This is a genomic window from Denitromonas halophila, from assembly GCF_007625155.1.
GTDB lineage: Bacteria > Pseudomonadota > Gammaproteobacteria > Burkholderiales > Rhodocyclaceae > Nitrogeniibacter > Nitrogeniibacter halophilus.
In genome coordinates this window covers 388,053-499,011 of the sequence record NZ_VMNK01000003.1, presented here as the reverse complement: position 1 = coordinate 499,011, position 110,959 = coordinate 388,053, and the positions used below count along the sequence as shown (strand labels likewise).

Sequence of the window (110,959 nt, the reverse complement as noted above, 5' to 3'; positions counted from 1 at the left end):
GAGCGGCACGAAGCGTTCTTTGACTTCGAGTACGGGGTCGAGGTGCCCGGCATGGGCCAGCGCTGGCTGGTGGTGAGCGGCTACCCGGTGTTCGACGAATCGGGCGTGTTCGTGGGCTATCGCGGCTTGGCCCGCGACGACACTCAGCGGCATGTGGCCGAACGCGCACTGCGAGCCAGCGAGCAGCGCCTGGCGGCGATTCTGGCGGGCAGTCCGGTGCCGGTGTTTGCTCTGGATGAGCGCGGTGTGGTGGTGGCCTGGAACCGCGGCTGCGAGCTGGTGATGGGGGTCGGTGCCGAGGCCATGATCGGCAGCGCGTCGCCGGGGGTGCCGTTTTACGGGGAAGACCGCCCGGTGCTGGCGCATTTCGTGGCTGGCCTGAAAGACATGGCCGAGCTCACGACGTACTACGGCGACGCGGTGTTTGCCGTGGAGACCGTGCCCGGCGCGCTCGCGGCCGAAGGCTTCTTTCCCGGTCTGGGGGGGCAAGACCGCTGGTTGAGCTTTCTCGCCGCGCCGATGTGCGATGCGTCCGGCCGCGTGATCGGCGCCATCGAAACCTTGCAGGACGTGACCGAGCGCAAGCAGGCCGAGATGCTTCTGCATGAGCGCAACCAGGTCTTCCGGACGCTGATCGACAACATTCCGGCCGGCGTTGCGCTGGTCGATCAGGACTTGCAGCTGATCACCTGGAACGCCGAATGGTTGCGTCTGCTGAGGCTGCCGCCGGCGATGTTTGCCACCGACGGGCGATCGATCGAGGCGGTGTTTCGCTACCTTGCGACGCGGGGTGACTATGGCCCGGGCGAGGTCGAGGGCAAGGTGGCGCGGCGGATGGCCAGGGCAGGCCGCTTCGAGCGCCATTTCGAGGAGTGGGCGCGGCGCGATGGGACGATCCTGGAGTTGCGAAGCTCGCCGCTGGCGGCGGGCGGTTTTGTGGCCGTGTTTACCGATGTGACGGCGCGGCGGCGCGACCAGCACCTGCTCGAAGCCAAGCATCGGGAACTTGAAGAAGCGCAGCGCATAGCCCATATCGGCAGCTGGCGCTGGGAGCTTGGCGCCGCAGAAGTCGATGTGTCAGAAGAGATGGCCCGCTTCCTGGGGGCGCCGGATCGTGGCGAGCGCATCACCTTGCGGGGCTGTTTGCGGTGTTTGCGCGGCGACGACCGGGTGCGCTTGCATCGCCCCCTGATGGCCCTGGTTCGCAAGGGTGAGCCGCTCGATGTGATGTGCCAGGTGCAGGCGGCGGGGCGTGTTCGCGATGTGCATTTGCTTGGGCGTGCCGAGCGCGACGAAGGTGGCCGGATGGTTCGCGTGGTGGGCACTGCGCAGGACGTGACGGCCCGGCGGGAGGCCGAGCGGGCGCTGTCGGAGAGCGAGCAGAAGTTCCACGCGATCTTCAACCAGACCTTCCAGTTCATTGGCTTGCTGTCGCCCGACGGCATCTTGCTGGAGGCCAACCAGACCTCGCTTGATTTCGCCGGCGTGCCGGCCCGCGAGGTCATTGGCCGGCCCTTTGCCGACGGGCCGTGGTGGCAGGGGGCGCCCGAGAGTCGCCAGCGGCTGGTGTCGGCCATCAAACGCGCAGCCGCCGGGCAGTTCGAGCGCTTCGAGACCGAGCATCCGGCGGCCGACGGGAGCACGCATTTCGTCGATTTCTCGCTCAAACCGGTGTTCGACGCGATGGGTCGAGTCACACTGCTGATTCCAGAGGGGCGGGACATTACCAGCTTCAAACTGACCCAGGCCGAGCTCCATGCCGGCCGGCAGATGTTTGCGACCATCTTTGACAAGAGCCCGGTCGCGTTGGCGCTGGTGTCTCTGGCGCAGCAGAAGATTCTGCAGGTGAACGCGGCTTGGGAGCGCGTGCTGGCTATTCCAGCGATGCGGGCCGTTGACAATGACACGGTGTCGCTGGGTTTGTGGGAGGACGCCTCGGAACGGCTGCGGTTTCTCGATCTGGTTGCACGGACGCACCGGGTGGATGGTTTTGAAGCACGATTTCACCGCGGCGATGGCACGCGAGGCATGTTCGAGATATCCAGCCGGGTGGTGGTCCTTAACGAGCAACAAGTGCTGCTCAGTTCGCTTGTCGACGTCACCGAACAACACCGTGTGCAGGAGGAGGTTCGTGCGCTCAATGCCACGCTCGAGGCGCGCGTCAGGCAGCGCACCGAGGAGTTGCTGCAGGCCAAGGAGCGGCTGGAGCAGGCCATGGGCCAGCTGGTGCAGTCCGAGAAGCTGGCGTCCCTGGGGGCGGTGGTGGCCGGCGTGGCACATGAGCTGAACACACCGCTGGGCAATGCGCTGACCGTGGCCTCGGCGCTGCATGCCGAGGTACGCGAGTGCCAGCGCGACGCGGCCGAAGGCGGGCTGACCCGAACCCGCTTTGATGAGTTCATGCGCACCAGCCAGACCGCCGCCGAATTGCTCGAACGCAATATCGACCGCGCGGCGCGGCAGATCAACACCTTCAAGCAGGTGGCCGTGGATCAGACCAGCGAGCGGCGGCGTGAATTCGATTTGCGCGACATCGTCGATGAAGCCCTGCTGACCTTCGCGCCGCGCCTGGCCAGGTCGCCGCACCGCCTGACGGTGGATATTCCCGAGGGCATCCGGATGGACAGCTACCCCGGGCCGCTGGAGCAGGTGCTGGCCAATCTGGTGACCAATGCGCTGATCCACGCCTTCGACGACACCACCGGCGGCCAGATGCACTTGAGCGCCACGCGGGAGCGCGCCGACGAGATCGTGCTCAGCTTTGAGGACAACGGCCGCGGCATGAGCGCTGAGGTCGCCGCGCATGTTTTCGACCCCTTCTACACCACCCGGCTGGGCCAGGGCGGCAGTGGACTGGGGCTGTATATCGCCTACAACTTCATCACCGGCATGCTCGGCGGTCAGGTGAGTTTGCGCACCGCGCCTGGCGAGGGCGCCGGTTTTGTCGTGCGTCTGCCGCGTGTCGCCCCCGAGCGCGAAGTTGGGGCGGTGCTGCCCGCCAATTTGCTGGACGCGGGCGCCGATTGATCAGTCCGGCGCGTCGAGCGCTTCCAGCGCTTCGTGCACCTCCAGCCAGCGCAGCTCGGCGCCCTCGATCTCGTCGGTGAGCCGGGCTTGGCGCTTGAGCAAGTCCTGCAACAGCGCGGTGTCCTGCCCGGCATACAGGCCGGGGTCGGCGAGGCGGGTGTCGAGCAGGGTTTTTTCGTTCTGCCAGTTTGCCAACTTGCGTTCGAGCTGCTCGGCTTCCTTGACCAGCGGTCGCCGTGTGGCCAGCCGGGCCTTGCGCTCCTCGGCTGATTGCGTCCGCTCGGCCTTGCGCGCGGCCTTGTCGGCGGCCTGGTCCGGGCAGGCCAGCGCGGCCTGTTCGGCGGTGCGTTGGGCAGCCAGCCAGTCGCGGTAGTCGTCCAGATCGCCATCGAAGGGCTGCAGCCGGCTGTCGTGGACCAGCACGAAACGGTCGCAGGTGGCGGTGAGCAGGGCACGGTCGTGCGAGACCAGCACCATGCCGCCGTCGAAGTCCTGAAGCGCCATCGTGAGGGCGTGGCGCATTTCCAGGTCGAGGTGGTTGGTGGGCTCGTCGAGCAGCAGCAGATTGGGCTGGCGCCAGATCAGCAAGGCCAGGGCGAGGCGGGATTTTTCGCCGCCCGAGAATGGCCCGCAGGCGCTGGTGACACAGGCGCCGCTGCCGACGCCGTCCTTTTCGCCGCGAAAGTCGAAGCCGCCCAGGTAGTTGCGCAGGTCCTGCTCGCGCGCGGTGGGGTCGAGGCGGGTCATGTGCTGCAGGGGCGATTCGTCCAGGCGCAGGGTGTCGAGCTGGTGCTGGGCGAAGTAGCCGATGGCCAGGCCTTTGCCGTCGGTGCGCTGACCCGTGTGCAGCGCGAGCTGACCGGCCAGCAGTTTGATGAGCGTGGACTTGCCGGCGCCGTTGCGCCCGAGCAGGCCGATGCGCTCGCCGGGGCGCAGGGTCAGCGTGAGATCCGACAACACCGGTTTGCCGCCGTAGCCGACCGCGCCGTCCTCGACATCGAGCAGCGGATCGGGGGCTGGCGGTGCCGGGCGAAAGCCGAAGTGGAAGGGCGTGTCCACATGTGCGGCCGAGATCAGCTCCATGCGCTCCAGCGCCTTGATGCGGCTCTGCGCCTGGCGCGCCTTGGTGGCCTTGGCGCGGAAGCGGTCGACAAATTTGTGCAGGTGGGCGCGCTCGCGCTGCTGCTTGTCGAACAGCGCCTGCTGCTGGGCGAGGCGCTCGGCGCGCTGGCGCTCGAATTCGGAGTAGCCGCCGTTGTAGAGGGTGAGCCGCTGTTGCTCGATGTGGGCGATGTGGCCGACCACGGCGTCGAGGAAGACGCGGTCGTGGGAGATCAGCAGTAGCGTGCCGCGATAGTCGCGCAGCCATTGTTCGAGCCAGATGACCGCGTCGAGGTCGAGGTGGTTGGTCGGCTCGTCGAGCAGCAGCAGGTCGGAGCGGCACATCAGTGCCTGCGCCAGATTGAGCCGTACGCGCCAGCCGCCGGAAAAGTCGGAGACCGGCCGGGTGAGGTCGGTACGCGCGAAGCCCAGGCCGTCGAGCAAGGCCGCGGCGCGGGCGGCGGCGCTGTAGCCGTCAATCTCCTGCAGCCGGCCATGCAGCAGGCCGATGCGCTCGCCGTCGTGCTCGGCTTCGGCGGCGGCCAGTTCGGCTTCGACGCGGCGTCGTTCGACATCGCCATCGAGGGCGTAGTCGAGCGCGCTGCGCGCCAGCGCCGCGGTCTCCTGCGCCACATGCGCGACCACCCAGTGCGGCGGCAGCTCGCAGTCGCCCTGGTCGGGGTGGAGCTGGCCGCGCAGCAAGGCGAACAGGCTGGACTTGCCGCAGCCGTTGGCGCCGGTGAGGCCGACCTTCCAGCCCGGATGGAGCTGGACGGTGGCGTCGTCGATGAGGACTTTGGCGCCCCGGTTGAGGCGCAGCTTGCGGAACTGGATCACGTGGGCAATCGGGGCGAAAAAACGGTATTGTACGGGCTCGTTTGCTACCTGCTCATCCTCACGCCATGACCCGCCCGCTTCGTTTGTCCGCGCTGCTGTTTGCCTGTCTGCTCTCTGCCATTGGGGCCGGGGTGGCTCATGCGGCGGATGATACCGACAGCAGCCAGAATCTGCGCGCGCAGGCCAGGTCGATTCGCAAGGCGGCAGAGGCCGATTTTGCGCAGCGCGAATCGGGCTGTTACGACCGTTTTCGCGTTAATGCCTGTCTCGACGATGTTCGGGAAGATCGCACCGCGCAGATGCAGACCGCGCGCAAGCTGGAGGCCCGGGCCAACCGGATCGACCGCGGCGAGCGCATCAAGGCCATGGAGGCGCGCCTGCGTGAGGCCGAAGAACGTCGCGCCAGGCCGACGCCGGTGCCGCTGGTGCCTTTGCCCGGCAATCAGTGAGCAGTCATTGCGGCTGAGTCCGGCGCTGCGCCAATCTGGCCGGCCGGCCGGTTGAAGCTGACCGAGGGCGTCCACGGCGCGGCGCGCAGCACCGGCGTGCGGTCACGCAGCACCAGCGCCGGATTGCTGAAGGGCGCCAGGCGCTCGAGAAAATCAATCATTTCCATCAGCGGCGAATTGCGGAAGAAGCTCGCTTCGGGCGTCTCCAGCCAGATACGGTCGGCGAACACGTAGAGCTCGTGCGGCTGGTCGCCGATGCCGTCCTGATCCAGATCGAAGCCCTGGTAGGTGTCCCAGTAGTTGCCGGCCCAGTGCTCGGCCTCGACCTGCCCGGCATTGGTGGCGGTGACCTGCCACAGGTTGTGTTCGAAGCGGTTGTTGATGAGGATGCGTCCGCCGCGCTCGCCGTAGAAGTTGATGCCGGTGACGTTGTGGGCGAGGCGGTTGTTCACCAGCACCAGCCGGCTGAGCGGGTCGGACGAGGAGTCGGCCATCAGGCCGATGGCGCAATGGATCAGCTCATTGCCTTCGATCAGCACCGCGGTGCTTTCCTTGATCGCGATACCCGCGCCCGACACATGCATGGCGTGCATCACCCGGTTGTTGCGCAGGATGAATCCGTTGGAGTTGATCACCACGATGCCGGTGGCGTTGTCGGTGGCCAGGTTGGCTTCGACCAGCGTGCGCGTCGAGAACAGAAAGTTCATCGCTCGCCGACTGTCGCGGATGGTGTTGCCGATGATGCGGTTGCGCGGTGAGTTGGAGAAGGTCAGGTCGCGCATGTGTTCGAACACATTGTCTTCGATGCGGTTGTCCATCGCGTACCACAGGCGCAGGCCGTCGCCGCGGTCGGCGGTGTCCTCGCCGCGCGAGCGCACCCGGTTGCCGCGCACCAGGTTGCGGTTGGATTTTTGCAGCACGATGCCGAACAGCACGTCGTCGAGCACGTTGTTTTCGATGCGGTTGTCGTGGCCTTCGACATAGATGCCGGAGTGGATCTGGTCGTGCGAGTCGCCGCTGCCGCGCACGATCAGCCCGCGCAGCACCGAGCCGCTGGCCTTGAGCGTGATGACAGAGCCCGCGTGATTACCCTGAATCACGGCCTGGCCACCGCCATCGAGAATCAGCCGGCCGGTGATCTTGACTGGCCCCTCGTAGGTGCCCGGCGCCAGACGCAGGATGCCGGTGCCCGCCAGGGCGGCGTCGATCAGCGGTTGCAGCGGCGCGGCCGACGCGCTGGCGAGCGGCAGCAGGCCGGCGAGGACGATGAGAAGGGCGGGACGCAGAGTGGAGAGCATGAGCACGGCGCGATGATGAACCGGCGATGCTAAGGGCGCAATCACCGCGCGGCTGCGACAAAGATCAAGAAAATGCGTCACCGGGCGCGGATGTAACATCGGCTGGAGGTGCTGGATAGCCTGGTTCCCGGCCGTCGCGCACCGGGTTCATGTCATTGAATTTCTGATAGAATTCGCCGCGATTGTGCGTCGGCCTGCTGCCGGCGCTTTGCTTTTTACGGATTCAGGATTCGCGCTGTGCTCATCGCCAACAACATCACCATGCAGTTCGGGGCCAAGCCCCTGTTCGACAACGTCTCGGTCAAGTTCGGAGACGGCAACCGCTACGGCCTGATCGGTGCCAACGGCGCCGGCAAGTCCACCTTCATGAAAATCCTGTGTGGCGAGCTGGAGCAGTCGGCCGGCAACGTGACCAAGGAAGCCAACGAGCGCATGGCCTACCTGCGCCAGGACCAGTTCGGCTATGAAGACACGCGGGTGCTTGATGTGGTGATGATGGGCCACACCGAGATGTGGGCCTGCATGACCGAGAAGGACGCGATCTACGCCAACCCCGAGGCGACCGAAGACGACTACATGCGCGCTGCCGAGCTCGAAGGCGTGTTTGCCGAGTACGACGGCTATACCGCCGAGGCGCGTGCCGGTGAGCTGCTGCTCGGCGTGGGCATCCCGACCGACCAGCACAACGGCCCGATGAGCCAGGTGGCGCCGGGCTGGAAGCTGCGTGTGCTGCTGTGCCAGGCGCTGTTCGCCAATCCCGAGATCCTGCTGCTCGACGAGCCGACCAACAACCTCGACATCAACACCATCCGCTGGCTGGAAGACACGCTCAACGAGCGCAACTCCACCATGGTCATCATCTCGCACGACCGGCACTTCCTGAACCAGGTGTGCACCCACATGGCCGACCTGGACTACGGCACCATCAAGGTCTATCCGGGTACCTACGACGACTACATGGAAGCGTCCACCCTGGCCCGCCAGCGTCAGGCCAGCGCCAATGCCCGCGCCAAGGACAAGATCGCCGAGCTGCAGCAGTTCGTGCGCCGCTTCTCGGCCAACAAGTCCAAGGCCAAGCAGGCCACCAGCCGGATGAAGCTGATTGACAAGCTCAAGCCGGAGGACGTGAAGCCGTCGAGCCGTCAGTACCCGTGGATCCGTTTCGATGTGGACGCCAAGGACAAGCTGCACCGTCAGGCGGTTGAGCTCGACAGCGTGACATTCGCTTACGAGGGCATGGACAAGCCGCTGATCAAATCCCTGTCGCTGGCCATTGATGCCGGCGACAAGGTGGCCATCATCGGCGAGAACGGCGTCGGAAAAACCACGCTGATGCGCCTGCTGATGGGTGAGCTGACGCCGCAGAAAGGCCATATCAAGTGGGCCGAAAAGGCCAAGCTGGGCTATTACGCGCAGGACCACTCGGCCGAGTTCAAGTCCGATGTGTCGCTGACCGACTGGATTTCCGAGCATGTGCGTGACGGCGGCTTCGAGGGCGAGGACATGGAAACCCTGATCCGCGGCACGCTGGGCCGGCTGCTGTTCTCGGGCGACGAGGTGAAGAAGCCGGTGCGCGTGATCTCCGGTGGCGAGCAGGGTCGCATGTTGTTTGGCAAGTTGATGCTGCAGAGCAAGAACGTGCTGCTGATGGACGAGCCGACCAACCACCTCGACATGGAATCGATCGAGTCGCTCAACTCGGGGCTGGAGAAATACGCCGGCACCTTCCTGTTCATCTCGCATGACCGCGAGTTCGTGTCCTCGTTGGCCACGCGCGTGATCGACATGCGCCCGGACGGCGAAGTGATCGACTATCGCGGCACCTACGAAGAATATCTGGGCAGTCAGGGCATCGAATAAACCTGCCCGATTGTGGCTGTTGAGAATGCCGGCCCGGCGATCGCGGGGCCGGCATTGTGTTTTGGCAGACTCGCTATCCGTGAGACCCTGTCGATGACTTACACGAGATGTCATTCATGATCAGCACCATCCTTCCCGTGTCCAGCCTGTTGCTGGGTATGGCCATCCTGCTGGCGGGTTCCGGTTTGATCGGCACCCTGCTCGGCCTGCGCGCCAGCGTGGAAGGCTTCACCGGCCTGTCGCTGGGTCTGATCATGTCGGGTTTCTTTGCCGGCTACATTGTTGGCGCTTTTGCGTGTCCGCCCTTGATCCGGCGCATTGGTCACATCCGCGCCTTTACTGCCATGGCCGCGCTGGCGGCGGTGGTGTCGCTGCTCTACGGCTTGGTCGTCAACCCCTGGTTCTGGTGGGTGTTGCGGGTGATCCACGGGGTGACCATGGTCGCCATCTACATGATCATCGAGAGCTGGCTCAACGAGCAGATGCACGACAAGCGCGGCAAGATCTTCGCCGCCTACATGATGGTCAGCTTTGTGGCGCTCGGTCTGGGTCAGTTCCTGATCGCCATTTATGGCGCCGAGCACATGGGCTCGTTTGCGCTGGTGGCCATTTTCTATTGCCTCGGTCTGGTGCCGATTGCGCTGACGCCGGTCGATCAACCCACCCCGATTCAGACACCGAGCCTGCCGCTGGGCCGGCTGTACAAGGTGTCGCCGGTCGGCTTTGCCGGTGGCCTGGTGTCCGGCCTGGTGTCGGGCGCCTTCTGGGGTTTGTCGGCGGCCTTTGCTGCGGCGCAGGGTCTGGATGATTTCAATGTGGCGGTGTTCACGGCAGCGGCCATTTTCGGCGGCGCGTTCATGCAATGGCCGGTGGGTCACGCGGCGGAGCATCGCGACCGGCGGGTCGTGTTGGTCAGCGTGTGTGTGCTGGCGGCTGTTTGCGCCGTGGCGATGTTCGCGGTTGCCGAGCTGTCCGTCATGGCGCTGGTCATCGCCACCGCCCTCTACGGGGGCTTCGCCTTCACCATCTACAGCCTGGCCGTGGCGCAGACCCACGACCGTTTCCACTCGTCCGAGGCGCTCGAAGCCACCAAGGCCTTGCTGGTATTGCATGGCACGGGCGCGGTGATCGGACCGGTGCTGGCCGGCGGGATCATCACCGCGGCCGGTGCGCGCGCCTTTCCGCTGGTGCTGGCCGGCATGCTGGTCGGGCTGGCACTGTTCACCGCCTGGCGTATCCGCCGCGACGCGCCGGTGCCCGACGCCGAGCTGACCGAGTTCCTGGCGGTGCATCGCACCTCGGTGATGGCCATGGAGATGGACCCCCGCACGCCGGACACCAGCACGCACGCCGACGACGAGCCTGCTGCGGCCCCGCCCGAGGAAGCCCGCCAGGGGGCCTGACACGCGGTGTGCGCTTTCGCCGGCGCCAGAATGAACATGGCATGCTGTCGGCCGTTTAGCCATTTGACATTGCGCACTGCACGCTGAGTTTGGCGGGCTTTTCAGCCACAATGCGCGACCTCCATCGAATTGGGCGCGCCCGTGGCCGAACCTCTTCCCTTCCCTGTTGCGCCCAAAGCGTGGGCTGCGTTCTTGTTCAAGCGGTTGGGCTGGCGCGTGGATATGGGCACCCCGCCCGGGCCGAAGATGATTCTGCTGGCCTACCCGCACACCTCCAACTGGGACTTCCCCGCGGGTTTGATGGCCCGTTTTACCTGTGGCTGGCCAATACGCTGGGTGGGCAAGCACACCCTCTTCCGCGCACCCTTCGGCCGGCTGTTTCGCTGGCTGGGCGGGATTCCCATCAATCGCTCCCGACCCGGGGGCTTCATCGACGATGTGGTGGCGCAGATCCACGCCGACGCGCACGCCATTGTGTGCATCGCGCCGGAAGGCACGCGCGCCTATGTCGAGGGCTGGAAGAGCGGTTTCCACCGGATCGCGCGTCAGGCAAACGTGCCCATCGCGCTGGGCTACATCGACTGGGGTCGGCGCTGCGTGGGGATTGCGGCCTACGTGCAGCCGACCGACGACGTCGAGGCTGACCTTGAAGCCATTCGGGCGGGTTATGCCGGCATCAAGGCCCTCTACCCTGAGAAGGCCAGCCAGATTGCGATTCGCTAGGGTGGGCGCCCGGCCGAAAGGTTTTGCACAAAACTATCGTGTGTTAGACTTTACGGCTACTCATTACAATCAATGACTTCGCGTCGGGCGACATTGTCGCCATTCTGAGGACATCACGACTCCGTCATCGTCAGGCAGTTTCGCTTCTGTCGGCATCTTGGCCTTTTGGATGGACTCATTCCGACGCGAATGATTGTCACAAGGACGCATGTCGGAAAAACTCGTCGTCAAAAATCTCTACAAGGTCTTTGGAGACCGGCCCCGCGAGGCGATGAAACTCGTCGAGCAGGGGCAGGACAAGGCCACCATCTTCGCCCGCACCGGGCAGACCCTCGGTGTCATCGATGCCAGTTTCAGCGTCAATGAGGGCGAAATCTTTGTCATCATGGGCCTCTCCGGCTCCGGCAAGTCGACGCTGGTTCGCTTGCTCAATCGCCTGATCGAACCGACCTCGGGTCAGGTGCTGATCAACGGTCGTGACATCGCCAAGATGAACGACATCGAGCTGCGCGATCTGCGCCGCTCGGAGGTCAGCATGGTGTTCCAGTCCTTCGCATTGATGCCGCATCTGTCGGTCATCGACAACACTGCCTTCGGGCTGGAACTCGCCGGCATGCCCGAAGCCGAGCGCCATGCCCGTGCCATGGTCGCGCTGGAGCAGGTCGGTTTGGCCGAGCGGGCGCGCAGTTACCCCGATGAACTCTCCGGCGGCATGCAGCAGCGGGTGGGTCTGGCCCGCGCGCTGGCCAACGACCCGCAGGTGCTGCTCATGGACGAGGCCTTCTCGGCGCTCGACCCCTTGATCCGCACCGAAATGCAGGACGAGCTGGTCAAGCTGCAGGCGGTGGACAAGCGCACCATCATCTTCATTTCGCACGACCTGGACGAAGCCATCCGCATCGGTGATCGCATCGCCATCATGGAAGGCGGCGTGGTGGTGCAGGTGGGTACGGCCGAAGAGATTCTGCGCAACCCGGCCAACGACTATGTGAAGTCCTTCTTCAAGGGCGTGGACGCCACCAGCATCCTGTCGGCGGCCGATCTGGCACGCAAGACCCAGGTCAACATCATCGATCACCAGGGCATGGGCGTGCGCAGTGCCATCGAACGCCTGCGCTCGCATGACCGCGAGTATGGCTACGTGGTCAGCCCCGACCAGAAGCTGATGGGCGTGGTCTCGCTCGACAGCCTGAAGAGGGCGGCCAAGGCCAGTCCCGACGCCAAGCTGCGCGAGGCCTTCCTGCCTGAGCCGCACGTGCTCACCCCGGACACCCCGATCAGCGAGCTCTACGAGCCGCTCACCCAGCATCCCTACGGCTTGCCGGTGGTGGATGAGAAGGGGCGCTACCGTGGGGCGATCACCCGCAACACCATGCTCGAATTCCTGCACGCACAGAATACGGAGGACGCGGCATGAGTGATAAGACCGCCACTAACCCCTGGGCTGCCGCTGCGCCAGCCGAGGCGCCCGCGCCTGCATCCACAGCCGCCAACCCCTGGGCGACCCCGGCAGCCGGCACGCCCGAGCCGGCGGCGCCGGTTGAGGCCGCCGCGGCAGACGCGGCCGCCCCCGCCAATCCCTGGGGCGGCACCACGCCGACCCCCGCGCCGGCCGAAGCGCCGGCGGCCGCCAATGGCGACTGGCTGGGCGCGCCGCCCGAGGCCGCGCCCGAGCCGCCCTTTGACTGGGTGCACCCCTTTAACGATTCGGTGATCCCGCTCGACACCTGGGTTGATCAGGGCTTGAACTGGGTGGTGGATAACTTCCGCCCCTTCTTCCAGGCCGTGCGCCTGCCCATCGACGCCACGCTCACCGGCATCGAGCAGGCCCTGCTGGCCGTGCCGGCCTTCGCCATGATTTTGTTGTTCGGCCTCATCGCCTGGCAGGTCAGTGGCCGCCGGCTGGGCATTGCCTCGGTGTTATCGCTGATCGTGATCGGCCTGATCGGCGCCTGGGACGAAGCCATGGTGACCCTCTCGCTGGTGCTCACCTCGGTGTTTTTCTGCATGGTCATCGGCTTGCCAACCGGCATCATCATGGCGCGCAACGACAAGCTTGAAGGGCTCGCCCGACCGGTGCTCGACGCGATGCAGACCACGCCGGCCTTTGTGTATCTGGTGCCGGTGGTGATGCTCTTCGGCATCGGCAATGTGCCGGGCGTGGTGGTCACCATCGTCTTCGCCCTGCCGCCGCTGATCCGCCTCACCAACCTGGGCATCCGTCAGGTGCGGCCCGACCTGATCGAAGCCTCCCGCGCCTTCGGCGCTTCGCCCTGGCAACTGCTCACCCGCGTGCAACTGCCGCTGGCCATGCCGACCATCATGGCCGGCATCAACCAGACGCTGATGCTCGGTCTGTCGATGGTGGTCATCGCCTCGATGATCGCCGTCGGCGGCCTGGGTCAAATGGTACTTCGCGGTATCGGTCGGCTCGACATGGGGCTGGCCACGATTGGTGGTCTGGGCATCGTGATCCTCGCGATCATGCTCGACCGCATCACACAGGCCATGGCCGGCGGCAAGACAGCGCCGGGTCGCTGGTATGACACCGGACCGATCGGCGCAGTCCGCCGGCTGCTCGGCAAGTCCGCCGCCGCCTGAATTTTTCAAACCTTTTACAGGAGACGCACACCATGCGACTTTCCCGACTGACTCATCTTGCGCGCGGCACCGCCATTGCGCTTGCCGCCACCTTCTCGCTCGGCGCCTTTGCCGCCGACATGCCCGGCAAGGGCGTCAAGGTCCTGCCGATCAAGAGTTCGATTGCCGAAGAGACCTTTCAGACCGAGTTGGTCATGCAAGGCCTCAAGGACCTCGGTTACGAGGTCGGCGCCATCAAGGAAATCGAGTACGCCGCCGGCCACATCGCGCTCGGCAATGGCGACGCCACTTTCATGGCCGATCACTGGGACCCGCTGCACATCGATTTCTACGAACGGGCCGGCGGCGACAAGAAGCTGTTCCGCGAGGGCGTGTATTCGCCCGGCGCGCTGCAAGGCTACTTGATCGACAAGAAAACGGCCGACAAGTACGGCATCAAGTCGATTGATCAGCTCAAGGACCCGAAGATCGCCAAGCTCTTCGATACCGACGGCGACGGCAAGGCCGATCTGGCCGGGTGCAATCCGGGCTGGGGCTGCGAGAAGGTCATCGAGCATCACCTCGATGCCTATGGCCTGCGCGACAACGTGACCCACAAGCAGGGCGCCTACTCGGCAATCATCGCTGACACCATCGCGCGTCAGAAGCAGGGCCAGGCGGTGTTCTACTACACCTGGACGCCTTACTGGGTGAGCGGCGTGCTGGTGCCGGGCAAGGATGTGGTGTGGCTGCAAGTGCCGTTTTCGGCGCTGCCGGGCGAGCGCAAGGATGTGAACACCGCACTGCCCGATGGTTCGAACTACGGTTTCCAGGCCAACAACCAGCGCATCATCGCCAACCGCGCCTTTACCGACGCCAACCCGTCGGCGGCCAAGTTGTTTGAGGTGATGAAGCTGTCGGCCAACGACATCTCGGCGCAGAACCTGCGGATGCGCGATGGCGAGAACAAGCCGGCGGATATTGCCCGGCATGTGGCGGGCTGGATCAAGGCCAATCGCGCCACCTACGACGGCTGGCTCGATGCGGCCCGTGCCGCGGCCAAGTAAGCGCCGCTGACGCAACACAAAAACGGCCACCGTCACTGGTGGCCGTTTTTGCGTTCAGGCGGGGGGCGTCGCAGGCCGGCGCCCCGGGTCCAGCCAGCGACGCAGCACCGCGTAGAGATGCTCGGGTTCGAAGGGCTTGGACAGGTAATCGTTCATGCCCGCCTCGGTGCAGCGCTGGCGGTCTTCGGCAAAGGCGTTGGCTGTCATGGCCAGGATCGGTACCTCGCCACCGTTGGCGAGTGCGCGGATGGCACGGGTGGCCGCCAGTCCGTCCATCACCGGCATCTGCATGTCCATCAGGATCAGGTCGTAGGGCTGGCGGGCGAACAGCTCGACCGCTTGCTGGCCATCTTCAGCCACATCGGCTTTCAGGCCGGCATCGGCCAGCAACTCCATTGCCACGTATTGATTGACCTCGTTGTCTTCGACCAGCAATAAGCGGCGCTGGCCAAAGTCGCGCGCCAGCACGCTGGCGTCGGTGTGCGGGTCGGAGGCTTTCGGCAGGGGCGCGGGCTCGGTCTTGACGAGGCCGAAATGCGCGGTGAACCAGAAGGTGCTGCCTTGCCCGGGTGTGCTGCTCACGCCGACGCTGCCGCCCATCAGTTCCGCCAGGCGGCGGCTGATGGCCAGCCCCAGGCCGGTGCCGCCGTAGCGCCGGGTGGTGCTAGGGTCACCCTGCTCGAAGGCGTTGAACAGCCGCGGCTGGATGTCCGCATCGATACCGATGCCGGTGTCGATGACCTCGAAGCGAAGGGTCACGCCGTCGCCAGCCTTCTCCAGTGGGCGAATGCGCAGATGGATCCCGCCGCGCGGGGTGAACTTGACCGCGTTGCCCAAAAAATTGAACAGGATCTGACCGACGCGAGTGGCGTCACCGGTCACATGAGCGGGGACTCGCGGGTCAACAACAAGGCTGAGCGTCAGCCCCTTGGCCTCGGCGCCGTCTTGCACCAGCCCGATCGTGTCGTCAACCACCTGGGCGATCTCGAAGCCGGCGATGTCGAGTGGCATGCGGTCGGCTTCGATCTTCGAGATGTCGAGCAGGTCGTTGATGATGGCCAACAAGTGTTTGCCGGCACTGACCACGCTGTCCAGCCGTCGGGCGTCATCCGGCTGGGGCTGGTTGCGCAGCATCAGCTGGGTCAGCCCGATGATGGCGTTGAGCGGGGTGCGGATCTCATGGCTCATGTTGGCCAGGAAGGTGCTTTTGGCGCGGTTGGCCGCCTCCAGCTCGGCGGTGCGTTCCGCGACCAGCTCTTCCAGGTGGTGGCGGTGCATCTCCAGCTCGATGGCGGTCGTGCGCTTTTCAGTGATGTCGCGCGCGAAGCCGACTGTCCCAACCGTCTCGCCATTGACGATCATGGGCGACTTGCACGTCTCGACCCAGCGGGGTTCGCCATCGATTTCGACGGGTTCTTCAACGCTGATGCTTTGCGTGCCGCTCAGGATGACGAGGTCATCGTTCCGATAGCGCTCCGCCAGATCCTGGGGCCAGAGGTCGCGGTCCGTTTTGCCAACGAGAGCCTCCGGCGAGCTTGCGCCACAGGCTGCGGCGTAGGGCGCATTCGCGGCCAGGATTCGGCTGTCCTTGTCCTTCAGCCAGACCATGAAGGGGAAGTTGTCCAGCAGCGCCCGTTGATAGCGGTCGCGTTGTTCGAGCTGCTGAGCGGCGTGCTCCGCGTCGGATACATCCGTGACATAGGCGACGACATGCGCGCGCCCTTCGATTGGAATGACCCCCGCCGACAGACTGCAGCGCATGGCTTGGCCGTCGCGACGGAGCATGGTGGTGCGGTAATCCACGCAGCCACCGTCAGCGATGAGAACGTCGCGCCAGGCGATGCGGGTTTCGGGGTTTGGCCACAGATTGAGTTCCAGCGAGGTTTTGCCCCGTGCTTCGTCGGGGTCATAGCCGAAGACTTTGCCGAATTGCGCGTTCACTTCGCGGTGCCGTCCTGTTTCCAGGTCGGAAATGCAGATTGCCAGCGGGCTGGATTGAAAGGCGACCGAGAACATCTGCTGCGCTCTGTCGAGGCGCTGGCGTGCCTCATGCTCGGCCGTGATGTCGCGGGCCACACCGAGTACACCAATGAGTCGATCCCGCGCGAACATTGGTGTCTTAGTGGTTGTGAGCAGTGCGCGACGCTGATCGTCGGCGAAGGTGACCCATTCCTCGTTGGTGCATGGCTTGCCGGCATGCATCGCGGCAAGGTCTTTCGATCGGAAAAAATCGGCCAGCTCACGATCGACGAAGTCGTAATCGGTCTTGCCGATGATGTCGGCTTCGGGCGCACCAAAGAAATCCGAGAAGCGTTTGTTGCAGTTGAGGTATTTACCGTGTGGGTCCTTCAGCCAGATCAGGTCGGGGATGGTATTGACCAGTGCGCGCAGATGGGCGCGTTCCTCCTGGAGCGCCGCTTCGGTGTCTTGCCATTCGGTAATGTCCATCACGATGCCGCTCGCCTGCAGCGCCCAGCCGTCCTCGCGCCGCTTGACCACCCGGCCGCGATACCTCACCCAGCACCAGCTCGCATCACCACGTCGGACCCGGACCTTGAGCTCCATGGGACGACCCTGGCGCCAGGCGGCGATGGTGGTTTCCTGTGCGGGTGCGCGATCTTCCGGGTGGAGCGTGAGCAGCCAGCGTTCGGCGTCCGGTGGCAGGGACTCCGCCGGCACACCGAGCATGGTGGCGATAAAGGGACTCCAGGTGAAACGATCCGCAATGCAGTCGTAAGACCAGGTGCCGACGCCGGCTTCGTCGAGAATTTTTTGCTGGTCTTTCAGGGGCATGGGCGAAATCTCTCGGGCGCCAAAACCGCGCCTACTACGAAGGTCTAACGGGCTGGATCAGGTGATCTTTACAACAATATCGTGGAGGGTGTTGGCGCAGGCGGCCATGCGGTCGGCGGCGTTGGACAGGTGACGGTAGATTTCGCGGCGTTTGAACATGTTCAGATAATCGTCGCCAACGAACAGCTCGGCCAGCGCCTTGCGGTAGAGCTTTTCGACCCGGCGCTCGGCTTTGCGTCCGGCGGCGGCATCGGTTTCGGCGGCCAACGGGGTGGTGGCCAGCTTGGCATAGCCATTGATCAGTGCCTGGGCGCCGCCGTCGAGCTGGATGGCCATGTGGTGCATGACTTCGTCGGGGCCCACGCCCAGCACCGACATCTCGTTGACCGTGGTCTTGCAGTAATTGACCACATCATCGAGCGTCATGATGGCGCGGTAGATGTCCTCCCGGTCGCAGGGGGTCGAGAAGGCTTCGTTGAGTGTGTGCAGATTGCGGATCTTGATGGTGTCGGCGGTGTGCTCGTCGCGCTTGATCTCCTTGGCTAGCGCGGCGTCGCCACTCTTCATGAAGCGCACCAGCAGATGCGTGGTGTGCTGCACATGAATGGCCTGCTCATGCAGCAGACCGTAAAAGTCAGGCGCCTTGGGCACCATCCGGTCGATGATCCGATGGAACAGGGCAGACAGCGAGAAACGGCCAGGAGTGTCGGGGTTCATGCGGTGGGCCCGGAGAGAAAAGGAAGAAATGCCAGCAGTGCGAGCGCACCGGCGGCGGCCGAGGCGGGCAGGGTCAGCAGCCAGGTCTGGCCGATCTCGCGCGCTTTGCCCCAGCGCACTGCCTTGGGCCGCTCGGCAGCGCCGATGCCCATGATCGAGCTGGCCACCACGTGGCTGGTCGACACTGGCGCGCCGACCAGCGCGGCCGTGAAGATCACGCCGGCCGAGGTCAGCTGCGAATCGAGCGCATGCAGCGGGCGCACCTTGTAGACCGAAAAGCCGAGCGTACGTACGATGCGCCAGCCGCCGGTGAGAATACCCAGCGTGAGCGCCGAGGCACAGGCCAGCATGGCCCAGAGCGGCACCGAAAAACTGGGCAGATACCCGCCCAGCACCAGTAGCAGCGTGATGATGCCCATGCTCTTCTGGGCGTCGTTGGCGCCGTGCGAAAAGGCCAGCGCGGCGGTGGTGATGAACTGCATGCGCCGCAACCGGGTGTTGATACGTGGGTGGGCGGCGCGCAGCAACAGCATGGCCAGGCGGTGAATGGCAAAGCCCGCGAGCAGCCCGATCAGGGGCGAGAGAATGAGTGCCGCGAGCACCTTCAACACGCCGGTCAGGTGGCCGTCACTGCGCCAGGCATCCATGCCCCACACCACGTGTTCGGTTCCGGCGGCCAGCAGGGTCGCGCCGATCAGCCCACCGACCAGTGCGTGTGACGACGAGGACGGCAGACCGCGCCACCAAGTGAGCAGGTTCCAGGCAATCGCGCCGATCAGCCCGGCCAGCACCACCACGATGGCATGGCTGGCCGCCAGATTGCTGAGGTCAACAAATCCGCCAATGGTGTTGGCCACCGCCGTGCCACCAAGCAAGGGGCCGAGAAATTCGAAGACACCCACCACCACCACCGCCTGCCCCGGCGTCATGGCGCGCGAGGCGATGACGGTGGCGACCACGTTGGCTGCGTCGTGGAATCCGTTGGTGTAGTCGAACACCAGCACGATTGCCACGGCAATGAAGGTCAGTACAAAGATGCCGTCCACGCGGCAGATCCTTTTTTTCCGGTCTTTGCGTGAATGCTAACCTTCGCGGGATCTTTCGTGCAGCGCAATTGTGGATCTACTGCGAATACGCCCTAATGACTTGTGCGATGTGCGCGTGGCGAGTCATCCACGTACATGGCCCACACGCGGCGGAAGTCGCGCGCCGAGGCAAAACCGCATTGCTCGGCCACGCGCTCCATCGACAGGGCCGGGTCGGCCAGCAGTTGGCGGGCGCGGGCGATGCGCAGTTGCTGCTGGTAGGCCACCACGCCAATGCCTGCGTGGCGGGTGAATAGCCGGGTGAGGTGGCGTGGGCCGACATGCGCCAGCTCGGCCAGTTCTTCGAGCGTCCAGCGTCGCGCCGGGTCGCGGGTGATGGCGTCCTGCACTTTATGGACGACGGGGTGCAGATGGTTGCGATGCGCCAGCCAGGGTGACAGCTGCGGATCGTTCGGCCCGCGCCGGGCATACATCACCAGGCGCCGCGCCACGCGGGCAGCCAGTTCGGCACCGAAATGCTGTTCGATCACATACAGCGCCAGATCGATGCCGGTGGTGATGCCGGCGCTGGTGACCACCTGGCCGTCGTCGACGAAGACCCGGTCTTCCATCACCCGTGCGCTCGGGGCGCTCTGGCGCAGCATGTCGAGCAGGGCGTGGTGGGTGGTGCAGGGTCGGGCGTCCAGCCAGCCGGCGCGGGCCAGCAGCAATGCGCCCGAGCAGATGCTGGCCACGCGGATGTCGCGCCCGCGCTGGGCGGCCAGCCAGTCGATGACAGCAAGCGCCTCCGGGCGGGCATAGTCGAGTTCTTCGCTTGCGTTGCCGGCGACAATCACCAGCGCTCCGTCGGGGAGTTGCGCCGGTAGCGGCGACAGGCCCGACAGCGTGATGCCCATCGAGGTGTGCAGCTCGGGTACCGGTGCGCAGGTTGTTATCGTCAGGTCGGCGCCAATGTCGGCGGCCATGCGCAGGGTTTCGGCGGGCCCGGCATAGTCGAGCAGCAAGACATTGGGCGTGACGACGAAATAGACCGCCAGTGTCACGTCGCCCCCCGCAGGCGTGTCATCAGACGCGTGCCAAACAGATTCACGCCCAGGCCCAGCATCAGCAGCCCGCCGCCGATCCAGTGCACCGGTTGCAGCGCTTCGCCATACACCAGCCAGCCGGCGCTCAGGCCGACCAGTGGCACCAGCAGCGGGAAGGCGGCGACCTGGTTGGCCGGGTAGCGCGACATCAGCCGGGCCCACAGGCCATACCCGAGCAAAGTGGCGCCCCAGCCCAGATACATCACTGCGCCGGCCGATCGCAGGCTGAAATTCGACAGCGCGGCGACGATGGCGGCCGGCCCCTCGACAAACAGCGACATGACCAGAAAGGGTAGCGGCGGCACCAGACTGGCCCACACCACGAAGGCCAGCAGATTGACCGGGCCGTTGCGGTTGAGGGTGCGGCTGACCACGTTGCCCGCCGCCCAGCTGCAGGCGGCCGCCACGGTGAGCATGAAGCCGGCCAGCGGCATGCTCACCCCGTGCGCCGTGCCGATCAGACCGAGCCCGCCGGCGGCCAGCACCAGCCCGGCGAGCTGGCTGGGGCGCCAGCTCTCCTTCAGCCACACGGCGGCGAAGAGCATGGTGAAGAAGGCCTGCGACTGCAGCACCAACGAGGCCAGCCCCGAAGGCATGCCGACATGGATGGCGGTGAACAAAAACGCGAACTGGCCGAAGGCGATGGTCAGGCCATAGGCCAGATAGGTGCGTAGCGGCAACTTGGGCGCACGGAAAAAGAACACCGCCGGCAGCGCCGCGGCGAGAAAGCGCAGCGCGCCGAGCAGTAGCGGCGGCACCTCGGCCACACCGGCCTTGATGACCACGAAGTTCACCCCCCACACCAGCACCACCAATAGGGCGAGGGCGATGTCGACGGGCTTCATCGAGCCGTTCATGACTTGGCGGCCAGAAAGGCGCCAGCGCCGACCATGATTGACCCTGCGCCGCGATTGAGCCGGCGCATGGCGGTGGCCGAGCGGAAGTAACGCCGCGCCCGCGAGGCCATGGTGGCGATCAGCATCAGCCCGAGCATCAGGGCGGCGAGCGTGAGCACTGCGGCGAGCGCGATGTCTCGCACGGTGAGCACGGTCAGGTCCATGAAGGTGGGCAGGAAGGCGATGTAAAACAGGATCACCTTGGGGTTGGACGCCGAGATCAAAAAGCCCTGCACTAAGCTGCCCACCGCGCTGACCCGCTTGACCACCTGCGGCGCAAAGCCGTCATCGATCGGCGCGCGCCACATGCCGACACCCAGGTAGATGAGGTAGGCCGCGCCGGTAAAGCGGATGACGGTGAACAGCTCGCCCCAGTTCTTGGCGATGGCGGCCAGGCCAAGGCAGGCGAAAATCAGATACAGAATGTCGCTGATCGTCATGCCCAGCGCCAGGGCGACGCAGTCGCGCGCACCACTGACCAGCGCCCGCGCGAGCAAGGCGAATACGCCCGGCCCGGGCGTGATGGCGAAGATGAAAATGGCGACAAAGAAGGTCAGGGCGCTTTCGACGCTCATGATGGTGGCTCTCCGGGGCTGTCCTGCCAGTGATAGTCCATTTGCCGCGCGGTCGCCATGGCCAGTTTGTCGCCAGTCAACCGGGCCACCAGATGCAGGCTCATGTCGATGCCGGCCGAAATGCCCGCCGAAGTGAGAATGTCGCCGTCGTCGATCCAGCGGCCGGTGTCGACCACTGTCAGTGCGGGAAAGGCGGTGGCCAGCTCAGGCACGTCTTCCCAGTGGGTGGTCACGGTGCGCCCGTCGAGCAAGCCGGCGCCGGCCAGCAGGAAGGCGCCGGTGCACACCGAGGCCAGCAATTCGAGTTGCGTGGCCTGGGTTTGCAACCAATCGGTCAGATCGGCCTGCCCGCGTTCGGCGCGCTCGTCACCGCCGGGGATGATGAGGATATCGAGCGGTGGGTGATCGGCCAGCGTGTGCGTGGGCAGCACGCTTAGCCCGGCGCGGGCGGTGATCGGGCCGCTTTGACGGGCGATTGTGACCACGCGAAACGGCGGCGTGGCGTCGGCTTCTTGGCGCCGGGCAACACGGCTGGCCGTGGTGAACACCTCGAAGGGCCCGGCAAAATCGAGCACTTCAACCTTGTCGTACAGATAGATGCCGACGGTGCGCATGGCTCAGTCCAGCGCTGCCAGGGCGTCGGCTGCGGTGGCGATGCGCGCAAAGCGCCCGGCCAGTACCAGCTCGGTGTGCGCCTTGATCTCGTCGGGCGAGTAGGTGCGACCGCTGCCGGCGTGGGTCATCGGGAAGGTGAGCGTGGCTTCGGTGACATAGTCCACCGAGTAGCCGATGTCGGCGCCGTAGCGGGTGGTGGTCTCGCAGCACTGCTCGGTGCGGATGCCGGCAATGATCAGGTGGTTGATGTCGCGTCGGCGCAGCCACAGATCGAGCCCGGTGTCGGAGAAGGCGTTGTGGGTGTGCTTGTGAAAGCTGGCGTCTGGCGCGCCGGGCAGCCAGTCGAGGGCGTGCACATGGCCCGAGGCCTCGGTAAACGGCCCGGCGGCGCCGACATGAAAAATGTGGACTACCGGCACGGCCCGAGCACGGCAGCCCGCGTCGAGGGCGAGGACGGCCTCGCGAAAGCCGGGCACGTCGACATCCGACCAGAAGGGCATCTGGCGGAAGGATTCCTGAATATCTATCAGGATCAGGGCACTGCGTTGGGCGGGGTGAGTCATGGGGGTTTCTCCGGTGCTTGAGTGTGCTGACATTGTCGGTCAGCCATGGCTTCAGGATAAATGGTGTATCTGGACCATGTTGGGACGAAAGTGGACTTCATTCTCGGGCGCGCTCTGCGGCGTCTTGACCAGGGGGTGTTCGGCACGACGTTCGTGACAAAAGACGCAAGTCTTGCAACATCGGCGGGAAAGTCGCTCAACCCGGCGCGAGCACGGCCGTTGAAGGCGTACTACCTTAGTCTTAAGCCTCGTTGCGCCTATGCCATCGCTGGATATCCGAACACTCATCTTGTTGCTTGGCTTGGGCAACCTCACACTCTTCCTGACGTTGATGAGTTTTCGTTTCGTGCAGGAAGATCGGAATTCGGGGGTGTCGCAGCTGTGGATGGCATCAAAGCTCCTGCAATCGGCGGCTTGGGGCTTGCTGTGGGCGCGCGGCAGCATTTCCGGCTTCTGGTCGATCGAGGTCGGCAACACCTTGCTCCTGGCGGGTTTCGGTCTGGAGATGTTGGCCGCCTGGCAGTTTTCCAGCGGGCGCCTGCCGCGCTGGCTGATCGCCACGGTGGTGGTGGTGGTGGCGGTGCGGTATCCGTTCAATCTGCTCGGTGGGGAGGATCCGGCCCATCGCGTGTTTGTGGCCTCGCTGCTGTCGGCGGGTTTGTTCGGGATGACTGGCTGGGCGCTGGTATGGCTGCGCCCTGAGCGCACACGGCTGCAACACTTTGTAGGCGGGGGCACGTTGCTGCTGGCCGCGGTGGTGGCGATGCGGGGGGTACTCGCCGGATGGCCGGGCCACGGTTTTACGCTGCTCGACGCCAATGGTATTCAGGTGGCGACCTTCCTGTCGCTGTTCCTGCTCATGCTCACCAATGGTTTCGGGGTGGTCCTGCTCGATACCGAGCGCGTGGGGCACCGGCTCAACACGTTGGCCACGCGCGACAGCCTCACCGGCGTCAGTAATCGGCGGGATTTTTTTGAGCGCCTGCGGGTGATGCTTGCCTCGGCCAGTCGTAACGACTATCCGCTCACGCTCATGGCACTCGATCTGGATCATTTCAAGCAGGTCAATGACAGCTATGGCCATCCCGGTGGTGATGTGGCCTTACGTAGTTTCGCCCGTTTGTGTGAAGCCACGGTGCGTGAGTCCGACGTGGTCGGCCGCGTGGGTGGCGAGGAGTTCATGGTGGCCATGAACGGTGCTGGCGCCGACGACGCGCTGGTGGTGGCGGAGCGTTTGCGCGCCTTGGTGGCACACACGCCGGCGGTGCTCTCATCACGAGAATCGGTGAATCTCTCGGTGAGCATCGGCCTGGCGACCTTGATCGCCGGCGACGATGTGGCCTCATTGATGACCCGTGCCGACGCCGCGCTCTATCGCGCCAAGCGCAATGGCCGCAACCGGGTCGACGTTGACGGCCAGGCGCCGACTCCGACCGGTGCCTCGTGGCAACCGGAGGCGTCGAGATTCCCCGACAGTCTGTAAACCGACGAGGCGGCATTCTGCGCTTGACGCGGCCCCTGCCTCTGCGCTTACTCTGAGGGCCGTACCACGGCCGGTGGGCGAGATGCCCAGTCGGTGTGAAACCGAGAGATATCCATGCCATCGATTGTGCTGAAAACCGACATTCCCGGCCCCAACAGCCGCGCCATCGTGGCGCGCCGTGATGCGGCGGTCTCGCGCGGCGCAGCGCGCCTTACCGGCATTGCCGTGGCCAGCGGCAACGGCGCCACCGTCACCGATGTGGACGGCAACACCTATATCGACTTCGCCGGGGGGATTGGCACCCTGGCGGTCGGGCACACGCCGGTCGATGTCGTCGACGCCATTCACCGGCAGGCCGGGCAGCTCATCCACATGTGCTCCATCGTTGCCACTTACGCGCCGTATGTGGACGTGTGCGAGCGGCTCAACGCCTTGGTGCCCGGCGACTTTGCCAAAAAAACCACGCTGCTCAACAGCGGCGCCGAAGCGGTCGAGGCGGCGGTGAAAATCGCCCGCGCCTACACCGGCCAGCAAGCCCTGATCGTGTTCGAGGGCGCCTATCATGGCCGCAGCAACATGACCATGGGCATGACCAGCAAGTACGCCCTGTTCAAGCAGGGCTTTGGCCCCTTCCCGGCCGAGATCTATCGCCTGCCTTTCCCCAATCTGTATCGCCGCCCCGCCGGCATGAGTGAAGACGTCTACATCGACCTGTGCATCGAACAGTTCGACCATGCGCTGATCGCTCAGGTCGCGCCGCCAGCAGTGGCCGCCGTGGTGGTGGAGACGGTGCAGGGCGAGGGCGGCTTCCTGCCGCTGCCGCCGCGCTTTGCCGCGCATTTGCGCGCGCGTTGCACCGAACACGGCATGCTCTATGTGGCCGACGAAGTGCAGGCCGGCATGGGCCGCACCGGCAAGCTGTTTGCCGTCGAACACTACGACCTCGTGCCCGACCTGCTGGTGTGCGGCAAATCGCTCGCCGCCGGCATGCCGCTGGCCGCGGTCACCGGCCGCGCCGAGATCATGGACGCGCCCCACCCCGGTGGCCTGGGCGGCACCTACAGCGGCAATCCGGTGGCCTGCGCCGCGGCGATGGTCGCGCTCGACACACTCACCTCCGACGCCTTCCAGACGCGCGCGGTGCAGGTCGGTCAGCGCTTGCGCGCACATCTGGAGGGGCTGCAATCGACCTTCCCCGACATCATTGGCGAGGTGCGCGGTCTCGGCCCCATGCTCGCCGTGGAGCTGGTCAAGAGCGCTTCGCACCGTACGCCGGACCCCGACCTGACCAACGCCATCAACGCCGAAAACCTCAAGCGTGGCCTCATCACCCTGCGCGCAGGGCTGTATGCCAATTGCCTGCGTTTCCTGCCCGCACTCAATATCACCGACGCGCAGATCGACGAAGGCATGGCGGTGCTGGCCGAGGGCATCGTGGCGGCCAAAGCGAGCCTCGCATGAGCGTACCGCGTGTACTCGAATTGAGCGGTTCGCCACGACAGATGGGTCTTGCCCACGGCAAGGCCTTTCGCGACGATATCCGCCGCTACACTGCCGAGCGCGTCACGCTGGCCGGCAGCGAAGTGTGGACCGGGCACGCTATGGATCGCTACACCGTGCTCGCGCTCGCCGAAGCCTGTGTCGAGGCGCATGTCGCTTACGCACCCGAACTGGCCATGGAGCTATCCGGCATCGCCGAAGCGACTGACCTGAGCCCTGCCGAGCTGATCATCACCAATGGCTTCACCGACTTCATCGACCTCGTGTATGCCCGCGGCGGCGCGCACGGCGCCACCGACAAGGTCGAGGACGACTGCACCGCCTTCATCATTCCCGACCGACTCAGCGTCGATGGCCAGGGTTTTTTCGGTCAAACCTGGGACATGCACGCCGGCTCAAGACCCTATGTCGTGTTGCTGCGCGGCCGGCCCGATCACGCGCCCGCCTTCATGGCCTTCAGCCTCACCGGCTGCGTCGGCATGATCGGCATGAACGACGCGGGCATGGCCATCGGCATCACCAATTTGCTCGGCGCCGAAGGGCAAATCGGCGTCAGCTGGCCCTTCGTGGTGCGCAAGGCGCTGCAGCAAACCGACATCGAGGCCGCGCTGGTGTGCATTACCGAGGCCACGCTGATGGGCGCGCACAACTTCCAGCTCTTCGATCGGCACGGCAATGGCGTCAATGTGGAAGCCATGCCTGGCTACTGCCATGTCACCCGCGCGGGCGCCGATGCGCTGGTGCACAGCAACCACTGTCTCATGCCGGACACCCTGCGCCGTTGCCGCCCGCGTGCGCCCGCCTCGCAAGCCTCCAGTGAAGCCCGCCTCGCCCGTGGCCAATCCCTGCTCAGCGCCGGTGGCCTCACGCCGCAGGCTCTCATGGCCCTCACCCGCGACCCCACCATCTGTGTGCGCGCCACCCCGCCACTCGACATGGAAACCTGCGGCGCTGCCATCATGCAGCCGGCCACCGGTCGCCTATGGGCCGTGCAAGGCCTGCCAACCGAAAACGACTACGCGGCGCTGACGGTCTGAGCGACTGCGCCCCGACGATATTGGGTACGGCGGACAAGTGCAGCGCATCCGCCGCGCCTTGTTCCAGCACCGATGGCGGAAGGCGCTTCGATTCTTTTTTTGCTCGACGCTCGGTGTCGGGCCCCGTTCCGTGCGGGGCCGTCAGGCGCGGCGTAGATCGTCGAGTACCGGGACGGCGGACAAAAAGATCAGAATGCCGGCCAGCGGCACGGTGGCCAGATAGCCGATGTGCTTGAAGCCGAACGCGCCAAGGATGCCGCCGACGAGGAAGAACAGGCAGAGCATGGCCAGGGTTGCCAGCCGGGTCCGATCGGCGAGGACAGCGTGTTCGTCGTGCACGCTGGCGCGGTTCCAGTACAAGAGCTTGCCCAGTTCGATGCCCAGGTCGGTGATGACCCCGGTGAGGTGTGTGGTGCGGATCACCGACCCCGACAGCTTGGTGATCACCGCGTTCTGCAATCCCATGGTGAAGCACAGCAGCATCACCGTTACCGGTACGAACAGCCCCTTGAGCGTCGACAAGCTCGCGCCGAGCAAGCCAAAGAGCAGAAACAGGGCGGCTTCGAGCAGTAGCGGCAAGGCGTAGCGGCTGCGCAAGGCATGCCGCCGGGCGAAGTTGATCATCAAGGTCGACACCATCGCGCCGGCCAGGAAGGACAGCACCGCGCCGAGGGCGCCGAGCGCGAGACCAAACTCGCCGAGCACGATATCGTCGGCCAGCGACGACACGATGCCCGTCATGTGCGAGGTATAGCGCTGGACAGCCAGAAACGCGCCCGCATTGGCCGCGCCGGCCACAAAGGCCAGCGCAAGGCCCAGGTGCTTGTCGGTTCGGGCGGATCGACTGTGGCTGGTCAGGCTGCGTGCGTAGTGAATGGGCATGTGGGTTGGACGGGGGGATGGCGTTTTGTCGGGGTGGTCAGCGGGCCAGGCGTGTGGGCCAGGGGCGCCAGGAAGTTGAATCGGATTTTCGCACGCCAGCGTGCTAGGTGCGCCGCTCCGCTCGCCACGCCGACAGCGTCCACAAAAAACTCGCCCCGTCCGACACCGCAAAGAACAGCGCCAGTGGTCCCGGCACGATGCCGAACCCCCACAGCGCCGCCATGATGAACGGCACCAGCGGTCGATCGAGCAACGACGCAAACACAAAACCCCGCGCGTCCAGCCGCCCGCTCACCACATACAACATCCCCAGGCCACCCACCAGCAGCCCCACGAGGCGAAAGTAATTCGCCGCCTGATCGCTCAGCGCCGGCAACTGCAACACGCCCGCCACCCAGTGCGGCGCAAACAGGATCAGCGGCGCCTCCAGCAGCAGAATCCAGCCGAAGACCTCGACGGTGCGGGCCGAGCGGGATTGCGCTGTGGGGCGGAGCAGGCGGTCGAGCATGGTTGAGGACATGGGCTTGGCCAGGGTTGGAGGGCTTGCCTTCATCATGGTTGTTGAAGCGCGATCTTGCCAGCCAGCCAGCCAGCCAGCCAGCCAGCCAGCCAGCCAGCCAGCCAGCCAGCCGGGCGGAGTATGTATTTGCGACCGTTTCCTGTTTTTCGCGTCTATACCGGTGTATCGACCCTTCGATGCATGTCGGAACACACTCTGGAGTCGAAAATGAAACGTTTCCATGTCCATATCGCGGTCGACGACCTCGCCGCGAACATTGATTTCTACAGCAAGCTGTTTGGCCAGCGCCCGAGCAAGCACAAGGCCGATTACGCCAAATGGATGCTTGACGATCCGCGTATCAACTTCGCCATTTCGTCGCGAGGTGGGGCGAGCGGCGTGGATCACTTTGGCATGCAGGCCGAGCATCCCGAGGAGTTAAGCGCGCTTGAGGCGCACGCCCGTGACGCGTCGGCGGATACCCTGTTTGATCAGGGCGAGGCAGCCTGTTGCTACGCCAGGAGTGAAAAGCACTGGGTTGTCGACCCCCAGGGTATTGCCTGGGAACACTTTCTGAGCATGGCCGATACCGAGACCTTCGGCGGCGGCAGGCTTGCCAAGACGGGGGACTGCTGTTCGCCGCGGAGTGTGTCCACGGCCGGCGACGCGCCGCCCGACGTCGGATGCTGCGCGTCTGAGGCCAAGACCGCGGTCGGCGGGTCTTGCTGCGGTTAAGCATGACGCGGATGAAACCGGTAACCGGCTCGCTCGAAGATGGCTTTGTCCGCTTGCAGCAAAGCCTGCGCAGCTATTTGCGCAGGCGGCTGCCCGACGCCGCACAGGTTGACGACGTGTTGCAGGACATCTTCCTCAAGGCCATCGTCTCGCAGCAGGCCGGGCGGTCGATCGAGAACCTGAGCGGGTGGCTCTACGCGGCGGCACGTACCGGGGTGGCGGATTATTTTCGTCACCGGGGCGTGGCGACCGACACGCTGGACGAGGATCTGGCGACCAGCGCCGACGCGGACGGGCTGCAACTGCACACCGATCTGTCGTCCTGTCTGCGTGCGTTCATCGACCAGCTGCCGCCACACTACCGGGATACCCTGCTCGCCACGGAACTGGAAGGCCGGCCGCTGCGCGCGCTGGCCCAGGAACAGGGCGTATCGGTGTCGGCGATCAAGAGCCGGGCCGCGCGCGGACGCCGCATGCTCAAGGCGCGGCTTCTTGCGTGTTGTCATGTGGAGATGAAAGACGGCCTGGTGAGTGACTATCATCGTCGGTCCTCCGATGATTACGACGGGGGGTGTGCCTGACCGGGGTCGCAGCGCGTGGACGGTCGAAGAACCCCCAACATGCATAGTCACCAAGCCTTGAGCTTCGCTGCACACCTCCCAAGCAGGCGGACCTCTCATGGCATTTTACCCGCGCGTCGCCGTGCCAGAGTTCTGGCGCGTGGATCGTCGCTGGGCTACACGAAGCGGGTTGCTTCTTCCAGATCCCCATGCGTGCTCGCCTTGCCCAGTGCCCCAACAAACTTGCGCCAGGCGAGGTCGTCAAGGTCGATGCGGATCAGGGCGATGTGGCGGTCTTGCGAGCCGAGGCGCAGCACGGTGACGCGCATTACGCTCCAGTCGGCGGCGCCCAGCTCGAGGATGACCGTGCCGGTACTGCCGGCGGGCAGGCGGTTGGTGCTGTGGGCGCGAAAGCCGGTGGCGGAGCATTCAAATACTGTGAGTTCGAAGTTGCGTCGGATGCCGAACTGGCGGGTGGAAAATTCGCCGGGGCAGCGGACCGAGAAGCGGCGGTGGGTCCGGCGGCGCATCTCCGAGCGGGGCGCGTCGTCGGGGACCGGAGGCAGCACACTTTTGTATGTTGGCAGATCGTAGATCGAGTGCAGCAGCATGAGTTCGCGCAGGCGCAGGGTGGCGAATGCCTGGGTGCGTTCGTTGAAGAAATAGTCGATCAGCGCGGGTGTCATGACCGGATCGGTGGTGGTGTGGAAGCGTTTGATCGGCCACTGGATGTTGGGCAGCTTCACGCTGGTGAAGTACTGGTAGAGGTTTTTTTCCGGCGGCTGACCGTGATAGCGCCGCCGGAATGCCGGCAAGGCGGCGCTCAGGTCGACATGGGCGCCAACGGCCGGCGCGCCATTGACGAAGTCGTAGTGGGCGACGGTGCTTTGCTTGAGGCGCTTGAAGCACAGGATGGCTTCATAGAAACCGATATGGCGCGGATTGACGGCGATCACCAGGTGACGCGTGTCGAATTGTCGGGCGGCATATTCGTACATGAACTTGAGTAGCGGCAACAGGATGCGTCCGCTGGCCGAACGGAAGCGGGGGTCGATGGCGAGGGCGGACACTTCGGCGATATTGCCGCCCGTTTCCCGGATGGCGGCGATGTCGAAGATGCGTTGCATGGGAAAGCCCATCGCACTTTCGCGAATCAGCGACACAGTGGCTACCACGCGGTCACCGGACCGACACAGCAAGGTCGAGGTGGTGGGCAGGGCGTGATAGACGGTGGCACGCAGGCCGGAGGCGTCGGGTTTCATGAAGCCGGCGTCGACGTAGGCCTCGTGGAGCAGGTGGAAGCAGGCTTCAAGCTCTTCGCGGGTTTCGGCCAGCTTCAAGACCATTTTGGCCGGCAGTTGCGTCTCGCAGCGGATGGCCCGGCTATAGGCTGCAAAGCGCCAACTGGCCGGGAGCCAGTGGACCAGCGGGCCGAGTGCCGAACGAGCGAAACGTTTGAGGATCTTTTTCATCGAGATGCGCAGCTTCGCAGCGTGCGCATGGCGCTCAGTAGGCTGCCTCGCAGGCGGCGGATTGGAGGGGACTGCGTCGCATCGGGGGGCGTGATCGGTTGACGGGCAGTGTCGGCGAATATCCTACCAGTACGCGGCGTATTGGCCTACATGTGCTGTGCGCTATGGGGCGCTGTTCGACCGCCGCTCCCGTTTAGCGCAGACTTGGCGAGGCCGCAGGCGCCTGGTGTTTGTCGTCCATTTCGCTTTGCAGCGATTCCAGTTCATCGCGCACGTGGATACGATTAGTGAAGGCCGTGCCGTCTTTAGCCTATTCGATGGAGCAGACCGGCCTGTCAGCCTTGATCCAGTATTCGGCGATGGTGTTGGTCGAGCATGGCATTCGTACCAATGCGGTGCCGCCGGCCGATCCCGTTTCTACTGAGCGACGCGGCATCATGGGTGACCGGTGCGGGATGTGGACGGCGGCGTGATGGCCGGGCAGAACTGACATCCTTGCCTCTATCACTTGTCGAGGTGGACTGGATGTATCAGAGAGGGACGTGCGAGTAGTCGGAGTGCGAAAACGATGGTTCGCGCCCCGCTCGTGAAGTGAGCGACTTTACGGATGAGCGATGATTAGTCGTGCAAATTCCATTAGAAACGTCAAATGAGGGAGCTCCAGTTTTTGAATGCCGTAGAGAAACACGAATAGCGCAGTCAAGTTCAAGGCATTTTGTAGAGGGGGGCCGATGCGATCATAGATAAAGCTCTGGAAAAAGCTATCCCATGATTTGTCGGGTTTGCCTGATGCCTGCCTTATCCGACTGTTCTTCTTCATGCGGACTCCCGCCAAAGTCATGGTGGCCATGATCATGGCAGCGCACCTGTCGCTACCTGGATTAAAGGGCTTTGATTCCTCTTGCGCACGGAGGCTGCGAGCGCATTGGTTTTAGCTGGCTCCGGGTGACTCTTCAGAGTGTTCTCCTGAACCATTCGACGATCAAACTGATTGGTGTTGTTCGGCGCCAGAGCACAACATGACTCTTCAGGCCGGAGGTCGTCTTGGTGGCGTGCATTCACTTTGCTTGAGGCCATGGGCGACGGAAAGGCGGAACGGGTTCCGGGTAGTACGATTGCGGCTATTGTGATAGCGGTCCGGCGGACAACTCGTCGGGGAGTATTTGTGCTCATGGAACAACCGAGGAATGAGTGACATGCTCAATATGGACTTCAGCCGGCAGGTGGTTATCGACACCGCCGCCGTGCCTTGGCAGCCCAGCCCCATGCCCGGCGTGTGGCGCAAACCGCTGGCGCGCGAAGACGCCGAGCGCGGTCACGCCACCAGCGTGGTGCGCTACGACGCCGGGGCGCGCTTCAGCCGGCATGAACACCCTGGCGGCGAGGAGATTCTGGTGCTCGACGGCGTGTTCTCCGACGAGCATGGCGACTTCGGTTCCGGTACCTACTTTCGCAATCCGCCGGGCAGCGGGTATGCGCCCTTCAGCGAGGCGGGCTGCACGCTGCTGGTGAAGCTGCATCAGTTTGCGCCGGGCGATACCGCCAGCGTGCGCATCGACACCGCGACCACCGCCTGGCTGCCGGGTCAGGGGGGCTTGCAGGTGATGCCGTTGCATGAGTTCGAGGGCGAGCATGTGGCGCTGGTGAAATGGCCGGCCGGTGAGCGCTTTGTGCCGCACCGCCATTGGGGGGGCGAGGAGATCTATGTGCTCAGCGGCGTGTTTCTCGACGAGCACGGCCGCTACCCGGCCGGCACCTGGCTGCGCAGCCCGCACCTGAGCGCGCATCATCCCTTCGTTGAAGTGGAGACGGTGATCTGGGTGAAGACCGGGCATCTGCCCGTGGCTGTCGTGACGTAAACCACCCGCAAATCCAGCTAAAGTCTGGGGGCACCGCGATGTGCGTGCCCCTCAACGCTTTCTGGAACTGCCATGCTGTATCTGATTTTGCTGTCCTACCAAGGCCCGCTGAGCGCGGTCGACGCCCATCTGGTCGCGCATCGCGCCTATCTGGCGCGCCACTACGCCGCCGGCCATTTTCTGCTCTCGGGGCCGCGTGAGCCGCGCACCGGTGGCGTGATCATGGCGCGCGCCGACTGCCTTGAAACCGTCGAGGCCTGGGTGGCCGAAGACCCGTTTTACGTGGCCGGTGTGGCCGCCTACGAGATTATTGCCTGGGCGCCCAGCCTGCGTGCCGAGGGCATGCCTGCCGAGTTCGCGCCGCAAGCGGACGTCGCCTGACCCGAGGTCCGGGGCGTGCGGCAGCGCCTAGCGACTGGCCGCGATGGGCGGCCGTCGGTTGGCCAACCAGATGCCGACGCCGACCAGCGTCATGGCCACCAGGATGGGTGGCGTCAGCGGCTCGTCGAGAAACACCACGCCTGCGAGCACGCCCATGACCGGCGTCAGAAATGAGAAGGCCGACAGCCGGGTGGCCGGATAGTGGCGGATCAGCCAGAACCAGGCCGCGTAGCTCAAGGCGGCGACCACCACGATCTGAAAGCCAAGGCTGGCGAGCAGGGTGGGCGTGATGGCGCCCACGCGCGTTTCGCCCAGCGCCAGGGCGACGGCCGACAACACGACGGCCGACACCGCCAGTTGATAGAGCAGTGTTTTCTCCGGCGCGGCACTGGCGAGGCGTGAAAACTTGATCGTCAGCGTGGTCCCCGCCCATAACACCGCCGCGCCGAGCATCATCATGTCGCCAATCCAGGTGGTCCCGGCCGGCTTGAGCAAGCCCTCGCCAAACAAGGCCATCACGCCGGCAAAGGCCAGCGCGAGGCCGGCCCATTGCATCGGCCGCATGTGTTCGCTGGGCAGGCGCCAGACCACCGCCAGCGAGACGATGAAGGGCGCGGTGTACAAAAAGATCACACCGCGCGAGGCCGAGGTGTAGAGCAACGCCCAGTACAGCAGCGCAAACTCCCCCGCGAACAGCACGCCCGCCAGCAGGCCGGGGCGCAGCGTGCCGTCGTTCAGGCGCAGGTCGATGCCGCGATGCCGTGCCCACAGCCACACCAGGCCCACGGCGCCAATCGAGCGGATGGCCGATTGCAGCACCGGCGCCATGTCCGGCGTGGCCAGCTTGATCGCGACCTGCTGTAGCCCCCAGATGGTGCACAGCAAAACCATGAGCGCGGCGGCGCGGGGGTCGAGGTGGGTATGGGTCATGGTGGTGGCATTGGGATGGTGTTGCGATTCAATCGAAGCTGGCCAGAGTGCGCAAGTTGACCTTGGGGCAATGCGCGCCGGTAAAAGTGTCGACGCGCTTTACAGCGCCCTCTTTTTTGTGGCCTTAGATAAATTGAAATCGGTTGAAAATCAATTGGATAGCGCAGTTGGCGTTGCTTATGCTTGGTGTGTTGCAAACCCGCATGATCTGCATGACCGGGTGTGTGGCGAGGGGATGGCGATGAGGCGTTTTGTCTTCCGATGTGTGGCGCTCGTGTCGCTGTGCCTTGGGACCGCGTGGGCGGACCCGGTGTATTACACCGCCAATCTGGCCGGCTCAAATGAGTCGCCTGCCAATCTATCGCCCGCGATGGGTGTGATCACCCTGGGCTATGATGCGACCGCCAATACCCTGTCGGTCGATCTGAGTTTCTCCGCGCTGACCGGCACCACCACCGCCGCGCATCTGCACTGCTGTACCGCGCCCGGCACCAACGCTGGCGTTGCCGTAGGCTTGGTCGGCTTTGTGAGCGGTGTGACCGGGGCGACCTATAGCGGCTTGTTTGATCTCACCGATTCAAGCGTCTTTGCACCGGCCTTCCTCAGTGGTCCGGGGGGCGGCACGGCCTCGGGGTCTGAGGCGGCTCTGGTCGCTGCCTTGGCAGCCGGGCAGGTGTATATCAATGTGCATACCTTGACCTTCCCCGGCGGCGAGATTCGCGGCAACTTGCAGTCGCGCGCGGTACCGGTGCCCGAACCTGACGGCTTGGCGCTGTTGGCGGTGGCGCTGCTTGCGCTCGGGGTGATTCGTTATCAGCGCCGGGGCTTGCGTGCCCTGCGGCTCAGGACGCAAAAGCCCACGCGACGGTGATACCGCTCGGGGTCTTCGGCCCGCGCAGCGGCGCCCCGCAAGAGGGATCGCACAGCCGGTACCCGGCGTGAATCCGCCCGCGCCAGGGCGATGCCGGCGCGGGCGTTTCTACGTTTAGAAGCCTTCCAGAATGATCTTGCCGCGTGCGGTGTTGGTCTCCAGCAGGGCATGGGCGCGCTTGAGGTTGGCAGCGTTGATGGTGCCAAAGTGCTCGCCCACTGTGCTGCGCAGGCGACCGCTGTCGACCAGCGAGGCCATCTCGCTCAGCAGGCGGTGCTGGGCAATCATGTCGGCGGTCTGGAACATCGATCGGGTGTACATGAACTCCCAGTGCAGCGACACGCTCTTGCGCTTGAGCAGCTTGATGTCGAGGTCTAGCGGATCGTCGATCAGGCCGAAGCGGCCCTGTGGGGCGATCAGCTCGGCGATCTGCGCGAAGTGCTGCTCGGTCTGATTCAGGCTCACCACATGGCTGATCGGGCCGAGGCCGAGGCGGGCGACTTCTTCGGCCAGCGGCTGGCGGTGGTCGATGACGTGATGGGCGCCGAGTTCGCGCACCCAGTCTTGCGTTTCGGGGCGTGAGGCGGTGCCGATGACGGTCACGTCGGTGAGCTGGCGGGCGAGCTGGGTCATGATCGAGCCGACCCCGCCGGCGGCGCCGATGATCAACAATTGCGTCGGGGCGGCCTGCTTGCCTGGCACCAGTTGCAGGCGGTCGAACAGCATCTCCCAGGCGGTGATGGCGGTCAGCGGCAGCGCCGCGGCCTGGGCGAAGTCGAGACTGTCCGGCATGCGGCCGACGATGCGTTCATCGACCAGATGCAGCTCGGCGTTGGTGCCGGCGCGGGTCAGGTCGCCGGCGTACCACACCCGGTCACCGACCTTGAAGTGTGTCACCTCGGGGCCGACGGCACGGACCACGCCGGCCGCGTCCCAGCCCAGGACCTTCCACTGGCCAGCCTCGGGCGCCACGTTCTGGCGGATCTTGGTGTCGACCGGGTTGACCGAGATGGCCTTGATCTCGACCAGCAGGTCGCGACCGGTGGCCACCGGGTCAGGCAGGGTGATGTCCTGCAGGGCGTCGGCGTGGTCGATGGGTAGGGTCTGTTGGTAGGCGATGGCTTTCATGGGTTGGGTTCCTGAGAGGGGCAGTCAAGCGCAGGCGCCGGCCACGTTGGCGGTCGCGGGGTGTTGGCGCGGGTAGTCGGCGTAGCCGCGGGCGTCGCCGCCGAATAGCGTGCCGGGATCGAAATCGGCCAGCGCGGTGCCGTGGGCGAGCCGGGCCGGCAGATCCGGGTTGGCGATGAAGGGGCGGCCAAAGGCGACGGCGTCGGCCAGCCCCGAGGCCAGCACGGCCTGGGCCCGGTCGGCGTCGTAGCGGCCGGCGACGATCAGCGTGCTGTCGAAGCGCGCGCGCAGGGCGTGGCGAAAGTCGTCGGGGATCTGCGGGGCGTCGTCCCAGTCCGCTTCGGACAGGTGCAGGTAGCCCACGCCCAGCGCGTCGAGCCGGGCCGCTGCCGCCAGAATGGTGTCGATGATCTCGGGGCAGGCCATGCCGCGCGCCGTGATGAAGGGCGCCAGCCGCACGCCGGTGCGCGCCGCCCCCGCTTCGTCGGTGACCGCCTGCACGACGTCGTCGAGAAAGCGCAGGCGATTGTCGGTGCTGCCGCCGTAGGCATCGCGGCGGTGGTTTGAGGTGGTGCGCAGGAACTGGTCGATCAGATAGCCGTTGGCGGCGTGGATTTCCACCCCGTCGAAGCCGGCGGCCATGGCGTTGCCCGCGGCGCGCCGGTAGTCCTCGACGATGTCGGCTATCTCCGCCGTCTCCAGCGCGCGTGGCGTGGGGCAATCGACCATGCGGCCGATACCGTCGCTGCCCACCACCCACACCTGGGCGTCGGGCGCCAGCGCCGAGGGCGCCACCGGCAGCGCGCCGTCGTGAAAGACCGGGTGCGACATCCGCCCCACATGCCACAGCTGCAGCACCATGCGCCCGCCCGCGGCATGCACCGCTTCGGTGACTTTCCGCCAGCCGTTGATCTGCGCCGTGTTGTAGATACCCGGCGTGTGGCTGTAGCCCTGGCCCTGGCGGGAGATCTGCGAGGCTTCGCTGATGATCAAGCCGGCGCCGGCGCGCTGGGCGTAGTACTCGGCCATCAGCGCGGTCGGGATGTCGCCCGGCTGCGCGGCGCGGCTGCGGGTCATCGGCGCCATCACGATACGGTTGGGCAGGGTCAGACCGCGGTGACGGAGTGGCGAGAACAGGGCGGGCGCGAGCATGGGCGGGTTTTCCTTGTTTTTCGAACAGGGCTGCCGTGCTGACAGCATGTCGCTATCATCAAGCCTGCGAGACAATTGAAAAACCATTGGCTGTTTGATTTATTTGATAGAGATTTTTGAAAATGAAGGGTTTGCAGGATCTGGAAATCTTTGTCCGCACCGCCGAGCTTGGCAGCCTCTCGGCCGCGGCGCGACGGCTGGATCTCACCCCGGCTGCCGCCAGTGCGGCACTCAAGCGGCTGGAGGCCACGTTGCAGGCGGCCTTGTTCGTGCGCTCGACGCGGAGTCAGCGGCTGACGGCGGAGGGTGAGGTGTTCTTGCTGCATTGTCGGCAGGCCCTGGATTTGCTGGCGGATGGGCGCGAGGCACTGGCCTCGGGGCGCAGCGTGGTGCGCGGTGTGTTGCAGCTGTCGCTGCCGTCGGATCTGGGTCGCAACGTGTTGTTACCCTGGCTGGATGCGTTTCAGTCAGCGCATCCGCAGGTCGAACTGCGTCTGCAGGTGTCGGATCGTCTGGCGGATGTCTATCGCCAGCCGGTGGATCTGGCCATTCGCTACGGCAGCTTGCCTGACTCCAGCCTGGTCGCCCTGCCCTTGCTGCCGGACAACCGGCGTGTGCTGTGCGCTTCGCCGGACTACCTGGTGCGTTATGGCACGCCGACGGCGCCCGCCCAACTCGTCGATCACAACTGCTTGTGTTACCTGCTGGGTGATGCGGTTCATGACCGCTGGCGCTTCTTCCGCGACGGGCAGGAGACGTCGGTGGCGGTGCGTGGCGATCGTGTGTCCGACGATGGCGACGTGGTACGGCGCTGGGCGCTGGGCGGCTGGGGTCTGGCCTACAAATCGCGACTCGATGTCGAGACCGATCTGCACGCCGGTCGGCTGGTGGCGGTGTGCCAGGACTGGCTGGGCGAGTCGGCGCCGCTTAATCTGCTTTGCGCAGACCGTCGTCAGCTCAGTCCGGTGGTGCAGCAGCTGCGCGAGTTTCTGAGTGTGCGGTTGGCGGCGTTGTGAGCGCCCTGAGCGACCGTTTGCCGCGGCGCGGGTCCGTCTATCGGCAGGCGCTGATATGCTGTAAATGAGCTTGGGCGCGGTCTCGGACCGGCCGTGGCGCGCTTGCTGATATCACGTATTTCGACCACAAGCGGAGGGAGTCATGATGCAGGATACGGACAAGATTGCACGCGATGTCGAAGCCGCCGTCACAGACGAGGTGGCCGATGTGTCGGCGCGGGTGCGGCAGATCACGCTCAAGGTGTTGTCGGAAGGTCAGCTCGACAGCGCGGCGCTCAAATCGGTGATGGATGCGGTGGTGCGCGGCGCGAAGCAGGGCGTGGAACGCCCCGACCCGCGTAACGCCGACGCGCTGCGTGAGGCCATGGCGGGCCTCGACGATGCGCTGGCCTCGGCCGCCGAGGCCACCACGCTGGCGATGCAGGAGGCGGCCAGCCGCAGCAGCGAGTTCTCGAAGCAGAGTCTCAAACAGTCGCTGGACGACCTCGGCTCGCTCGAAAAGCTGTTCATCGAAACCCTCGGCGACGCGGCCCGGCAGTCGTCCGGCCATGTGCGCGACACGCTGCACAGCCTCGTCGAGCATGCCCGCAGCAGCGGCACGGCGGTTGGCGGTCGGGTGAAGGGGGCGGTGTCGCAGCTGGCGCAGGCGATGTCGGACATGACCCAGGAGCAGATGCAGGCCGGGGCACACACCCTGCGTCAGCAAGGCGCGCTGCTGGCCGGGATTGCCGCCGGCTTTTTGAAAGGTGTGGCCGATCGCCTGCAAGCGCCGGACCGCGACGCCTGATGTTCTGGCAAGCGGTGGGCGCGGCGCGCGATCTGTCGCGCGCGCAGGACATTGCCGGCGTGCTGATCCGTTACGGCTTTGGCGACATGGTGCGCCGGCTCGGCATGGCCGACGCGCTGGGCAAGGCCGGCAAGGTCTTGCACTGGCAGGTGCCCGACGAGTTTGCCCGACTCGAGCCGGCAGCGCGGGCCCGCCGTGCGCTCGAAGATCTCGGCCCGACCTTCGTCAAGCTCGGCCAGATCCTCGCCACCCGGGTAGACCTGTTCGCCCCGGAGTGGATCGACGAGCTGAGCAAGCTGCAGGATGCCGCCCCGGCCGTGCCTTTCGAGGCGGTGCGCGCCCAGCTCACCGAAGACCTCGGCGAGGCGCCTGAAACCGCCTTTGCCGAACTCAACACCGAACCGCTGGCCGCCGCCTCGCTGGCGCAGGTGTATCGCGCCACGCTGCATGATGGTCGCGAGGTGGTGCTCAAGGTACGCCGCCCGGGCATCCGCCCGACCGTCGAGGCCGATTTGCGGCTGCTGACCCGGCTGGCGGAGATCATCGACGCCGACATGCCCGAGCTGCACCGCTACCACCCGCAGGCCGTGGTGCGCGAGTTCGCCGTGTCGCTGCGCCGTGAGCTCGATTTTGCCGCCGAGGGGCGCAGTGCCGAACGCATCCGGTCGCACTTCGCCGATCACGCGGACATTGTGATCCCGGCCATCCACTGGCAGTGGAGCGGCGAGCGGCTCAATGTGCAGGACTACATCGCCGGTATTCCGGGGCGCAACCTGGCCGCGGTCGACGCCACCGGGCTGGACCGCCGGCAGCTGGCCCGGCGTGGCGCCGAGGCGGTGCTGAAGATGACGCTGGAGGATGGCTTCTTCCATGCCGACCCGCACCCGGGCAATGTCTTCTACCTGCCGGGCAACCGCATCGCCTTCATCGATTTCGGCATGGTCGGGCGGCTCTCCGAAGCGCGCCGCTACGAGGTGGCGAGCTTGATGCACGGCCTGGTCTCCGGTGACTCGGAGACCGTCGCCAACATCCTGCTCGACTGGCGCGATAGCGAGGACCTCGGCGCCGACACCGACCCGGCGCGACTGCACAACGAGATCGACACCTTTGTCGATCAGTACAAGGGCGTGCCGCTCAAGCGCCTCAGCCTGAGCGGCATGCTGGCCGACCTGGTGGCCATCCTGCGCGATAACCGCCTGACCCTGCCGGCCGATCTGGCCTTGCTGATCAAGGCCTTCATCTCGCTCGAAGGCATGGGCCGGCAGCTCGACCCGGACTTCGACATGGCCGGCGAAGCGGCGCCCTACCTCGAACGCACCATGATCGCCCACCAGTCGCCGGCGGCGCTGGCCCGACGCGGCTGGCGTGCGGCGCGGGGCGCGGCCGACCTGCTGACCGGCCTGCCGCAGGATCTCAGCCAGTTGTTGCGCGCGGCCAAGCGCGGCAAGCTGCGGGTGGAGGTCGAGGTGCTGCCGCTCAAGCACTTCGGCGATCGCATCGACCGCGCGGTGAGCCGGCTGACCGTCGGCATCGTCACCGCGGCATTGATCATCGGCACCTCGATCGTCATGACCGTGGCCGGCGACGGTCTGCTGGCCGGGCTGTCGACTTATGCGCTGCTCGGCTTTCTCGGCGCGGTTATTGGCGGCGTATGGCTGCTGCTGTCGATCCGGCGCAGCAACAAGGAGTGAGCACCGGCGGCAGGCAAAAAAGAACCCGGCACGTAGGCCGGGTTCGTTGACGGGGCGCGGGATCGCTTACACCGCCAGCCCGGTCGCTTCGTCCACTCCGAGCATCAGGTTCATGCACTGGATGGCGGCGCCCGAGGCGCCCTTGCCGAGGTTGTCGAAGCGCGCGGCGAGCAGGATCTGTTCGCCATGGCCGAAGACGAAGATCTCGGCGCGGTTGGTGTCGTTGCAGGCGGTGGCCGGCAGGAAACCGTTGTCGAGCAGCGGCGTGGCGTCGGCCGGCATGACCTTGATGAAGGTCTCGCCCGCGTAGTACTCGGCGAAGTAGTGCTGCACGTCGGCGGCGCTGACCGGCTGATTGAGCAGGCGCGGCAGCAGCGGCACGGCGACCACCATGCCCTGCGCGAAGTTGCCGACAATCGGCGTGAACAAGGGTTTGTTGGCCAGGCCGGTGAGGGTCTGCATTTCGGGCAGGTGCTTGTGGGCCAGGCCGAGCGCGTAGAAGCGCGGGCTGCGCATGGCGTCGCCCAGTTCGCCGGCGTCTTCATAGCTGGCGATCATTTCCTTGCCGCCGCCGCTGTAGCCGGTGATCGAGTAGGTGGTGGCCGGGTAGTCGGCCGGCACGATGCCGGCGGCGACCAGCGGATGCATGAGCATGATGAAGCCGCTGGCGTGGCAGCCGGGTACGGCGACTTTCTGCGCGGTGCGCACGCGCTCGCGGTGGCCGGGGTTGAGTTCCGGCAGGCCATACACCCAGTCCGGATTCGTGCGGTGGGCGGTGCTGGCGTCGAGGAAGCGGGTGCGGGTGTTGTCGGGCTTGAGCAGCGATACCGATTCTTTCGACGCCGCGTCGGGCAGGCACAGGAAGACCACATCGGCGCTGTTGATGTACTCGGCCTTGACCGTGGCGTCCTTGCGCTGGGCGTCGGGGATGGTGAGGATCTCGACATCGTCGCGCAGGGCGAGCCGCTCGTCGATTTTCAGGCCGGTGGTGCCGTGACGGCCGTCGATGAATACCTTGTAAGTCATGGCAGGGCTCCGCTGCGAGCGTGAATTCAAAACGCCATTCTAGCCCGGATGAGCGCACCGCCAAATGGCCGGCGCGTTCAGGGCAATACGAAGAAGCGGTAACGGTGGGGCAGGCCGGGGCGCAGGGTGATGTCGCCGCCACTGGTTTTGACCGCCAGTGCCGGGTCGCGGGTGAACACCTGAACCGTGGCCGAGGGGCGGGCGAGCAGGCTGTCGGCGTCGCAGCGGACCGCGCCTCCGGCGCTTTGGAGAGTGGCGCACTTGGCGAGCCAGGCCGGGCCGGCGATGGTCGGTCGCGACGCTAGGCGCGTGACCGGTGCGGGCGTGGCCGGTGCGGGGGGCGGGGGTGAGGGGGTTGGCGCGGGAGGTGGCGCTGCCGGCTTGCGAACCGGTTTGATGGGGCGTTTGGCCGGCGCCTGGACAGGGGCCGTTTCGGTGGTGGTGTCGGTGTCGGACACGTCAGTTTGTTCGGCGGGTGCCGGGAGCTTGGCCTTGACTGTGTCGACTGCGTTTTGAATGGAGGCGCAGCCGCTGAGTGAAAGCATGGTGACAAGCGTCAGCAATGGGCGAGAACGAGCGATGGGCGCGATCTGGGGTTGGCGTGAAGGCATGTCAGAGGTTTACGGCGAAGAGTGGGTGAATTTTAGCCCTGTGCGGTCTTGCGTGGGCGACGGCGGCCTGGAATTCGGCGAGCGAAGTGTGCTGTTTCGGCGCGGGGTGCTGTCGTATGCTTGTCGAGGTTCTTTTCAGGCAGGCCTTATGAGCACATTTGCACGCCCGTTTTTTTCATTGTCGGCGCTGGTGACCGGCTTTGTCACCGTGTTGATCGGCTTCACCAGTTCGGCGGTGCTGATCTTTCAGGCGGCCGAGCAGGCGGGTGCCACCCCGGCGCAGGTGTCGTCATGGATTGGCGCGCTGGCGGTCGGCATGGGGCTGACCACGATCCTGCTGTCGTGGCGCTACAAGGTGCCGGTGGTGACGGCCTGGTCCACGCCGGGCGCGGCTTTGCTGGTGGGCAGTCTGAGCGGCGTGCCGATGGCCGAGGTGATGGGCGCCTTTGTGTTTTGTGGCGCGTTGATCACGCTGTTTGGTGTGACCGGCTGGTTCGAGCGCGCCATGCACCGCCTGCCAATCGCGCTGGCGGCGGCGATGCTGGCGGGGGTGTTGCTGCGTTTCGGCATGGATGTGTTCGTGTCACTGACGACGAACTTCTGGCTGGTGATGGCGATGCTCGCGGCCTATCTGGTGTTCAAACGGTGGTGGCCGCGCTATGTGATCTTGATGGTGCTGGCGATCGGCACCGCCATTGCCGCCATCACCGGCGCGCTGCATCTGGATACGGTGCAGCTGGCGGTGAGTACGCCGGTGTGGGTGACGCCGGCCTTCAACTGGCAGACGCTGATCGGCGTTGGGCTGCCGCTGTTCATCGTGACCATGGCCTCGCAGAACATTCCGGGCGTTGCGGTGATGCGTGCAGCGGGCTATCACCCGCCGATCTCGCCGCTGATCACCACCACCGGCGTGGCCACGCTGGTGCTGGCGCCGTTTGGTGGCTTTGCGATCAACCTGGCCGCCATCACCGCGGCGATCTGCATGGGCCCGGAGGCCGACGAAGACCCCGCGAGACGTTATCTCGCGGCGATCTTTTCGGGCATGTTTGCGGTGCTGCTGGGGGTGTTTGGCGCGACGATCGGCGCATTGTTTGCGGCCTTCCCGAAGGAGTTGGTGCTGGCGGTGGCCGGGCTGGCCTTGCTGGGCACCATCGGCAATGCCTTGTCGCTGGCGGTGAAAGCGGATGACACCCGCGAGGCGGCCTTGGTGACGTTTCTGGCCACGGCCTCGGGCATGAGCTTGTTCGGTATCGGCTCGGCCTTCTGGGGCCTGGTGCTGGGCGGGCTCACCCTGGTGGCGCTCAAGAAGCCCGCCGCGGCGTCCTAATCCAGCTCGCCCGTCGTCATGAAGTGCTCCAGCCTGGCGTTGTAGGGCGCCAGGTCCAGGCCCTGACGGGCGATCCACTCGGGGTTGTAATAGGTGTCGAGGTAGCGCTCGCCCGCGTCGCACAGCATGGTCACCACGCTGCCGGTCTCGCCCGCCGCTTTCATGCGTGCGCACAGCTGAAAGGCGGCGTAGAGGTTGGTGCCGGTCGAGCCGCCGGCCTTGCGCTGGAGCAGGGTTTCGAGCAGGTGGATGGTGGCCAGACTGGCCGCATCGGGTACCTTGATCATCAGATCGACCACCGAGGGGTTGAAGGACGGCTCGACCCGTGGTCGGCCGATGCCTTCGATGCGTGAGCCGACCGCCAGCGTGGGTGAGGTGCTGGGGTCGAGAAAATGGTCGTAAAAGACCGAGTTTTCGGGGTCGGCAACGCACAGCTCGGTATGGAAGCGCTTGTAGCGCAGGAAGCGGCCAATGGTGGCCGAGGTGCCGCCGGTGCCGGCGCTGACCACCACCCAGCGTGGAATGGGATCGGGTTCGGCGGCCATCTGGGCAAAGATGGATTCGGCGATATTGTTGTTGCCGCGCCAGTCGGTGACGCGCTCGGCGTAGGTGAACTGGTCCATGTAGTGCCCGCCCCTGGCCGCCGCCAGCTGCGCCGCTTCGGCGTAGATGTCGCGGGTGGTGACCAGATGGCACTGACCGCCATAGAAGGTGATCTGGTCGATCTTCTTCTGCGAGGTGGTCGCCGGCATGACCGCAACGAAGGGCAGGCCAAGCAGGCGGGCGAAATAGGCTTCGGACACCGCGGTGCTGCCCGAGGAGGCCTCGACGATGGTGGTGCCCTCGCGAATCCAGCCATTGCACAGCCCGTACAAAAACAGCGAGCGCGCCAGCCGATGCTTGAGGCTGCCGGTGGGGTGCGTCGACTCATCCTTGAGATAGAGCTGGATCGGCGCAATGGACGGCACCGTCAGCGGGATCAGGTGGGTGTCGGCCGAGCGTTGGTAGTCGGCGTCGATCTTGCGCAGGGCGTCGTGAATCCAGGGGGTCATGGGCAGGTCCTTGGGCGGGCGTTAGTCGAGAAAGGCGCCCTGGGTGCGGCCGTGGCCGGTGCGGTCGTCGTAGGCGCGCTCGTTTGCGCGAGCCTGCTCAATGATGGCATGACCGCGCGCGTTGGCGGTCGCCGAGAGCTGGTCGCAGTCGGGCTGCGGCGGGACGGCCATCAGCGCCCGTTTGATCTGTTGGGCGGCCTGCATGGCAACGTCGGCGTGGCCTTGCTCGTGGGTGCGCAGGGCTTTCAGGTAATCGGTGTAGCGCTGTTGCGATGCGTGATCGTGCGGCAGACGGGTGGCCTTTGGCAGGGTGAATTCGATGTCCACCTCGGTGCTTACGCGTTGCATGCGGCACAGGCCGTTATCGACCCGCCAGACGCTGCGCCAGCGCACGAACCAGCGGGTGTAGCCGTGATAGACCCGGCCGCCTTCGCGGATGGGCGAGGCCGCGGAGAGGGAGCGACGCAAGTCGGTGGCGTTGGCGAGATCCACCGGATAGGTGCGCTGGTCGATACGTGCCGGCGTTCGTGCAAGCAGCGGCGCGCAGCCGAGCAGGCAGAGCAATGCGATCAGGCTGCGTCGATGTCGTCTGAGTGCGATCGCCAAGCTCGGCGCTCCCCGGTGGTGATGCAAGTGTCGATGCTAACCGAGCCGGTGCGTGCCGGCCACCGCTGGCAGACATGTTGCGGATGAGCGTTCATGTGTCGCGCGAGGTGGCACTTTGGCCGGCGACGCGGCGCACCCAGGCGGCAAACACGTCGACTTCGGGCCGCATCGGGCCGGGGGCGGGAATCAGCCAGATGCCGCGCCCCTCGATGGCTCGGCGGTTGATGCCGACCGGCACCAGGCGGCCTTCGCGCAGCAGCGGTTCGAGCATTTCCATGCGACCGATGGCCAGCCCCTGGCCGGCGAGGGCGGCGTGAATGAGCTGGTCGTAGTGGCTGAAGCGCAGGCAGCTGCGGGGCTGAATATCGTCCAGGCCCTCGGCCGCGAGCCAGGGTGTCCAGCTCAACCAGGCATGGCCGCCGCCATCGAAATCGAGCAGCACCTGATTGGGCAGGGACTGCGCGTCGAGTACCAGATCGCTGCCGATCGACGGATGCGCTACCGGCAAAAGCGTGTCGCCGAACAGCCGCCAGCTGGTCTTGGGGGCATCCCGGTCGGCGCAGTAGCGCAGCGCCAGGTCGATGTCCTCGTGGGTCAGGTCGATGACCCGGTTGGTGGTCGAGATGCGTACGTCGATTTCGGGATGGGCGCTTTGGAAGTCGCGCAGTTGCGGCACCAGCCACAGCGCCGAGATGCCCACGCTGGCGGTGATATTGACCGTCGGCCGCGCCGGTTGCTTGAGCCGCGTGGCCAGACGGCCATAGTCGGTCAGCCAGCCCTCGGCGCCGACGGCGAGTCGACGCCCCGCCTCGGTGAGCGCCAGGCTGCGCGTGGCGCGGACGAACAACTTTACGCCGAGCGCCGCTTCCAGGGTCTGGACCTGGCGGCTGATGGCCGACTGGCTCAAGCACAGTTCTTCCGCCGCCAAGGTGAAAGACAGATGACGTGCGGCGGCAAGAAAGCCGCGTAGCGGATCGAGCGGGGGCAGTCGGAGGAGTGAGCTATCCATGCGTTATTCGCATCCATGTGATGCAAATTGACCGTTTGTCCACAGCCTAGCTGCTGACGATACTTTGATCAACCCGCCACCGTATCCGCGGCCGGCGGGCGATTACCGGAGGATGCCATCATGGCTGAAATTATTGCATGCGAAACCGTCACCCTGACCCCGCGCACCACCCTGGTGCTGGCGCAGATGGCTTACGCCGAAGTCAGCTGTCAGGCCGGCGGCGTGTGGATCACCCAGTACGGCGATCATCGCGATGTCTTGCTCGCACCGGGACAGTCCGTGGTGCTGGATTTGCCGACCGCGACGGTGATGACCGCCAGTGACGGCGCCGAGGTGTTGATCACCCGCCGCGCGGCGCCAACGCAGCGCCCCTCGATCGGGCGGTGGCTGGTCGGCTTGTTTGATCCGCGCTGGAGCAGCCGCGCCAGTTGCGCCGTGCGACAGTACATGCGGTCGCTGCCGCAGCATTGATTGCGCGACGGCCGGCCGTGCCCCCGCGAATCGCAAGGGGGCAGCCGGCAGCGCACGCCGGCCAGCGATGATGATGGCAGGCGGCGGCTGCCGCGGCGAGGATGTGCTGGCGGTCGGCTCGGACTATCCTGCGGATAAGCGTGGTCTGACAAAGCCTTGGCCGAGGCGGTGGCCACGCTATGTGAATTCTTCAAGGAGACGCCGCGCCCATGAGTGCCCCACAGCCTGTCGAGATCTGGTTCGAGTTCGCCAGTTCCTATTCTTACCTCGCCGTGATGCGCGTTGAATCCGCTGCGCGTGCCGCGGGCGTGACGCTGCACTGGCGCCCTTTTCTGCTCGGCCCGGTGTTCCTGAGTCTGGGCTGGAACGATTCGCCCTTCAATATCTATCCGCCCAAGGGGCGCTACATGTGGCGGGACATGGCGCGGTTGGCGGCCAAGTACGACATCCCCTTCCACCTGCCCAGTCAGTTTCCGCGCAACGGCCTGCTCGCGGCCCGTGTGGCCAGGCTCGGGCAGGATCAGCCCTGGATTGCCGATTTCGCCCGGGCGGCGATGCGGGCCAATTTCGGCGAGGACCGCGATATCGGTCAGCCAGAGGTGATCGTCGATATCCTCTCTGCGCTCGATCTGCCCGCTGCCCAGCTGATCGACGCGGCGCTGGCGCCGGCTAACAAGCTGGCCTTGCGCCGGCAGACCGAGCAGGCCGCTGAGCGCGGCATCTTCGGTGCGCCCACCTTGCTTGTCGGCGATGAGATGTTCTGGGGTAATGACCGGTTGGAGGATGCGCTGGCCTGGGCGTGCCGGTCCGAGTGATGGTGGCAAGTCGTTGGCGTGGATCACAGCGCGGGCAGAGTTTGGGCACGGTTGTCAGGTTGTGCGCGTAAGTTCTTGGCCGGGCCGACAGTCTGATGCACGTCGGCGTCGCGCGCGCGTCGGCCACTTTTCGCCTTCGTAGTAAGATGCGCCGATAACCCGACTGACCTCGCCTGACACGATCAGGCGTCTGGAGCACGTTTGCATGGTCCCCCATCTGACCACCGCCCTGACCGGCCCCTTGCTGGAACTGGAGCGCCAGTTCCTCGATAACCAGACCGAGATCGAACAATGGTTCCGTAGCCAGTGGCTGGAGACGACGCCGCTGTTCTACGGCTCGACCGACCTGCGCAACTCGGGCTTCAAGCTCGCACCGGTGGATCTGAACTTGTTTCCGGGTGGTTTCAACAACCTCAACGACGTGTTTCTGCCGCTGTGCGTGCAGGCCGCGCAGTCGGCCATCGAGCGTATCTGCCCCGATGCGCGCAATGTGTTGCTGATTCCCGAGAACCACACCCGCAACCAGTTCTATTTGCAGAACGTGGCCAAGCTGGTGTCGATTCTCAAACTCACCGGTCTGAATGTACGGATCGGTTCGCTGCTGGCCGAAGTCACCGAACCGACCACGCTCGAACTGGCCAATGGCGCCACGCTCACGCTGGAGCCGCTTGAACGGCGAGGCGCCCGACTGGGGGTGAAGAACTTCGACCCCTGCGCGGTGCTGCTCAACAACGACTTGTCAGCCGGGATTCCGGCGCCCTTGCAGGGGCTGGATGGCCAGTGGCTGATTCCGCCGCTGCATGCCGGCTGGCACAGCCGGCGCAAATCCAACCATGCGCATGCTTACGATCGTGTGGCCAAGGACTTTGCTACTCATATCGGCATCGATCCGTGGCGCATCAACCCCGAGTTCGGCGTGTGCGGCCAGATCGATTTCAAGGAGCGCACCGGCGAGGAGTGCCTGGCCAGCCAGGTCGACACCCTGCTCACCCGCATTCGCAGCAAATACAAGGAATACGGCGTCAAGGACGAGCCCTTTGTGGTCGTCAAGGCCGACGCCGGCACCTACGGCATGGGCATCATGATGGTCAAGGATGCGGCCGAGGTGAAAGGCCTCAACCGCAAGCAGCGCAACAAGATGAGTGTCATCAAGGAAGGCCTGCAGGTGCACGAGGTGATCATCCAGGAAGGCGTGCATACCTTCGAGACGGTGGACGACGCCGTCGCCGAGCCGGTGGTGTACATGATGGATCACTACGTGGTGGGCGGCTTCTACCGGGTGCATACCGAGCGTGGCCGCGACGAAAACCTTAACGCACCGGGCGCGCACTTCAAGCCGCTGGCCTTCGAGACCTGCTGCACCCTGCCCGATGTTCAGCAAGGGCCGGATGCGCCGCCCAACCGCTTCTACGCCTATGGCGTGGTGGCGCGTCTGGCGCTGCTGGCGGCCGCGGTGGAAATCGAAGAAACCGCCCCAGCGGTGCTGGAAGAAGCTGCCGCATGAGGCGTGTGCCGGCGCCGGTCGCAGGCGTGATTGCCGCGATTGGCGGCGCGGTGACCGGGCTCGTGCTGTTGATTGGCGTGCTGTCGATCACCTCGGCTACCACCGAGCAGCACATGCTCTCGGTGGCCAGCGCCATCGTGGTGCTGCCGGTCGGGCTGATCGTGTTGGCTGCGAGCGTGTATGTGGCGCGACGGGTGTATCACACCGTCCGCCCGCCGCGGTATGAAGAACCTCCTGAAGACGGAAATCCATGATGCGCCTGGCCTTCATCCTCGACCCCATCGAGCACCTCAAAGCCTACAAGGATTCGAGCGTCGCCATGATGCGCGCCGCTGCCGCACGCGGGCATCAGGTGTTCAGCATCCAGCGCCCCGATCTGCACTGGCTCGATGGCCAGGTGCGGGCCCGCGCGCTGTCGCTCACGCCGACCGCCGACAATGCTGCCTGGTATGTGGCGGGCGAGGCAGCCACCGTGGCGCTGACCGAGTTCGACGCCGTGTTGATGCGTCAGGATCCGCCCTTTGATTTTGAATACCTCACCGCCACCTGGTTGCTCGAACGCGCGGTGCAGGCCGGTGCGCGGGTGTACAACAACCCGCGGGCGGTACGCGATCATTCAGAAAAAATCGCCATTACCGAGTTCGCCGCGTTCACCGCGCCTACGCTGGTGGCGCGCGACGCGGGTGATCTCAATGCCTTCATCGACGCGATGGGCGACACCATTCTCAAGCCGCTGGACGGCATGGGCGGCACCGGCATCTTCCGCGTGCGCGCCGACGACCCGAACCGCAACGCCATCGTCGAGACGCTGACCGACCTCGGCCGTCAGACCATCATGGCGCAGCGCTATCTGCCGCAGATCAGCGAGGGCGACAAGCGCGTGCTGATCATCGGCGGCGAAGTCGTGCCGTACAGCCTGGCGCGTATTCCCAAGGCCGGCGAAACCCGTGGCAACCTGGCCGCTGGCGGGCGTGGCGTGGCCATGCCGCTGACCGAGCGCGAACGCGAGATTGCCGAAGCGCTGGCGCCAACGCTGTGGGCGCGCGGGCTGCTGATCGTCGGCCTCGATGTGATCGGCGGGCACCTCACCGAGGTGAACGTCACCAGCCCTACCTGCATGGTCGAAATTCACGAGCAGCAGGGCTTTGACGTGGCCACCCTCGTCATCGAAACGATCGAGGCCGAAGCCCGCTCGGCGGGCTGAGCCTCGCGTGTGTCGCCGGTGTGACCGGTTGGGCAGTCGACGCGCGGGGGGCCGTGCTACTGTCGCCTCTCTCCCGATCGACATGATGCAAAAAGCATGAACGCACCCGCGACCCTGCCGGCCTTTGATGTGCCGCCCCTCAATCCCGACGAACTGCCTTTTGAATTCAGCGGCAGCGGCGGCGCCTACTTCAAGATCTGGATCGTCAATCTGCTGCTGAGCATTGTCACGCTGGGCCTGTATTCCCCTTGGGCCAAGGTGCGGCGCGAACGTTACTTCATGGGCAACACGCTGCTCGATGGCTCGGCCTTCGACTACCACGCCGACCCGGTCAAGATCCTGAAGGGCCGGCTGCTGGTGATGGCGGCGATCGTGGTGCTCAACATCGCGGCCGAGTTCAATCCCCTGTTCAACCTGGTGGTGATGGTGCTGTTTGCCGTGCTGCTGCCGTGGATGATCTCGCGCGCGCTGCGCTTTCGCGCCCACAACACCAGCTGGCGCGGCCTGCGTTTCGCCTTTGACGGGCTCACCTGGGAGGCCGCCAAGGCCTGGGTGCTGTGGCCGATCGCCGGCGTGCTGAGCGCTGGCATCCTGTTTCCCTTCGCGCTCGCCAATCAGCGGCGCTACCTGTTCAATCACCTGCGCTTTGGTCAGGCGGCCTTCGACATCGATCTGCCGGTCGGTCCGGTGTATCGCGTCTTTGGTCGTGTCGCCTTGCTGGCGCTGGTCTATGTGGCGGTGCTGGTCGCACTCGGTTTTGTGCTCGGTGGCCCGCTCGACCTGTTCGCCAGCGGTGCGATGGGGCAGGGCGGCGGGCGTGAAGTGTTCGGCCTGTACCTGATGCTCGCCATGCTGGCGCTGTATGTCGGCTTTGCGCTGATTGCGCCCTATGTCAGCGCGTGCATGGCCAACCTCAGTTTCAATCGGGCCAATTTGCAGAACCATGGTTTTTTCAGTGACATGGTGGCCGGGCGCTATGTGTTCATCGTTCTCACCAACTGGTTGCTGACGGCCCTCACCCTGGGCCTGTATCGGCCGTTCGCGGTGGTGCGCCTGTGGCGCTACCGGGTCGAGCATCTGGCGCTGCTGCCGGCGGGCACACTGACGGCGTTCATGGCGGTGCAGGCCGAGGAGGCGCGTGTCATCGGCGAAGAGGCGGCCGACCTGCTCGACGTCGATCTGGGCTTCTGAACATGGCGTCGATTGCCGCCCGCCTGTTCGACGGTCAGACCAGCCGGCCGGTGCCGGTGCAACTCACGGCGTCGGCGGGCCGGGTGGAGCTGGGGGTGCTCGACGGCAGTGCGCCGCGCGAGTCACTGGCCGCGGCATCGCTGCACTGGCACGAGCCCCTGGGCACCGCGACGCGGCGGGTCGATCTGCCCGGCGGGCGGCATTGCGAAGTGGTGCCTGATGCCGCGCTGACGGCCTTTCTCCAGGTGCTGGGTCACCGCGAGTCGGGCATCACCGTGTGGCAGCGCAGTGGCCTGCGTGTGGCGCTGGCGATCGGTTTGATTCTGGCGGTCGGCCTCGCCGGCTATCGCTGGGGGCTGCCGCTGGCGGCGCGCGCGGTAGCGCAGGCCTTGCCGGTGGCGGCGGTGCAGGCGATCGATGTCCAGTTGTTGCAAACGCTCGACAGTAGTCGTCTGCTGGCGCCGTCCGAGCTGGCGCCGAGTCGCATTGCGGCCATCGAGATCGAGGTCGCGCCGCTCATTGCGGGCCGAGGCAGCGCCGATCCGGTGCGCCTGCATTTTCGCAAGGCGCCGGCCATCGGGGCCAATGCCTTCGCCTTGCCCGGCGGCGATATCGTGGTCACCGATGCGCTGGTGGCGCTGGCGCCCACCGATGCGCATGTGGCGGCGGTGGTGGCGCATGAGCTGGGGCATGTGGCGCATCGCCACGGCCTGCGCAATCTCATCCAGGCCTCGGTGCTGGCGGCGGTGGTCGGGGTGTGGACGGGCGATTTCAGCTCGCTTGCCACGGCCGGGGCGACGGTCGTGCTCAGCTCGGCCTACTCGCGCGATTTCGAATTCGAGGCGGATGCCTTTGGGGCCGATCTGCTGAGTCGCCATGAGCGCTCGCCGGCGCTGCTGGCAACCATGCTCAAACGGCTTGAACGGGCGCATCAGGCCGAGGGCGAGGCGGCGACGGAGGCCGCGGGTGGTGGTCTGGGCGACTACCTGTCCACCCACCCGGCGACCGCCGAGCGCATCGAGCGTTTGACCGGGGCGAACCGGTGAGCGCCCATGCCGGTACAATCGGCGGCTCGTTTTCACGCCGTACTTCACAACCATGTTCCTGAGGATTGTCCTGCTTTGTCTGGCGCTGAGCCTGGCCGGCTGCAGCCGCAGCACCGTACATCAGCAAGAAGCCTTTGTTTTCGGCACCCGCGTGGAAGTGCTGGTGTGGGGCGATGACGCCGAGCGTGCGCAGCAGGCGATGGGGGCCGTATTGCGCGAGTTCGACCGACTGCACAAGGCTTACCATGCCTGGAAACCCTCCGAGTTGACGGCCTTGAACCGCATGCTGGCGGCCGGTCAGCGTGCGCAGGTATCGGCCGAACTGGCGACGATGCTGAACGATGCCAAAGCCCTGGCCGCCACCGGCGACCAGCTGTTCAACCCGGCGCTGGGCAAGCTGGTGGCCTTGTGGGGGTTTCATGATGACCAGTTCAGCCCGCGCCGGCCGGACCCGGTGGCATTGCAGGCGTTGGTCGGTAGCGCGCCCAGCATGGCCGACGTGCACATTGACGCCGACGCGGTGTCGAGCGACAACCCCGATGTGCAGTTCGATCTGGGCGGCTATGCCAAGGGCTATGCACTGGACCGCGCGGCGACCATTTTGCGCGCCGAGGGCATCGAGAACGCACTGATCAACATCGGCGGCAACGTGATGGCGCTGGGGCGCAAGGGAGACCATCCCTGGCAGGTGGGCATCCAGCATCCGCGCGCGCCGCAGCCGATTGCCGTGCTGGCGCTCTACGATGGCGAGGCCATCGGCACCTCGGGCGACTATCAGCGCTACTTTGAGCTCGACGGCCGGCGCTTCAGCCACCTGATTGATCCGCGCACCGGCCAGCCGGCCTCGGGGACGCAGGCGGTCACCGTACTGGTCACACCGCAAGCCGGCGCCGGGGTGTTGTCCGATGTGGCCAGCAAGCCGGTGTTTCTGGCCGGTGACACCTGGCGCGAGATGGCGCATCGCTACGGTGTGGAGATGGCGCTGCGTGTGGATGGTGACGGCCGTATCGCCGTGACGCGTGCGCTGCGCGCCCGCATGAAGCCCTTTGGCGGTATCGAGATCGATCAGGTCGTCGACTGAGCGCCGCCCGGCCGGTGCAGCGCTCGGCTACAATGGCCGCTCACCCTCGGGCGTGGGTCGCAGATGATCGGTATTCTTCTCATCACACATGCAAATCTTGGCGAAGCCATGATTCAATGCGTATGTCATGTACTCAACCGGCGCCCGCCGCAGTTACTGCAGCTCGGAGTGATGGCGCAGGACGATCCGCGCGATCTGCAGCCGATGGCCAAAGAGATGCTCGGCAAGCTCGATCAGGGCGATGGCGTGGTGATTCTGACCGACCTGTATGGCGCCACACCGGCGAATCTGGCGACATCGCTGGTCAAGCCGGGACAGGTCGAAGCCATCGCCGGCGCCAATCTGCCGATGTTGCTGCGGGTACTGAATTATCGGGAGTACTCCCTCGAGATGGCCGTCAAGCGCGCGATCTCGGGTGCGTGTGACGGGGTGCTCCATATCCATCCGATTCGAACTGACTGAAGACACGATTTATGCCCCGTACCGACGTGGAAATCATCAACCGCCTGGGCCTGCATGCCCGGGCTTCGGCCAAGCTGACCCAGACCGCCAGCAGCTTCCCCTGTGAGGTCTCGCTGGAGCGCAATGGTCGTCGCGTCAATGCTAAAAGCATCATGGGCGTCATGATGCTGGCCGCCGCCCAGGGCGCGACCATCTGCATCGACACCGAGGGCGAGCAAGCCGATGAGGCAATGCAGGCGCTGCTGGATTTGATCAAGGACCGGTTCGGCGAAGACGAATAGCCGGGCGGGAAGTGCGCCCGGCGCGCCGGGTTTTGACGGAATGAGTTGAGCGGGTACGACGGCCCACGGGGGCCTGCCCGAAAAGGGGGATCATGCCTTTCACCCTGCACGGTCTTGCGGTGTCTCAGGGCATCGCCATTGGCCATGTCCATCTGGTGTCGCACGCCTTGCTGGAGGTCAGCCACTATCAGGTGGCGCCGCGCCGACTGGCCGACGAGGTCGCCCGCCTGGCCGCCGCGGTCGACATGGTGCGCGCCGATCTCGGTGAGTTGAAAACCACCGCCGACCAGCAGCCGGGTCACGCCGAGGTGGGGGCGCTGGTCGATCTGCACCTGATGTTCCTCGATGACCCCATGCTCATCGATGCGGCCCGCCAGCTGATCGAAGCCCGGCGTTGCAACGCCGAATGGGCGCTGGTGCAGCAGATGGAGTTGCTCGTCGAGCAATTCGACCAGATCGAAGACGCCTACTTGCGCGAGCGCAAGGCCGATGTGGTGCAGCTGGTCGAGCGTCTGGTCAAGGTGTTGCTCGGCCATCCCGGCCGCCTGCCCAAGAAGCGCAAGAGCGACCTGGCCACCATCGTGGTGGCGCATGACTTGTCGCCGGCGGACACCATCGGTTTCCGTGACCACGCCATCGCCGGCTTCGTCACCGACGTGGGCGGCCCGACCAGTCATACCGCGATTGTTGCGCGGAGCCAGGGCATTCCGGCGGTGGTGGCGCTGCACAATGTGCGCCACCTGGTGCACGACAACGAACTGATCATCATCGATGGCACCCGCGGTGTGGTGATCATCGACCCCGACGATCGTATCGTCGAAGAGTACACCCTGCGCCAGACCGAGCTGGCGCTGGTGCAGTCCAAGCTGCAGCGGCTCAAGGATACCCGCGCCACCACGCTCGACGGTGAAGAGGTCAAGCTGCTGGCCAACATCGAATTGCCCAAGGACGCGCTGGCGGCCAAGGCGGTGGGTGCCGACGGCGTGGGGCTGTTCCGCACCGAATTCCTGTTTCTCAGCCGCGACGCCTTGCCTGACGAAGACGAGCAGTTCGAAGCCTATCGTCGTGTGCTCAAGAAGATGGGCGATGCGCCGGTCACCATCCGTACGCTGGATGTCGGGGCCGACAAGGCGCTCGACAGCATCGGCAAGCGTTCCACCGAAGCCAACCCGGCGCTGGGCATGCGGGCGATCCGCTATTCGCTGTCCGAGCCCAAGGTCTTCCTCACCCAGTTGCGCGCGCTGCTGCGCGCCTCGCACTACGGCAAGCTCAAGATTCTGCTGCCAATGCTGGCCCACGCCCACGAAATGGACCAGTCGCTGGCGCTGATCGCGCAGGCCAAGGTGCAACTGATCGAACGCAAGCAGAAGTTCGACCCGCGGGTGGAAGTCGGCGGCATGATCGAAGTGCCTGCCGCGGCGCTGTCGCTGGGCATGTTCATCCGCCGGCTGCAGTTTCTGTCGATCGGCACCAATGACCTGATCCAGTACGCGCTGGCGATCGACCGCACCGACGAGGCCGTGGCCCATCTGTACGATCCGCTTCACCCGGCGGTGCTCAAGCTGATCGGTGGCACCATTCAGACCGGCTTGCGCTATGGCGTGCCGGTGTCGGTGTGCGGCGAGATGGCCGGTGACGTGGCCTACACCCGCTTGCTGCTCGGCATGGGGCTGCGTCAGTTTTCGATGCAGGCGACCCAGATGCTCAGCGTCAAACAGGAAATCCTGCGCGCCGATCTGGTCGACCTGGCGCCCAAGGTGCAGCGCATTCTCAAGATGGACGAGCAAGAGCGCGTGCATGAAGCGGTCGAGCGCCTGCGCAGCTGAATGCGCCCACGGTTTGACTTTTTTCCGACCGGGCGCTAACTTTCAGGCTCATAGCGCCGATTTGACAATCAGCTTGCGGGCGCTCAATAAGTTCGGCTAAAGCGAGGGCAACCTGGTTTGCGCCTCACGGCCGACCGGGTTTTTTGTTTTCAGGATCACCATGACGCAGCCTCAATCCGTCGGTGTCGTCACACCGCGCACCCAGCGCTTTACCGAGCCACTCCTGCTCAAGAGCGGCGGGCGCCTCGAAGAATACGAACTGGTCTTTGAAACCTATGGCGAGCTGAACGCCGATCGCAGCAATGCGGTGCTGGTGTGTCACGCGCTGTCCGGTTCGCACCATGTAGCCGGCTACTACGCCGATGCGCCCGACAACGTCGGCTGGTGGGACAACCTTGTCGGCCCCGGCAAGCCGCTCGATACGCGCAAGTTTTTCGTTATTGGCGTGAACAACCTCGGTGGCTGTTACGGCAGCACCGGCCCCACCTCCATCGACCCTGCGACCGGGACGTCGTACGGCGCCAACTTCCCTTTCGTGACCGTGGAAGACTGGGTGGCCTCGCAGGCCCGCCTCGCCGATGTGCTCGGCATCCAGCAGTTCGCCGCTGTGGTCGGCGGCTCGTTGGGCGGCATGCAGGCCTTGTCGTGGACGCTGCAGTATCCGAACCGTGTCGCCAATGCGGCGGTGATCGCCGCGGCGCCCAAGCTGTCGGCCGAGAATATCGCCTTCAACGAGGTGGCCCGTCAGGCCATCCTCACCGATCCGGATTATCACGACGGCGATTACACCGCCCATGGCGTGGTGCCCGAGCGCGGCTTGCGCCTGGCGCGCATGGTCGGTCACATCACCTATCTGTCGGACGACGCGATGGCCGAGAAATTCGGTCGCAGCCTGCGTCACGGCAAGCAGGTGTTCAGCTACGAGGCTGAATTCGAGATCGAGTCCTACCTGCGCTATCAGGGCAAGAAGTTTGCGGGCTACTTCGATGCCAACACCTATCTGCTGACCACCAAGGCGCTCGACTATTTCGACCCGGCTTTCGAATACGGCGGCAATCTGCCCGCGGCGCTGTCACGCGCGCAGGCCGATTTTCTGGTGGTGTCCTTCTCGACCGACTGGCGCTTTCCGCCAGAGCGCAGCCACGAAATCGTCCAGGCCTTGCTGCACAACCGGCGCAGTGTGAGCTATGCCGAGATCGACTCAGCCGCCGGCCATGACTCCTTTCTGCTCAACGACGCGATCTACCACGGCGTGTTGTCGGCCTATTTCGACCGCATCAAGGTGACCGCCCATGTCTAAGCTCCGTTACGATTTTCAGGCCATTGCCGAGTGGATCGGCGAGGGCGAAACCGTGCTCGATCTCGGTTGTGGCGATGGCAGTTTGCTGCGCCATCTGGCCGACACCCGCGGTGTCCTCGGCTATGGCGTCGAGGCCGATCCGGAGAACGTCAAAGCCAGCATCCGCAACGGCATCAACGTGTTGCAGATCGACCTTGAGCGCGGCCTGGCCGGTTTTGAAGACGGCTTCTTCGACCACGTGGTGATGAGCTTCTCGCTGCAGGCCATTCACAACACCATCGGCATCCTCACCGAGATGCTGCGGGTCGGGCATGAGGCCGTGGTGAGTTTCCCGAACTTTGCCTACTGGCGTCACCGGCAGGCGATTCTCAATGGCCACATGCCAGTGTCCGAGAATCTGCCACACCAGTGGTACAACACGCCCAACGTGCGCTTCTTCACCATCGCCGATTTCGAACACTTGTGCGAAATGAATGGCATCGTGATCCGCGACGCGATCGGCTTCGACGAGGGCGTGCGCGTGCGCGAAGAGCCCAACTTCCTGGCCAGCGTCGGCCTGTTCCGGCTCGGCCGGGAACACTGAGCGGCGCGCAGGGCGGCCACAAAGAGAAAGGCCCGCGTGTGGCGGGCCTTTCGATGTTCCGGTGCAGCGAAAGATCAGCCGACCGAGAACAGCTTGACGTCAACCTTCATCACCGGGCGACCCAGCGCGACAGCCGTGGCCGCGCCGAACTTCCTCGCCCACTCGCCGCCTTCCTTGAAGCGCGCCTCGCCGCCGTATTTGGCGACGTTGAGGATCATGTCCAGCACCAGCACTTTGCCCATCGGGTTGCTCGGGGTGCACTCCAGATCTTCGAATTCCTGCGCAAACCAGGCGCGGGCCGTGCTTTTGTCCATACCCTCGAGATCGGCTGGGTGAACGACGATTTCGTACTCTTGTGACGGGCCGAACGAGACGAGCACTTGCTGTGACATGGCGGTTCTCCTCTAAGTGTTTTGTTTTGATCTGCCTGCATTGTGGCCGCTCCCCCTCACGGGATCAAGCCACCGTACGACACCGTATGCCAGCTGCGCTTTGATTACCGGCAAAAACACCACACTTGGCGTGGGATTGGCCTGCTAAAATGCGCCGGTTGTCCACTACTGACAAGGGTTTTGCCGTGCAGATCGTCTGTCTTGACCTCGAAGGTGTGCTGATTCCCGAAATCTGGGTCGAGTTCGCCGCCCGTACCGGTATCGATGCGCTGCGTCGCACCACCCGCGACGAGCCCGATTACGACGTGTTGATGCGTTACCGGCTCGACATCCTGCGTGAGCACAAGCTCGGTCTGCCAGACATCCAGGCGGTCATTGCCGACATGGGGCCGATGCCCGGCGCCAAGGACTTCCTGGATGCGCTGCGCGACACGTTTCAGGTCGTGATCCTGTCCGACACCTTCTATGATTTTGCCAAGCCGATGATGGATCAGCTTGGCCGGCCGACCTTGTTCTGCCACCGGCTCGAAGCCGACGCCAATGGCTTCCTGGTGAACTACCACCTGCGCATGCCCAACCAGAAGCAGGAGGCGGTGCGTCGCTTCAAGGAACTGAACTTCAAGACCATCGCCGCGGGGGACTCCTACAACGACACCACCATGCTCGGCGAGGCCAATGCCGGCATTCTGTTCTGCCCGCCGGACAACGTGATCCGCGAGTTCCCGCAATATCCGGTGGTTCGCGACTACGATGCGCTGATGAGCGAAATTCTGTCGGCCAGCGCACGTATCGGCATCTGACCAGATTCATGCATCGACAACGTTTTTACACCCTCTCCGCCTCCTGTCCTGACCGTGTCGGCATCGTCGCGCGCGTGTCGAGCTTCATTGCCGAGCATCAGGGCTGGATTCTCGAAACGGCGTTGCACGCCGAGCCGCCACGCGCCGGGGAGTCGGTGGGGCGCTACTTCATGCGTATCGAGATCCGCGCCGATTCGTTGCCTTTCATGCTTAGCGAGTTTCGCGAGCGTTTTGCGCCGCTGGCGTCCGAACTGGAACTGAGCTGGAAGATTACCGATTCGGCGGTCAAGAAGCGGCTGGTGTTGCTGGTGTCCAAGCAAGAGCACTGCCTCTACGACCTGCTTGCCCGTTGGAAGAGCAAGGAGCTGGACGTCGAAATCCCCTGCGTCATCTCCAACCACAACGATCTGCGTGGCTTCGTCGAGTGGCATGGCATCAGTTTCCACCATGTGCCGGTCACTGCCGATAACAAGGCCGCGGCCTACGCCGAAGTGCAGCGCCTGTTTGAAGAAGTTCATGGCGACACCATGGTGCTGGCTCGTTACATGCAGATTCTGTCGCCCGAGCTGTGCGCCGCCTACCCCGGGCGAATCATCAATATCCACCACAGCTTTTTGCCCAGCTTTGTGGGGGCTAAGCCGTATCACCAGGCCTACGAAAAAGGGGTCAAGCTGATCGGCGCCACCTGCCATTACGTGACAGCCGATCTCGACCAGGGCCCGATCATCGAGCAGGACGTGATCCGCATCGACCACACCGATGCCGTCGAAGACATGGTGCGCTACGGCCGCGATATCGAAAAGACCGTGCTGGCGCGCGGCCTGCGCTACCACCTGGAAGACCGGGTGCTGGTGCATGGGACCAAGACCGTCGTGTTCCGCTGAACGCGCGTCGATCACAAAAAAACCGGCACGACCCATTGGGCGTGCCGGTTTTTCTTGTCCGGCGCCTGAGGCGGTGCCGGGGGTTTCAGGCGATCAGAACTTGTAAGCCGATTCGCCGTGAGCCGCGATGTCGAGACCTTCGCGCTCTTCGTCTTCGGCCACACGCAGGCCGACCAGCATATCGACCAGCTTGAAGGCGACCAGCGACACCACGCCCGACCAGCCGATGGTGACCAGCACGCTATAGGTCTGGATCCAGGTCTGACTGGCGATCGAGAAGTCCTCGCCACCCGTGCCGCCGAGCGACGGGGCAGTGAAGACACCGGTGAGGATGGCACCCAGGATGCCGCCGACACCGTGCACACCGAACACGTCGAGCGAGTCGTCCGCACCGAGCATGCGCTTGAGGCCATTGACGCCCCACAGGCAGATCACGCCGGAGAGCAGACCGATCACGATGGCGCCCATCGGGCCGACCGAACCGCAAGCCGGGGTGATGGCCACCAGGCCGGCGACAGCACCGGAGGCGGCACCGAGCATCGAGGGCTTGCCCTTGAAGATGGCCTCGCCGGCGATCCAGGAGAGGGTCGCAGCGGCCGTGGCGGCCAGGGTGTTGATGAAGGCCAGTGCCGCGCCGGAGGTGGCTTCCAGGTTGGAGCCGGCGTTGAAACCGAACCAGCCCACCCACAGCATCGAGGCACCGATCATGGTCATGGTCAGCGAGTGCGGTGCCATGGCTTCACGACCGTAGCCGATCCGCTTGCCCACCAGATAGGCGCCCACCAGGCCAGCCACACCGGCGTTGATGTGCACCACGGTGCCGCCGGCGAAGTCGAGTGCGCCGTCACCGAGCAGGTAGCCGCCCGGGCCCCACACCATGTGGCAGATCGGCAGGTAGCTGAACGAGAACCAGATCACCGTGAACAACAGCACCGCGGAGAACTTGATCCGCTCGGCAAAGGAGCCGACGACCAGCGCGCAGGTGATACCGGCGAAGGTGGCCTGGAAGGCGACGAAGACCAGTTCCGGCAGCTTCACGTTGTCGGTGAAGGTATCGGCCAGGGTGTCGATCGTCACGCCCGACAGGAAGACTTTGCTGAAGCCGCCGACAAAGGGGCTGGCTTCGGTAAAGGCCACGCTGTAGCCGTAGAGTGCCCACAGCACGACGCCGAGGCTGAACACGACCATGACCTGCATCAGCACCGACAGCATGTTCTTGGCGCGGACCATGCCGCCGTAGAACAGCGCCAGGCCGGGCACGGCCATGAAGACGACCAGCAAGGTGGCGGTCATCAACCAGGCGACGTCGCCCTTGTCGACGATCACGGCGGCGTCCTGAGCGTGGGCGGGGGCCGCCAGACCGACCAGCGCCGCCAGCATGAGAGATAGGATGGCTTTCATGTATGAGGTCTCCTTACAGGGCGTCGTTACCGGTTTCACCGGTGCGGATGCGGATGGCCTGAGCCAGATCGAACACAAAGATCTTGCCGTCGCCGATCTTGCCGGTGTTGCCGGCCTTTTCGATGGCTTCAATGGCCTGGTCCAGCAAGGTCGCGGAGATGGCTGCTTCGATCTTCACTTTGGGCAGAAAATCGACCACATACTCGGCACCGCGATACAGCTCGGTGTGGCCTTTCTGACGACCGAAGCCTTTGACCTCGGTCACGGTGATGCCTTGCACGCCGATGGCGGAGAGCGCTTCGCGCACTTCGTCCAGCTTGAAGGGCTTGATGATGGCAACAAGATATTTCATGACAGTTCCCTGTGGTGAGTCCGCCGGGCCGGACAACGGCCCCGCCCGGCGACGGGTTTAGAAGGACTTGGAGACGGAGAGAATCACGCGCGCGTCGGCGTTGTCGTCGTTGTCCACATCGGTGTCGACATAGTTGAGGCCGAAGCTGAAGCCGGCGTAGTCTTTGCTGACGCCGACTTTCCAGTCGTTGTAGCTGGTGCCGTTTTCAATCTTCTGGCGACCAAGGTGTGCGCCGAGGGTGAAGCCGCCGCCGACCTCATGGCTGGCTGACAGGTCGAAGTACTGGCTGCCGTCGGAGTTGGTCGCGCCGAACAGGTCGGTGAAGGCGTAGGAATACTTGAAGGTCAGGAACTTCCAGCTCACCCCGACGTAGGCTTCGGTTGTGTCGGCGCTTTCGCCACCGATCTTGCCGCCCGGATAGACGTACTGCAGCAGGCCGACGTCGTAGCCGAAGTCGCCGAGGGTGTTCTTGAAGCCGCCATAGACGTCGACTTCCAGGCTGCCCTCGTCAAGCCAGCTGACGTTGGAGCCCCACACGCCGGCGTAGAAACCGCTGGCGTGGGCGTAGTCAAATCCGCCCTGCACGGCCATGTTTTCCTTGGTCTGTGAATAGCCGCGGTACTGATAGTCGGAAACGAAGCCGACGTTGGCGGAGATCGGGCTGTCTTCGGCGAGGACAGTGCCAGTCAGGCCGGCAAGCGCAATAGCAGCACAGAGGGAACGTTTAAGCATGATGACAAGCTCCAGGTCAGTTGGGTGATGACCCTATGGCAGGAACTGTGCCAGTTTTTTTCATACGGAAAAACAAGGGTTTGCGATGGTGCCAGTCGGAATGTTGCGTCGTAGCGCACCGAGAAAATCCAATGCACCAGAAAGGCGCACTGTTTTGGTGCGCACCGGCGTGGTGCTTTTTTTGATGTACGTGGCCTGCGAGGAGGAGTGCATCGCAGGCGGATTCGCGCGACAATATCCGCGTTTTCGCCTTTGACTCCAGGACTCCGCAATGAACCCACCCCAGCTGCTTGATCAACTCGCCGGAAAATTCGCCGAAGCCGCGGCCAACTCGCCGGTCAAGGATATTGAGAAGAACGTGCGTGCATTGGCGGCCAGCGCCTTCGCCCGGCTCGATCTGGTGACCCGCGAGGAATTTGATGTGCAGTGCGCCTTGCTGGAGCGGACCTGCGTGCAGCTGGCGGCACTGGAGGCGCGCGTGGCGATGCTGGAAGCTGAATTGGCGAAGAAGACCGCCGGCTGATTCGGTAAAGGCACAAAAAAAGCGGCCTTTCGGGGCCGCTTTTTTGTTGCCGGGATGTTTCTGAGATTACATCTGCACCGCTTCGATTGCGATGTCCAGCGTGACTTCGTCGCTGACATTGGGGGCGTACTTGCCGGCGTTGAACTCGCTGCGCTTGATCACCGTGGTGGCGTTGGCGCCGATGGCTGGTTTCTTGAGCATGGGGTGGGCCATGGTCTTGAACGAGGTCACGGTCAGGGTCACCGGGCGGGTCACGCCCTTGAGGGTCAGATTGCCTTCGATGGTGGTCGGCGTGTCACCGTCGAAATTCACTTTGGTGGACTTGAAGGTGGCGGTCGGGTGATTGGCCGTGTCGAGGAAGTCTGCACCCTGGATGTGGCCGTCAAAGGTGTCGTAGCCGGTGTCGACCGAGGTGGTGTCGATGGTCATGTCGACCGAGGCGCGGCGGGCGGCGGCGTCCAGCGTGACCGTGCCGGTGGTCTTGTTGAAGCGCGAGATCTGCTTCGACAGGCCGAAGTGGCTGTACGAGAAGCGCGGGTAGGTGTGCGTGCCTTCGACGGTGTAGACCACCGGCTCGGCAAAGGCCGGTGCGGCGATGAGCGTGGCGAGGGCGGCGGTGAGCAGGGTATTTTTCATGATGGAGCTCCGTGAGTGGGGTTTGGGGTTGGGGGAAATCTATTGCGCCAGTGGCTTGGCGATGAGATGGAAGACCACGACGACGTTGTTGGCGACGATGTCAAAGCTGGCCCAGTCGCCCTCGCCGATGGCGAAATCGCCCCGGCGCAGCGGCAGCGCGCCCTCGAACGTGGCGGTCGGTGCGCCCGGGGTGTAGGTGACCGGAAAGCTCACCGGGCGGGTCTTGCCCTTGATGCTGAGCTCGCCGGTGACTTCGAAGCGGTTGCCGCCCAGCGGCTTGACGGCTGAGGAGACAAAGCGTGCCACCGGGTGATTGGCGGTGTCGAACCAGGTTTTGGCCTTGACCTCGTCGTCGCCCTCCGGCGAGCCGGTGTCGATGCCGGCCAGCGGGACTTCGAAGGTCGTCGAGGCGGCCTCGGGGCGAGCCGGGTCGAAGCGCAGTTGTGCCGAGAACTGCTTGAACTGGCCGTCGAGCGTCACGCCCATCTGGGTGTAGCGAAAGCCGACTTTGCTTGCCGTGGTGTCGAGCGTGCCGTACTCGATGGCCTGCGCGGGGCCGGCCAGGCCGAGTGCCAGTGCGGCGGCGAGGGTTGAGCGGGTCAAAGCGGTGTGGGTCATCAAAGTCTCCTTCGGTTGTGCCGAATCAGGATTTCCGGAAGCGGGGCAGCATGCGGGTGAGCACGGAGTCCCGATCAATAAAGTGGTGCTTGAGCGCGGCGGCGGTGTGGAGCACGACCAGACCGAGCAGGGTGAAGTTGAGCGCTTCGTGCACGTCCTTGAGCGTGTCGCCCAGCGCGGCGTCCTTGGCCAGCAGGTCGGGCAGTGGCACGAGGCCAAACCACACGGTCTGGAAGCCCTTGGCCGAGCTCATCAGCCAGCCCGACAGCGGGATGGCGAGCATCAGGGCATATAGCACCCAGTGGGCGGCACCAGCGGCCAGACGCAGCGCCGGCGACATGGTGCCGGGCAGGGTCGGTACCGGGTGAGTGAGTCGCCAGCCGAGTCGAAACAGGATCAGCAGGAACAGCGTGACGCCGGCCCATTTGTGCCAGGAATAGAGCTGGAGCTTGGTCGGTGATAGCGGTAGCTCGTGCATGTACACGCCGAGGCCGAAGGCGCCGGTGATGCCTAGCGCGATGAGCCAGTGCAGGGTGATGGCGGTGGGGGTGTAGCGTGGTTCCATGATCGTGTGTCGGCGCTCAGGCCGCGTGTGCAAGGGAGAAGGTGGGATCGGCAAACACGAAACTGTCCATGCTTAATTCTCCGGTCAGCACGCCACCGTCGATCCGGCGGGTGTGCGACCAATCGCAGCCGGCAGCGCCGATGGCAAAAAACAGGGGCAGAAAATGCTCGTCGGTGGGGTGTGCGCGCAGTGCGTTCGGCGCCTGGCTGCGGTAGTTGAGCAAGGCGTCGAGGTCGCCCGCCTGTAACCGCGCCCACACCCAGTTGGCAAACTCGGCGGCATAAGGTTCCGTGCCTGTGTCATGAAAGTAGTCGCGCAGGTTGTGGGTCAGGCTGCCCGAGCCGATCAGCAGCACCCCGGATTCGCGCAAGGGCGCCAATGCCTGGCCCAGTTCGAGCAGCGCCAGTGGCGAGGGCGCGCTGGGCTGCGAGACCTGAATCAGCGGGATGTCCGCGTCCGGATACAGGTGCAGCATCGGTACCCAGGCGCCGTGATCGCGTCCGTGTGTGTCGTTGCGCCGTGCTTTCAGCCCGTGGCGAGTGAGCGCAGCGACGACCGTCTCGGCCACATCGGTCGCGGCCGGCGCCGGGTAGTCCAGCGCATACAGTGCGCGCGGAAAGCCGCCAAAGTCGTGAATGGTTTCCCCTGTGATGCCGGCCGACACTTCGAGCGAGGGGCGCATCCAGTGCGGTGACACGATGACCACCGCCCGCGGCCGCGTCAGCGCCTGGCCCAGCGCGGTCAGCGATGGGCCGAGGCGGCCGGGTTCGACAGCGAACATCGGCGAACCGTGCGAGATAAAGAGGCTGGGCAGAGACATCCTTGATTCCTTGATGGCACGCCACGCGTAAATGCGAAGCTTGGGTGCATCTTATTGTTTGCCTTGACTTTGATAAACACCGGCAGCATTGATTGATTGTCAATGAATGAGAGACAATCTGCGCATGGATAGATTCCGCGAAATGCAGTGTTTTGTTGCCGTGATCGAAGCCGGCAGTTTTGTCGCCGCGGCCGATCAGTTGCGTCTGTCGAAGGCAGCGGTGTCGCGCAGTGTGATCGATCTGGAGACCCGGCTCGGCGCACGCCTGCTCCAGCGCACCACGCGTCGCCTGTCGATTACCGAGGCGGGGCGCGCCTACTACGGCCGCTGCAAACAGATTCTCGACGAGCTCGAAGAGGCCGAGAGCGCGGTCGGCGAGGTCACCGGCCACCCGGTGGGCAGCTTGCGCATCAACGCGCCGCTGTCCTTCGGCGTGCTGCATCTGGCGCCGTTGTGGGGGCCGTTCATGGCGCGCTACCCGGATGTGTCGCTGGAGGTGGATCTGGCCGACCGGCTGATCGACGTGGTCGAAGAGGGCTACGACGCGGTGATCCGCATCAGCCGCATGCAGGACTCCACGCTGGTGCATCGGCGCCTGGCCTCGACCCGGGTGATGGTCACCGCCACGCCGGCGTATCTGGCGACGCACGGCACACCCGAGCGGGTGGCCGATCTGGCCGCGCACGCCGTCATCGCCTACAGCTATTCCCCGGCCGGCGACACCTGGCGCTTCGACACGCCTGACGGTCCGCAGGAGGTGCAAACCTCGCCGCGCATGCGTACCAACAACGGCGACACCTGCCGCGCGGTCGCGCTGGCGCATCAGGGCCTCGTGTTGCAGCCCGATTTTCTGATTGGTGATGACCTGGCCGAGGGGCGGCTGGTGGAGGTGTTGCCGGATTTCCGCCTCCCCGAGATCGGCGTGTATGTGGTCTACCCCTCGCGCCGCCATCTGTCGGTGAAAGTACGGGTGCTGGTCGACTTTCTCGCCGAGGCTTTTGCTCAGCCGCCCTGGCACCGGCCGGCCGAGGGCTGACTTCGCTCGCCGGCGCCGATGATAGAATTGGCGCCCCGTATTGATGTTGCGCCCATGTCTGTTTCGTCTTCCCCCGCCGCGCTGCCCTCGCGCCGTCTGGCCATCGCGCCCATGCTCGACTGGACCGACCGCTTCTATCGCTACTTTGCGCGGCAGATCACGCGGCGCACCTGGCTGTATACCGAGATGGTGACCACTGGCGCGCTGATCCATGGCCGCGACGCCGGCCGCTTTCTGCGTTTCGACGACTGCGAGCATCCGTTGGCGCTGCAACTCGGCGGCAGCGACCCGGCGGATCTGGCGCGCTGCGCCCGTCTGGCCACCGAGTGGGGTTACGACGAGATCAACCTCAACGTCGGTTGCCCCTCCGAGCGGGTGCAGTCCGGTGCCTTCGGCGCCTGTTTGATGGCCGATCCCGATCTGGTCGCCGATTGCCTCAAGGCCATGCAGGACGTGACCGATCGCGCCGTGACCGTCAAACACCGCATCGGCATCGACAGCGTTGAGGACTACAGTTACCTGCGCGATTTCGTCGGCCAGGTGCATGCGGCGAGTGGCTGCACGGTGTTCATCGTGCACGCGCGCAACGCGATCCTCAAAGGCCTGTCGCCCAAAGAAAACCGCGACATTCCTCCGCTCAGGTACCACTACGTGCACCGGCTCAAGCGTGATTTTCCCGCGTTGGAGATTCTCATCAACGGCGGCTTCACCGACTGGGACGCCATCGCCGCGCAATGGCCGGCGGTGGACGGTGTGATGGTCGGGCGCGAGGCCTATCACAACCCCTGGCTGCTGGCCGAGGCCGACGCGCGCGGCTGGGGCGACACCGAGGCCATGCCCACGCGGCTGGCGGTGGTGGACGCCATGGTCAGCTTCATGGCCGCGCAAATTGCTGAAGGCGTGCCGCTCAAGACCATGACCCGCCATGTGCTGGGCCTGTATCACGGCATGCCCGGTGCGCGTCAGTGGCGGCGCATGCTGTCCGACCCGAATCGGCTGCGCGCCAACGACCCGCGCCTGCTGATCGATGCCGCCAACGCCGTGGAGCAACGCCGCGCCGCCTGACCGGCATTGACACGGCATATTCCAATCGCATCGCCAGCCCGCTACACTCGGGCCCCATGTCACTCGCCCTTGTTCATACCCGTGCCCTCGATGGCATGGACGCCCCGCCGGTCGTCGTCGAAGTGCATCTCGCCAACGGCCTGCCCGCCTTCAATCTGGTCGGGCTGCCCGACACCGAAGTGCGCGAGGCGCGCGAGCGGGTGCGCGCCGCGCTGCAAACCGGCAACTTCGAGTTTCCCCAGCGGCGCATTACCGTCAATCTGGCGCCGGCCGATCTGCCCAAAGAGGGCGGGCGCTTCGACCTGCCGATCGCGGTCGGCATCCTCGCCGCTTCGGGGCAGCTCAACGCGGCGGCCCTGGCGAGTCACGAGTTTGCCGGCGAGTTGTCGCTGTCGGGCGAGCTGCGTCCGATTCGCGGCGCGTTGGCCATGGCGCTGCAAACCCGTGCCGCCGGGCGGACGCTGATATTGCCGACCGCCAGCGCGCAGGAAGCCGCGCGGGTGCGTGATGTCTCGGTGCGTCCGGCCGACAGTCTGCTCGCCGTGTGCGCGCACCTCAACGGCCAGACGCTGTTGCCCGATGCGCCGCCACCGTCCGACACGGCGCCCTTGCCTGCGCCGCCCGATCTCGCTGATGTTAAAGGCCAGCTCGAAGCGCGCCGGGCGCTGGAGGTGGCCGCGGCGGGAAATCACTCGCTATTGATGTACGGTCCGCCGGGCACCGGCAAATCCATGCTCGCCCAGCGACTGGCCGGCATTTTGCCGCCGCTCGACGAGGCGGCGTCGCTGGAAGCGGCGGCGGTGCAGTCCCTGGCCGGGCACTTCGATCCGGCCACCTGGGGGCGGCGGGCCTTCAGGGCGCCGCATCATTCGGCTTCCGCGCCGGCCATCGTTGGTGGCGGGGCGATTCCGGGGCCAGGCGAGATCAGCATGGCGCATCATGGCGTGCTGTTTCTGGACGAGTTGCCGGAGTTCGACCGCCGCGTCCTCGAGGCTCTGCGCGAGCCGCTCGAAAGCGGACATGTCGAGGTCGCCCGGGCGCGGCGTCGGGCGCGGTTTCCGGCGCGTTTTCAGCTGGTTGCCGCGATGAATCCGTGCCCGTGTGGTTACCTTGGCGATGCACGAGGGCGTTGCCGATGCACGCCGGATCAGGTCGCCCGCTATCGCGGCAAGCTCTCCGGCCCGCTGCTCGATCGCATTGATCTGACGCTTGAAGTCGGTGCGCTGAACGCCGCCGAGCTCGAACGCGTCGTGCCCGGTGAGGACAGCGCCACCGTACTCGTCCGGGTGCTGGCGGCTCGGCAACGTCAGCAGGCGCGGCAGAGTGGCGACAATGCCGCGCTTGATGCCGCTGGCGTGGTGAGACATTGCCGGCCGGATGATCGCGGGCGTCAGGTGCTGGCACGTGCGGTGGAGTCACTCGGTCTGTCGGCGCGCAGCCACGACCGCATCCTGCGCGTGGCGCGCACGATTGCCGATCTGGCCGGGGCGGATGGGGTTGCCGCGCCGCATGTGGCCGAGGCCATCCAGTACCGGCGCGGGCTCGGCGCCTCGGCGCGATAAGCAGTACACTGGGTCGGTACGCGATCGCGCCTTTGGGCCGGTCGCCATTTTCTTCAGCGACCCCGCATGCACCGCTCCTACACCCAACTGGCCATCATCTTGGCGGCGCTGGCCGCGATCGGCCCGTTTTCGATCGATACCTACCTGCCGGCTTTCCACGCCATGGAAACCGACCTCGGTACAACGCGCTATGCCGTGCAGCAGACGCTCACGCTGTACATGGTGATGTTTGCCGTGATGGTGTTGTGGCATGGCGCGCTGTCCGACGGCTTTGGCCGGCGCCGGGTGCTGGTGGTGGCGATGGCCATGTTCACGCTGGCCTCGGTGCTGTGTACCGTCGCCCCGAGTATCGAGTGGATGTGGGTCGGGCGCGCCCTGCAGGGCATGAGTGCCGGTGCTGGCATGGTGATCGGCCGTGCCATTGTGCGCGATGTGCTCGATGGCCCCGACGCGCAGCGCCTGATGTCGCATGTGGTGATGATGTTCGCGGTGGCGCCGGCGGTGGCGCCCATCATTGGCGGCTGGATTCTGGTCTTCGCCGACTGGCGCGCGATTTTCGCATTTCTGGCGCTGTACGGGCTGGTGATGACCGTGGTCTGCCACCGGGTCTTGCCGGAAACCCTGCCGCCCGACAAGCGCCAGCCCCTCCACCTGGGGGATCTGGCGCGGGCCTATGGCCAGGTGCTGCGCAAGCCGGCCTTCTTGTTGCTGACCGGCGCGTTGGCGCTGAACTTCAACGGTTTCTTCATCTACGTGCTGTCGGCGCCGACCTTTCTGGTCGACCATCTCGGCCGCTCGCCGCAAGCCTTTGCCTGGCTGTTCGTGCCGGCCATGGGCGGTTTGCTGGTCGGCTCCTGGCTGTCGGGCCGGGTCGCCGGGCTCTGGTCGCCAAAGCGCAGCGTGAGCATCGGCTATGCGGTCATGGGCGCGTCGGCGCTGGCCAATGTCGTGGTGTCGGCGGCGATGACGCCCGGCCTGCCGCAATCGGTCGCGCCGATCGCGCTCTACACCCTGGGTATGTCGCTGACCATGCCCAATCTGACCCTGATGGCGCTGGACCTGTTTCCGCTGCGCCGTGGCCTGGCCTCGAGTTGTCAGAGCTTCATGCAGATGGCGGTCAATGCGCTGACCGCGGCGGTGACCGCGCCCCTGCTGTGGGGGAGCGTTCAGACCCTGAGTCTGGGCATGGTGATGTATCTGGTGCTCGGCGCCGCGGCGGCGGGGGCGGTGTTTTTCCGGATGGCCGAGTCGCGGTGAGCCCTTTGGCCGCGTGCCGGGCTAGGTACGATTCCGGCGTCTGAATTCGCCGGGTGAGCACCCGACTTCCCGCTTGAAGAACTTCACGAAATTGGTCGGTTCATCGAAACCGACGCGATCGGCGATCTGGGCGATCGGCAACGCGGTGTGGGCCAGCAGACGTTTGGCTTCCAGATTGATCCGCGCGGCGATGTATGTCTTTGCGGTCATTCCGGCCACGTCGAGCGTTGCCCGGCTCAGGCTTTTTTCCGAACAACCCAGCTGACGCGCGTAGCCAGCGACCTGATGCTGGCGGGCAAAGTCCTTTTCCAGCTGCTGCTTGAAGCGCTTGAATCGCTGCTGGTTCGGCGAGGCCTGACCCGGCTGGCTGGTTTGCCGGCCATGGATCAGGTGCAGCCGTGTCAGCAGGGCTGACAGTTGGTGCCTCAGCAACATGTTCACGTCTTTGGCGGGGGCGCCGAGTCGCGTGTCCTCATGCATCTGCGCAAAGGCGTGGGTGACCGCCTGGCGGTCCTTCTCAGCGAGCACCTGATACTCGGGCAGCGATTCCAGACCGCTGACCATCTGCAGGTCGTCGACCGATGCCGTGCTGTGCACCGGCAACAGGAATTCCGGGCGGAATATCGTGATCCAGCCCTCCCAGTCACTCGAAAAATCGAAGCGCTGTGCTTGCGCCGGGCGTAGCGCCAGCAAGGCACCGGGGCGGCAGGGCATCGGGGTGAAGTCGACGGTGTGAACGCAGTGCCCCTGACTGACCAGGATCAGGATGTGAAAGTCGATGCGATGCGCCAGGCGTTCGGCTTCCTCGACCACCCGTTGCCGCAACTCCGACAGTGACAGCACCTCGAGATCCAGCCGGTAGCGGTCGGGCGGCTGGTAGCCAATGCGCTTCAGATCATCGCCGCCTTGCCTACGCTTACTCATCGGTGATGTGTCCGTTTTTCACCATTCATTCGCTGCATTCTACCGGGTCATTCACGGTGCGCGCGCCTAAGATCTGTCCATGTCGCTTGCGTCCGCGATTTCAACAAACGTCCTGGAGAGCCCTGTGAAACCCCTGTTTGTTCCCCTCGTATTCTCCGGGATTGCTGCTGCCTCCACGTTGGCCAGCGCTGGCGCCACGACCCACGAAGAGGAGATGAAAATGACACACCAACCCGTCGCACAAGTGCGCGAACTGCTGAAGAGCATTGAAACCGGTGATGCTGCGCCGGTGGCCTATATCAACCCGAACCAGTACATCCAGCACAATCTTGCGGTCGCGGATGGTCTGGCCGGTTTCGGTGTCGTGCTGCAGCAGTTGCCCACCGGAAGCGCCCGGGTCAACACGGTGCGTGCCTTCCAGGACGGTGACTACGTGTTTACGCACACCGATTACAACTTCTTCGGGCCCAAGATTGGTTTCGACATCTTTCGCTTTGAAGACGGCAAGATCGTCGAGCACTGGGACAACCTGCAGGAGAAGCCCACCACCGCCAATCCCAGCGGCCACAGCATGATCGACGGTGCGACCGAGATTGTCGATCGTGAGAAGACCGCGTCAAACAAGACGCTGGTGCGTGCGTTTGTTGAGGATGTGTTGGTGAATGGCCGCATGGACACGCTGGGCGGCTACTTTGCCGGGGATGCGTATGTTCAGCACAACCCGCAGGTGCCCGATGGCCTGTCGGGGCTCGGTGGCGCGCTGAAGGCCATGGCCGAGCAGGGGATCACGATGAAATACGATCACATCCACAAGGTGCTGGGCGAGGGCAACTTCGTTCTGGTGGTCAGCGAAGGGAGCGTTGGCGGCAAGCCGACCGCGTTCTATGACTTGTTCCGTGTCGAAAAAGGCGTGCTCGCCGAGCACTGGGACACGATTGAAACTATTCCGGCCCGCGCCGAATGGAAGAACGACAACGGCAAGTTCTGAGTCTTCTGATCCGCACAAACGGCCGCGCCATCGATTGGCGCGGCCGTTTGTCGTCAACGTGTTGGACAAGCGCCTGGCCGTGCGTTTGGAATCAGGCCGTTTGCCAGCGTTGAATGATCTGATCGGCGAGGTGGGTGAGGTCCGAGGCGCACAGGTCGGGCGGCGACACATTGGCGGCCGGTAGCACGGCATTGTGCGGCCGAGTCACCAGCGCACCGCGGCAGCCCGCGGCCTGGGCTCCTACGGTATCCCACAGATGACAGGCGACGAGGCACAGATTTGACATGCCAACGTCAAGCGCCTGCGCCACCTGGCGGTAGGTTTCGGGGGCTGGCTTGAACTTCTGAACGGCTTCGACACTGAAGCTGTGTTCGAAGAAGTCACTGATCCCCGCGCGCTCCAGCGGCGTTGGCGAGGCGGTGCTGGCCGAGTTGGTCAGTGTCACCATCCGGAAGCCGGCGTCGCGCAGTCGGGTGAGTGCGGGCACGACATCGGGGTGCGCGGGCAGGGTGTTCATTCGCGTCTTCAGCTCATGGATGTCGTCGTCGGCAAGGGTGACGCCGTGTGTTGAGCCAAGCATGCGCAGCGTGCCGACGCCCAGCTCGCCGAAGGGCGTGTAGATGCCGGACAGCGTCAGGGTCTGGGAATACAGAATGAGCTGCGCAAACCATTCACGAAGCACTCGCCGGTCGCCGAAGACGCGTTCAAACAGCGGCTCGAGCGTGGTGATGTCGAGCAGTGTCTCATTCACGTCGAAAACAAGAATCAACGTGGGCGTGTGGTCGGGCATGGGCGTCCTCCTTGAAAGAGGTGGTGGATGGCGTGATTCAGTGTGTCAGATTGTCAGTCGCGTCCAACGACGGTTTCCAGGTTCAATCATGTGTGGCGCCTGCCAGTGCGCTTCGGGAAAGGTTCGAATCGAGGAAAAGGTGCGCGTTTGGGTGACAGGGCGGTGTCGTGCCGCTGTTGCACGACGCATTGTTTAAATCGATCGATTTAAATTTAATAGATATAAACCGATTGGTCAAAACCAACGGCTACTTCAGCGGTGGGTGTGTCAGACGGCTCAGCGCAACAAGCGCTGCGCCTGGGCGGCGATGGTCTTGAGTGAGGCTTCGTCGAACAGGCCGCGGGCGAGCACGCGGATGGCAACGATCAAGGCCATCAATGCCTTGGCGGTGGGGGCTGGGTCCAGCGCGTTGGGGAACCGCTGGCGCGCCTGCCCTACTTCAAGGCTTCGCTGAAGGAAGGCCTCGGTTTCGCGCAGGCCGTTGCGTACGATGCTGTTGATTTCTTCACTGTGGGTGGTGAATTCCGACGCGGTGTTGACCAGAAAGCACCCCTTCTTTTCAGCGTCGGAAAGGCTCTCTGCCACAATGCCCTCAAACAGCGCGGTGATGGCCTTCTCAGGATCGTCCATCGCCTCCAGCTCGGCCAGCATGGCGCGTCGTTGGTCTTTGTCGTACTTTCGGAGCGTCCTGACGAAGAGCTGTTCTTTGCCGCCAAACGCGTTGTAGAGGCTGCCGCGCGTAATGCCTGTGCCGGCGATGAGATCGGCCAGGGAGGCGGCCTCAAAACCTTTCTCCCAAAACACCTTCATCGCCTTGCCGACCGCCTCGTCTTCGTCAAATGACTTTTCCCAAGGCATGGCGCACCACCTTCGCGAGTTTGACTGAGGCTCAATGTTAACCTGTCTGGATCGACAGGTTTATACGTGACCCGGAGCGCGTGTGGCGGCGTCTTTGGTTCAGGGCGCCTCGATACATTTCATTGTCAGGAGACTTGGCCTAAACTTGGCAAAATTTTTCTCGCATGTGCCGTGCAGAGGAAAAACGTTCCGGTTTCGATGCCATGCCAAAGCCACCATGAAGATTGATCGTATTCAACGCCAGATCCTTGCCGAGCTGCAGAAGAACTCCCGCATCAGCAACCAGGAACTGGCCGATCGGGTCGGGCTGTCGGTGTCGCCGTGCTGGCGCCGCGTGCGAGAGCTCGAAGAGGGCGGGTTGATCCGCTCGTATGTCGCCTTGCTCGACCGCAAGAAGCTGGGGCTGGACGCTTGTCTGTGGTGTCAGGTGCGCCTCAAGAAGCACAGCGCCCAGATTGCCGAACAGTTCGAAACCATGGTGGCGGCGCGCCCCGAGGTGGTCGAGTGTTATGAGCTGACGGGCGAGAGTGACTACCTGATGAAGGTCTACCTGCCCGACATGGACGCCTACACCGCCTTCATGCACAGCTTCTTGCTGAAGATGCAGGAGGTCGATGTGGTGCGCACGAGCGTGACGCTGCGCGAAATCAAAAACGAAACCGCGCTGCCCATTTGATCGCTGCCGCAAGGGGCGGACAAGAAAAAGCCCCGTCGTCGATACGGGGCTTTTTCTTGTCGCGAGGCAGGCTTAGTTGCCTTCGATCGGCGGCTCCGTGAAGCTCGCGCCCGACTGGTTGGCCAGATACGCAACGGCGCGGACCAGCTCCGTGTCGGTCAGATCACTTGCGCCACCCTTGGGCGGCATGGCGCCTTTGCCCGCATTGGCACTGGCCACCAGGCCGTCGAGGCCCATCGCCAGACGCGGTGCCCAGGCGGCGTTGTCGCCGGTCTTGGGCGCATCGAGCACGCCCGAACCATGGCAGCTGGCACAGACGCTGGTGTAGATCTGTTCACCCGTGCGGCTGCCCGGGGCCACTTTGGCGACAGCGAGTTCGACGTGCGCGACAGGTTGGGTCAGCTGGGCAGACATCTCACCATCAATGCTTTTGTTATCACCACAGCCGGCCAGCGGCAGGGCGAGGACGGCGAGAAGGCTCAGGAGGCGTGTTTGGGTCATGCTCTTTTCCTCTGTGCGGGTGCAACAATCATAAAGCGGCGATTATAGCGGGGCGAGGGCCGGTTTGGAAAACGCCGACGTGGACGCTTTTGGCAAAAGAGGCTATTCTCACGCCCTCTGCGCGCCTGTAGCTCAGTGGATAGAGTACTGGCCTCCGAAGCCAGGGGCCGCTGGTTCGATTCCAGCCAGGCGCGCCATGCCCCACCAGTCGGTTTCGGCGGTCATACCAGGTGACCATGCTCGAATATCGCATCATTCCCGTAACGCCCTTTGCCCAGAATTGTTCCTTGCTGTGGTGTTCCGACACCCGCAAGGCGGCTGTTGTCGACCCCGGTGGTGATATTCCGCGCATCATGGCGGCGATTGCTGCCGCCGGCGTTGAGGTCGACAAGATCTTGCTGACGCACGGTCATATTGATCATGCCGGTGCGACCGCCGAGCTTGCGCGCACGCTGGATGTGCCCATCATCGGACCGCAGCGTGAAGAGCGCTTCTGGCTCGACGCGCTTGAAAAGCAGAGCAAGATGTTCGGCTTTCCGCCGGTCGAGTCCTTCGAGCCCGACCGTTGGCTCGAAGACGGTGACATGGTCGAGATCGGCAAAAATCAGCTTCAGGTGCTTCATACGCCGGGTCATACGCCGGGCCATGTCGTGTTTTTCGATGCCGGATCGCGTCTGGCAGTGGTGGGCGATGTGTTGTTTGCCGGCTCGATTGGTCGCACCGATTTTCCGCGAGGCGACCACGCGACCTTGGTGGCAGCGATCCGCGACAAGCTGTGGCCGCTGGGGGACGATGTCAGCTTCATCCCCGGCCATGGTCCGCAGTCGACCTTCGGCGCTGAACGCGCAAATAACCCGTATGTAGGCGATGGCCGTTGAATACGCTACCGGATGGTCGTAGCGATTTGCGGTAGGATGTTTGGTCAAGATCGATTGAATTTGTGACAGAGCGAGGACGCCGCCGTGCGATTGGCCATTCTTGAAGACGACACGCTCCAGAGTGATACGCTGGCCGATTGGTTGCGCCAGGCCGGGCATGACGTGCATGTTTTCTCGCAGTCGCGCGATTTCATTCGCGTCGCCGGGCGAGAAAGCTTCGACTTGTGCCTGATCGACTGGATGCTGCCGGAGATGACCGGCACCGAGGTGCTGCACTGGCTGCGTGAAGACCGCGCCAACGACACCCCGGTAATCTTCATTACCGCGCGCGATGCCGAAGAAGACATTGTCACTGCGCTCGGCGCCGGTGCAGACGACTATCTGGTCAAGCCGCTGCGTCGCTTCGAGTTGCTCTCGCGTATCGATGCCGTCATGCGTCGTGCCCGTCCGCAGGCGTCCGACTCGATGATCGAAGTGCCGCCCTTCAGCTTCGATGTGCACTCCAAGCGGGTCACCCTCGATGGTGAGCCCGTCGAGCTGACCGACAAGGAATTCGACCTTGCCGCTTTCCTGTTCAAGAACCTTGGCCGTCTGCTCTCGCGTGGCCACATGCTCGAAGCCGTGTGGGGGCGCAATCCCAACCTCGCCACGCGCACCGTCGACACCCACATCAGCCGGGTGCGCAGCAAACTGGGTCTGCGGCCCGAAAACGGCTTTCGTCTGACGCCCACCTATAACTATGGCTATCGGCTCGAGCAAATCGACGCCGCCGAGGACGCCGCCGACTGATCGACGGCCTCGCCCGGCCAGTGGCTTCAGTTGCGCTTCAGCGAATCACGAATCTCACGCAGCAATACGATGTCTTCCGGATCGGCCTTGGGCGCTTCCGGCTCGGGCGGCGCTTCGCGCTTGAGTTTGTTGATCGCCTTGATGGCCATGAAGATCGCAAAGGCCACGATCATGAAATCCAGCGTCGTATTGATGAACACCCCGTACTTGATCAGCGGTGCGCCGGCTTTTTCCGCCTCGGCCAGCGAGGCGAACGTGCCCTCGCCCAGATTGACGTACAGATTGGAGAAGTCGACTCCGCCAATCATCTTCCCTACGATCGGCATCACCAGGTCATTGACCGCCGAATTGACGATCTTTCCGAAGGCTGCGCCGATGATCACGCCGACGGCCATGTCCATCACGTTGCCCTTGACGGCAAATTCCTTGAACTCCGAAATAATATTCATCTGCTGAACTCCTGGCTGGAGGCCACTGTCGGCGGTCGAATGCCCGTGTGCCTGATTTGACGGCTTTTGCGACGGCTGTGGACTATGCTGTCCAGATGGCGACGTTAGACGGATTTGTCGTTCGTGAGAAGAATTATCACTGTTTTTCACGGCAAGAACCGTCATCGCACGTATGATGAAACGCTTGCTTACGAAGGGACGCCCGATGCAACCGAAAGTCACAATCCGTCGTCTGTTGGTCGTCGGTCTGGCGGCTTTTGTACTGTCAGGGGGCGGTGCTGCGCATGCTGCCGATGATGCCGTGACCTACGTGGTGCAGCCGGGCGACACCCTGATCGGGTTGGGCGAAACCTTGCTCGAAAACCCTGATCGCTGGCCGACCGTGCAGCGCCTCAACGCGGTTGCCGACCCCTACCGGATACCGATCGGACGCAGCCTGCGCATCCCCGTTACGTTACTGCGCAAAGAACCGCGCGCCGCACGCGTGGTGCACGTGAGCGGTGGCGCCAGCGCCGATGGCCAGCCCCTCGCGGTTGACCAGAAAGTGTCGGAAGGCGCCCGGCTGGTGACGCCGGCTGAAGGCTTCATGACGCTAGAACTGCCCGATGGCTCCCGCCTCACCTTGCAACCGCAAAGCGATGTGCGTATCGACGCGCTGCACGGGTTCAAGGGCGTGGACGATGTTCAGCGCGCCACTTTTGATGTCCGCCAGGGCCGTATCGAAACCGAGGTCAAACCGCAGGCCGGGCCGGCGGCGCGCTATCGCATCCACACGCCGACCGCGATCATCGGCGTGCGCGGCACCAGTTTCCGTATCGCCAGCGAATCCGAGCAGACCCGCGCCGAAATGCGTAGCGGCACGGTCGCCGTGCGCGGTGACAAGCCGGGACGCGAGATCGCGCTCAAGCAAGGTTTCGGGCTGGTGGCCCGTGCCGGCCAGCCGGTTGATGTACCAGTGCCGTTGCTGGCGGCGCCGGATGTGGCAAATATCGTGACGCTCTACGAGCGCCCGGTCATGCGCGTGCAATTGGCCCCGGTGGTGGGTGCGGTGGGCTATCGCGGTCAGATCGCGCAGGACGCCGACTTTACCCGCATCGTGGCCGAGGCCAAGTCCACTGTCCCCGATCTGAAGATCGCCGGTTTGCCCGATGGCGCCTACCACCTTCGCGTGCGTGCGCTCGATTCGCGTGGGCTCGAAGGGCACGACGCTGATCTGGTGGTGCGTCTCAAGGCACGGCCCGAGCCACCCTTCATCAATGCTCCGCGGCCGGACGGCAAAGCCGGTGCCGGCACGGTGAATTTCGCCTGGGCCCAGGCTGAAGGCGCGGCTACCTACCGCTTCGAAATTGCCCGCGACGCCGGCTTTGCCGACATCGTGACCCGCGACGATGCCCTCGCCCACAATGCCACCGCCGTAGCACTCGAGGCGGGTGAATACCACTGGCGCCTGGCCAGCACGCGCGCCGATGGTGACCGCGGCCCCTGGGGTGATCCGGTCGGCCTCACCGTGCGCCCGCCGATGGCCGAGGTGCCGCCGCCGGCCTTCGATGAAGACAACATGCTGTTCGCCTGGGGCAGTGAGCCTGGCCAGACCTTCGACTACCAGTTTGCCGAAGATGCCGAGTTCACCCGGCTGGTGGCCAGTGGCAATGTCACCACGCCTGAGCTGGTGATGGCCAAGCCCGCTGCCGGGGCTTATTTTTTGCGCGTCCGCGCGATCGACCCCGACGGCTTCGTGGGCGGCTATTCCGCCCCTCAGCAAGTGATCGTGCCGGCCGAGTTGCCGGCGTGGATGCTCTTCGTGCCCTTGTTGATCCTGCTCTGATAATTCACGGATCGCTTTTGTGACTGAACGCGGATTTTTCGAGTGGCTGATCGTCACCCTGCTGTGCGCTGCGGTGGCGGTGAGCGCAACCTGGGCGGGCTGGTTGTGGCGTTTTGATCAGGTGGCCTACGACGGCGCCATGTCGGTGGCGCGGCCTGACGCCGATGCGCAAGTGGTGGTGGTGGCCATCGACGACCCGAGTCTGACCGAAATCGGTCGCTGGCCGTGGCGGCGCTCGGTGCACGCCGCCCTGATCGAGCGCCTCAGCGCGGCCGGGGTACGCAGCATTGTGATGGACGTCATCCTCAGCGAAGCCAACTCGGCCGACCCCGAGGCCGACGCCCTGCTCGCTGAGGCGATTCGCGCCAGTGGCCGGGTCATCCTTCCGTTGGTGCAGGCCACGCGTGGCAACGCCATCGTCGGCGAAGCGCCGCCCGCGCCGATCTTTTCGGCAGGCGCCGCGGGTGTCGGACACATCCATGTCGAGTTCGACCCGGACGGCATTGCCCGCAGCATTTATCTGTGGGAGGGCGACGGCGCCGCGCGGTATCCGCAGCTCGGCCTCGCCGCGCTCCAGCATGCCGAGTCCGAGCGCGCCGCGCGTTATGTCGCGCCGCCCGCGGGGGTAGGCGCGGGCTGGCATCGGGCTGACTGGCTGCGCATCCCCTTCGCCGGGCCGCCGGGCAGTTTCCGCTACCTCTCCTACGCCGACGTGCTGCGGGGCGATGTCGATGTCGCGGCGCTGCGCGACAAGGTCGTGTTTGTCGGCGCCACCGCCGCCGGCATGGCCGACAGTGTGCCCACGCCCACCTCGGGCTTTAACCGGCCAATGCCGGGCGTCGAGGTCAACGCCAACGTCTATGCCGCCCTCAAGCGTGGTGAAGCCGTGCGGCTGATGCCCGCGCCGATGGCCGCCAGCATTGCCGGTGGTATTGTCGTGTTGCTGATGGGCCTGATGCTGCGCGCCGCGCCGCGCAACGCCTTGCTCATTGCCTTTGGCGCTTCGGCCGCCAGTTTGCTGCTCAGCTGGGCCGCGCTGCATGCGGCGATGTGGTGGTTCCCGCCAGCCGGCGCGGTGCTCGGCTGTCTGCTGTGCTACCCCTTGTGGAGCTGGCGACGACTCGAGGCCGCGCAACGTCACCTCGACGACCAGCTCGAAATCCTCGATCGCGACGCGGCCAAGCTGTTTCCCGCCATGCAGATCGAGTTGCCGCGCGCGCATGGCGTCGACCCGCTGCAATTGCGCATCCGTCGGGTGGATCAGGCCGTCCAGCGTCAGCGCGATCTACACCGCTTTGTGGTCGACACACTCGACCACCTGCCGGTCGGCGCGGTGGTGACCAACCCGGCCCACCAGGTCATGCTCTGCAACCAGGAAGCCATGCGTCTGCTCGAAGCCTCCGAGCCGCTCACCGTGGCGCGTGCCATCAAGTCGCTGGAGTGGCCGCCGGGCGTGCCCACCGAAGGCGGCGTGCCGCTGCACGAGGGCGCCGGCAGCGTCCGCACCGTCGAGCTCGACGCCCCCAACGGCGCGCGCTTGCTGGTGTCGGCGGCCGGGCTGGCCGACGCCTCGGGCCGGCCGTTCGGTTCGGTGTTTGGTCTGGCCGACATCACCCGCATTCACGACGCCCAGCGCAGCCGCGAGGAGACCATGCACTACCTCTCGCACGACATGCGCTCGCCAATCGCCTCCATCCTCACCCTGATCGAGGCCGAACAGCTCGCCGGCGACGCCAGCGCCAGCGGCCACGCGCTGCTCAACCAGCTCACCCGCTACGCACGCTCCGCGCTCAAATTGGCCGATGACCTGTTCCGCCTGGTGCGCGCCGACGCCATCGACGCCAGCCAGTTCAAGGAGATCAGCCTCGCCGGCGTCATGCAGGACGCCGCCGACGAAATCTGGGCGCTGGCCAAGGCACGTGGCGTGACGGTGGCCGTGCAGATCGACAACCGCGGCCACGACGACGGCTATGTGCGCGGCGACCGCGATCTGCTGCGTCGCGCCCTGGTCAATCTGCTCGGCAACGCCGTCAAATACGGTGCGCCCGACAGCACTGTCGAGATCGCGCTCCGCCGTGAGAACAACGGCTGGGCCGTCTCGGTGCGCGACCACGGCGAAGGCATCCGGCAAGATCTGCTGCCCAGCCTGTTCCAGCGCTTCGGTCGCCTGCCCACTGCCGCCAGCCGCCGCGAGTCCGGTATTGGCCTCGGGCTGATGATTGTCAAAACCGTGGCCGAGCGTCACGGCGGCCGTGCCTCGGTCAAGAGCGAATCGGGTCAGGGCACCACCTTCACGCTGCACCTGCCGGCGCTGCGCTAGGCGTCCTCATGGTTGCCGCGCCCCGTCGTCGCACCGCCCGCGTTATCCTCTGGCTGGTGGCTTTTGCCATTCTCGTCACCGCCTTGGTGCTCTGGCAGTTCAGCGACCGCTGGCTGGGTGGCACCCTCGTTGAACAGATCAACGCGCGGCTTGTCGGGCAAGTGCGTATCGACGGCTCCGTGTCGCTGCAAGTGTTTCCGCCCCGGCTCACGCTCGCCGACGTCGCCTGGCAAGGCCCGGGCGCCACACCCAGCACCATGCAACTCGACCATCTCGACATCCGCAGCGACTGGGACGCCGACGGCGCCGCTCGTCCGCTTACCATTAGCATCCGCGGCGTGCGCGGCCAACTGCGCCAGCAAGCGGACGGTCAGTGGCAAGTGCCTACGCCCCTCGCGACGACCAATGCGCCCGATGACGGCGCGCCCGTCAAACTCGCCGCGCTCACCGTGACCGACGCGACGGTTGAACTCATCGGCCGCAGTGTGCCCACCAGCGTGCGCCTAACCGAACTCAAGTTGATCGAATCGCCCAGCGGCTGGCAGGTGGGCGCCACCGGCGGTGCGTCCACCGCCGAGGCCACCGTCGACGGCGCGCTGAGCAGCACCGTAGAAATTGCCGCTACCGGGCTGCGGCTGACTGAATTCACCGCCACGCTCACCGGCCAGGTCGGCCCGGCAACGATCGAGTCGCTCGCGATCGGTGTCGCCACCGTGGCGCCTGCGCCCGACGGCGCCTGGCAACTCGCCGCTCTTGCGACCGAACTGCGCGCACGCGATGGCGATCGCCAGATCACACTCACCGCCGAGGCCGGCTCGGGTCGCTATGCCGCCGGCGGCGCGCAGCTTCTCGGCCTGCAAGCCAAGGCCACATTCGCCCTGGCCGGCCCAGCGAACGCCGCCACCGCCACGCTCACCGGCATGGATCTCGCCTTCGCCGGCCAGCAAGTCACGGCCAGCGGCCGGGCCCATGTCGTCACCGCGCTCGTCGCGGGCCCCGTCGGCGTCACCGCCGAGCGTTTTCAGATCTCGGCCGACCTCGCCACCGGTCGCGTCGAGGGTGCTTTCCCCAATGTGAATGCGGCGCTGCCCGACCCCGCCAAACCCGGCGCGCAGCTCGGCGTCGACGCGACGCTCACCGGCCACTGGCAAACGGCCGAGCGCACCGGTGCGGGCACCGTAGAAGCAAAAGTGGAAGACAGCCGACTCAACGGCCAGTGGCAGATCGCGCTGGCGCAGCCGCACTGGCTGACGGTCGACGCACAGGTCGACCGGCTCAACCTCGACCGTTGGCAAGCCCCCGGCCCCAGCAAGCCCGAAGCCTTGCCGCTGGATGCCTGGCGCGACTGGCCGCTACGCCTCGACCTGCAAGTCGGCCGCCTGCGCATGCAAGGGCTTGAAGCGCAAAACACCCGCCTGCGTCTCAACATCCCCGACTAAATCGCGTTCAGTGGTGTGCCGTAGGGCCGGTTTCAAGCGGCCAACGCGCTCGCCCGACGCCGCACCGCTATCGTCGTGCCGAATAAATCGGCAAATGCCACTTGAAGCGGATCGACAGCAGCCGGATCGTACAAATCACCACCCCCGCCGACAGCGCCGACACATCGTGGCCGACGCCCAGCTCGGGCAGCGCGATCAATGTCAGCGCCCCCAGCCAGGCCGCACTGCCATACAAGGTGCCGCCAAACACCACCGGCGCCTCGTTGCACAACACGTCCCGCAAGATCCCCCCAAACACCCCGGTCACCACACCCATTAAGCTCGCCACCAACCACGGCGCGTCATGCGCCAGCGCCACCGAGGTGCCCACCACCGTAAACAGCGACAGCCCGATCGCGTCCGGCAGCAAAAACAACTGCGCCGGCAGCCGCACCCGCCGCGCCAGCAAAAAAGTCGCTACGCCCGCCACCAAGGCCGTGATCAGGTAAGCCTGATCCGCAATCCAGAACACCGTGCGGTCGAGCAGCATGTCGCGTAGCGACCCGCCGCCCAGCGCCGCCGCCAAGGCGACAACCACCATGCCGAACAGGTCAAAAGGTTTACGGCCCGCCTCGAGCACGCCCGAGGCCGCGTTAACCGCCGCCCCGGCGAGACCGAGGCCATAGATGAGAGGTTCAATGCCTTGCATGGGGCGGAGGATAGCAGGCGCCGGCGGGGTGCGTATGTCCAGCGGTCGTCGTCGCCGAGAAATGATCGACTGCCGCGAGGCGTACAACTGCAGGGCATGTCGCGAACGACAGGCGAGGAGTTCCGGCTGGCGGAATGCGCGATGGGCCGTGGGGGCCGTGCCGGCGGCACCGGGGAAAAGATCAAGCAGATGTATGGCGCGAAGATGTTCTCTGAGGGCCTGAGGCCGATCTCAAGCGTCGGGCCGGGAACTACTACCAGAGGCCGGCTCTTCAACCGCTGGCGCCGTCGGCTCGGTGCGTCTTTCTGACTAGGCTCAGACACATGAGCGCCAGGGCCACCAGTCCGACAGACCCCGGTTCAGGGACCGATCCTGGCGGTAGCGCCTCGAAGATCGATGCCCCGCTGCCCACCACGTTTCGTGCGGAGGCGCCCGTGGTATTCGGCACGAAGGAGCCCGTCCGGTTGCTGTCGATCAGCATGTCGGCCAGGCTGCCGTATGTCACGTAGATCGCATCGAGGCTGCTCTCGCCTTCGAGGTTGAACAGGTTCCAGTAGGTCGCGCCGTCCGATCCGCTACCCACCACGTTTTGCGCGGAGGCGCCCGTGGTGTTCGGCACGAAGGAGCCCGTCCGGTTGCTGTCGGTCAGCATGTCGGTCAGGCTGCCGTAAGTTACGTAGATCGCGTCTAAGCTGCTCTCGCCTTCGAGGTTGAACAGGCTCCAGTAGGTCGCGCCGTCCGATCCGCTACCCACTACGTTTTCCGCGGAGGCGCCCGTGGTATTCGGCACGAAGGAGCCCGTCCGGTTGCTGTCGGTCAGCATGTCGATCAGGGTGCCGTACGTCACGTAGATCGCATCGAAGCCGCTCTCGCCTTCGAGGTTGAACAGGTTCCAGTAGGTCGCTCCGTCCGATCCGCTACCCACCACGTTTTGTGCGGAGATACCCGTGGTGTTTGGCACGAAGGAGCCCGTCCGGTTGCTGTCGGTCAGCATGTCGATCTGGCTGTCGTAAGTCACGTAGATCGAGTCGAGGCTGCTCTCGCCTTCGAGGTTGAACAGGTTCCAGTACACCGGTGCCGTCTGAGCAATGCCAGACCAGCCAAGGCCGACAGCCATCGACGTCACCAAATAGAGCATTCGAATGTATCGCATGATCTGTCTCCTCGTGCCTGTCCCAGGCGCTCCACTCCGCTTTGCGGTCTCCGGGCGGAAGTCCATGTGGCCAGAGGTGGTTAGTACTTTAGTCTAAGCACTATTTGTACCATTGAAAAATAGATTCATAGAATCAATGTGATGACATTGGCGTTCGAAAGGTATGTAATGGATTTCGACACTGCGTGGCGAGATCGGTCGTGTTGATTGCACCATCCGGACAACGCATTTTCGGCACACCTCCGGTTTGCGACGCGCCACAAACGGTCGACAATCCCCTCGTCACCGTTCGCTGCCGAAGGAGCCCCGCCATGTCTCTCCCCGCCGCTTTCCGATCCACGCTCCGTCTGCCGGCCATTGCCGCGCCGATGTTCCTGGTCTCCGGTCCCGAGCTGGTGATCGCGGCTTGCCGGGCCGGGGTGGCCGGGTCTTTTCCGGCGCTGAATGCGCGGACCAGCGACTTGCTGGATCAATGGCTGGGCGAGATCAACACCGCGCTGGCGGTGACGCCGTGCGCGCCCTACGGGGTGAATCTGATCCTGCATGCGAGCAACCCGCGGGTGCGGCCGGATCTGGATTTGCTGGTCAAGCACAAGGTGCCTTTCGTTATCACCAGTCTGGGGCATCCGGGCGAGGTGGTTGAGGCGGTGAAAAGTTATGGCGGGGTGGTGTTTTCGGATGTGATCCATGCCTATCACGCGCGCAAGGCGATGGCGGCGGGGGCGGATGGCATCATCGCGGTCGCCGCGGGTGCGGGCGGGCATGCGGGCACGCAGAGCCCGTTCAGCCTGGTACGCGAGATCCGCGAGTTCTGGCATGGCACGCTGGTGCTCGGCGGTGCGATGTCGGACGGCGCCGGGGTGCGCGCGGCGGAGGTGATGGGGGCAGACCTCGCCTACCTCGGCACGCGCTTCATCGCCACGCAGGAGGCGATGGCGCAGGCGGCATACAAGCAGATGCTGGTCGATAGCGGCGCATCGGACATCGTCTATACCGATGCGGTGTCGGGCACCAATGCCAACTTTCTGTGGCCCAGCTTGGCGGCGGCGGGCTTCACGCGCGAGCAGCTCACGCTCAGCCTGGGCAAGGGCAAGATCAAGGACATGAGCGATGAGGCCAAGGCCTGGCGCGATGTGTGGAGCGCCGGCCATGGGGTGGCGACGATCCACGACATTCCGACGGTGGCCGAGCTGGTGGCGCGCCTCGGCGCGGAGTATGACGCGGCGTGTGCCTTGCCTCGGAGCGCGGCCTGCCGTTGAGTGGGCGGTGGCCTGGCGTCGAGCGTGAGGGCAGAATCTCGATGCATGACGCAGGCATGTTTCGGCGTGGTCGTTGGCGCTCGCCTGCCCTGAACCGTCCCATGTCATGCCCAGTATCCCGTCGAGTATCAACGGCGTTGCTGTCGGCTTCGTGCCGGCCGTGAACGCCAAAGTCAATCAGCGCCTCGTCGATGGACTGTACGCACGCTAACGCGCTGCCAACCCCAATCCCGCAGCAAAAACCTGCGATACTCGGGCGCATGGCAACCGATAGGGTCGCGCGTTCGTGCCGGCCATGAAGCGCGTGCAGATACCCACCGATTCTTCCGCCGTCCGTGTGGTCGTGGCCGATGACCACGCGATCATTCAGGACGCCGTGCGCAGCTTGCTGGTGCAGGCCGGGGCGCAGCTGCTGATGCGTTTCGAGATTTGCGCGATCGCGCCGGACGGGTTGGCGGCGATTGCGCAGGTGAAGGCGCACCGGCCCGATCTGCTGTTTCTCGATATCTCCATGCCGCTGGCCAGTGGGGCGGAGATCATCCACGACATCCGTCGCTGGAGTCCGGCCACGCGCATCGTTGTGTTCACCGGCATTACCTCGCCGGGCCTGGTGGCGAGCACGGTGGAGGCGGGGGTCGATGGCTTGTTCAGCAAGGGCGGGGCGACGACGGCGATGATCGACAAGCTGCCCTTGATCCTGCGGGGCGGGCGATTCATCGCGCCGGAGTTCGAGGCCATGATCGCGGCCGGCCGGCAGGCGGCGACGCTGACCGACCGGGAGCGGCAGATTCTCAACATGGTGGTGGCGGGCAAGACCAACAAGGAGATGGCGCAGATGCTGAACATCAGCCCCAAGACGGTGGACAAGCACCGCAGCAGCCTGATGACCAAACTGGACGTCCATTCCGCCGCGCAGTTGATGATGCGCGCGCTCAAGGACGGATTGATCGACCCGACATGAGCGAACCCCGCGGCCGGCGCTGCGTCGAATGGGGTGCCGACCCCATGTTGCCGAGTCGGGCGGCGTCGAACAATGAGGGCTTCCGGCCTGAGCGGCCGATGCCTGGGTATCCGATCATGATGACTCCTTCCCTGTTGTGCCGCCTCGGTGCGGCGCTTCGCTGCTTGCTGCCCCTGGCGGGGCTGCTGCCGCTGCCAGCACTGGCGTTGACGCCCGGTGCCACGGCGGGCGCTGGCGACATCGCCTTCTACACTTTTACGCTGAGCGCGGCGGCCTTTTCGGCGGCGATCATCGCAGCGTATCGGCAGCCGAAGTGGCTGCCTTATGTGTTGTTAACGGTGCTGCTCGCGCTCAATGCCGCCGCGCAGGACGGCATGTTGGCGCAAGTGCTGGGCGAGACCGATTTCGTGCTTTGGGCGCTGCCCTTCATCATCACCACCGCAGTGACGGCCTACGGCTACTGGCTGGTGGCCGCGCGGCTCGAAATACCGCACGCGTTGGTGCGTTTTCGCCGGCCCAGCCTGATATTGGCGGTGGTCTCTGGCCTGTTGTGCGTGAGCAGCGCGCTGTGGTTGAAGCGGATTCCGCTGACCGCCATGTGGGTGCCGGCCAATGCCTTGTTCTTTGGCATGCTGCTGGCGCAAACATTGCCGCCACTGACCTGGCAAACGCCCGACCCGGGGCTGCGCCGCATCATCCGTGCCTTTCCGGTGGTGCTCGGCGGTGTTGCCGTCGCTGTTTATCTTGGTCACTGGCTGGCGTTCGACTTCGATCGGGCGACGCTGAATCAGATCAACCGAGGGTTGATGGTGCTGGTGGCGGTGTTCGCGCTGACCATCGTCATCTGGCAGGCCTTTGCCGCCGCGCGCGAAAAGGTGGATGCCGAACGTCGGGTGCTGGAGGCGGCCAAGGCCGAGGCCGATCTGCAGCTTGCCCTGGTGCGCGCCGAGCGGGACTACGAGCGGGCGCGCGCATTGGCCGAACGGCACCGCACGCAGCTGGCGTCGGTGTCACACGACCTCAAGCAGCCGATCACCGCACTGCGCATCGCCATTGACGACCTCCAGCGAGAGGCGCAGGGGACGGAGGCCGACAAGCTCGATCGCGCAGTCGATTACATCGACAGCCTGGCCCGCGCCTATCTGGACGAGGAGCTGGCCGCCGGCCCACGCGGTGGCGCTGTGGATGACAGCCCGGCGCCAGCGCGGGAGACGGTGTCGACCCTCATTTTTGCCGCCATGCTGCGCCAGATGTTTGCCGATGATGCGGCACGGCGCGGTGTTGACCTGCGGGTGCGCGCGACCGAGGCGTGGGTGTGTGTCGACCCCTTGTCGACCATGCGCGTCATGACCAACCTGATTGGCAACGCGCTGGCCCATGCCGCGCCCACGCGCATTCTGGTCACCTTCCGGCAACGGACCGGGCAGGTGTGCTTTCAAGTGCGGGACAACGGTCGCGGGATGGACGCCGACATGCTGGCGCGAGTGGGCGAACCCGGCGTGCGCGGCGACACCGACAGCGACGGCCATGGGCTGGGGCTGGGCATTGTGCAGGCACTGTGCGATGCCGGCGACATGCGCTTCACGCTGGCATCGGCGGCCGGGCGTGGCACCTGCGCGACGATCATCATCACCCGTGTCGCGCCGCCCGCCTAGCGAGCCGCTGGCGCGATCCGGGGCAAAAAGAACGGCCGGAGATCGGCCGTTTTGCTATCGGTGCGGTCGGCCATCTATATGCAGTCTTTCGGGGCGTTTTCGGCGTTGTCCTGACGGCCAGGCGCGCATCGCGCCATGCGTTGCACCGGGCGGCCGTCGCGCGGCAGGGTGTACCACAGCCAGCCAATGCTGACATTGGTCGTGCCGATGTGAAAGCCGTTGTCTCCGATGTCGTAGCCCAGGTGATACGCGCCGTCCTTGAGCACTGCGCGCGGCGCCGTGATGCGCATCGCGCCATGGGTTCGTGCGACCTCCATGGCAATCACCCGCTGGCGACTGAAGTCGACCGAGGATGCCGAGGGCCGATCGGGAGTGGCGAGCGTCAGGTTCTCGAACTGTTCGGCCGTGGCGGCTTGAATCAGCGTGTCGCCCAGATGTGTTGGCAGATCGAAGTCGGCCTCGCGGATCTGCGCTTCATCGGCGTGCCACGTGCCGTCGCGCCAGCGCAGCGTCACTTCCACATTGAAGGGCCGCGCGCCGTTTGGCCCGGCGCCGGTGATATAGCGTGCCCGTACCTGCGCTACCCTGGCCGCTTTGTCTACCCAGCGGGCCGCCACGAAGTCGGTCAGCCACCAGCCTTTGACGAGTGGTATCAGCGGTGCCGAGGCGGGGGCGTGGCGCCGCAGATCCTGCACGTACAGCCCGCCGGCGCAGCGCGAGGTGCTGCGGAAAGACAGCGATTCGCCATCGGCGCTGCGCAGTATCTGTGCGTAATCGAGCGTCGCCGCACATGGATGCTCGACGGTCGTCGTGGCGGGTGGCGCGGCGAGCGTCATCGCCGCCGAGCCGCACAGGCAAAGGGACAGCGTGAGTTGGCGGGTGATGTGTGCGGCGGTTTTCATGAGGGGCTCCCGACGGTTTGATGGCTCAACCATAGCAAGCCGTGCGTCTGCGGCGCATGGGGTGTTCACCGCATTTGATGCGCTGCGCGGGCCGAAGGCCGCAGCGCGTTGATGGCGCAGGATGGGGTGTTGACCCCATTCAAGTGACTCGGCGGCTGACCAAGAATAGAGGTGTCGTCAGGGCACATGACGCCCGACAACACTCCATAGACCACCGCGAGACGATCATGAAAACAACGACCACGCTCCCGACCCCGCGCCGCTTTGACCGCCCCTTGCGCGCCTTGATTGCCACCGGCCTGATCGCTGTCAGCCTGGGTAGCACCGCGGTTCAGGCCCAGGCGCCCCAGTTGCCGCAGATTCCCGCCTTCCTGCCCACCTCGGCGAGCGTGCCGGCCGGGGCGGCGATGGACATCGATGGCGAATGGATGATCGACGCCATTGGCAAGCGCATCCGCATCGAAGGTGGGCGCGCTTACGCGGTCGATCCGTGGCTACACATGTTTGTGCTGCAAGTGCAGCCGGGCATGGTGGTGATCCAGAACATCCAGCGCGTTGGCGATGGTCGCTATGTGGGCGACGACCTGCCCCTGCTGGGCCGATTCGAGGCGCTGCGCGATGCCTCGGGCGCGCTCAATGTGACGGTCGCCAGCGTGCTCGGGGCTGTCCGCTACCAGCTTCAGCCTGTTAGTCTTGACCACGCCGGCGGGCTCGGCGGTGGCGAAACGCCGCTGCCAGGAGAGGACGAGGCCCCGGTCGACACCGACGAGAACGACTTCGACGACGACGCTGACGACTAAGGGAGCCAATAACAATGCGCCAACTCGCCGCCTCAAGCTACCTCAAGATCCGCCTTCTGCTGCTGTTGCCCCTGTTGGGCTTGCTCGGTGCCTGTGCGCAGATGCCGGCCGCGCTGCCAATGAAGGAGGCCGTTGAACGCAACACGGTTACCTCGGTCGATGGCGAATGGCGGATCAGCACCCTCGGCAAACGCATTCGCATCGAGGCCGGGCGCGCTTACGCAGTCGACCCCTGGCTGCACCTGGGGGTGATGCAGATCCAGCCCGGCATGGTGGTGTGGCAGAACGTGCGTCGCACCGCGCCGGCGCAGTTCGCCGGTGACGATCTGCCGCTGCAGGGCGCTTTTAGCGCCAGCCTGAATACCTCCGGGCAGATGGACGTGGCGGTTCAGGGGGCCCTCGGTCCGGTCCGCTATCAGCTCATCCCGGTCGATATCGACAACCGCACGGCTTATGAGGCCGAGATGCGCATGGCCGGGCCGCCGGTGCCACCGGTCGGTATTGTGCCGCCGATTCCGATGCCCGACCCGACCCCCGCGCCGCCCCCGCCGGTGCGCAATGACGTCACGCCGGGTTGCGGTGGTTTTGGCGAGACGCCTTGCAGCAAGATTCAGCCTGTCGCCAAGGGCAAGGCCAAGAAGCTGGGCTGCCCGGGGCGGCAGTCGTATTTCTCGTCCGTGCGCGGCGGTAGCTGCTGGGTGTGCCCCGATGGCTACAAGCGCACCGCGCACAAGCTCGACCATCCCAAGGCCTGCCGTCAGCGTGGCAAGCTCATTGGTGGCCCGTACAAGCGCGCGGTCTATCAGAAGCAGGCCTCGGGTTGTGCAAGTGGCCAGTTCAATGTCTTAGGCACCTGCATGTCTTGCCCCGCCGGCTATGAGCGTGACGGCGTCGGCGCGGTGTCGTCCAACCGCTGCAAGCCGCTCCGAGGCAACTTTGGCTGCGACGGTAACCTGCGCCCGGCCAAACAGCCGCCCAAGCTCAAGACCATGCTCAGCAGCCTGTTCGGCACGAAGAGCGGCAAAGCGTGCGCGCCGGCCTTCGATATCAGGGCCGCGGCGCGTCAGAACCTGCCGCGCTCAAACCAGCTCAAAAACGCTGCCAAGGAGTTTCTTGACGGCATGTTCTCGAGCAAACAAACGCGCAAGGCGTATCGAAACGCGCTGATCCGGCGTGACTGGAAGGCGGCAACCGAGATACTGATCGGTCAGCAAAACTTCATCCGCGTCGTCAAACTCGCTCGCAGCCTCGGATATCGCGAGGTCACGGTCGGCGCCGGGGGCGATGTGGCTGTGCTCGGCGGCATCAATGGCGAGCTGGGGCTGGTGGTCAATACCGGTACCGGTCGCCTGCGGCCTTATGCCTCGGGAGGGCTGAGCAAGGGCGCCGCGGTGGGTGTCGATGGCAGTGTGGTCATCGGTTTCTGGAAACTGCCCTATGAAACCGGCCATACGCAAGGCGTGGTTGGTTCGATCAGCGGCGTGGTCAGTGTCGGGGGCGGCGCCTGGTACACCTACTTCGACCCCGGCACCCGTGCCCAGGAGCGCTTGGCCGGCTTCACTTTCAGCGCCGGCGTCGGGCTGGGGGCGGAGTACGGCGAGTACAACGAAGTGGGCACCAAGGTGTGGGACCAGGTCGGCGTGACGGTACCGGTGCTGTAGGCTCGCTCTGGTGTCATCACACTGCGGCCGGGCGGGTAGTCCGGCCGTTTTCTATTGGGGGCGCCCGCCAATATGGGGTGTCGACCCCATTAACGCTGCACCCGTCGCGCTCGAGAATGAATCACCAGCCGACGCAAGGGCCACCCGCCCGAAGCGCACCGGCCATGGCTCTCATTCGAACGACTCAAGGAGCGCATCATGCCAAAGCAATCGACACCTCTTGCTCGACAGATCCATTCGGCCGCACTCGCCGTGATTGCGGCTGGCAGCCTGCTTGGCGCCAGTGCTGCGCATGCTGCCAAGGGCTATCCGGTGTGTCTTTATCTGTACGAAAAAGCTGGCGAGCAGAAGCTCGAAAGCGAGCGCTCCTGCGTGCGTTGGGGTGGCCACGGCATCAACGGCGTGGGCGGCGATGAGAAGAAGTTTCGTGACAAGGATCTGAAGAAAGATGTTCCGCACTTTGAACTGCCGGTGCAGTACATCGGGCTGAGCTCGGGCTGGGGGGCGACCGTCTGGTACGAAAACGCCAGCGGCAAGCTGACCAAGACCCGACTCACCCAGGACGGCCCGGTCGATATCCGTCGCGGCAAGCTGCGCGGCGTGTGGGCATACGAACTCAATGACAAGGTAAAGGGCTATCCGGTGTGTATCTACACCAGCCGGCATGACATGCGGGCCAAGAAGGACGATCTGTGCCTGCGTTACGGCGAGTACAGCGACATCCGCCACACTGGCTGGGGCCGCGCTGGCAAAAAGGTGGACTTCGTGAAATTGCGTGAGGGCTATCGCCTGGAGCTCTACCCCGAGCCGAACTGGAAAGGTGGCCTGTTCTACCAGACGAAGAGCGGTCGTCTGCCCAAAGAGATCCGCAACAAGGTGCGCTCGATGCGTGTTGTGAAGATCCCCTGAGCCAGCGCTGGCGTGGTGCCTGCCTTATCGGCATCCGTGCATGGAGCAGGTATTCTCTGCGCCATGATTCTGCAGATTCTCCTCAGCGGCATTGCCACCGGCTGTATCTACGGTCTGGTGGCCTTGTCGTTTGTACTGGTCTACAAGGCCACCGAGGCGGTGAGCTTCATGCAGGGCGAACTGCTGATGGTGGGCGCGTTTGCTGCCGTGGCGCTGGCGGCCGCGGCGGGTTGGCCGGTGTGGCTGGCGGTGGGTGTGGCGGTGGTGGGCATGGCGCTGGCGGGTGCGTTGGTGGAGCGGCTGGCGCTGCGGCGGGCGATGGGCCAGCCGCACCTGACGGCGGTGCTACTGACCTTTGGCCTTGGACTGATGCTGCGCGGTGGCGTCACGACCGTGCCGGCCGCGACGCATGGTGTGCACCAGTTGGCCTTGCCTGGCTTGCTGGGGCAGGTGCAGCTCGGGTCGCTGACCGTCAGTTTCGCGCACCTGGGGGTGATCGCCGCCACCGTGTTGACGTGCGCCGCGCTGGCGGCTTTCTTTCGATTTTCGCGGGCCGGCCTGGCCTTGCGGGCGTGCTCCGAGAACCCGCGTGTTGCGGCGATGATGGGTGTGTCGGCGTCTGGCATGCACACCCTGGCCTGGGCGCTCGGCGCGGCGCTGGCGGCGCTGGCCGGCATTTTGATGGCACCGGTCACCTTTGTGCATCCGGGGATGGGGGTGGTGGCGCTCAAGGCCTTTCCGGCGGCGGTGATCGGCGGCATGCACAGCCTGCCCGGCGCGCTAGCGGGTGGGGTGTTCATTGGCGTGGCCGAGGCGCTGGCCGGGCGCTATCTGCCCGAAGGCGCCAACCATGTGACAGCGTATGTGTTGATGCTGGTGGCTTTGCTGTGCTTTCCGCGCGGGCTGTTTGCGGGGCGCACGGCATGAAGCAGGCGCTGGCCTTGCTCACCCTCGCGGTGGCCACGGTGTGGGCACTCGGGCTCGACTACGGTCTGGGCCAGCTCGCCTTTGTGGCGACCTGGGCCATCGCCGGGCTGGGGCTGGTGATCATTCTCGGGCAGAGCGGTCAGATTTCGCTCGGGCATGGCGCGTTTCTGGCGGTGGGGGCGTATTTGCAGGCGGGGTGGGTGGCGCTGGGCGGGCCGCCTTTGTTGGGCCTGGCGGTGGCGATTGCCGGTGGCGCGCTGCTCGGTGCGCTGGCGAGTTTGCCGGGACGGCGCTTGGGCGGGCTGGCCTTTGGCATGAGCACGCTGGCGGTGGCGCTGATTGTGGAAGAGGCGCTGGTGCGTTTTGACGGCCTCACCGGCGGGGCCTCGGGCTTGAGCGTGCCGGCACTGACGTTGGCGGGCTGGGCGGTGGTCGATCCGCTGCCTCAGTTTGCGGTGAGTGCGACGGCGCTGGCGCTGGCCTTGCTCGTCTGCCGGCGGCTGTTGAACTCACGCGTCGGCCGGGCATGGCGGGCGGTGCGCGACGATGAGGGCGCGGCGGAGGCGAGCGGTATCGACACCGCGCACGCCAAGGGGCTGGCCTTTGCCGTGGGCGGTGCGTTGGGCGCGCTGGCCGGGGCGTTATACGCGCATTGGCTGGGTTACCTCAGCCCGGAGCAGTTTGGGCTGCATGTGTCTTTTGAGTTGCTGATGCTGGTGTTTGTGGGCGGCGCGAGCCGCTTGATGGGCGCAGTCTGGGGTGCGGTGGTGATTGTCGCGCTGCCGCAGGTGATTGCGCTGTTGCGCGATGCCTTGCCGGCCGGGGTGGCGAACATGGCGGGGCTGGAGTTGGTGGCGTTCGGGCTGGTGCTGGTGGCGGTGGTGTTGTGGCGACCGGCGGGGCTGGTGCGTTAGGGGCGGAAATGCGTTGCGCGGCGCTGGCGGGATGAGTGTTTTGTTGGAGGCGTGAGGTGGGTGTTGGGCGCCGCTTTGCTCAACCCAAGCTACCCGGTCATGAGCCAAGCAAGGCGGGTTGAAACCCGCCCCACGGCGCTGGTCGTGATGCCTGAGTGCGGCGGGCCGAGGCGCGATGCCCCGGCCCGCCGTGACCGTTTTACTGCATGGCCATCGGGTTGAAGGGCTTGCCGTTGACAGTGAGCTGGCCGTTCTTGAAAGCCATGGTGGATTTGACCACGCCGCCGTCGCGGGTGATGAAACCCTGTCCGCTCAACTCTTGCAGCTTGCCTTCGAATTGGGCGGTGACCATGTGCAGGTCGTCGTCGGAGACGGTGCCGGTCTCGCTCATGGCGGCTATCTGAGCGCTGGCGCGGTCCTTGGCCATGCTCAGCAGCAGGGCTTCGGGCAGGGCGATGTTGGCACCGGCGTCGAGCACGGCCATGATCAGGCCCGGATTGGCCATGGCCTCAGGCGTGATGCCGGGGGCGCTGGCGCGCAGGTCGAGATGGGCATTGCCGTGCGGGGTGGTGAAGCTCAGGCGGTCGAGCGAGAAGCTGGGGTTGTGGCCGAGCAGCGCCATGGCCGGCTCGGCCAGCGGTGCCAGGGCCAGTTGCGGATCGGCGTCGGGGCCCATCATGGCGGGGTTGGAATAGGCTTCGAGCAGCACGCGGTAGAGCTTGGCGATGGTGCGCGCGTGCAGGTGCTTGAGCGACAGGTCGTAGTGGGCGGGGCCGTAGTTGGTACCGGAGATGTCGACAATCTCGGCACCCATCCTGGCGCTCATGTCGATGAAGTCGCCCTGCACCGGCATGTCGATGTCGTAGCTGATCTGCTTGAAGCTGACCTGGCCGGCGTCTTCTTCGGGGATGTTCATCTGCATGGCATCGATGGTGATGCGCTGCTTGCCCGAAAAGAGCAGGGGCTCGTCCTCGAACATGCGCTGCTGCTCACCGGTGAAGCGCATGCCGGTCATGAGCATATGCGCGCCGGCCGGGTCTTTGACCTCAAGCTTGGGCGCTTCGCCGTTCATGGTGTAGCGGCTCATGCCGGGCGCGAAGTCGACCGTGGCGCGGATGCCTTCCCAAGCGATATTTACCGGCTCGCCGGTTTCGGGCTTGGCGAACTGAGATGCAAACGCCGGGCTCAGCACGGTGGCGGTGCCGCTGCCGTCGAGCTTGAAGACCGTGTGGCCGGTGAGCGGTTTGTTGTTGCCAAACAGCTTGGCAACTTCGGCTTGCGTGGCGGCGTCGAGCACCAGCTCGCTATCGACCACCGCCGCGGCCAGTGTGCCGCCGGCAAAGGGGCCGTGCTGGATCTGCGAACGGAAGCTGATGCGCATCGGCTCGGCCGGTGGGGCATCGGGGGTGGCCTGCTGTACGGCCTGCATCATTGCGCCAAACAGTTCGACCGTGACCGACTCGGTGGCGCTGAACACACCGCGCTCATACGTGCGCTCGACGACCTTCATGTACGGCAGCGTCTCGACCTGCTTGTACTGCGCGCTGAGGGTGGATTCGACTTGTGAGCCGAGATACCACGCGGCCGCCGGATAGGCGACGACGGGAACGGCAAGCAGGGCGAGCCAGGTCTTCTTCATTGCGGGTGAATCCTATGATTGAGGTGTTTGGGCATGCCGGTGCTGCGGCAGCTGGCGAGTATAACGGCATCATAAGCAGGCGGTGTGACGGGCCGAGGCTTGAGTGGCGCCACCGGTTTGGCGTGATAATGGCCGTTCAGAAAACAACAAAAGAGAGGGCGCCGTGCTGCGACGATTCTTGATGGCCATGGTGGCGGGTGTGTTTGCCAGTGGGGTGGCGCAGGCCGAGCCGGGCGTGACGGCGGGCATGATACGGGTGGGCACGATTCAGGATCTGTCAGGCCCCATTGCCATGCTGGGCGCACCGATTCGCGATGGCATGCTGCTGCGCTTTGAAGAGGCCAATGCCCGCGGCGGGGTGCACGGACGCACGCTGGAATTGCATGCCGAAGATAGCGGCTACGACCCGAAGCGCGCGGTGCTGGCGACCCGCAAGCTGCTCTCGCGCGACAAGGTGTTTGCCTTTGTGGGCAACCTTGGTACGCCGGTGGTGATGGCCTCGATGCCGCTGGCGCTCGACGCCGGCCGGCCGCATCTGTTCCCGTTCTCGCCGCATCAGGCTACGTATTCACCGCTGCATCCGCTCAAGTTTCAGCTCTTTGCGCCCTATCAGGACTACATGAGCGCGGCGGTGCGCGAGATGCTCACGCGCGGTGGCTACCAACGGGTTGGGCTGCTGTTTCAGGACGACGACTACGGCCACGAGGTGAAGAAAGGCGTCGAGGCCGGTCTGGCGCAGCGCGGCCTGACGCTGGTTGAGGCGGTGGGCTACAAGCGCGGCGCGACCGACTTTGCGAGCCAGATTGCCCGCCTGCGCGCGGCCGATTGCGATCTGGTGGTGCTGGCCACCGTGGTGCGCGAGACCGTGGCCTCGGTGGCCGAGGCGCGCAAGACCGGCTGGACCGTCGACATGCTGGTCACCGCCTCGGGCTACTCGGCACAAACCCATGCGCTGGGCGGTGCGGCGGTTGAGGGCTTGTATGGCGTGAGCGTGATGCCGTTGCCCTACGCCGAAGGCGCCAACAGCGCGCTGGCCGACTGGATTGGCCGCTACCGTCAGCGCTTTGGCGCGGCACCCAACATCTGGAGCGCCATGGGCTACAACGTGGCGGACGTGTTCATCCAGGGGCTTGAGGCGGCTGGGCCGGAGCTCACCGCATCGCGTTTTGTTGCCGCGATGGAAACCGTGCACACCACGCGCGACTTCTTCGGCAGCCCGGAGTATCGCTTCTCCAAAACCGATCATCTCGGTAACCGCGTCGGCCGGCTGGCGCGCATCGAGAACGGGCGCTGGGCCTTGATCAGCGATTATCTGGAATGAGTGCGCCGTCATGACACAACCCCTCACCATTACGGTCGCGTTGACCGGCGCCTCGGGCATGGCCTACGGGCTGCGGCTGATCGAATGCCTGCTGGGCGCGGGCCACACGGTTTGGCTGCTGTATAGCCAGGTGGCCCAGATCGTGGCGCAGCAGGAGATGGACTGGCACCTGCCCTCGCGCGCGGCGGAGGTGGAGGCCGAGCTGTCGGCCCGCTTTGGCGCAGCGCCGGGGCAGCTGCGTGTGTTTGGTCGCGAGAGTTGGTTTGCGCCGCCGGCGTCGGGCTCCAATCCGCCGGATGCGATGGTGGTTTGCCCCTGCACCATGGGCCGACTGGCCTCGATTGCCAACGGCATGAGTCAGGACCTGATCGAGCGCGCCGCCGATGTGGTCATCAAAGAGGGCCGAAAACTGGTGCTGGTACCGCGCGAAACGCCGTTTTCTGCCATCCATCTCGAAAACATGCTCAAGCTCTCGCGGCTCGGCGTATGCATCCTTCCGGCGAATCCAGGCTTCTACACGCGCCCCACGTCGGTGCAGGACGTGATTGATTTTGTTGTTGCACGCATCCTTGATCAGCTTGGAATCGCGCATGCGCTGATGCCGCGCTGGGGCGAAACTGATTGAATTTTCAGTGGTTTTGTGTGCTGCGACATTCTAAATAATCCGCTTGTGCATTGATTGGCATCAATTCTGCTACTGGATAACTGCTGCGGTGCAACGAAGGGCTGCTGGCTAGTTATTCAGCATTGCTGCAGCCCAGCATTCTGTCCGGTGGTGGCGCTGAGTGCCAGTGTTCATAGGGGTTTCCCGCAGTGCTACCACGTTGTATTGCTGCCGAACAGTTGTTTAAATAGGGGTATGCCCGGCTACGAGCCGGCATGACAGTGGACCGACCAGGCCTATCCGAAAGCCTGGCTCCCACGCTAACCAGATTAAGAACTGGAGGAGATGTTGATGAACTTCAAGCGGATTTCCGTGTTGACTGCTGCCGCGACGGCCGGTCTGATGATTGCTGGCACCGTGCAAGCGGGTGCGACTTTCGATGCGGTGAAGAAGAAGGGATATGTGCAGTGTGGTGTCAGTACCGGTTTGCCAGGCTTCTCGGCCACCGACGACAAGGGCAACTGGAAAGGCATCGACGTGGATGCTTGCCGTGCCGTTGCCGCCGCGATGTTTGGTGATGCGAGCAAGGTGAAGTACACCCCGCTCAACGCCAAAGAGCGCTTTACCGCGCTGCAGTCTGGCGAGATCGACATGCTGCCGCGTAACACCACCTGGACCTTCACCCGTGACACCAGTCTGGGCCTGAACTTTGCCGGCGTGAACTACTACGACGGTCAGGGCTTCATGGTCTCCAAGAAGCTGGGCGTGAAAAGTGCCAAGGAGTTGTCCGGCGCATCCGTGTGTATTCAGGCCGGCACCACCACGGAGCTGAACCTGGCGGACTACTTCCGTGCCAACAAGATGGAATACAAGGCCATCACCTACGATAGCTCGGACGAAACCGTCAAAGCCTTCGAGGCCGGCCGTTGCGACATGCTGACCTCCGACCAGTCGCAGCTGTACGCACTGCGGATCAAGCTGACGGACCCGAACAGCGCCATGGTGCTGCCGGAAGTGATCTCGAAAGAGCCGCTGGGTCCGGTCGTGCGTCAGGGTGACGACGAGTGGTTCAATCTGGTGCGCTGGTCGTTGTTTGCTCAGATCAACGCCGAAGAAGCGGGCATCACCATGAAGAACGTCGACGACATGATGAAGAGCGCCGACCCCAACATCCGCCGCATCCTCGGTATTGAGGGCGTGAAGGGTGAGTTCCTCGGCGTTGATGACAAGTGGGCCTACAACATCGTCAAGCAAGTGGGCAACTACGGCGAGATGTTTGAGCGCAACGTGGGTGAAGGCAGCGCGCTGAAGATTTCGCGTGGTCAGAACGCACTGTGGAACAAGGGCGGTATTCAGTACGCGCCGCCGATTCGCTAAGGCGGCCAGCGGCCCGGCGCTTCCTCGTGGCGCGCCGGGCCGCCCTCTTTCTCAAACCGTCTGAGGCATACCATGGCTGATGCAAGCCCCGAGCGGGAGACTCCCGCCAAGCCACGGCTTCTGTCCGATCCCAAGTTCAGAGCACTGGTTTTCCAGATAATCGCCAGCATTACCGTCGCGGCGTTTATCTTCTTCATCGTCCGCAACACCCTGACCAACATGGAGTCGCGCGGCATTTCGACCGGTTTCGGCTTTCTCGACAGAGCCTCCGGTTTCGGCATTCTTCAGTCGCTGATCGAATACAACGAAACCTCAACCTATGGCCGCACCTTTTTGGTGGGTCTGCTCAACACCATTCTGGTGTCGGTGCTCGGTGTTTTCTTTGCCACGATCATCGGTTTCATCATGGGCGTGCTTCGCCTGTCGTCGAACTGGCTGATCAGCAAGCTGGCGGCGACTTACATCGAAATCTTCCGCAACATTCCGTTGCTGCTGCAGATCTTCTTCTGGTACTACGCCATCGGCTTCAATCTGCCGGGGCCACGCCAGGCCATGTCGGTCGGCGATTCGCTGTTTCTCAGCAATCGCGGTTTGTATATCCCGGCGCCGGTGTTCGAGTCGGGCTTCATGGCAACCGGGCTGGCGATCATCGCGTCGATCGTGGCGGTCATCTCCCTGGTGCGCTGGGCGCGAAAGCGTTTTGAAGCGACCGGGCAGTTGTTCCACACCGTGTATGCGTCGCTGGCGATCCTGATTGGCGTGCCTGCGGTGGTGTTTTTTTCCACCGGTGCGCCCATGCACCTCGACTACCCGGCCTTGCAAGGCTTCAACTTTCAGGGTGGGGTGGCGATCATCCCCGAGCTGTTTGCGCTGGTGCTGGCCTTGTCGATCTACACCGCGGCCTTTATTGCTGAAACGGTGCGAAGCGGCATCCAGGCGGTGTCGCACGGGCAGACCGAGGCGGCGAGTGCGCTGGGGCTGCGTCCGGGCTGGATCTTGCGTCTGGTGGTGATTCCGCAGGCGATGCGGGTGATCATCCCGCCGCTGACCAGCCAGTACCTGAACCTCACCAAGAACTCGTCCCTGGCGGCTGCCATCGGCTACCCGGACCTGGTCGCGGTGTTTGCCGGTACCACGCTGAACCAGACCGGTCAGGCCGTTGAGATCATCGCGATCACGATGAGCGTGTATCTGGTGCTCAGCCTGATCATTTCGATCTTCATGAACTGGTACAACGCCAAGATGGCGTTGAGGGAGCGTTGATCATGAGTCATGACTTTGCTCCACTGCCCGATCTGCCGCCTCCCGCATCTTCCGTGGGCGTCATTGGGTGGCTACGACGCAACCTGTTCTCGAACACCATCAACTCGTTGCTCACGCTGTTCGCCATCTATTTGCTGGCGACCTTGCTGCCGCCTTTGTTCAACTGGTTGTTCTTCGATGCGGACTGGATCGGCGACAGCCGCGACGCATGCACCTCGGGCGGCGCCTGCTGGGTGTTTATCAGCGCCCGGTTCTCCACCTTCATGTACGGCTTCTTCCCGGAGAACGAGACCTGGCGGATCAACCTGATCTACATTGCGCTGATCGCGTGCATGGCCCCGTTGTTCATGGAGGGCTTCCGGCACAAGGTGAAGCTGGGCGTGTTCGTCATCTTCATCTTCCCGATCTTCGGCTTCATCCTGTTGTTTGGCGGCGTGTTTGGTCTCGAACAGACCGAGACCTCGCAATGGGGCGGTCTTACGCTGACCCTGTTGCTGGCGTCGGTGGGCTGCGTGGCCGCCTTGCCCTTGGGCATCATGCTGGCACTGGGCCGTCAGGCCACCAACATGCCGGCGGTGAAGTCGATGTGCGTGCTGTTCATCGAGTTCTGGCGCGGCGTGCCGCTCATTACCGTGCTGTTCATGTCCTCGGTGATGCTGCCGCTGTTCCTGCCCGAAGGCGTGAGCTTCGACAAGCTGCTGCGGGCGCTGATCGGTATCACCCTGTTTCAGTCGGCGTATATCGCCGAAGTGGTGCGCGGTGGCCTGCAGGCGATTCCCAAGGGGCAGTACGAGGCGGCCGATGCGCTGGGCCTGAGCTACTGGAAGAAGATGGGTCTGATCATCCTGCCGCAGGCGATGAAGATCGTGATTCCGGGCATCGTCAATACCTTCATCGCCCTGTTCAAGGACACCACGCTGGTCATCATCGTTGGCCTGCTTGACGTCTTGGGCATGGTGCAGAACGCCTTGAACGACCCGAACTGGCTGGGCTACTCGACCGAGGGCTATGTGTTTACCGCCTTCGTGTTCTGGATCTTCTGCTTCAGCATGTCGCGCTACAGCCAGGCGCTGGAACGCAAGCTGCACACCGGACACAAGCGCTGACCCAACAGGTCGCGCCCGTTATCGAATAAAACCTGGAGATGGCCATGACAGCTGCCGTTCCGAATACCGCCGCAGAAAACGAAGTGATGATCGAGCTTCGCGGCGTCAACAAGTGGTATGACAAATTCCATGTCTTGAAAGACATCAACCTGCAAGTGGCCAAGGGCGAGCGCATCGTGGTGTGCGGACCCTCGGGCTCGGGCAAGTCGACCATGATCCGCTGCATCAACCGCCTCGAAGAACACCAGAAGGGGCAGATCATCGTCGACGGCACCGAACTGACTTCCGACCTGCGCCAGATCGAACAGATCCGCAAGGAAGTCGGCATGGTGTTCCAGCACTTCAACTTGTTCCCCCACCTCACGGTGCTGGAGAATCTGGCGCTGGCGCCGATGTGGGTGCGCAAGATGCCGCGCAAGGAAGCCGAAGCCATCGGCATGCAATACCTCGAGCGGGTGAAGATCCCGGATCAGGCCAAGAAGTATCCTGGCCAGCTCTCCGGGGGTCAGCAGCAACGCGTGGCGATTGCCCGCAGCCTGTGCATGAGTCCGCGCATCATGTTGTTCGACGAGCCGACTTCCGCGCTCGACCCCGAGATGATCAAGGAAGTGCTGGACGTCATGATCGAGCTGGCCGAGTCGGGCATGACCATGATGTGCGTGACGCACGAAATGGGCTTTGCCAAGACGGTGGCCGACAAGGTCATCTTCATGGACCGCGGCCAGATCGTCGAAAGCAACCCGCCCGAGGAGTTCTTCAACAACCCGCAAAACGAGCGTACCCAGCTCTTCCTCAGCCAGATCATCGGCCACTGAGCGTGCCCGGCGCGGCGGCGCCGGTCTTGCTAGAATGTTTCATCCGCTGGCGGGCGCCCCGGGTCATACCGGGGCGCCCGCTGCCATTTACGGCCCGGCATCAGGCTTTGCCGGCCGAACCATGACGCGCCGTTTTCATGAGTCAAACCACGACACTTCCGCTGTTCCCCCTCCAGGCCGTGCTGTTTCCGGGCGGGCACCTGCCACTGCGCATTTTTGAGCCGCGCTACATGGACATGCTTGCCGAGTGCCTGCGGGTGAAGTCGACCTTCGGCATTTGCCTGATCGCCGCCGGCGGCGAAACCGGCGAGGCTGCCGTGCCGCATGCGGTGGGCACCGAAGCCCGGGTGGTGGCCGCCGATGCCGATACGGTGAATGAAGTGAATATCGTGGTTGCGGGCGAGCGCCGATTCCGGATCACCGACCACAGTGTCGATCGCATGCAACTGCTCACCGGCGAGGTCGAATGGCTGCCGCCACTGCCGGTTACGCCGCTACCGGCCGCGCAGGCCAATCTGATTCCGCTGCTTGAGCGCATCGTCAAGGATCTGGGCGAGCGCGTGCCGCAGCCGCATCTGTTTGAAGACGCCGAGTGGGTCGGCGCGCGTTACGCCGAGGTCTTACCGATCTCGCTGCTGGCGCGCCAGAAGCTGCTCGAACTCGACGACGTGGTGAGCCGGCTGGAGATCATCCAGCAGTATCTCGGCCAGCGAAACCTGCTTTAGTGGTCTGCATTGCAATTGTCGTCATCCGTGTAGGGCGGGTTTCAACCCGCCTTGGTCGGCTGAAGCCGACCCGACGCGGTATGGGGACTTCGCAAGCGCTACGCTAGGGCCCCGCGTAGCGCGATAGCAAAGTACGCACTGGCGCCGGCAGTGCCGCGTCGGCCAGCTTCGACAGTGGAAGCCATTGCTGCGTATCGGCCAGCCGGGGCGTGGCATCGGCGGGCAGGAGGATGTGTTCGGGCGTGATGTCGAGCACAAAATGCGTGAAGGTGTGGCGCAAGACCTCGCCTGTACTGAGCGCTAGCGCCGAGGTGCCAAATAGCGTGGAGAGCCAGTCAGCGGTCGTGGCGTCGCCGATCTCCGGCAGCACCAGCAAGCCCCCCCAGATGCCTTTGGGCGGGCGCCGTTCCAGCAGCACCTCACTTCCCCGTTGAATGATCGCCAGCCGGCTTTGACGTCGCGGCGGGCGCTTGCGTGGGCGCGGCGTCGGGAGCGACGGGATCTGATCCGTGAGGCGAGCGACGCAATCCTCGGCCAGCGGACAGGCGGCGCACTTTGGCGTGCCGCGGGTGCACACCGTGGCGCCCAGATCCATCTGGGCCTGAATGTAGTCGCCGATCTGCGCGTCCGGCAGCAGCGCTTCGGCCAGCGTCCAAAGTTGCTTCTCGACCGCTGCACTACCCGGAAAACCTTCCACGCCGAACGCCCGGCACAGCACGCGTTTGACGTTGCCGTCGAGAATCGCCGCCCGCTCGCCCTGCGAAAAGGCGGCAATCGCGGCGGCGGTTGAGCGGCCAATGCCCGGCAGCGCGGCGATCTGCTCCGCCGTGGCCGGAAACTGCCCGCCGTGGGCCGACATGACCTGCCGCGCGCAGGCGTGCAGATTGCGCGCCCGGGCGTAGTAGCCCAGGCCGCTCCACTGCGCCATCACCGCCTCGACCGGCGCGGCTGCCAGTGCGGCCAGATCAGGGAAGGCGGCCAGAAAGCGCGCGTAGTAGGGAATCACCGTCTCCACCTGCGTCTGCTGCAGCATGATTTCGGACAGCCAGATGCGGTAGGCGTCGCGGGTGTTCTGCCAGGGCAGATCATGGCGGCCACACTGGCGATGCCAGGCCAGCAGACGGGGGGCAAAGGTCGAGGTTGGGTCGGTCATGTGGGGCGTCAAGGTCGACGGCGGCGAACAGGCGGGCGATAATCGCCTGCTTATACTAAAAAACAGCCGGCAATTGCCGGATTCCCCGACTTCTGGTGAGCTGAATGAGTCAATCCAACAACGCGCAGGACGACCGCGCCCTGCGTGATTCACTGGGCATGTTTGCGACCGGCATCACGGTGGTGACGGCGCGCGCCCCCGATGGTACGCCGATCGGCCTGACCGTCAATTCCTTCAATTCGGTGTCGCTCGACCCCGCGCTGATCGTCTGGTCGCTGGCCCGCCACCTGCCGAGCGTGGACGTCTTCATCGACTGCGAGTATTACGCCATCAACGTGCTGGCGCATGACCAGCAAGACCTGTCTCAGCGCTTTGCCACCCGTGATATCGATAAATTTGCCGGCCTCAATTGTCGTGATGGCCTGGGCGGGGCGCCGCTGCTCGACGGCTGCAGTGCCTGGTTCGAATGTCGCAACACCACGCGCCACGAAGGTGGCGATCATGTGCTCTTCCTGAGCGAAGTGGTGCGCCACGACCGCAACCCGCACGATCCGCTGGTCTATTTTGGTGGGAAGTACCGCCGCCTCGCGCCCTGAGCGTTTGCCGTGGTGGCCGCGTCGGCCGATTCGTCCGGCGCTCGGCCGAATGTGAGTTTTGACAAAGCGGTTTCGTCGACCAAGATGGGATAAGGCATGAACGCCCCATCACAGGAGAGCCGCGCCATGACGCCCACCCCCTTGATCATGAAGCCCGAAGACCGCCGCGCCGCGCTGAGTGTGGTTGGTACGCAGGTCGCGGTCTTGTCGGACGGGCATGCCGACCTGAAAATCACGCTGCAAAACGGCGAAGAAGGTGCCGGGCCACCGCCTCACCATCACGATTGGGATGAGGCCTTTTATGTGATGCGGGGGCAGGTGAACTTCGCTTTCGGTGACACCGCCACCCTGTGCCCGGCCGGCACGCTCGTGCATATCCCGGCCGGCGTCGTGCATGGTTTCAGCTACGGTGCGGGCGGGGGCGAGATGCTTGAGGTGACCGGGCCGCGCAGCCAGGCGGTGACCATGTTTGCTGCGCTCGACCAACTCGCCTCGGCCGGCGAGTCCGCGCCTGAAAAGCTGATCGCGGTGACCGCCGCGCATGGCGTCACGATCTGCGGATGAGCTGTTCTGGCGCGCCCCCAGTCCCGCTGAGGGTTTGATAGCGGAGATGGCTCATTCGCGCCGTCGCGCTTCGCCCGGCCCGTAACCCATGATCCGTTTGAAGGCGCGGGCAAACGCAGCTTCGGAGCGATAGCCGCAGCGCTCGGCCACTTCCGGTACGCAAATCCGTTCTTCATTCAGCAGATGCCGTGCATGCAGCATGCGCCATTCGGTCAGTAGATCGATCGGGCCGCGACCCAGCGCTTCGCGAAAGCGCTGGGCGAAACCCGAACGTGACAGATGCGCCTTTTCGGCCAGCTCCGCCACCGTCCACGGGTATTCCGGCTCGGCCAGCATGGCGTCCAGCGCCGGATGCAGGCGCGGATGGGTAAGCGCCGCGGATAACCCGGTGGCCGGCGTGGGGTGGCGCGTCATGCCCTCGCGCAGCACAAACAGCAGCAGGGTTTCGGCCAGGCGTTTCAGCAGCGGATCGGTGTTTGGCGTGTCGCGGGCCGCCTCCTGAAACAGCAGTTGCGTCAGGCTGGCCAACGGCTCTTCATTGGCCTGAATCACCAGCGCATTGGGCAGCGTCCCACGCAATAGGCGGCAGGTGGCCGGGTCCACATCCAGATAGCCGCAGATCAGTGCCGTCCCCGCAGATGGTGCGGCCAGCGAAATCATTTCGCTGATCTCGGTGTGACCAAAGCGTGGGCTGATGTCCGAACGGTGCGCCAGTAGGTGCGCGCTGTCCCATGGCAGGATCAGAATATCGCCGGCACCCAGCGCGCGTGGCGCTTTGTCCGGCAGATGCAGCCAAGTGCGGCCGTGACCCACAATATGAAAGGTCATCCGGCCCTGGCCGGAGGTGTCCACATGCCATTGATTGCACATCTGACCGCGAAACGACACCTCAACCCGCGGCGCAAGGCGGCGGAGCAAAGCGTCAATCGGGGTGTCGCGGCGTTCGGGCTGAAGGCAATCCATGGCAGGTCTCCTGGGTGACAGGCAATGGACATTGCGTTGTCATCGCAGAAGACCCGAGCACGGACGAAGGGCTTACATCGCGGTCATCACTTTCCGCTTGCGGCGCATCCAGCCCGCCATGCCGAGTCCACCCGCCAGCAGCGCGAGCGTGCCTGGCTCCGGTACTTCAGAGATGGTGATGCGCGCGACCTGATAGCCGTCAGCGGTGAAATCCGCATTGGGGAAGGCCGTCAGAATCGGGCCACCGGCGTTGAAACCGCCGTGCAGTGCTACCACGCCGCCCTCTGCCGTGCCGGTATCTGCCACCATCTGCCCCAGCACCGGCGTGTCGGCGGCCGCCTCGGTGTTGACCTCGGTGCCGGCGTCCCAGATTTGCGAGCCAAGAATCATGATGCTCTGGCCGTTCACATTGCTGCCATCGCGCACCTTGTAGGCGGTCGGATTGCCGTTACCGAAGAACGCATCGTTGCTGGGCAGAATCATCGCGGCAAAACTCAGATAGAGATCGGTCGAGCCGGTGCCCAGATCCAGCACGATTTCGCCGCTGCCGCCAGGGCCGAAGATCGGTGGCGAGCCCGGGCCAATGCCGGGGCCAAACACCACCCCCTGCATGCCGCTGGAAAACAACGTGCTGAGCGGGCCGGGGTTGCCGTCCTCGGCCACGCGTTCGAGTTGGGCGCTGGCGGGCGCGCTGGCATCGAACAAGTCGAAGCTGCCGTCGTGCACCCCCACCCACACCGGGGTGAACAGCGTGCCGGCAGTTGGCGCCAGGTTCTCGACCTTGATCTTGATGAGCGCGGCCTGGGCGGCCGGCGCGGCGAGAAAAGCCGCGCTGCTGACCGCCAGCAGGGCAGTAAAGCGAAGGGAATGGCGCATGTCGGTGTCTCCTTTCTTGGATGAGCGGGCCGGCAGACAAGCGCGTGCCGGTGGCACCTTTAATCTAGGAGGCGGCCGGCGTTCACACCATGCGCCAGCGTCCACGGTTTATGACGGAAGCTCTGCTGGCGGCGGCATGACCACAGCGCGCTGAATCTACCCGCGCTAGCCATTGGCGGCTAAAATAATGCCTTTGGAATGAACGGTTGGTGATGCCTTATGGGCGGCGTTTGGGTCTGGATCGCGGGTGGACTGTTTTTTCTTTTCTTTGTTGCGCTCGGCCAGGGGCTCAACGCGCCGTCCGCCGATGTCTCGGCCGCATCCCTTGTGGTGATGGTGTTGTCGGCTGTCGGCTTCGTGACGGTGTATCGCCGCAGTGCGCGCCGTCGTCGCGCGCATGTCGCAGAACTCGCGGGCACCCATGCACGACAGCTCGAGTCCTTGCTCACGCGGATCGATGACCCGAGCTTCGAGCATCGAGTCGGGAACATTTCATTTTTTTTTCAAGGCGCCGGGGCTGCGGCGTTCTCCGGTCTTATGGGCGTGGCGCTTGTGAATGACGTGCAGGGGACCTATCTTTCGATGGGTGTGGGCTGGGTGAGTGTTGCTGTGGCGGTGTTCGTGGGCCTCGTGATTTTGCCGGCTATCGGCCGCGATGCGCTGGTAATGAACACCGAAGGATTTGTAACGCCGCACACCGTCAGGGTGCCGTGGCATCTGGTTTCCGATGTGACTTTTCTGGAACGCACGGCGAAGGGCTACAGAGTGGGGTATTCCTTGAACATTTCGCTCGGCGAGGCACCCCGAACGGTCTTTCGACCGTGGTCAATCTTCCGCTACTCACCGGCGAAACGGGTGATTGTCTCGGTTCTGTTTGGGCGGTCGGTAGCGCACCGTGACATCGACTTTCTGCTGTTCTGCGCTTTTTGCGCGCGCGCCCAGCCCGGAAACCTGAATTTTCTGATTCACTTGCCCGAGGCGTACCGAAAGAAGCTGCTGGCGAGGCTGGATTCGGACCAGTGGCTGAAGCTGCTCAATGGCAGACGAGGTGCTGCCGTGGTGTAACGGAGGTGCGTGGAGCGGGTGAAGGGAATCGAACCCTCGTATGCAGCTTGGGAAGCTGCCGTTCTACCATTGAACTACACCCGCACGCTTGGGATGGCCGCGAACGCGACAGCGCGGATTGTAGCCTTGCCGCTGGCGCTTTGGCAATTTGCCTGCGCCGGCCGGGGTCGGGGTGCGTGCTACAATTTCGGCTTCTTTTTGCCTCGCCAAGTACCGTCATTGTGATGATTTCAGTGCATATCAATGGTCAGCCCGAAACGCTGAACGCGCCCCTGTCGGTGGCCGACTTGTTGCAGAGCAAAGGCCTGGTCGGCAAGCGGTTGGCAGTCGAGCGCAATGGTCAGATCGTGCCGCGTGGTGTGCACGCCGATACCGCGCTGGCCGACGGTGACACGCTGGAGATTGTCGTGGCCGTCGGCGGCGGCTGATTGACTGGCCTTTTTCCCCTGATTCTTATTCGGTAGCCTCTCCATGAACGACGCACTCGTCATCGCTGGCAAGACCTATGCCTCCCGCCTGTTGGTGGGTACCGGCAAGTACAAGGATTTCGACGAAACCCGCGCGGCGATGGACGCCAGCGGGTGCGAGATCGTGACCGTGGCGATCCGCCGCACGAATATCGGCCAGGACGCCAACGAGCCGAACCTGCTCGATGTGCTCCCGCCGGATCGCTTCACGATTTTGCCCAACACGGCGGGCTGCTACACCGCTGACGACGCCGTGCGTACACTGCGCCTGGCGCGTGAACTGCTCGATGGGCACCCGCTGTGCAAGCTGGAGGTGCTGGGCGATCCCGACACCTTGTTCCCGAATATGCCCGAAACACTCAAGGCCGCCGAGACGCTGGTCAAGGATGGTTTCGACGTGATGGTGTACTGCTCGGACGACCCCATCCAGGCGAGGATGCTCGAGGACATCGGCTGCGCCGCGGTGATGCCGCTGGCGAGCCTGATTGGCTCGGGCATGGGCATTCTCAACCCGTGGAACCTGAAGCTGATCATCGAGCAGAGCAAGGTGCCGGTGATTGTTGACGCGGGTGTGGGCACGGCCTCGGATGCGGCGATTGCGATGGAGCTGGGCTGCGACGGCGTGCTCATGAACACCGCCATCGCCAAGGCGCAGAACCCGATCCTGATGGCGAGCGCCATGAAGAAGGGCGTCGAGGCCGGCCGCGAAGCCTTCCTGGCCGGGCGCATGCCCCGCAAAACCTATGCAGCCACGCCCAGCTCGCCCACCGGCGGCCTGATCGGCGGCTGACCCCGCTCCCTGCCCGGCGCGCAGGCGCCGGGCCAGCAGACCCTCAAGATGACTGACACCCACGACACACCGGACGCACCCGAGGCTGATGGCCGCATGTCGCACCGTGCGATCCGCAGCTTTGTGCTGCGCCAGGGCCGCATGTCCGACGCCCAGACCCGCTTCCTCGAGGCCAAGATGCCGGTGGTCGGCATCGCCTACCGCAACGCCCGCATTGAACTGGCCGAGGTGTTTGGCCGGCAGGCCGCGCAGGTGGTGGAGATCGGCTTCGGCATGGGTGACGCCACCGCCAAGATCGCCCAGGCACTGCCCGACACCGACTTTGTCGGCATCGAGGTGCACGGCCCCGGCGTCGGCAATCTGTGCAAGCTGATCGATACCGACAACATTCCCAACCTGCGCATCATCCAGCATGACGCGGTCGAAGTGCTGCAGGCCATGATCGCGCCGGACAGTCTGGACGGCGTGCATGTGTTTTTCCCCGATCCGTGGCCGAAAAAGCGGCATCACAAGCGCCGCCTGATTCAACCCGAGTTTGTCGCGCTGCTGGCCAGCCGGCTCAAGCCGGGCGGCTACATTCACTGCGCGACCGACTGGGAGGAGTATGCTGTTCAGATGCTCGAGGTGCTGTCGGCCGAGCCCTCGCTGGTCAACACCGCCAACGACTACGCACCGCGACCCGACTACCGGCCGCTGACCAAATTCGAACAACG

The 110,959-nt window shown here is 64.7% G+C and carries 111 protein-coding genes and 2 tRNA genes (2 of these 113 only partly in view); 70 read left to right on the top strand and 43 right to left on the bottom strand.

Going from position 1 to position 110,959, the window contains the following annotated elements; genetic code table 11:
• Window positions 1-3,027, top strand: the 3' portion of a protein-coding gene (locus tag FHP91_RS04490) for a PAS domain-containing protein (RefSeq protein ID WP_186301441.1). The gene continues 297 nt to the left of window position 1, outside the view; the window shows 3,027 of its 3,324 coding nt (coding positions 298-3,324); its start codon lies beyond the left edge, outside the window; the stop codon is at window positions 3,025-3,027.
• Here FHP91_RS04490 and FHP91_RS04485 read toward each other — a convergent pair whose 3' ends face one another.
• Window positions 3,028-4,965: an ATP-binding cassette domain-containing protein gene (locus FHP91_RS04485; protein ID WP_144308440.1), complete on the bottom strand. Its 1,938-nt coding sequence runs from the start codon at window positions 4,963-4,965 to the stop codon at window positions 3,028-3,030.
• Between the two features lie 65 nt (window positions 4,966-5,030).
• Between FHP91_RS04485 and FHP91_RS04480 the strand changes: the two genes are divergently transcribed.
• Window positions 5,031-5,414, top strand: a complete 384-nt coding sequence (locus FHP91_RS04480; RefSeq protein ID WP_144308439.1) for a hypothetical protein — start codon at window positions 5,031-5,033, stop codon at window positions 5,412-5,414.
• Here FHP91_RS04480 and nosD read toward each other — a convergent pair.
• Window positions 5,408-6,712, bottom strand: a complete 1,305-nt coding sequence (gene nosD / locus FHP91_RS04475) for a nitrous oxide reductase family maturation protein NosD (protein ID WP_144308438.1) — start codon at window positions 6,710-6,712, stop codon at window positions 5,408-5,410. The two genes, FHP91_RS04480 and nosD, sit on opposite strands and share 7 nt — an antisense overlap.
• A 237-nt stretch (window positions 6,713-6,949) precedes the next feature.
• Here nosD and FHP91_RS04470 point away from each other — a divergent pair, with 237 nt between their 5' ends.
• From FHP91_RS04470 to proX, 6 genes are all read left to right on the top strand, one after another.
• Entirely contained in the window at window positions 6,950-8,572 is a 1,623-nt protein-coding gene (locus FHP91_RS04470) for an ABC-F family ATPase (protein ID WP_144308437.1), read from the top strand.
• A 116-nt stretch (window positions 8,573-8,688) separates the two neighbouring features.
• Window positions 8,689-9,975, top strand: coding sequence for an MFS transporter (locus tag FHP91_RS04465; protein WP_144308436.1), 1,287 nt, complete (start codon window positions 8,689-8,691; stop codon window positions 9,973-9,975).
• A 222-nt stretch (window positions 9,976-10,197) separates the two neighbouring features.
• The gene (locus FHP91_RS04460; RefSeq protein WP_144308435.1) at window positions 10,198-10,698 is read left to right on the top strand and encodes a 1-acyl-sn-glycerol-3-phosphate acyltransferase; all 501 of its coding nucleotides are present in this window, start codon (window positions 10,198-10,200) and stop codon (window positions 10,696-10,698) included.
• A 208-nt stretch (window positions 10,699-10,906) separates the two neighbouring features.
• Complete coding sequence (gene proV, locus FHP91_RS04455) at window positions 10,907-12,115, top strand: glycine betaine/L-proline ABC transporter ATP-binding protein ProV (protein WP_144308434.1); 1,209 nt, start codon at window positions 10,907-10,909, stop codon at window positions 12,113-12,115.
• A complete protein-coding gene (gene proW / locus FHP91_RS04450) occupies window positions 12,112-13,299 on the top strand; it encodes a glycine betaine/L-proline ABC transporter permease ProW (RefSeq protein ID WP_144308433.1) in 1,188 nt (395 codons plus the stop codon). The genes proV and proW overlap by 4 nt, the downstream gene beginning before the upstream one ends.
• Before the next feature lie 32 nt (window positions 13,300-13,331).
• Window positions 13,332-14,345: a glycine betaine/L-proline ABC transporter substrate-binding protein ProX gene (proX, locus tag FHP91_RS04445; protein ID WP_144308432.1), complete on the top strand. Its 1,014-nt coding sequence runs from the start codon at window positions 13,332-13,334 to the stop codon at window positions 14,343-14,345.
• A gap of 54 nt (window positions 14,346-14,399) precedes the next feature.
• Here the strand turns inward: proX and FHP91_RS04440 are convergent, their stop codons facing one another.
• From FHP91_RS04440 to FHP91_RS04405, 8 genes are all read right to left on the bottom strand, one after another.
• Window positions 14,400-17,138: a PAS domain S-box protein gene (locus FHP91_RS04440; protein WP_144308431.1), complete on the bottom strand. Its 2,739-nt coding sequence runs from the start codon at window positions 17,136-17,138 to the stop codon at window positions 14,400-14,402.
• A gap of 57 nt (window positions 17,139-17,195) precedes the next feature.
• Window positions 17,196-17,855 (bottom strand): DUF47 domain-containing protein, encoded by a 660-nt coding sequence (locus FHP91_RS04435; protein ID WP_144308430.1) that lies wholly within the window; start codon window positions 17,853-17,855, stop codon window positions 17,196-17,198.
• The gene (locus FHP91_RS04430) at window positions 17,852-18,901 is read right to left on the bottom strand and encodes an inorganic phosphate transporter (protein WP_144308429.1); all 1,050 of its coding nucleotides are present in this window, start codon (window positions 18,899-18,901) and stop codon (window positions 17,852-17,854) included. The genes FHP91_RS04435 and FHP91_RS04430 overlap by 4 nt, the downstream gene beginning before the upstream one ends.
• 92 nt (window positions 18,902-18,993) lie before the next feature.
• Window positions 18,994-19,944 (bottom strand): GlxA family transcriptional regulator, encoded by a 951-nt coding sequence (locus tag FHP91_RS04425; protein ID WP_144308428.1) that lies wholly within the window; start codon window positions 19,942-19,944, stop codon window positions 18,994-18,996.
• On the bottom strand, window positions 19,941-20,831 hold the full coding sequence (locus FHP91_RS04420) for an EamA family transporter (RefSeq protein WP_144308427.1): 891 nt from the start codon (window positions 20,829-20,831) through the stop codon (window positions 19,941-19,943). Before FHP91_RS04420 ends, FHP91_RS04425 begins: the two co-directional genes overlap by 4 nt.
• Window positions 20,832-20,839: 8 nt before the next feature.
• Window positions 20,840-21,457, bottom strand: coding sequence for a LysE family translocator (locus tag FHP91_RS04415; protein ID WP_144308426.1), 618 nt, complete (start codon window positions 21,455-21,457; stop codon window positions 20,840-20,842).
• Window positions 21,454-22,071 carry a DJ-1/PfpI family protein gene (locus FHP91_RS04410; RefSeq protein WP_144308425.1) on the bottom strand — a complete coding sequence of 206 codons (618 nt, stop codon included), beginning with the start codon at window positions 22,069-22,071 and terminating at the stop codon, window positions 21,454-21,456. Before FHP91_RS04410 ends, FHP91_RS04415 begins: the two co-directional genes overlap by 4 nt.
• 3 nt (window positions 22,072-22,074) lie before the next feature.
• Window positions 22,075-22,635 (bottom strand): isochorismatase family protein, encoded by a 561-nt coding sequence (locus FHP91_RS04405; RefSeq protein ID WP_144308424.1) that lies wholly within the window; start codon window positions 22,633-22,635, stop codon window positions 22,075-22,077.
• Between the two features lie 385 nt (window positions 22,636-23,020).
• Between FHP91_RS04405 and FHP91_RS04400 the strand changes: the two genes are divergently transcribed.
• From FHP91_RS04400 to FHP91_RS04390, 3 genes are all read left to right on the top strand, one after another.
• Window positions 23,021-24,118 (top strand): GGDEF domain-containing protein, encoded by a 1,098-nt coding sequence (locus tag FHP91_RS04400; protein WP_186301440.1) that lies wholly within the window; start codon window positions 23,021-23,023, stop codon window positions 24,116-24,118.
• A gap of 114 nt (window positions 24,119-24,232) precedes the next feature.
• On the top strand, window positions 24,233-25,579 hold the full coding sequence (gene gabT, locus FHP91_RS04395; RefSeq protein WP_144308422.1) for a 4-aminobutyrate--2-oxoglutarate transaminase: 1,347 nt from the start codon (window positions 24,233-24,235) through the stop codon (window positions 25,577-25,579).
• Entirely contained in the window at window positions 25,576-26,655 is a 1,080-nt protein-coding gene (locus FHP91_RS04390) for a C45 family autoproteolytic acyltransferase/hydolase (protein WP_144308421.1), read from the top strand. Before gabT ends, FHP91_RS04390 begins: the two co-directional genes overlap by 4 nt.
• Before the next feature lie 141 nt (window positions 26,656-26,796).
• Here FHP91_RS04390 and FHP91_RS04385 read toward each other — a convergent pair whose 3' ends face one another.
• Window positions 26,797-27,537, bottom strand: coding sequence for a YoaK family protein (locus tag FHP91_RS04385; RefSeq protein ID WP_144308420.1), 741 nt, complete (start codon window positions 27,535-27,537; stop codon window positions 26,797-26,799).
• A gap of 103 nt (window positions 27,538-27,640) precedes the next feature.
• Window positions 27,641-28,057 (bottom strand): hypothetical protein, encoded by a 417-nt coding sequence (locus FHP91_RS04380; protein WP_144308419.1) that lies wholly within the window; start codon window positions 28,055-28,057, stop codon window positions 27,641-27,643.
• 126 nt (window positions 28,058-28,183) lie between these two features.
• On the opposite strand from FHP91_RS04380, the gene FHP91_RS04375 reads away from it, so the two are divergent.
• Together FHP91_RS04375 and FHP91_RS04370 are read left to right on the top strand one after the other, a co-directional pair.
• On the top strand, window positions 28,184-28,771 hold the full coding sequence (locus FHP91_RS04375) for an ArsI/CadI family heavy metal resistance metalloenzyme (protein ID WP_222105103.1): 588 nt from the start codon (window positions 28,184-28,186) through the stop codon (window positions 28,769-28,771).
• Between the two features lie 11 nt (window positions 28,772-28,782).
• Window positions 28,783-29,352, top strand: a complete 570-nt coding sequence (locus FHP91_RS04370) for a sigma-70 family RNA polymerase sigma factor (protein WP_186301439.1) — start codon at window positions 28,783-28,785, stop codon at window positions 29,350-29,352.
• 155 nt (window positions 29,353-29,507) lie between these two features.
• Here the strand turns inward: FHP91_RS04370 and FHP91_RS04365 are convergent, their stop codons facing one another.
• Complete coding sequence (locus FHP91_RS04365) at window positions 29,508-30,803, bottom strand: N-acyl amino acid synthase FeeM domain-containing protein (RefSeq protein WP_144308417.1); 1,296 nt, start codon at window positions 30,801-30,803, stop codon at window positions 29,508-29,510.
• 287 nt (window positions 30,804-31,090) lie between these two features.
• Between FHP91_RS04365 and FHP91_RS04360 the strand changes: the two genes are divergently transcribed.
• On the top strand, window positions 31,091-31,276 hold the full coding sequence (locus FHP91_RS04360) for a hypothetical protein (protein WP_144308416.1): 186 nt from the start codon (window positions 31,091-31,093) through the stop codon (window positions 31,274-31,276).
• Between the two features lie 128 nt (window positions 31,277-31,404).
• Here the strand turns inward: FHP91_RS04360 and FHP91_RS04355 are convergent, their stop codons facing one another.
• On the bottom strand, window positions 31,405-31,659 hold the full coding sequence (locus tag FHP91_RS04355; protein WP_144308415.1) for a hypothetical protein: 255 nt from the start codon (window positions 31,657-31,659) through the stop codon (window positions 31,405-31,407).
• Between the two features lie 331 nt (window positions 31,660-31,990).
• On the opposite strand from FHP91_RS04355, the gene FHP91_RS04350 reads away from it, so the two are divergent.
• Both FHP91_RS04350 and FHP91_RS04345 read left to right on the top strand, forming a co-directional pair.
• Window positions 31,991-32,662 carry a cupin domain-containing protein gene (locus FHP91_RS04350; RefSeq protein ID WP_246116211.1) on the top strand — a complete coding sequence of 224 codons (672 nt, stop codon included), beginning with the start codon at window positions 31,991-31,993 and terminating at the stop codon, window positions 32,660-32,662.
• Between the two features lie 72 nt (window positions 32,663-32,734).
• Window positions 32,735-33,043 carry a YciI family protein gene (locus tag FHP91_RS04345; protein ID WP_144308414.1) on the top strand — a complete coding sequence of 103 codons (309 nt, stop codon included), beginning with the start codon at window positions 32,735-32,737 and terminating at the stop codon, window positions 33,041-33,043.
• Window positions 33,044-33,070: 27 nt separating this feature from the next.
• Here the strand turns inward: FHP91_RS04345 and FHP91_RS04340 are convergent, their stop codons facing one another.
• Window positions 33,071-33,973: a DMT family transporter gene (locus tag FHP91_RS04340; RefSeq protein WP_144308413.1), complete on the bottom strand. Its 903-nt coding sequence runs from the start codon at window positions 33,971-33,973 to the stop codon at window positions 33,071-33,073.
• On the opposite strand from FHP91_RS04340, the gene FHP91_RS04335 reads away from it, so the two are divergent.
• A complete protein-coding gene (locus FHP91_RS04335) occupies window positions 33,972-34,844 on the top strand; it encodes a CHRD domain-containing protein (protein ID WP_144308412.1) in 873 nt (290 codons plus the stop codon). The two genes, FHP91_RS04340 and FHP91_RS04335, sit on opposite strands and share 2 nt — an antisense overlap.
• Before the next feature lie 114 nt (window positions 34,845-34,958).
• Here FHP91_RS04335 and FHP91_RS04330 read toward each other — a convergent pair whose 3' ends face one another.
• Window positions 34,959-35,972, bottom strand: coding sequence for a zinc-binding alcohol dehydrogenase family protein (locus tag FHP91_RS04330; RefSeq protein WP_144308411.1), 1,014 nt, complete (start codon window positions 35,970-35,972; stop codon window positions 34,959-34,961).
• A 24-nt stretch (window positions 35,973-35,996) separates the two neighbouring features.
• Window positions 35,997-37,124: an alkene reductase gene (locus tag FHP91_RS04325; protein WP_144308410.1), complete on the bottom strand. Its 1,128-nt coding sequence runs from the start codon at window positions 37,122-37,124 to the stop codon at window positions 35,997-35,999.
• A gap of 122 nt (window positions 37,125-37,246) precedes the next feature.
• On the opposite strand from FHP91_RS04325, the gene FHP91_RS04320 reads away from it, so the two are divergent.
• The 3 genes from FHP91_RS04320 (at window position 37,247) to FHP91_RS04310 (ending at window position 40,618) form a co-directional block, all read left to right on the top strand.
• The gene (locus FHP91_RS04320) at window positions 37,247-38,140 is read left to right on the top strand and encodes a LysR family transcriptional regulator (protein WP_144308409.1); all 894 of its coding nucleotides are present in this window, start codon (window positions 37,247-37,249) and stop codon (window positions 38,138-38,140) included.
• Window positions 38,141-38,282: 142 nt separating this feature from the next.
• On the top strand, window positions 38,283-38,927 hold the full coding sequence (locus tag FHP91_RS04315) for a DUF6781 family protein (protein WP_144308408.1): 645 nt from the start codon (window positions 38,283-38,285) through the stop codon (window positions 38,925-38,927).
• The gene (locus tag FHP91_RS04310) at window positions 38,927-40,618 is read left to right on the top strand and encodes an ABC1 kinase family protein (protein WP_144308407.1); all 1,692 of its coding nucleotides are present in this window, start codon (window positions 38,927-38,929) and stop codon (window positions 40,616-40,618) included. Before FHP91_RS04315 ends, FHP91_RS04310 begins: the two co-directional genes overlap by 1 nt.
• A gap of 66 nt (window positions 40,619-40,684) precedes the next feature.
• Here the strand turns inward: FHP91_RS04310 and argC are convergent, their stop codons facing one another.
• Both argC and FHP91_RS04300 read right to left on the bottom strand, forming a co-directional pair.
• On the bottom strand, window positions 40,685-41,644 hold the full coding sequence (gene argC, locus FHP91_RS04305; RefSeq protein ID WP_144308406.1) for an N-acetyl-gamma-glutamyl-phosphate reductase: 960 nt from the start codon (window positions 41,642-41,644) through the stop codon (window positions 40,685-40,687).
• Window positions 41,645-41,721: 77 nt separating this feature from the next.
• Window positions 41,722-42,189 carry a hypothetical protein gene (locus FHP91_RS04300; RefSeq protein WP_144308405.1) on the bottom strand — a complete coding sequence of 156 codons (468 nt, stop codon included), beginning with the start codon at window positions 42,187-42,189 and terminating at the stop codon, window positions 41,722-41,724.
• 214 nt (window positions 42,190-42,403) lie between these two features.
• Between FHP91_RS04300 and FHP91_RS04295 the strand changes: the two genes are divergently transcribed.
• Entirely contained in the window at window positions 42,404-43,582 is a 1,179-nt protein-coding gene (locus FHP91_RS04295; protein WP_144308404.1) for a benzoate/H(+) symporter BenE family transporter, read from the top strand.
• Here FHP91_RS04295 and FHP91_RS04290 read toward each other — a convergent pair.
• The 3 genes from FHP91_RS04290 to FHP91_RS04280 all read right to left on the bottom strand — a co-directional run bounded on the left by FHP91_RS04290 (window position 43,579) and on the right by FHP91_RS04280 (window position 46,249).
• Window positions 43,579-44,634, bottom strand: coding sequence for a PLP-dependent cysteine synthase family protein (locus FHP91_RS04290; protein ID WP_144308403.1), 1,056 nt, complete (start codon window positions 44,632-44,634; stop codon window positions 43,579-43,581). The genes FHP91_RS04295 and FHP91_RS04290 overlap by 4 nt on opposite strands.
• Before the next feature lie 21 nt (window positions 44,635-44,655).
• Window positions 44,656-45,240, bottom strand: coding sequence for a DUF922 domain-containing protein (locus FHP91_RS04285; RefSeq protein ID WP_186301438.1), 585 nt, complete (start codon window positions 45,238-45,240; stop codon window positions 44,656-44,658).
• Window positions 45,241-45,331: 91 nt separating this feature from the next.
• On the bottom strand, window positions 45,332-46,249 hold the full coding sequence (locus FHP91_RS04280; protein WP_144308401.1) for a LysR substrate-binding domain-containing protein: 918 nt from the start codon (window positions 46,247-46,249) through the stop codon (window positions 45,332-45,334).
• Window positions 46,250-46,369: 120 nt separating this feature from the next.
• Between FHP91_RS04280 and FHP91_RS04275 the strand changes: the two genes are divergently transcribed.
• From FHP91_RS04275 to metW, 13 genes are all read left to right on the top strand, one after another.
• Complete coding sequence (locus FHP91_RS04275) at window positions 46,370-46,720, top strand: DUF2917 domain-containing protein (RefSeq protein WP_144308400.1); 351 nt, start codon at window positions 46,370-46,372, stop codon at window positions 46,718-46,720.
• Between the two features lie 209 nt (window positions 46,721-46,929).
• Entirely contained in the window at window positions 46,930-47,535 is a 606-nt protein-coding gene (locus tag FHP91_RS04270; protein ID WP_144308399.1) for a 2-hydroxychromene-2-carboxylate isomerase, read from the top strand.
• Window positions 47,536-47,740: 205 nt separating this feature from the next.
• Window positions 47,741-49,039, top strand: coding sequence for a glutamate--cysteine ligase (gene gshA, locus FHP91_RS04265; RefSeq protein WP_144308398.1), 1,299 nt, complete (start codon window positions 47,741-47,743; stop codon window positions 49,037-49,039).
• A complete protein-coding gene (locus FHP91_RS04260; RefSeq protein WP_144308397.1) occupies window positions 49,036-49,293 on the top strand; it encodes a hypothetical protein in 258 nt (85 codons plus the stop codon). The genes gshA and FHP91_RS04260 overlap by 4 nt, the downstream gene beginning before the upstream one ends.
• Window positions 49,293-50,243, top strand: a complete 951-nt coding sequence (gshB, locus tag FHP91_RS04255) for a glutathione synthase (protein ID WP_144308637.1) — start codon at window positions 49,293-49,295, stop codon at window positions 50,241-50,243. Before FHP91_RS04260 ends, gshB begins: the two co-directional genes overlap by 1 nt.
• A 96-nt stretch (window positions 50,244-50,339) precedes the next feature.
• Window positions 50,340-51,434: a YjgN family protein gene (locus FHP91_RS04250; protein WP_144308396.1), complete on the top strand. Its 1,095-nt coding sequence runs from the start codon at window positions 50,340-50,342 to the stop codon at window positions 51,432-51,434.
• Window positions 51,435-51,436: 2 nt separating this feature from the next.
• Complete coding sequence (locus tag FHP91_RS04245) at window positions 51,437-52,480, top strand: M48 family metallopeptidase (RefSeq protein WP_144308395.1); 1,044 nt, start codon at window positions 51,437-51,439, stop codon at window positions 52,478-52,480.
• Window positions 52,481-52,532: 52 nt separating this feature from the next.
• Window positions 52,533-53,561: an FAD:protein FMN transferase gene (locus FHP91_RS04240; protein WP_186301437.1), complete on the top strand. Its 1,029-nt coding sequence runs from the start codon at window positions 52,533-52,535 to the stop codon at window positions 53,559-53,561.
• Between the two features lie 63 nt (window positions 53,562-53,624).
• Window positions 53,625-54,023, top strand: coding sequence for a PTS sugar transporter subunit IIA (locus tag FHP91_RS04235; RefSeq protein WP_144308394.1), 399 nt, complete (start codon window positions 53,625-53,627; stop codon window positions 54,021-54,023).
• Window positions 54,024-54,034: 11 nt separating this feature from the next.
• Window positions 54,035-54,304 (top strand): HPr family phosphocarrier protein, encoded by a 270-nt coding sequence (locus FHP91_RS04230; protein WP_144174580.1) that lies wholly within the window; start codon window positions 54,035-54,037, stop codon window positions 54,302-54,304.
• Window positions 54,305-54,396: 92 nt separating this feature from the next.
• Window positions 54,397-56,130, top strand: a complete 1,734-nt coding sequence (gene ptsP, locus FHP91_RS04225) for a phosphoenolpyruvate--protein phosphotransferase (RefSeq protein WP_144308393.1) — start codon at window positions 54,397-54,399, stop codon at window positions 56,128-56,130.
• A 160-nt stretch (window positions 56,131-56,290) separates the two neighbouring features.
• On the top strand, window positions 56,291-57,430 hold the full coding sequence (metX, locus tag FHP91_RS04220) for a homoserine O-succinyltransferase MetX (RefSeq protein ID WP_144308392.1): 1,140 nt from the start codon (window positions 56,291-56,293) through the stop codon (window positions 57,428-57,430).
• The gene (metW, locus tag FHP91_RS04215; RefSeq protein WP_144308391.1) at window positions 57,423-58,013 is read left to right on the top strand and encodes a methionine biosynthesis protein MetW; all 591 of its coding nucleotides are present in this window, start codon (window positions 57,423-57,425) and stop codon (window positions 58,011-58,013) included. Before metX ends, metW begins: the two co-directional genes overlap by 8 nt.
• A gap of 74 nt (window positions 58,014-58,087) precedes the next feature.
• Here metW and FHP91_RS04210 read toward each other — a convergent pair whose 3' ends face one another.
• Window positions 58,088-58,405: a hypothetical protein gene (locus tag FHP91_RS04210; protein ID WP_144308390.1), complete on the bottom strand. Its 318-nt coding sequence runs from the start codon at window positions 58,403-58,405 to the stop codon at window positions 58,088-58,090.
• Window positions 58,406-58,590: 185 nt separating this feature from the next.
• On the opposite strand from FHP91_RS04210, the gene thrH reads away from it, so the two are divergent.
• Window positions 58,591-59,205, top strand: coding sequence for a bifunctional phosphoserine phosphatase/homoserine phosphotransferase ThrH (gene thrH / locus FHP91_RS04205; protein WP_144174764.1), 615 nt, complete (start codon window positions 58,591-58,593; stop codon window positions 59,203-59,205).
• An 8-nt stretch (window positions 59,206-59,213) separates the two neighbouring features.
• Window positions 59,214-60,089 (top strand): formyltetrahydrofolate deformylase, encoded by an 876-nt coding sequence (gene purU, locus FHP91_RS04200; protein WP_144308389.1) that lies wholly within the window; start codon window positions 59,214-59,216, stop codon window positions 60,087-60,089.
• A gap of 93 nt (window positions 60,090-60,182) precedes the next feature.
• Here purU and FHP91_RS04195 read toward each other — a convergent pair whose 3' ends face one another.
• Genes FHP91_RS04195 through FHP91_RS04185 form a run of 3 tightly spaced genes read right to left on the bottom strand, consistent with a single transcriptional unit; the run spans window position 60,183 to window position 62,574 of the window.
• Window positions 60,183-61,490 carry an ammonium transporter gene (locus FHP91_RS04195; protein ID WP_144308388.1) on the bottom strand — a complete coding sequence of 436 codons (1,308 nt, stop codon included), beginning with the start codon at window positions 61,488-61,490 and terminating at the stop codon, window positions 60,183-60,185.
• A 13-nt stretch (window positions 61,491-61,503) separates the two neighbouring features.
• Window positions 61,504-61,842, bottom strand: coding sequence for a P-II family nitrogen regulator (locus FHP91_RS04190; protein WP_144174559.1), 339 nt, complete (start codon window positions 61,840-61,842; stop codon window positions 61,504-61,506).
• A gap of 57 nt (window positions 61,843-61,899) precedes the next feature.
• Entirely contained in the window at window positions 61,900-62,574 is a 675-nt protein-coding gene (locus FHP91_RS04185) for a TorF family putative porin (RefSeq protein WP_144308387.1), read from the bottom strand.
• A 271-nt stretch (window positions 62,575-62,845) separates the two neighbouring features.
• Between FHP91_RS04185 and FHP91_RS04180 the strand changes: the two genes are divergently transcribed.
• Window positions 62,846-63,097 carry an accessory factor UbiK family protein gene (locus FHP91_RS04180; RefSeq protein ID WP_144308386.1) on the top strand — a complete coding sequence of 84 codons (252 nt, stop codon included), beginning with the start codon at window positions 62,846-62,848 and terminating at the stop codon, window positions 63,095-63,097.
• Window positions 63,098-63,163: 66 nt separating this feature from the next.
• Here FHP91_RS04180 and FHP91_RS04175 read toward each other — a convergent pair whose 3' ends face one another.
• The 4 genes from FHP91_RS04175 to FHP91_RS04160 are packed head-to-tail and all read right to left on the bottom strand — an operon-like array spanning window position 63,164 to window position 65,736.
• A complete protein-coding gene (locus FHP91_RS04175; RefSeq protein WP_144308385.1) occupies window positions 63,164-63,733 on the bottom strand; it encodes a YceI family protein in 570 nt (189 codons plus the stop codon).
• A 39-nt stretch (window positions 63,734-63,772) separates the two neighbouring features.
• Window positions 63,773-64,351 (bottom strand): YceI family protein, encoded by a 579-nt coding sequence (locus FHP91_RS04170; protein ID WP_144308384.1) that lies wholly within the window; start codon window positions 64,349-64,351, stop codon window positions 63,773-63,775.
• Window positions 64,352-64,376: 25 nt separating this feature from the next.
• Window positions 64,377-64,916 (bottom strand): cytochrome b, encoded by a 540-nt coding sequence (locus FHP91_RS04165; RefSeq protein WP_144308383.1) that lies wholly within the window; start codon window positions 64,914-64,916, stop codon window positions 64,377-64,379.
• 16 nt (window positions 64,917-64,932) lie between these two features.
• Window positions 64,933-65,736 (bottom strand): DODA-type extradiol aromatic ring-opening family dioxygenase, encoded by an 804-nt coding sequence (locus tag FHP91_RS04160; protein WP_144308382.1) that lies wholly within the window; start codon window positions 65,734-65,736, stop codon window positions 64,933-64,935.
• Window positions 65,737-65,860: 124 nt separating this feature from the next.
• On the opposite strand from FHP91_RS04160, the gene FHP91_RS04155 reads away from it, so the two are divergent.
• From FHP91_RS04155 to FHP91_RS04140, 4 genes are all read left to right on the top strand, one after another.
• Window positions 65,861-66,772: a LysR family transcriptional regulator gene (locus FHP91_RS04155; RefSeq protein ID WP_144308381.1), complete on the top strand. Its 912-nt coding sequence runs from the start codon at window positions 65,861-65,863 to the stop codon at window positions 66,770-66,772.
• 54 nt (window positions 66,773-66,826) lie between these two features.
• Entirely contained in the window at window positions 66,827-67,837 is a 1,011-nt protein-coding gene (gene dusA / locus FHP91_RS04150) for a tRNA dihydrouridine(20/20a) synthase DusA (protein WP_144308380.1), read from the top strand.
• Window positions 67,838-67,893: 56 nt separating this feature from the next.
• A complete protein-coding gene (locus FHP91_RS04145) occupies window positions 67,894-69,399 on the top strand; it encodes a YifB family Mg chelatase-like AAA ATPase (protein ID WP_144308379.1) in 1,506 nt (501 codons plus the stop codon).
• Window positions 69,400-69,465: 66 nt separating this feature from the next.
• On the top strand, window positions 69,466-70,656 hold the full coding sequence (locus FHP91_RS04140) for a multidrug effflux MFS transporter (protein WP_144308378.1): 1,191 nt from the start codon (window positions 69,466-69,468) through the stop codon (window positions 70,654-70,656).
• Window positions 70,657-70,677: 21 nt separating this feature from the next.
• On the opposite strand, the gene FHP91_RS04135 is transcribed toward FHP91_RS04140, so the two are convergent.
• Window positions 70,678-71,580 (bottom strand): AraC family transcriptional regulator, encoded by a 903-nt coding sequence (locus FHP91_RS04135; protein WP_144308377.1) that lies wholly within the window; start codon window positions 71,578-71,580, stop codon window positions 70,678-70,680.
• 220 nt (window positions 71,581-71,800) lie between these two features.
• On the opposite strand from FHP91_RS04135, the gene FHP91_RS04130 reads away from it, so the two are divergent.
• Complete coding sequence (locus FHP91_RS04130; protein WP_144308376.1) at window positions 71,801-72,568, top strand: nuclear transport factor 2 family protein; 768 nt, start codon at window positions 71,801-71,803, stop codon at window positions 72,566-72,568.
• A 91-nt stretch (window positions 72,569-72,659) separates the two neighbouring features.
• Here FHP91_RS04130 and FHP91_RS04125 read toward each other — a convergent pair whose 3' ends face one another.
• Both FHP91_RS04125 and FHP91_RS04120 read right to left on the bottom strand, forming a co-directional pair.
• The gene (locus FHP91_RS04125) at window positions 72,660-73,358 is read right to left on the bottom strand and encodes a haloacid dehalogenase type II (protein ID WP_144308375.1); all 699 of its coding nucleotides are present in this window, start codon (window positions 73,356-73,358) and stop codon (window positions 72,660-72,662) included.
• A gap of 276 nt (window positions 73,359-73,634) precedes the next feature.
• Window positions 73,635-74,216, bottom strand: coding sequence for a TetR/AcrR family transcriptional regulator (locus FHP91_RS04120; RefSeq protein WP_144308374.1), 582 nt, complete (start codon window positions 74,214-74,216; stop codon window positions 73,635-73,637).
• Window positions 74,217-74,433: 217 nt separating this feature from the next.
• On the opposite strand from FHP91_RS04120, the gene FHP91_RS04115 reads away from it, so the two are divergent.
• Window positions 74,434-74,892 carry an Lrp/AsnC family transcriptional regulator gene (locus FHP91_RS04115; RefSeq protein WP_144174505.1) on the top strand — a complete coding sequence of 153 codons (459 nt, stop codon included), beginning with the start codon at window positions 74,434-74,436 and terminating at the stop codon, window positions 74,890-74,892.
• 72 nt (window positions 74,893-74,964) lie between these two features.
• Here the strand turns inward: FHP91_RS04115 and FHP91_RS04110 are convergent, their stop codons facing one another.
• Window positions 74,965-75,393, bottom strand: a complete 429-nt coding sequence (locus FHP91_RS04110) for a c-type cytochrome (protein WP_144308373.1) — start codon at window positions 75,391-75,393, stop codon at window positions 74,965-74,967.
• 121 nt (window positions 75,394-75,514) lie between these two features.
• On the opposite strand from FHP91_RS04110, the gene FHP91_RS04105 reads away from it, so the two are divergent.
• The 3 genes from FHP91_RS04105 (at window position 75,515) to FHP91_RS04095 (ending at window position 77,060) form a co-directional block, all read left to right on the top strand.
• A tRNA-Arg gene (locus FHP91_RS04105) sits at window positions 75,515-75,590 on the top strand.
• 39 nt (window positions 75,591-75,629) lie between these two features.
• Entirely contained in the window at window positions 75,630-76,271 is a 642-nt protein-coding gene (locus FHP91_RS04100) for an MBL fold metallo-hydrolase (RefSeq protein WP_144308372.1), read from the top strand.
• An 84-nt stretch (window positions 76,272-76,355) separates the two neighbouring features.
• Window positions 76,356-77,060 (top strand): response regulator transcription factor, encoded by a 705-nt coding sequence (locus FHP91_RS04095; protein WP_222105101.1) that lies wholly within the window; start codon window positions 76,356-76,358, stop codon window positions 77,058-77,060.
• 26 nt (window positions 77,061-77,086) lie between these two features.
• Here FHP91_RS04095 and mscL read toward each other — a convergent pair whose 3' ends face one another.
• Complete coding sequence (gene mscL / locus FHP91_RS04090; RefSeq protein WP_144308371.1) at window positions 77,087-77,509, bottom strand: large conductance mechanosensitive channel protein MscL; 423 nt, start codon at window positions 77,507-77,509, stop codon at window positions 77,087-77,089.
• A 205-nt stretch (window positions 77,510-77,714) separates the two neighbouring features.
• Here mscL and FHP91_RS04085 point away from each other — a divergent pair, with 205 nt between their 5' ends.
• Genes FHP91_RS04085 through FHP91_RS04075 form a run of 3 tightly spaced genes read left to right on the top strand, consistent with a single transcriptional unit; the run spans window position 77,715 to window position 83,093 of the window.
• Complete coding sequence (locus FHP91_RS04085) at window positions 77,715-79,334, top strand: FecR domain-containing protein (protein WP_186301436.1); 1,620 nt, start codon at window positions 77,715-77,717, stop codon at window positions 79,332-79,334.
• A 19-nt stretch (window positions 79,335-79,353) separates the two neighbouring features.
• Complete coding sequence (locus FHP91_RS04080) at window positions 79,354-81,654, top strand: CHASE2 domain-containing protein (RefSeq protein WP_144308369.1); 2,301 nt, start codon at window positions 79,354-79,356, stop codon at window positions 81,652-81,654.
• Between the two features lie 8 nt (window positions 81,655-81,662).
• On the top strand, window positions 81,663-83,093 hold the full coding sequence (locus FHP91_RS04075; RefSeq protein WP_144308368.1) for a hypothetical protein: 1,431 nt from the start codon (window positions 81,663-81,665) through the stop codon (window positions 83,091-83,093).
• 67 nt (window positions 83,094-83,160) lie between these two features.
• Here the strand turns inward: FHP91_RS04075 and FHP91_RS04070 are convergent, their stop codons facing one another.
• A complete protein-coding gene (locus FHP91_RS04070) occupies window positions 83,161-83,781 on the bottom strand; it encodes a trimeric intracellular cation channel family protein (RefSeq protein WP_144308367.1) in 621 nt (206 codons plus the stop codon).
• Between the two features lie 271 nt (window positions 83,782-84,052).
• Window positions 84,053-84,934, bottom strand: coding sequence for a PEP-CTERM sorting domain-containing protein (locus FHP91_RS04065; protein WP_186301435.1), 882 nt, complete (start codon window positions 84,932-84,934; stop codon window positions 84,053-84,055).
• Between the two features lie 311 nt (window positions 84,935-85,245).
• Here FHP91_RS04065 and FHP91_RS04060 point away from each other — a divergent pair, with 311 nt between their 5' ends.
• From FHP91_RS04060 to FHP91_RS04050, 3 genes are all read left to right on the top strand, one after another.
• The gene (locus tag FHP91_RS04060) at window positions 85,246-86,193 is read left to right on the top strand and encodes an NAD(P)H-dependent flavin oxidoreductase (protein ID WP_144308365.1); all 948 of its coding nucleotides are present in this window, start codon (window positions 85,246-85,248) and stop codon (window positions 86,191-86,193) included.
• A 295-nt stretch (window positions 86,194-86,488) separates the two neighbouring features.
• A complete protein-coding gene (locus FHP91_RS04055; protein WP_144308364.1) occupies window positions 86,489-87,154 on the top strand; it encodes a LuxR C-terminal-related transcriptional regulator in 666 nt (221 codons plus the stop codon).
• 116 nt (window positions 87,155-87,270) lie between these two features.
• The gene (locus FHP91_RS04050) at window positions 87,271-88,809 is read left to right on the top strand and encodes a sensor histidine kinase (RefSeq protein ID WP_186301434.1); all 1,539 of its coding nucleotides are present in this window, start codon (window positions 87,271-87,273) and stop codon (window positions 88,807-88,809) included.
• Between the two features lie 74 nt (window positions 88,810-88,883).
• On the opposite strand, the gene FHP91_RS04045 is transcribed toward FHP91_RS04050, so the two are convergent.
• Window positions 88,884-89,711 (bottom strand): hypothetical protein, encoded by an 828-nt coding sequence (locus FHP91_RS04045; RefSeq protein ID WP_144308362.1) that lies wholly within the window; start codon window positions 89,709-89,711, stop codon window positions 88,884-88,886.
• Between the two features lie 227 nt (window positions 89,712-89,938).
• Here FHP91_RS04045 and FHP91_RS04040 point away from each other — a divergent pair, with 227 nt between their 5' ends.
• The 5 genes from FHP91_RS04040 (at window position 89,939) to FHP91_RS04020 (ending at window position 94,922) form a co-directional block, all read left to right on the top strand.
• Window positions 89,939-90,511 carry a hypothetical protein gene (locus FHP91_RS04040; protein WP_144308361.1) on the top strand — a complete coding sequence of 191 codons (573 nt, stop codon included), beginning with the start codon at window positions 89,939-89,941 and terminating at the stop codon, window positions 90,509-90,511.
• Window positions 90,512-90,525: 14 nt separating this feature from the next.
• Window positions 90,526-92,172 (top strand): hypothetical protein, encoded by a 1,647-nt coding sequence (locus FHP91_RS04035; RefSeq protein ID WP_144308360.1) that lies wholly within the window; start codon window positions 90,526-90,528, stop codon window positions 92,170-92,172.
• Between the two features lie 198 nt (window positions 92,173-92,370).
• On the top strand, window positions 92,371-93,081 hold the full coding sequence (locus FHP91_RS04030; RefSeq protein ID WP_144308359.1) for a hypothetical protein: 711 nt from the start codon (window positions 92,371-92,373) through the stop codon (window positions 93,079-93,081).
• A 63-nt stretch (window positions 93,082-93,144) separates the two neighbouring features.
• Window positions 93,145-94,008 (top strand): branched-chain amino acid ABC transporter permease, encoded by an 864-nt coding sequence (locus tag FHP91_RS04025; protein WP_144308358.1) that lies wholly within the window; start codon window positions 93,145-93,147, stop codon window positions 94,006-94,008.
• Complete coding sequence (locus FHP91_RS04020) at window positions 94,005-94,922, top strand: branched-chain amino acid ABC transporter permease (protein WP_144308357.1); 918 nt, start codon at window positions 94,005-94,007, stop codon at window positions 94,920-94,922. Before FHP91_RS04025 ends, FHP91_RS04020 begins: the two co-directional genes overlap by 4 nt.
• 199 nt (window positions 94,923-95,121) lie before the next feature.
• On the opposite strand, the gene FHP91_RS04015 is transcribed toward FHP91_RS04020, so the two are convergent.
• Window positions 95,122-96,561, bottom strand: coding sequence for a YdgA family protein (locus FHP91_RS04015; RefSeq protein WP_144308356.1), 1,440 nt, complete (start codon window positions 96,559-96,561; stop codon window positions 95,122-95,124).
• A 181-nt stretch (window positions 96,562-96,742) separates the two neighbouring features.
• Here FHP91_RS04015 and FHP91_RS04010 point away from each other — a divergent pair, with 181 nt between their 5' ends.
• The 7 genes from FHP91_RS04010 to FHP91_RS03980 all read left to right on the top strand — a co-directional run bounded on the left by FHP91_RS04010 (window position 96,743) and on the right by FHP91_RS03980 (window position 103,772).
• Window positions 96,743-97,882 carry an ABC transporter substrate-binding protein gene (locus FHP91_RS04010; RefSeq protein ID WP_144308634.1) on the top strand — a complete coding sequence of 380 codons (1,140 nt, stop codon included), beginning with the start codon at window positions 96,743-96,745 and terminating at the stop codon, window positions 97,880-97,882.
• Window positions 97,883-97,892: 10 nt separating this feature from the next.
• Window positions 97,893-98,507, top strand: coding sequence for a flavin prenyltransferase UbiX (locus FHP91_RS04005; protein ID WP_144308355.1), 615 nt, complete (start codon window positions 97,893-97,895; stop codon window positions 98,505-98,507).
• A gap of 330 nt (window positions 98,508-98,837) precedes the next feature.
• Window positions 98,838-99,863, top strand: a complete 1,026-nt coding sequence (locus FHP91_RS04000) for an amino acid ABC transporter substrate-binding protein (protein WP_222105100.1) — start codon at window positions 98,838-98,840, stop codon at window positions 99,861-99,863.
• A 72-nt stretch (window positions 99,864-99,935) separates the two neighbouring features.
• On the top strand, window positions 99,936-101,126 hold the full coding sequence (locus tag FHP91_RS03995) for an amino acid ABC transporter permease (RefSeq protein WP_144308353.1): 1,191 nt from the start codon (window positions 99,936-99,938) through the stop codon (window positions 101,124-101,126).
• A 2-nt stretch (window positions 101,127-101,128) separates the two neighbouring features.
• Window positions 101,129-102,232 (top strand): amino acid ABC transporter permease, encoded by a 1,104-nt coding sequence (locus FHP91_RS03990; protein ID WP_144308352.1) that lies wholly within the window; start codon window positions 101,129-101,131, stop codon window positions 102,230-102,232.
• 86 nt (window positions 102,233-102,318) lie between these two features.
• Window positions 102,319-103,047 carry an amino acid ABC transporter ATP-binding protein gene (locus FHP91_RS03985; protein ID WP_186301450.1) on the top strand — a complete coding sequence of 243 codons (729 nt, stop codon included), beginning with the start codon at window positions 102,319-102,321 and terminating at the stop codon, window positions 103,045-103,047.
• A gap of 137 nt (window positions 103,048-103,184) precedes the next feature.
• Complete coding sequence (locus FHP91_RS03980) at window positions 103,185-103,772, top strand: LON peptidase substrate-binding domain-containing protein (protein ID WP_144308350.1); 588 nt, start codon at window positions 103,185-103,187, stop codon at window positions 103,770-103,772.
• Between the two features lie 103 nt (window positions 103,773-103,875).
• On the opposite strand, the gene mutY is transcribed toward FHP91_RS03980, so the two are convergent.
• Window positions 103,876-104,925 carry an A/G-specific adenine glycosylase gene (mutY, locus tag FHP91_RS03975; RefSeq protein ID WP_144308349.1) on the bottom strand — a complete coding sequence of 350 codons (1,050 nt, stop codon included), beginning with the start codon at window positions 104,923-104,925 and terminating at the stop codon, window positions 103,876-103,878.
• Between the two features lie 104 nt (window positions 104,926-105,029).
• Between mutY and FHP91_RS03970 the strand changes: the two genes are divergently transcribed.
• Both FHP91_RS03970 and FHP91_RS03965 read left to right on the top strand, forming a co-directional pair.
• A complete protein-coding gene (locus FHP91_RS03970) occupies window positions 105,030-105,521 on the top strand; it encodes a flavin reductase family protein (protein ID WP_144174436.1) in 492 nt (163 codons plus the stop codon).
• Between the two features lie 126 nt (window positions 105,522-105,647).
• Window positions 105,648-106,085 (top strand): cupin domain-containing protein, encoded by a 438-nt coding sequence (locus FHP91_RS03965; RefSeq protein ID WP_222105099.1) that lies wholly within the window; start codon window positions 105,648-105,650, stop codon window positions 106,083-106,085.
• A 51-nt stretch (window positions 106,086-106,136) separates the two neighbouring features.
• Here FHP91_RS03965 and FHP91_RS03960 read toward each other — a convergent pair whose 3' ends face one another.
• Entirely contained in the window at window positions 106,137-107,048 is a 912-nt protein-coding gene (locus FHP91_RS03960) for a cupin domain-containing protein (protein WP_144308348.1), read from the bottom strand.
• A gap of 72 nt (window positions 107,049-107,120) precedes the next feature.
• Window positions 107,121-107,924: a spondin domain-containing protein gene (locus FHP91_RS03955; protein WP_144308347.1), complete on the bottom strand. Its 804-nt coding sequence runs from the start codon at window positions 107,922-107,924 to the stop codon at window positions 107,121-107,123.
• Between the two features lie 219 nt (window positions 107,925-108,143).
• On the opposite strand from FHP91_RS03955, the gene FHP91_RS03950 reads away from it, so the two are divergent.
• A complete protein-coding gene (locus FHP91_RS03950) occupies window positions 108,144-108,989 on the top strand; it encodes a hypothetical protein (RefSeq protein WP_144308346.1) in 846 nt (281 codons plus the stop codon).
• Between the two features lie 10 nt (window positions 108,990-108,999).
• Here the strand turns inward: FHP91_RS03950 and FHP91_RS03945 are convergent.
• Window positions 109,000-109,073, bottom strand: a tRNA-Gly gene (locus tag FHP91_RS03945).
• Window positions 109,074-109,213: 140 nt separating this feature from the next.
• On the opposite strand from FHP91_RS03945, the gene thiS reads away from it, so the two are divergent.
• The 3 genes in view from thiS to trmB are tightly spaced (at most 48 nt apart) and all read left to right on the top strand, a layout consistent with a single transcriptional unit that may run on beyond the window.
• Window positions 109,214-109,417: a sulfur carrier protein ThiS gene (gene thiS, locus FHP91_RS03940; RefSeq protein WP_144308345.1), complete on the top strand. Its 204-nt coding sequence runs from the start codon at window positions 109,214-109,216 to the stop codon at window positions 109,415-109,417.
• A 43-nt stretch (window positions 109,418-109,460) separates the two neighbouring features.
• Window positions 109,461-110,246 carry a thiazole synthase gene (locus FHP91_RS03935; protein ID WP_144174426.1) on the top strand — a complete coding sequence of 262 codons (786 nt, stop codon included), beginning with the start codon at window positions 109,461-109,463 and terminating at the stop codon, window positions 110,244-110,246.
• A gap of 48 nt (window positions 110,247-110,294) precedes the next feature.
• Window positions 110,295-110,959, top strand: partial view of a tRNA (guanosine(46)-N7)-methyltransferase TrmB gene (gene trmB, locus FHP91_RS03930; RefSeq protein WP_144308344.1) — the 5' portion only. Its footprint extends 52 nt past the window's final position; only the first 665 of its 717 coding nucleotides appear in the window; its start codon is at window positions 110,295-110,297; its stop codon lies off the right edge, out of view.

Coding starts and splice junctions, on each gene's coding strand:
- FHP91_RS04300 (WP_144308405.1), bottom strand. CDS start 42,189: ATGCTTTCACTCAGCGGCTGCGCCTCCATTCAAAACGCAGTCGACACA.
- FHP91_RS04405 (WP_144308424.1), bottom strand. CDS start 22,635: ATGACTCACCCCGCCCAACGCAGTGCCCTGATCCTGATAGATATTCAG.
- FHP91_RS04010 (WP_144308634.1), top strand. CDS start 96,743: ATGGCCATGGTGGCGGGTGTGTTTGCCAGTGGGGTGGCGCAGGCCGAG.
- FHP91_RS04000 (WP_222105100.1), top strand. CDS start 98,838: ATGAACTTCAAGCGGATTTCCGTGTTGACTGCTGCCGCGACGGCCGGT.
- FHP91_RS04110 (WP_144308373.1), bottom strand. CDS start 75,393: ATGACCCAAACACGCCTCCTGAGCCTTCTCGCCGTCCTCGCCCTGCCG.
- FHP91_RS04440 (WP_144308431.1), bottom strand. CDS start 17,138: ATGCCCCTGAAAGACCAGCAAAAAATTCTCGACGAAGCCGGCGTCGGC.
- FHP91_RS04045 (WP_144308362.1), bottom strand. CDS start 89,711: ATGAAAACCGCCGCACACATCACCCGCCAACTCACGCTGTCCCTTTGC.
- FHP91_RS03985 (WP_186301450.1), top strand. CDS start 102,319: ATGATCGAGCTTCGCGGCGTCAACAAGTGGTATGACAAATTCCATGTC.
- proX (WP_144308432.1), top strand. CDS start 13,332: ATGCGACTTTCCCGACTGACTCATCTTGCGCGCGGCACCGCCATTGCG.
- FHP91_RS04340 (WP_144308413.1), bottom strand. CDS start 33,973: ATGACCCATACCCACCTCGACCCCCGCGCCGCCGCGCTCATGGTTTTG.
- FHP91_RS04415 (WP_144308426.1), bottom strand. CDS start 21,457: ATGAGCGTCGAAAGCGCCCTGACCTTCTTTGTCGCCATTTTCATCTTC.
- FHP91_RS04005 (WP_144308355.1), top strand. CDS start 97,893: ATGACACAACCCCTCACCATTACGGTCGCGTTGACCGGCGCCTCGGGC.
- FHP91_RS03955 (WP_144308347.1), bottom strand. CDS start 107,924: ATGCGCCATTCCCTTCGCTTTACTGCCCTGCTGGCGGTCAGCAGCGCG.
- proV (WP_144308434.1), top strand. CDS start 10,907: ATGTCGGAAAAACTCGTCGTCAAAAATCTCTACAAGGTCTTTGGAGAC.
- FHP91_RS03970 (WP_144174436.1), top strand. CDS start 105,030: ATGAGTCAATCCAACAACGCGCAGGACGACCGCGCCCTGCGTGATTCA.
- FHP91_RS04040 (WP_144308361.1), top strand. CDS start 89,939: ATGAAAACAACGACCACGCTCCCGACCCCGCGCCGCTTTGACCGCCCC.
- FHP91_RS04465 (WP_144308436.1), top strand. CDS start 8,689: ATGATCAGCACCATCCTTCCCGTGTCCAGCCTGTTGCTGGGTATGGCC.
- FHP91_RS04130 (WP_144308376.1), top strand. CDS start 71,801: ATGACACACCAACCCGTCGCACAAGTGCGCGAACTGCTGAAGAGCATT.
- FHP91_RS04325 (WP_144308410.1), bottom strand. CDS start 37,124: ATGCTCGCGCCCGCCCTGTTCTCGCCACTCCGTCACCGCGGTCTGACC.
- FHP91_RS04185 (WP_144308387.1), bottom strand. CDS start 62,574: ATGCTTAAACGTTCCCTCTGTGCTGCTATTGCGCTTGCCGGCCTGACT.
- FHP91_RS04015 (WP_144308356.1), bottom strand. CDS start 96,561: ATGAAGAAGACCTGGCTCGCCCTGCTTGCCGTTCCCGTCGTCGCCTAT.
- metX (WP_144308392.1), top strand. CDS start 56,291: ATGACGCAGCCTCAATCCGTCGGTGTCGTCACACCGCGCACCCAGCGC.
- FHP91_RS04050 (WP_186301434.1), top strand. CDS start 87,271: ATGATGACTCCTTCCCTGTTGTGCCGCCTCGGTGCGGCGCTTCGCTGC.
- FHP91_RS04245 (WP_144308395.1), top strand. CDS start 51,437: ATGGCGTCGATTGCCGCCCGCCTGTTCGACGGTCAGACCAGCCGGCCG.
- FHP91_RS04140 (WP_144308378.1), top strand. CDS start 69,466: ATGCACCGCTCCTACACCCAACTGGCCATCATCTTGGCGGCGCTGGCC.
- FHP91_RS04075 (WP_144308368.1), top strand. CDS start 81,663: ATGGTTGCCGCGCCCCGTCGTCGCACCGCCCGCGTTATCCTCTGGCTG.
- FHP91_RS04100 (WP_144308372.1), top strand. CDS start 75,630: ATGCTCGAATATCGCATCATTCCCGTAACGCCCTTTGCCCAGAATTGT.
- FHP91_RS04135 (WP_144308377.1), bottom strand. CDS start 71,580: ATGAGTAAGCGTAGGCAAGGCGGCGATGATCTGAAGCGCATTGGCTAC.
- FHP91_RS04085 (WP_186301436.1), top strand. CDS start 77,715: ATGCAACCGAAAGTCACAATCCGTCGTCTGTTGGTCGTCGGTCTGGCG.
- FHP91_RS04020 (WP_144308357.1), top strand. CDS start 94,005: ATGAAGCAGGCGCTGGCCTTGCTCACCCTCGCGGTGGCCACGGTGTGG.
- FHP91_RS04145 (WP_144308379.1), top strand. CDS start 67,894: ATGTCACTCGCCCTTGTTCATACCCGTGCCCTCGATGGCATGGACGCC.
- FHP91_RS04355 (WP_144308415.1), bottom strand. CDS start 31,659: ATGATCATGGCCACCATGACTTTGGCGGGAGTCCGCATGAAGAAGAAC.
- FHP91_RS04330 (WP_144308411.1), bottom strand. CDS start 35,972: ATGAAAGCCATCGCCTACCAACAGACCCTACCCATCGACCACGCCGAC.
- FHP91_RS04125 (WP_144308375.1), bottom strand. CDS start 73,358: ATGCCCGACCACACGCCCACGTTGATTCTTGTTTTCGACGTGAATGAG.
- FHP91_RS04260 (WP_144308397.1), top strand. CDS start 49,036: ATGAGGCGTGTGCCGGCGCCGGTCGCAGGCGTGATTGCCGCGATTGGC.
- FHP91_RS04370 (WP_186301439.1), top strand. CDS start 28,783: ATGAAACCGGTAACCGGCTCGCTCGAAGATGGCTTTGTCCGCTTGCAG.
- FHP91_RS04165 (WP_144308383.1), bottom strand. CDS start 64,916: ATGGAACCACGCTACACCCCCACCGCCATCACCCTGCACTGGCTCATC.
- FHP91_RS04065 (WP_186301435.1), bottom strand. CDS start 84,934: ATGCGATACATTCGAATGCTCTATTTGGTGACGTCGATGGCTGTCGGC.
- FHP91_RS04250 (WP_144308396.1), top strand. CDS start 50,340: ATGAACGCACCCGCGACCCTGCCGGCCTTTGATGTGCCGCCCCTCAAT.
- FHP91_RS04420 (WP_144308427.1), bottom strand. CDS start 20,831: ATGAAGCCCGTCGACATCGCCCTCGCCCTATTGGTGGTGCTGGTGTGG.
- FHP91_RS04350 (WP_246116211.1), top strand. CDS start 31,991: ATGAGTGACATGCTCAATATGGACTTCAGCCGGCAGGTGGTTATCGAC.
- FHP91_RS04175 (WP_144308385.1), bottom strand. CDS start 63,733: ATGAAAAATACCCTGCTCACCGCCGCCCTCGCCACGCTCATCGCCGCA.
- FHP91_RS04310 (WP_144308407.1), top strand. CDS start 38,927: ATGTTCTGGCAAGCGGTGGGCGCGGCGCGCGATCTGTCGCGCGCGCAG.
- argC (WP_144308406.1), bottom strand. CDS start 41,644: ATGACTTACAAGGTATTCATCGACGGCCGTCACGGCACCACCGGCCTG.
- ptsP (WP_144308393.1), top strand. CDS start 54,397: ATGCCTTTCACCCTGCACGGTCTTGCGGTGTCTCAGGGCATCGCCATT.
- FHP91_RS03950 (WP_144308346.1), top strand. CDS start 108,144: ATGGGCGGCGTTTGGGTCTGGATCGCGGGTGGACTGTTTTTTCTTTTC.
- FHP91_RS04195 (WP_144308388.1), bottom strand. CDS start 61,490: ATGAAAGCCATCCTATCTCTCATGCTGGCGGCGCTGGTCGGTCTGGCG.
- FHP91_RS04115 (WP_144174505.1), top strand. CDS start 74,434: ATGAAGATTGATCGTATTCAACGCCAGATCCTTGCCGAGCTGCAGAAG.
- FHP91_RS04315 (WP_144308408.1), top strand. CDS start 38,283: ATGATGCAGGATACGGACAAGATTGCACGCGATGTCGAAGCCGCCGTC.
- FHP91_RS03990 (WP_144308352.1), top strand. CDS start 101,129: ATGAGTCATGACTTTGCTCCACTGCCCGATCTGCCGCCTCCCGCATCT.
- FHP91_RS04210 (WP_144308390.1), bottom strand. CDS start 58,405: ATGTCACAGCAAGTGCTCGTCTCGTTCGGCCCGTCACAAGAGTACGAA.
- FHP91_RS04025 (WP_144308358.1), top strand. CDS start 93,145: ATGATTCTGCAGATTCTCCTCAGCGGCATTGCCACCGGCTGTATCTAC.
- FHP91_RS04240 (WP_186301437.1), top strand. CDS start 52,533: ATGTTCCTGAGGATTGTCCTGCTTTGTCTGGCGCTGAGCCTGGCCGGC.
- FHP91_RS04155 (WP_144308381.1), top strand. CDS start 65,861: ATGGATAGATTCCGCGAAATGCAGTGTTTTGTTGCCGTGATCGAAGCC.
- FHP91_RS04070 (WP_144308367.1), bottom strand. CDS start 83,781: ATGCAAGGCATTGAACCTCTCATCTATGGCCTCGGTCTCGCCGGGGCG.
- FHP91_RS04335 (WP_144308412.1), top strand. CDS start 33,972: ATGGTGGTGGCATTGGGATGGTGTTGCGATTCAATCGAAGCTGGCCAG.
- FHP91_RS04400 (WP_186301440.1), top strand. CDS start 23,021: ATGGCATCAAAGCTCCTGCAATCGGCGGCTTGGGGCTTGCTGTGGGCG.
- mutY (WP_144308349.1), bottom strand. CDS start 104,925: ATGACCGACCCAACCTCGACCTTTGCCCCCCGTCTGCTGGCCTGGCAT.
- FHP91_RS03965 (WP_222105099.1), top strand. CDS start 105,648: ATGACGCCCACCCCCTTGATCATGAAGCCCGAAGACCGCCGCGCCGCG.
- FHP91_RS04060 (WP_144308365.1), top strand. CDS start 85,246: ATGTCTCTCCCCGCCGCTTTCCGATCCACGCTCCGTCTGCCGGCCATT.
- FHP91_RS04180 (WP_144308386.1), top strand. CDS start 62,846: ATGAACCCACCCCAGCTGCTTGATCAACTCGCCGGAAAATTCGCCGAA.
- FHP91_RS04320 (WP_144308409.1), top strand. CDS start 37,247: ATGAAGGGTTTGCAGGATCTGGAAATCTTTGTCCGCACCGCCGAGCTT.
- FHP91_RS04275 (WP_144308400.1), top strand. CDS start 46,370: ATGGCTGAAATTATTGCATGCGAAACCGTCACCCTGACCCCGCGCACC.
- FHP91_RS04480 (WP_144308439.1), top strand. CDS start 5,031: ATGACCCGCCCGCTTCGTTTGTCCGCGCTGCTGTTTGCCTGTCTGCTC.
- FHP91_RS04460 (WP_144308435.1), top strand. CDS start 10,198: ATGGGCACCCCGCCCGGGCCGAAGATGATTCTGCTGGCCTACCCGCAC.
- FHP91_RS04280 (WP_144308401.1), bottom strand. CDS start 46,249: ATGGATAGCTCACTCCTCCGACTGCCCCCGCTCGATCCGCTACGCGGC.
- purU (WP_144308389.1), top strand. CDS start 59,214: ATGCATCGACAACGTTTTTACACCCTCTCCGCCTCCTGTCCTGACCGT.
- FHP91_RS04380 (WP_144308419.1), bottom strand. CDS start 28,057: ATGTCCTCAACCATGCTCGACCGCCTGCTCCGCCCCACAGCGCAATCC.
- FHP91_RS03960 (WP_144308348.1), bottom strand. CDS start 107,048: ATGGATTGCCTTCAGCCCGAACGCCGCGACACCCCGATTGACGCTTTG.
- FHP91_RS04190 (WP_144174559.1), bottom strand. CDS start 61,842: ATGAAATATCTTGTTGCCATCATCAAGCCCTTCAAGCTGGACGAAGTG.
- FHP91_RS04235 (WP_144308394.1), top strand. CDS start 53,625: ATGATCGGTATTCTTCTCATCACACATGCAAATCTTGGCGAAGCCATG.
- FHP91_RS04030 (WP_144308359.1), top strand. CDS start 92,371: ATGCCAAAGCAATCGACACCTCTTGCTCGACAGATCCATTCGGCCGCA.
- nosD (WP_144308438.1), bottom strand. CDS start 6,712: ATGCTCTCCACTCTGCGTCCCGCCCTTCTCATCGTCCTCGCCGGCCTG.
- metW (WP_144308391.1), top strand. CDS start 57,423: ATGTCTAAGCTCCGTTACGATTTTCAGGCCATTGCCGAGTGGATCGGC.
- FHP91_RS04365 (WP_144308417.1), bottom strand. CDS start 30,803: ATGAAAAAGATCCTCAAACGTTTCGCTCGTTCGGCACTCGGCCCGCTG.
- FHP91_RS04270 (WP_144308399.1), top strand. CDS start 46,930: ATGAGTGCCCCACAGCCTGTCGAGATCTGGTTCGAGTTCGCCAGTTCC.
- FHP91_RS04170 (WP_144308384.1), bottom strand. CDS start 64,351: ATGACCCACACCGCTTTGACCCGCTCAACCCTCGCCGCCGCACTGGCA.
- FHP91_RS03980 (WP_144308350.1), top strand. CDS start 103,185: ATGAGTCAAACCACGACACTTCCGCTGTTCCCCCTCCAGGCCGTGCTG.
- FHP91_RS04230 (WP_144174580.1), top strand. CDS start 54,035: ATGCCCCGTACCGACGTGGAAATCATCAACCGCCTGGGCCTGCATGCC.
- FHP91_RS04160 (WP_144308382.1), bottom strand. CDS start 65,736: ATGTCTCTGCCCAGCCTCTTTATCTCGCACGGTTCGCCGATGTTCGCT.
- FHP91_RS03935 (WP_144174426.1), top strand. CDS start 109,461: ATGAACGACGCACTCGTCATCGCTGGCAAGACCTATGCCTCCCGCCTG.
- FHP91_RS04410 (WP_144308425.1), bottom strand. CDS start 22,071: ATGCGCACCGTCGGCATCTATCTGTACGACAAGGTTGAAGTGCTCGAT.
- gshB (WP_144308637.1), top strand. CDS start 49,293: ATGCGCCTGGCCTTCATCCTCGACCCCATCGAGCACCTCAAAGCCTAC.
- proW (WP_144308433.1), top strand. CDS start 12,112: ATGAGTGATAAGACCGCCACTAACCCCTGGGCTGCCGCTGCGCCAGCC.
- mscL (WP_144308371.1), bottom strand. CDS start 77,509: ATGAATATTATTTCGGAGTTCAAGGAATTTGCCGTCAAGGGCAACGTG.
- FHP91_RS04290 (WP_144308403.1), bottom strand. CDS start 44,634: ATGACCCCCTGGATTCACGACGCCCTGCGCAAGATCGACGCCGACTAC.
- FHP91_RS04390 (WP_144308421.1), top strand. CDS start 25,576: ATGAGCGTACCGCGTGTACTCGAATTGAGCGGTTCGCCACGACAGATG.
- FHP91_RS04385 (WP_144308420.1), bottom strand. CDS start 27,537: ATGCCCATTCACTACGCACGCAGCCTGACCAGCCACAGTCGATCCGCC.
- gabT (WP_144308422.1), top strand. CDS start 24,233: ATGCCATCGATTGTGCTGAAAACCGACATTCCCGGCCCCAACAGCCGC.
- FHP91_RS04435 (WP_144308430.1), bottom strand. CDS start 17,855: ATGAACCCCGACACTCCTGGCCGTTTCTCGCTGTCTGCCCTGTTCCAT.
- FHP91_RS04055 (WP_144308364.1), top strand. CDS start 86,489: ATGAAGCGCGTGCAGATACCCACCGATTCTTCCGCCGTCCGTGTGGTC.
- FHP91_RS04345 (WP_144308414.1), top strand. CDS start 32,735: ATGCTGTATCTGATTTTGCTGTCCTACCAAGGCCCGCTGAGCGCGGTC.
- FHP91_RS03995 (WP_144308353.1), top strand. CDS start 99,936: ATGGCTGATGCAAGCCCCGAGCGGGAGACTCCCGCCAAGCCACGGCTT.
- FHP91_RS04295 (WP_144308404.1), top strand. CDS start 42,404: ATGAGCACATTTGCACGCCCGTTTTTTTCATTGTCGGCGCTGGTGACC.
- FHP91_RS04120 (WP_144308374.1), bottom strand. CDS start 74,216: ATGCCTTGGGAAAAGTCATTTGACGAAGACGAGGCGGTCGGCAAGGCG.
- FHP91_RS04035 (WP_144308360.1), top strand. CDS start 90,526: ATGCGCCAACTCGCCGCCTCAAGCTACCTCAAGATCCGCCTTCTGCTG.
- gshA (WP_144308398.1), top strand. CDS start 47,741: ATGGTCCCCCATCTGACCACCGCCCTGACCGGCCCCTTGCTGGAACTG.
- dusA (WP_144308380.1), top strand. CDS start 66,827: ATGTCTGTTTCGTCTTCCCCCGCCGCGCTGCCCTCGCGCCGTCTGGCC.
- thiS (WP_144308345.1), top strand. CDS start 109,214: ATGATTTCAGTGCATATCAATGGTCAGCCCGAAACGCTGAACGCGCCC.